We start from the raw sequence: 115,343 nt of genomic DNA on the forward strand, positions 1-115,343 counted from the left end.
AGGATTCGTCCGATCGCCCGCAGGCTCGCCCGGTCGAACGCGAGCCCGGCCTGCCAGCCGATGAGGATCAGCGCGGCGGTCATCAGCATCGGCGGGACCGCGACCGCGTCGCTCCAGCCGCCGAGTTCGAACCCGGCACTCACGGCCAGCGGACCCAATGTCGCGGGCGCGGGAAGTCGCACGAGTGACGCCACAGCGGTGCCGCCCACGACGAACAGTGCCAGGAATGGCAGGGTCACATACCATTCGGACCCGCCGCCCTCGGTGACTGTCACGGTGTCTGCACCGGTATCCGCGCGGAAGCCGAACGTGACGATCATCGGCATCGACACGACGACGAGCGCCACCCTCAGGTACTGCACCACTGCGACGACCCGGTCGTCGCCGCCGAGTTCGCGGGCCATCGCGACGAGTCCGGTGGCGCCGCCCGCAGTCATGGAGAGGGATCCGGTCACCGCGTCCACGTCGCGGTGCAGCGCGAGGAGGGCGCCGGCCACCACGCTGAGCGCGAGAGTCGCGGCCGCGATCGAGACCACCGGCACCCACATCGAGCCCAGGGCGGCGATCGTGTCCCGGTGCACCATCAATCCGACGGCGCTCGCCAGCACTCCCTGGGCAAGCTTCCCCAGCGGGCGGGGCACGCGGGACGGGCCCCAGCCGGTGACGGCCAGGGTCGCCGCGACGATCAGAGCCGAGAAGAGACCGGCCGCTGTCAGTCCGACGCTCTCGCCGAGCGCCCAGCCGCCGATCGAGAGTGCGATCAGTGCGGCCCACCGGAGTCCGTGACGGCGCAGTTCGGACGCGCGCGTCGGCACGGATCGTTCGGTGGATTGCACGCCGTTCACGTGTGGACGCCTACTTCGGGATGCTGTTCCTGTTCTATGGTGCGCATTAGCGTATACCTTAGCTCATACAGTGGTGAACGTTAGGATGTATGCATGGCGCGCGAAAGCAAGAGCGAACAGGTATACGTGCAGCTCAAACAGGACATTCTGAACGGGACCCTGTCTCCGGGGCAGTCGCTGAGTGCCATCGACGTGGGCACGCGGTTCTCGGCGTCTCGCACCCCGGTGCGTCAGGCCTTCCTTCGGCTCGAAGCAGATGGGCTGGTCTCGCTCACCGACCGGCAGGGGGCACGGGTCGCTCCCATCTCCATCAAGAGTGTTCGGGACCTGTTCGAGCTACGCATCCTGCTCGAGGCGGCCGCGGCGCGCATGGTCGCCGAGGCCGTCGGCCGGGACACCGCGGCCCGGCAGCAATTCGAAAAGGTAGCGGACGCACTCGGGGCGATCTCGGAGGAGGACCCGTCCGAGTCCCGGCGGGATCGTTTCTACGAACTCACCGAAACGTACGACCAAGCGGTGATCGCGCACACCCGGAACTCGCAACTGGCCCGATCGATTGCCGAACTCCGGCCGCACACGGAGAGACTGCGCAACATCGCCCACTCCCACCCGGACCGTCTGGACGTCTCGCTGGCGGAGCACCGGGCGATGTGCCGGGCGATCCTCGCCGGCGACGGACCGGCGGCTGCCGCGGCCTGCACCGAGCACCTGACCCAGACGCAGAAGACCATCCTCGACGCGGTCGTCGATCCGCAGGGATCGGCCGTCGCCATCGACCTGGTCACCGCGTAGTCGGCACGGTCAGAGCGCGAGGATGGCGGGGACGCTGAGGACTGCCACGTAGTACCCCATGAACAGGACGCCTGCGTGGATCGCGAACGCCCGCGACAGCAGACCTCCGACGAGTCCGACGGTGAGGGTGACGGCGAGTCCGAGTGCCGCCCTCCGACACGCTGATGACGACGACCGCCGCTTCGTGCAGGGAGCGGTCGTGCTCGCCAGCGCCCAGAACATCGAACGTCGCGCGTTCTCCCGCCGGATAGCTGCGTTCGGGTAAGTAGCCCGGTCTAGTACTTCGGTCTATGTCGGATACTCTGGGTGTGCCTCGTGCTCGACGAGCGAAAGGGTCTGCACATGCGAAGCGACGACGACGCCCGGAGTGGCGGCTCCGTTCCGATGCCCCGGCAGGCCGTCACCATGCAGGACATCGCCGACCGGGTGGGCGTGTCGAAGGCATTGGTCTCCATGGTGTTTCGGCGTGTTCCCGGGCCTAGTGCGGAGACGCGGAAGCGGGTCCTCGACGTCGCGGACGAGCTCGGGTACCGACCGAACCGTACGGCCGCACTGATGTCGCTCCGGCGAACCCACCTCGTGGGTGTGATGGCGGATATTCGCAACAGCTTCCACGCCGAGATGGTCGAGTACATCGTCGCCGCCGCCGACGAGCACGGGTACGAGGTGGTGCTCGGCGCCCTGACTCCCACGCACGCCGAACCGAAAGTCGTCGAAACGCTGCTCGATTTCCGCTGCGAAGCCTTGATCCTGCTCGGCACCGAACTCGGCACCGACGTGCTCGACACGCTCGGGGAGCGGGTACCGGTGGTCGTGGTCGGTCGCCGCGTCGGTGACGGCGCCGTCGACGTCGTGCGGACGGCGGACGGCAAGGGGATCGGCACGGTCGTCGACCATCTCGTGGAGCTGGGACACCGCCGGATCACGCACCTCAGCGGTGGTACGGGCACGATTGCAGCCGACCGGAGGTCGGGATACACCCGTGCCATGCGTCGTCACGGACTCGATATCGACGTCGTCGAGGGCGATTTCACCGACAGCGCCGGAACGGTCGCCGCGGGCACTCTGCTCGGGCGGTCGCAACTTCCCACCGCGGTGATCGCGGCCAACGACCGCAGTGCCATCGGGCTGATCGGCGAACTGCGCAGCCGGGGCGTGCGGATCCCCGAAGACGTCTCGGTCTCCGGATACGACGACAGCGTGCTCGCCCACCTCGCGCACATCGATCTGACGTCGGTCAATCAGCAACCGCGGGAGCAGGCCGCCACCGCGGTCGAGGCGGTCATCCAACGGCTGGACCGGGGGAGGACCGAATCGGTCGCGACCGTCCTCCGGCCGCGGCTCGTCGCGCGCCGTACCACCGGGCCCGCGCCCGAGTCGATGGAAGGATCCCGGTCGGGCGTGTCCTGACCCTGCGGCGGCCGTCAGTGTTCGGCGGAGCCGGTCGTATTCGGCGAGACCTCCTCCGGTCGAGTCGGTCTCGGCGAGTGCCCGGGCCAGGACGCGGCGTCTTCGATGGCCATGGAGGCGCCCTGCCCCGCCCCGCCCGAGCAACCAGTCGTCGCCGACACCGGCCAGGTCCGGTGGCCTGGGATCGGCAACCTGCGCGGACCACCACACGGTTCCGTCCGGAGCCGGGATGTGGAGAAAGGCGCCGCAGCGCGCGAAGACCATGTTGAACGTGCCGGTTTCGGCCGGGATGCCGCCGGCGATGCCCGAGACGCTGTATAGGCCTCCGTGGGTGGGTCGGGGCGCGCCGGGATCGAGGACCGACCGGGTAGCCGACCAGAGACCATGTACTGTGCAGCGGATCCCCCGACAGCCGTCCGCGCGGAACTTCCGCCAGCAGCCTCCCGGTGCCGGACCACATCCGCTGAGTGGTCACCGCGAAACCGGCCTGCCGGACCTGGTCCAGGCAACCGAGCGCCTTCAGCCCCCGCAGTCCGTTGGATGCCAGACTCAGAAAATGAGCCCACTTGTCCTGCCGGGTCGGGGTGTGTTTCGTACGGGGTGACGTCGGAACCGGTGCGGCGCAATGCGATTGCAGTCGCGGTCCCGGACACACCTCCGCCTCCGACGATGACTTCCGTACGCCCTCCCGACCTTGCATTCGCTGAAGAGATATTCAGTGAACATAAATTCGGTATTTGCACGCCAAGGGTGTTCGTCAAGGGGTGTGGCCCGCTGGCCGGACCGCCGAGTCGGGGCTTGACAGGGTGTCGTGATTCAGCTCATAGTAGTCGTACTAGACCGGTTAAATAGACCGTACTAGCCGGAGGCGTCTTCACTCATACGTGCGGGTGTCTGCGGGTAGCCGACCTGCACTCCCGCCGGGTCACCATCACACCGAAAGGCTTCCACTCATGACTTCCCACTCGATCGGTATCGCCGTCATCGGCGGCGGCATGGCCGGACGAGCACACGCCGCCGGATATCGCATGGCGTCGACGCTCTTCGGAACCGACCGCCCCGACGTGCGTCTGGTTGCGATCGCCGACACCAACCAGGCCGTCGCCGACGACACCGCGAAGCGGTACGGGTACAAGCGGGCCGAGTACAGCTGGCAGGCCATCGCCGAATCGCCGGACATCGACGCCGTGAGCGTCGTCGTCGCCAACCAGTTGCACCGGGAGATCGTCGAAGGGCTCCTCGCCGCGGGGAAGCACGTGCTGTGCGAGAAGCCCCTGGCCGGGTCCATCACAGACGCCGAGGCTATGGTCGCGGCCGCTGCGGATGCCGACACGATCGCGACGGTCGGGTACACCTACCGCCGGTCGCCGGCCATTCAGGCGATCCGCGACGAACTCGCGACGGGCCGCCTCGGCGACATCATCCACTTCAACGGGCATTACTGGTGCGACTACGGCCTCGACCCCGCCTCGCCGATCACCTGGCGGTACCGCGGCGGTCCCGGAACGGGCGCGCTCGCGGACGTCGGCAGCCACCTGCTCGACATGGCCGAATTCGTGTGCGGTCCGATCGTCGAGATCAGCGGCGCGACCTTCGCCACGGTGATCACGGAGCGTCCCGTGCCTGCCGGAGTCACCTACGGCCACACCAAGGCCGAGACCACCGGTGAGATGGCACCCGTCGAGAACGAGGACCTCGCGACGTTCACGGCGCGCTTCCAGAACGGCGCGGTCGGCACGTTCTCCGCTTCCCGTGTCGCGCATCAGCTTCCGGACGGACTCGGCTTCGAGTTGTTCGGGACGTCCGGCTCCGCGGCGTTCGACCTGGCTCGCGCCGCGGAATTCTCGGTGTCCAGCGAGGGCCTCGACCGCACCGTGAACGGTCAGCGGCGGGTGATCATCGGTCCGCAGCACCCGTACATCCAGGGTGGCCTGCCGATGGACGCCGGCGGCGTCGGCCACGGCAAGGCGGAGTTCTTCGCCTACCAGGCCCGGGCGTTCCTCGACCAGATCGCCGGCATCGACATCCTCGGCCCGCTGCCGTCCTTCGCCCACGCGCTGCGCGGCATGCAGATCGTCACCGCCGTCGCGGAGTCCGCCCGCGCCGACGGAGCAGCCGTCAAGATCGGCTGAACCCCAAACCCCGTAACCGCAAACCCCCTGAACCGCGACTTCTTCCCACCACGCAAGGAACCCTCATGAAACTCGGTGTGTACACCGCCGTCCTGCACGACCGCAGCCTGCGCGAGGCGCTGGAGACCATCGCGTCCCTCGGGCTCGAGGGCGCGGAGATCAACGCGGGCGGATTTCTGCCCACCCCGCACCTGCCCGTCAAGGAACTCCTCTCCGGTGAGGTGTCACCGCAGGAGTACCTGAAAGTCTTCGACGAGACCGGCGTCTCCATCGCAGGCCTGAACTGCAACGGCAACCCGCTGCACGCGGATCCCGAGGTGGGCCCCGAGGACGCCGAGGACCTGCGCAACGCGATCAAGGTCGCCGGCCTGCTCGGTGTGGACCGGGTGGTCACGATGTCCGGGCTGCCGGCCGCGCACGCCGGCGGCCAGTGGCCGGCCTGGCACGTGAACACGTGGGACAGCGGCTATCTCGACTCCCTCGACTACCAGTGGGATCAGGTCGCGGTGCCGTTCTGGAAGGAGATCGACGCGCTCGCCCGTGAGAACGGCGTCAAGGTTGCGATCGAGATGCACCCGCAGAACCTGGTGTTCAACCCGCCGACCCTCGAGCGTCTGGTGGAGAAGACCGGTGCCACGAACGTCGGCGCGGAGATGGACCCGTCACACCTGTTCTGGCAGGGCATCGATCCGGTCGCCGCGGTCGACTGGCTCGGCGACCTCGTGTTCCACGCCGCGGCGAAGGACACCCGGATCAACGAGAACTGCAAGATCTACGGCGTCCTCGACGACCGATTCACCCGGATCCCGGCCGACCAGAACCCCACCGGGCTCGGCGGCAAGCACGTGGTCAACAAATGGCCCGAGGACTCGGCGTGGGACTTCGTCGCCGTCGGTCGCGGACACGACGTCGATTTCTGGTCCCGTTTCCTCGCCGCCCTGCAGCGGGTCGACCCGGACATGGCGGTCAACATCGAACACGAGGACGTCGAACTGGGACAGCTCGAGGGACTGCAGGTCGCCGCCCGCACCCTGAAGGACGCGGCTTCCGCGGTGGCCTCCCGCTAGAAACCGGTGACGGCGGCCAGGCGGTCGAGGACCAGGCGCAGCGGCGGCCAGGTCGACCTCCCGCGGCGGGTCACGGCGTAGGCCGTCAGCACGACCTTCGGGTTGGTGAGCGGGCGGACCGTGACTTCCTTGCGCGTGGGACGGTCGGCGGGCAGTAGGCCGACCCCGTAGCCGGCGGCGATGAGGTCCTCGACGAGGTCGAGGCTGTCGATCTGATGGGCGATGTGCGGTGTGAAACCCGCGAGCGAGGCCAGGGTGCGGACGGCGTCCTCGTCGGCGGTGTTTCGGGAGTTCACGATCCAGGGCGAACCGGCATAGGCGGCGACGTCGGCGGGTCCGTTCCCGGCGGGCATGGGGACGCCGAGTCCCCAGGGCGTCGACCACAGCGGGACGGCCTCGAGCGCGGTGCCCGGGGATGCCGGTGCCAGGTTGTAGTCGTAGGTCAGGGCGAGATCGAGTTCGTCGTCGGCGAGCAACGCGAACGCCTCGACCGGCTCGTATTCGCTGATCACCACGTCCACCTGCGAGTGGGTGCGTGCCAGTTCGGCGACGACCGGGAGCAGCGACACCCGGATGCCCGTCGCGAAACCCCCGACGCGCAGGGTCCCGACCGGCTCGGCGTGGGGGTCGAGGTCGAGCCGGGCGGCGTCGACGGCCGCCAGGATGGTGACGGCGTGGTCGGCCAGCCGGCGACCGGCCGGAGTGAGCCGCACCCGGCGGCCGGTCGGTTCGACGAGCTGCGCACCCGTCTCCTTCGCGAGTGCGGCGATCTGCTGGGAGACGGTCGAGGTGGTCAGCCGGTGTGTTTCGGCGACCTCACGCATGGAGCCGAGACGGGAGAGCTCGAGCAGGAGATGCAGGCGTCGGGTATCCACCCGACTATTGTTCGCGATATCCGAACGGTTTGTCCATGAAAGTCACGTGGACGTGAACGGTCGAGGTGCCCTTCAATGCAGACATGACCAGGAACTCGACCCACGTCGGCGCGACGATGGCGCTGACCTCGATGCTGTGCGTGCAGAGCGGACTCGCGATCTCCGTCGGCGTGTCCGAACGCGTCGGCGCCGAGGGCGCCGCCTGGTTGCGCCTGGCATGGGCTGGGGTGTTGCTGGCCGTGATCGTGCGGCCTCGTCCGAAGGCGTTCACGCGTTCGTCCCTCGGCGCGTGTGTCCTGCTCGGAGTGGTCACGGCGGCGGTCACCTTGCTGTTCATGGCCGCGGTGGACCGGATCCCGCTGGGAACCGCCAGCGCGCTCGAGTTCCTCGGGCCCCTCGGCGTCGCTGTCCTGCACGGGCGCGGTCGCCTGAAGTGGCCGGCGCTGGCGGCCGTCGGGGTGCTGCTGCTGACGCAACCCTGGGCCGGCGGCGTCGACCCGGTCGGAATCCTGTTCGCACTGGGCGCGGCCGCGTGCTGGGCCCTCTACATCGTGCTCACCCAGCGTGTGGGCGACGAGGTGGCCGGTCTCAACGGGCTCGCGGTGTCCATGCCGGTCGCCGGGCTGGTCGCGACTGCGGTGGGTGGACCGTCGATGCTCGGAAAGATGACGCCGGACCTGTTGATCATCGGGCTGGGTTTGGCGATACTGCTGCCGGTCGTGCCGTTCACGCTGGAGATGCTCGCCCTGCGCCGGCTGAACACCGCGGCGTTCGGGACCCTGATGAGCCTGGAACCGGCGTTCGCGTTGATCATCGGGCTCGTCGTGTTGCATCAGGTACCGGACCACGCGGCCGTGGCCGGGATCTGTTTCGTCGTCGCGGCGGGGATCGGAGCAGCGCGGGCCGGGGCGCGCACGACGCCCGACGAGGGCGACGTCGCGGAGTCTGCCGCACCGTTGTCCGCGCCGACCTGATACCTTGAACGTCGTTCAAGTTTGAAGCAAGAGGGAGTCGTCATGGCAGGTGTCGAGAGTGCTCGGGTGTCGAGGCTCGGTATTTCAGCGCGGGACATGGCGCAGATCGCGGTCTTCGCCGCGCTGATCGCGGCGCTGGGTCTGCCCGGCGCCATCACGGTCGGCTTCAGTGGAGTGCCGATCACGCTGCAGACGCTCGGCGTCATCCTCGCCGGCGCGGTGCTCGGCGCTCGCAAGGGCACAGCCGCCGTCGCGGTCTTCATCGCACTGACCCTGATCGGCCTGCCCCTGCTGTCCGGTGGCCGCACCGGACTGACCGCGCTCGCAGGGCCCAGCGCCGGGTACCTCATCGGCTGGATTCCCGCGACGCTGATCATCGGCCTCCTCACCGCTCGGATCCTGCCGAAGTACCCGATCGCGCTCGGTCTGCTGATCAACGCCCTCGGCGGGATCGTCGTCATCTACGTCTTCGGCACCGTCGGACTCCTGCTCCGCACCGATCTGGGTGTCGGCGCCGCCATCACCACCAACTTCGCCTTCATCCCCGGCGACCTGCTCAAGGTTGTCGTCGCGACCGTGGTCGCCAAGAGCGTGCATCGCGCGTACCCCGGCCTGATCCGTACGTGAGTTCCGAACTCGGCGGCTCCGGCGATCAGCCTGCTCTCGACTTCGAAGACCGCACCTACACCTACGCCGAACTCGACCGTGCCATCGACCGATGGATCCTCGACCACGGCCAGGGTGCGCCTGCCTACGACGCGTCGACGCTGCCGGTCCCGGATGCCCTGATCTGCGTGTGCGCGGCGGCGCGGCAGGGGACGGTGGTGATCGTCGAGAACCCCGACGCGCGCCCGGACCGCGCGGTGATTCCACCGGCCGCGTTTCTGCTGGTCGCGACGTCCGGCTCCACCGGCAGGCCGCGTCCGCTCGCGCGCACCGCGGCCTCCTGGTTCGACAGCTTCCCCGCTTTCACCGCGATCACCGGCATCGACGCGACCGACCACGTGCTGATCACCGGCCCGTTGCACGCCACGATGCATCTGTTCGGCGCAGTGCACGCACTCTGGCGAGGTGCGTGCGTCACCGACGACCCGTCCCGGGCGACGGTGGTGCACGCCGTTCCCGCCGTCCTCCGTGAGGTCGTGGGGAAGGCCCCGAAGCTGCGCACGGCGATCGTCGCCGGCACCGCCCTGGACGACGGCGCCCGCGCGGTGGCGGACGGCATCGAGATCGTCGAGTACTACGGCGCCGCGGAACTCTCCCTCGTCGCGGCGCGCCGGGTGCCCGAACCGCTCCGGCTGCTGGACGGCGTCGACGCCGACATCCGCGACGGTCTGCTGTACGTCCGGTCGCCGTACAGCGTGATCGGAGTCCCGGAGTGGTTCGGTGTCGGTGACCTGGCCGAACTCGGTGACGACGGCGAGCTGACGGTGCGCGGCCGGGGAGAATCCGCGATCAATGTCGGCGGCACCACGGTGATTGCCGAGGACGTCGAGCGCATCCTCGAGACGCTCGACGGTGTCGCCGCGGCCGCCGTCGTCGGATCGCCGCATTCGGTGCTCGGGGAGACCGTCACCGCCGTGGTGGAGCTCGACGGCACCGCGGAGATCGGTGAGGTCCGTTCCCGAGCACGCCGGACGCTGACGAAGGAAGCCCTGCCCCGCCGCTGGGTGCCGATCGAGTCGATGCCGCGGACCGCCAGTGGCAAGGTCGCCCGAGGCCGAGTGAGAGACTGGCTGGCATGAGCTCTGTCCCTGTCCTGGTAGCGCCGCGCCGCACGCCGATCGGCAATGCCGGGCACGGGTTCGCCGATCTGGCCACCACCGACCTGGCCGCCCCCGTGCTGCGCGAGGTTCTGACGTCGCTGCGGGGGGCGGGCATCGATGCCGAGGTCGACGACGTCGTCCTCGGCAACTGCCTCGGGCCGGGCGGTAATCCGGCGCGGGTCGCGGCCCTGCAGGCGGGGATGGGTGTGGAGGTTCCCGGTGTCACTGTCGACCGGCAGTGCGGTTCCGGACTCGACGCGGTGATGCAGGCCGCGCTCCGTGTGCGCAGCGGCGCCGACGAGCTGATTCTGGCGGGGGGTGTCGAGTCGGCGAGTACGGCGCCGTGGCGGTTCTGGCCGCCGGCGGGGGGCGCCGATCCGGTGCGCTACACCCGCGCTCCCTTTGCGCCGCAGGGCTTCCCCGACCCCGACATGGGAGCGGCCGCGGACGATCTCGCGCGGGTGCGCGGCATCAGCCGTGAGCGGCAGGATGCGTACGCGGCGCGGTCGCACACGCTCGCCGCAGCCGCCGACTTCTCGTCGGAAATCGTGCCGATCGGTGACATCGAGCGGGACCAGCGCATTCGCGCAGGCATGACCGAGGCCAGGCTCGCGCGGCTACGCCCCAGTTTCGGAGCCGGCGGAACGGCCACTGCGGGGAACTCCTGCGGCATCTCGGACGGTGCCGCCGTGCTGGCGGTGACGACCGAGTCGCTGGCCGCCGGACTGCCTGCGTTACGAATTCTCGGCTCGGCCGTCGCGGGATCGGACCCGGCGCTGCCCGGACTCGGACCTGTTCCCGCGATCCGCACACTCCTGAAGCGGACCGGATGCGACGTGGCGGATCTGGGCGTCGTCGAGATCACCGAGGCCTTCGCGTCGGTGGTGCTGGCGGTGTCGGACGAACTCGGCCTGGACGAATCTGTGATCTGCCCGCAGGGCGGCGCCATCGCCATGGGGCACCCGTGGGGCGCGTCGGGGGCGATCTTGTTGGTGCGCTTGGCAAGTCAGATGTTGCGCGAGGACGGACCCACGCTCGGGCTCGCGGCCTGCGCCATCGGCGGCGGGCAGGGCATCGCGATGCTCGTGGAGCGTGTGTCGTGAGTGAGATCGTCTTCGATTCGGTGACGCACGCCTTCGGGGACCGCCCGGTGCTGCGCGGCGTCGACCTGCGTTTCTCCGAACGCCGCGTCGGCATCATCGGTTCCAACGGTTCCGGCAAGTCGACCCTGGCGCGCATGATCAACGGGTTGCTGAAGCCCACCTCCGGCACCGTCACGGTCGACGGTGTCGACGCCGCCAGGAAGGGCGCGCAGGTGCGCCGCAAGGTCGGGTTCGTGTTCACCGACCCCGACACCCAGATCGTCATGCCCACGGTGTCCGAGGACCTGGCGTTCTCGCTGCGCCGGTCCGGTCTGAGCAAACAGGAGATCGCCGGCCGCGTCGAGGAGATCCTGGTGCGGTTCCGGCTCGACCAGCACGCCGACCACCCCGCGCACCTGCTGTCCGGGGGCCAGAAGCAGCTGCTCGCCATCGGCGCCGTCCTCATCCGCAGGCCCGAGGTGATCATCGCCGACGAGCCGACGACGCTGCTGGATCTGCGGAACGCGCGCGTCGTCTCCGAAGCACTCGATTCGATGGACCAGCAGGTGATCGTCGTGACCCACCAACTGGCGCTGCTGGAGAGTTTCGAACGGGTCATCGTCATCGACGACGGTCTCGTCGCGTTCGACGGCAGCCCGGACGACGCCGTCCCCGCGTACCGGCAGTTGGTCGAATGATCGGCCTGTACCGCCCGGGCGACTCGCTCCTGCACAGGATGCCCGCCGGGCTGAAACTGCTGCTGTTGATCGCGTCGATCGTCACGGCCACGGTGTTCGTGCGCACCCCGCTCGAGGTCGGTGTCGTCGTCCTGGCGGTGGGCCTGCTGTTCGCGGTGGCCTCCATTCCGTGGCGGGTCGCCGTGGCGCAGTTGCGCCCGGTGGTGTGGATGTTGTTGATCATCGCCGTGTTCCAGGTGCTGATCACGTCGCCCGCGCGGGCGGTCGTCGTGTGCGGGGTGCTGCTGATCTCGGTGGCGCTCGCCGCGTTGGTCACGCTCACCACCCGGGTCACCGACATGCTCGACACGGTGTCGCGCGCACTCGGGCCCCTGCGGAGGTTCGGGGTCGACCCGGACCGGATCGGGCTCCTGCTCGCGTTGGCGATCCGGTGTATCCCGCTGCTGACCGGGATCGTGCAGGAGGTGGCGCAGGCACGAAAGGCGCGCGGGTTGCAATGGTCGATGACGGCGCTGGCCACCCCGGTTCTGGTGCGTGCACTCCGGACCGCGGATGCGATGGGCGACGCCCTCGTCGCACGGGGAGTGGACGATGACTGAACTGCTCGCCGAGCGCGTCGCTCGACGGGCCGCCGAGAACCCGGAGACGACAGCGGTCGTGTCCGCGCGCGAGACCGTCGACTACGGCCGGTTCTGGTCGCGGGTCACGCGCACCGCCGCCGGGCTCGACGGCATGAACCGGGTGGCCGTGCTGCCGACGTCGGATGTCGGGTCGCTGGTCGCGGTGACGGCGGCGATGCACGCGGGAGTCAGCGTCGTGCTGCTGCATCGGCATCTCCTGCCCGCGCAGCTGACGCGGGTGCTCGAACTCGCGAAACCCGGCGCCGTGGTGGCCGCGTCGCACCAGCACGCCAGGTTGCGGAGACTGGGATTCGACGGGACCGTCGAGACGGCGGAGAGCCTCGGATCCGACGGCGCCGCGGACCGGGCGCGTCCCGACACCGAACTGCTGGTCGGCATCACGTCCGGCACCACCGGTGAGCCGAAGCTGTTCGTGCGCAACCAGCGATCGTGGGCCACGACCCTCGACCGCTCGGACGCGGCGTTCGACATCGGCAGCGGGGATCGCGTGGCGGTGCCCGGCGTGCTCGACCACACGCATTTCCTGTACGGCGCGCTGCACGGCCTCACTCGCGGGGCGACGGTGGATCTGCGCCCGGTCACGCACTCGCTGCGCGACGCGGCGACACATCTGTACTCGGTACCCACCATCGCGTGGGATGTGGTGCGGTCGGGGATCGGTCCGGTCGGTAGCGTCCGCGAGGTGCTGTCGTCGGCGGCCCGGTGGCCGCGGACGGGACGTCAGGCGTTGCAGGAGGTGTTGCCGAATGCGTCGCTCGTGCACTTCTACGGCGCATCCGAACTGAGCTTCGTGTCGTTCGACCGGGGTCTCGGCGCCGCCGACGAGCATGCGGCGGGCGAACTGTTCGACGGCGTCGACGCAGAGATCCGCGAGGGCCTCGTCCACGTGCGCAGCGACATGCTGTTCGACGGCTACCTCACCGAGGACGGCGTGGTGAACGGCCCCGCCGACGGGTGGATGACGGTGGGGGACCGCGGCCGGGTGGCGGGCAACAGCCTGCAGTTGTTCGGCCGGGACAGCGACACGGTGATCCGGGCGGGACTCAATGTGGAACCCGCCGCCATCGAGGCGGCGTTGACCGCGCTTCCCGGGATCTCGGAGGCTGCGTGTATCGGAGTACCGGACAGCCGGATGGGCGAGGCGCCGGCCGCCGCGATCGTGGTGGACGGCGACGGGCCGAGTTCCACCGAGATCTGGCGGCACCTGCGCGCCACGTTACCCAGCCCGAGTATGCCGGTTCAGGTTCTCGCGGTCGACGGCTTGCCGCGCACACCGCGCGGCAAGCTCGATCGTCAGGCACTCGCCACCACCCTCGCAGCCTCTCGGAACCGGAATCCCGCGTAGCCCGTCAGATTTCGAGGCTCAGCAGGTGGTAGCCCAGCGTCTTGCCGTGGCCGTCGAGTGCGGGTGAGCCCGTCACGCCGCCGCCGAGGACGCCGGGCAACTCGAACACCATCGCCATCAGGTTCGGCTGACAGGTGCGCCGGGCCGGTCCGGTGATCAGCTCACCGTAGTGGGCGGCGACGACGTTCTCGGTCAGTCTCTCCGTGAGATGCCGGTAGGCGGCGCTGTCCCGGGCCAGCACAGCGAGGATGAGGGTGTCCCCCTTGTCGCCGGCGCGGACGTCGGCAAGGGTGTCGATCTTCTGAACAGTTGCGGGCGTGGTCATGTCGAAACCTCCGTCAGATGCACTCGGGTGGACACGAGATCGCGGGGGAGGGTGCACGAGCGGATCGCGAGCACCTCGGTCGACGACCGCCGGGCGCCGCCGCCACCGGCCGGTCCGTTGGTGTACAGGCTTTCCACCTCCCAGCCGACGAGGTCGGCTTCCTCGCGGGTGCGTGCGCGGGCGGCGACCCGCACGCGCACCTCGTGGGCAGCGGTGTCCGTGTCGAGTCCGCGGAAAGCGGCACCGGCTCCGATGTATTCGACGGAGACGGCGCCCTCGGCGAAGCCGTGCACGTCGACGAGACGTTCGGTGACGATGTCCGCGGCGAGCTGGGCACGAGGATAGGCGCGCGGTCCCGCGTAACTGATCTGCCCCTCACCGAGCCAGCCGCCGCGGAACCCGAGGGTGACCTTCAGTTGCTGTGGTCGGGGGCGCCCCGTCGCACCCGCGATGGCGACCCGGTCGGGTCCGACGCTGGTGAACGACACGTTGCCGAAGTCCGCGGTGACGTCCGGGGTCAGGTACGACGTGGGATCTCCCACCTCGTACAGGAGTTGCTCGGCGCAGGTTCGTTCGGTGAGTATCCCGCCGGATCCGTCGAGTTTGCCGAAGGTCGCCGATCCGTCGGCGAGGACGTCGGCGAACGGGAAACCGAGATCGGCCATACCCTTCACCGGTTTGGTGACGGGATCCGCGTAGTACCCGCCCGTGAGTTGTCCGGCGCATTCGAGCAGGTGCCCGATCGCGGTTGCGGCGCCGATGGTTTCGTGGTCGGCCAGGTCCCATCCGAAGTGGTGGGCGAGTGGGGCGACGTAGAGGGAGGGGTCGGCCAGACGCCCGGTGACCACGACGTCGGCGTCCAGTTCGAGTGCGGGGATCACGGCCTCCGCGCCGATGTACGCGTTCGCCGAGACGAGTTCCTCGTCGTGCTCCGACAGGCGTTTCCCGGTCTCCCACACGACGGGGTCGTGGCGCAGCACCTGCTCGAGCACCGCGTCGCCCGTGACGGCAGCGACGCGCACCTGCCGGTCGGCGGACCGGGACGCGATGCCGGAGACCAATTCGGCAGCGGCGAGAGGGTTCGCGGCACCGGCATTGGTGATCACCGTGGTCCCGGACGCGAGCGTGTGCGGGAGAACCGCGCGCATGCGTGCGCCGAGGAGCGGATCGTATCCTTCGTCCGGGTTCTCGAGTCGGCGAGAGTTTCCGGCGGCAACGGTGCGTTCGCCGAGGCATTCGAAGATCAGGTAGTCGAGGTCGGCGTGCCGGGCGAGTTTCTCGGCGGGGTCGATGCGATCCCCGGAGAACCCGGATCCGGCGCCGAGTCGCACGCTCCGCGAAGCGCTGCCGCGGGTGCTCGATGGTGTCACGGGCTCGAGGTCCTTTGCTTGTTCGACATGTGGTGGGTGGGCCGGCCTGGGGTGGTGTCGCGGACGATTACAGCGAGATGGCACCGGTGAGCAGCGCCATGACGGTCATCACGATCGTGGTTCCGAAGGCCCAGCCGAAGATGAATCGCTGGTGCTTGCCGAGGTCCACCTTGCTCAGTCCGATCAGGATGAACGTCGCGGCGGTCAGCGGGCTGAGCGGGAATCCGGTGGTCATCTGGCCGAGGATGGCGGCGCGGCCGATCTTCGCGGGGTCGCCTCCGAACGATGCGGTGGTTTCCGCGAGCACCGGTACGACGCCGAAGTAGTAGGCGTCCGGGGTGAAGACCAAGCTGAGCGGCATCGACGTGACGGCGGTGATGACGGGGATCAGGGAGCCGGCGGACTGCGGAATCCAGGAGACGAAGGTCTGCGCCATCGCGGTGATCATCCCGGTGCCGTTGAGGATTCCGGTGAGCACGCCTGCCGCGAGGATCATCGCCACCACCATGGTGACGTTGCCGCCGTGCTTCGCGAACAGGGCCTGCTGGTCGTCCCACTTCGGGCGGTTGACGGCGAGCGCGAGTGCGAATGCGATGGCGAATGCCACCTCCAGCGGCACGAGCTGGAACAGCAGGATCACGATCAGAACGAGGGTGAGCACGGTATTGAACGCCATCACCGCCCGTTGGCGACCGGTGCGCACCGGCGCGTCGGACACATGCGGCGTGCCGGGACCACCGCCGCCGGGAGAGGCCAGTTCGGTGACGCCGAGCCGTTTACGTTCCACGCGGCCGATCATGTAGGCGGCGAACAGGACCCACAGGACCCCGGCCCCCATCGCGGGCAGGACCGGCGTGAAGATGTCGGCGCTGGTCAGGTCGAGCGCGGCCATGGCGCGGACGGTCGGGCCGCCCCAGGGGATCATGTTCATCAGTCCCGCGGCCAGGCAGACGATGCCGGTCAGGACGACCGGGCGCATCCCGAGCTTCTGGTAGATGGGCAGCAACGCCGAGATGGTGATCAGAAAGGTCGAGGTTCCGTCGCCGTCGAGCGCGACGAGCAGGGTCAGCACCGCGGTTCCGACGGCGATCTTGGTGGGATTTCCCCCTGCCCACCGGACGATCCGGCGGATCGCCGGGTCGAACAGTCCCACGTCGACCATCAGACTGAAATACAGGACAGCGAAGGCGATCATGATGGCGACGGGCGCGACCTTCAGCAGACCGTCGCCCACCATCTCCCCGAGGTCGGGTGCCCATCCGCCCACGATCGCGAACGCGACGGGAACGAGGATCAGTGCGATCAGCACCGAGACCCGACGGCTGAACGCCAGCGCCAGGAAACAAGCGATCGTGGCGAACCCGAGCGCGGCAACCATGTGACCTCCTTCGAAATGGAGTCTCAGTGTCGCGCGCCTCACAATTGCGCGTCAAATATCAATGGATGATCGATTCATGAGTTGAACTCATGAATACCCAGCGCATGAATACCGGCCATACTGATGCGCATGAGCATCAATCTCGGGATTTCTCACCTGAGGAGCATTGTCGCCATCGCCGACTACGCGAGCTTCACCTCGGCGGCCCACGCACTCGACGTATCTCAGTCCTCGCTGAGCCGCTCGGTCGCCGAGGCCGAGCGCCGACTCGACGTCACGCTGTTCGAACGCACCACGCGCCGTGTCGAACTGACCACGCACGGGCACGAGATCATCGAGCACGCCCGGCGGATGCTCCACGACTTCGACGACGGGCTCACACAGATCGAACGATTCGTCACCGGTGACCGCGGAATCGTGACGGTGGCATGCCTGCCCTCGCTCGCGGCCACGTTCCTTCCCCCGTACGTGGTGAGCTTCCGCGAGCAGCACCCCGACGTGCGCCTCCAGATACGGGACGGACTGCGTCAGGAGGTTCTCGACGCCGTGTACTCGGGCACGGTCGACCTCGCCCTGGTCACCACCTCGGGGATTCTGCCCGGCCTGCAACAGGACGTTCTGACGAGCGACTCCTTCTATTGCGCCGTCGCGCCGACACATCCGTTCGCCGATCGGCCGGTACTCCGGTGGTCGGATCTCGCGGGACAGCCGTTCATCGCGTTCGGACCCGAGAGCAGCATCGCGGCGCCCGTCCGCCGGGCCGTCGAGGACGCACGCATCGAACTCGGACCCGTCATGCAGGCGCAGAACATCGGCGCGGTAGCGGGATTGGCGGCGGCCGGGCTCGGTGTCACCGCGGTGCCCGAACTCGTGCTTCCCATGATCTCGTTCGCCGGTCTCGTCCACATACCGCTGCGGCCGACGGTCGAACGCACCATTTCACTCGTCCAGGTCGCCGGCCGACCCCAGACGGCGAGCACCCGCGGTTTCGTGAACATGCTTCTCGCCGACCGAACTCCTGATCGAGGAGCCGATTCCGGCTAGAGTTCCGGCATGTCACCTTCTGGCGCAGATCATCATCGACTGAACTACGTGGAGTTGTCGGTCACGGACCTCGCGGACGCGGAAGCGTTCTACCGCTCGGCATTCGGCTGGGGGTTCAACTCCTACGGCCCGCAGTACGCGGGCATCGTCGGTGCGGACGGTGAGGAGGTCGGCGGCCTGCTGCAGGTGCCGGAACGGAAGCAGGCGGGCGGGCCGCTGGTGCTGCTGTACTCGGTGGATCTCGACGCGTCGGTGGATGCGGTGCGGGCGGCCGGCGGCACCGTCGTCAACGGCCCGTACGACTTTCCCGGCGGGCGCCGCTTCCACTTCACCGATCCGAGTGGCAACGAACTCGGTGTCTGGTCGTCGGCCTAGTATCCGGCAGATCTCTGTCGTGTCTCGAAGTCGGATTCCCTACCGCATGGCCGACGGCCGTGCCGAGAGCAGGTGTCGCTGATGGCATGTCGTATCAGTGAGCTCGTGCTCGGCTGCCGCGACCCTGAGGCGTTGGCGCGGTTCTGGTGCGAGGTCCTCGACTTCGTCGTGCTCGATCGCGAGGACGACGGCTCGCTGGAGATCGGACCGCGCGAAGGGTTCGGCGGTCCGCAGCCGACGATCATCCTCAGCCGCAGGGATGAGCCGGAGAAGGGGAAATCCCGGCTGCACATCGACGTCAACGCCACCGACCGCGATCAGGACGCCGAGCTCGACCGCCTTCTGAAGCTCGGTGCGCGCCCGGCCGACATCGGCCAGACGGGGCAGGAGCAGTGGCATGTCCTGGCCGACCCCGAAGGCAATGAGTTCTGCCTGCTCAGGGCCCGCTTGGGCCCACTCTGATGCTCATCGGTCGCAATCTCGACATCATTTACCCCAAATTCACCGATCGACTGATGTGCCGGTGCTGAGTTTCGTTGTGCGGTAGCGAGTAGGTTACGGGCGTGGGTGATCGTCCGACCTGTGGGTCGGGTTGTTCCACTGGGTCTTTCGCGTCGAGGCTGGGCAGGTGGGGTGGCTGTTAGGCGATGATCGGCTGCGTGCGACCGAAGGTGTTGTCGAACAGAGTTATCCATGCTGTTTCCCAGGGCCAGTGGGTTGGTAGGTGCAGCGTCAGGCGTCGGGCGGAGGAGGCGATGCGTGCGGGGACCGAGACGAGGGTGCGCCGGATGGTGCCGGTGGTCGCCTTCGTCAGCTTGGGATCGCCGGTGAGGGTGGCGGCGGCGCGGGTGAGGTTGAAGGCCATCACCGCGGCGACGAGCCAGGCGGCGTTCGCCTGAAACGAGTTCGACGGGAGATGCGCGAGGGCGGAGTTCTTCAGGTCCGCGTGGACCTGCTCGATGACGGCATGCCCGCGGTGGGTTTTGTCGGCGGCTACGGTGTCGAGGTCGGTGGGGTCGGTTGTGGTGAAGAAGGCGTGGAACCGCCAGATGTCGAACAACGTGCCCTGGCCCTGGTCCTTGGGTGGTCGCAGGTCGGGGATGCGGCGTACGACCAGCCGCCCGGGGATCTGGTGGGCCTTCTTTGGGAGGCGAACGCGGTGAACGGTACCTCGGCGACCTCCGCCCGCGAGATCCAGGTATCGGTGTCCTCGTCGTAGACGGCGTCGGTGTACTCGATCGGCGTCCACGCGGACTCGTCCACGTCGATGGAGGCGATCGCCCGTTTGATGGTGGAGGTCAGGCGCACCGTGACCGAGACGTCCGCGCCCGCGCGGATCGCGGCACCGACGGTGGGATGGCCGTAGAACGCCGAATCGCACCGCATCAGGACTTTCGGCGCCCCATCTCCACCCGCCCCGCCGGCCTGGGAACGCAGCCGGTCGACGGTGGTCAGGGCGTCGGCGACCATGCGGGCCGCGCCACGTGCGGAGCCGCAGGCTCCTCGGCGTAGGCGTTGGGTGAGGATCACCGGCGCAGCGGTCTGCGTGGTGACAGTGGCGAGCAGTGCGTTCAGCCCGCGCACCCCGGAGTAGCCGTACCCGGACCCTTGCTTGCCGTGGCCGTGGACCTCGATGATCGTGTCGTCGATATCGACCAGCACTCGCCCGGCGTCGATCCCGGCCACCACCGGTGTCCGGTCGGCAAGGCCGATCAGCACGCGGGATGCCACGGCATCGAGCTGGCGGACGTGCCCGAACGTGAACTCCCTCAGAAACGAGCCCAACGTCGACGGGGCATAGGGGCGGTCGAAGACGGTCCCCATCGCCCCGTGCCGCAGGATGCCCAGGTCGGCGATGCTGTCGGCGCCCGCGACCATCCCGCCGACCAGGGACCCGATCTTGCGGCCGGCGTTGGCGCCTTTGTCGGTCGGCACGCTCAGGTGCTCGTCGGCGAGGGTGAGCAGGCCGCTGGCCTGCGCCAACGCAATCACCGGGACCAGCCCCGCGGTCGCCACGAGATTGGGGTCGTCGAACCTGGCCGCAGCGACGGGTCGGGTGTGAGATAATTCCATCTACGAGATGCCCTTCGGTGTGGCTGAATCTGACCCTAGAGAAGTCTTATTCTTCCACTACGACAGGGTATTTCGACGTTATGACACTCTCAGGCGCTCATTCGAATCGGTGCATCGAGGTTTACGCAGGCTCCTGACCTCAGTCGTGATGTGCGACAGGGCCGGTGGTCGCGCGGCGAACGAGGTGCGGCGCGAGCACGAGGTCGATCGCCTTGCCGCCGGCGATCTGAGCCAGCGCTCCGTCGACGGCGGCTTCGGCCATGTGTGTGGCATCCTGCGAGATCGTCGTCATCTGCACGTGCGGAATCCGCGCCAGGCGGGAGTCGTCGTAGCCCACGACGGAGATGTCGGCGGGCACGTCCCGGCCGCGGCGGACCAGTAGGTCGAGCACGCCGGTGGCGCATCGGTCGTTGAAGGCGACGACGGCGGTCGGGGGAGTGGGCAGTTCCAGAAGTTTGTGCATGCCTTCTGCGCCTTCGGTTTCCGTCGTGCCGCCCGCCACGACCGTTGCCGAAGCCGACAGTCCGTGCCGGTGCATCGCGGCCAGGAAACCGGCCCGCCGGTCGGCGCCGCCGGGCGCGTCGGCGCCGTCGATGTGGGCGATGTTCCGGTGCCCGAGTTCGGTGAGGTGGTCGACGGCCAGGGTGATTCCGGCGACGTCGTCTCCCCGCACGGCACCGACTCCGGGCAGACCGCTTGCGCGCGCCACGACGAGGGTGGGCACGCGATCGGCCAGGGCGCCGAGCGCATCGGTGTCGAACCGGGTGCCGAGGAGGATCGCGGCCTCGCAGCGCTCCCGCATGAGCGCCTGGACGGCGACCTTCTCGGCACGGCTCGGGGCGACCGCGCTGAGCATCACGTCGTATCCCCGGCGGGTGGCCGCGGCGTAGATCTGTTCGACGAGGTCGCCGTGGAACGGCTGCTGCAGTTCGAAGACGACTCCGAGCAGCCGGGAACTGGCCTGCCGTAATTTCTGCGCGCGCCGATCCGGCACGTAACCCATCTCGTCGGCGATGTCGAGCACCCGCCTGCGAGTGGCCTCGCTGGCGCCGGGAACCCCGCGCATCACGATCGAGACGAGCGCTGTGGAGACTCCTGCTGCGCGCGCGACGTCGCCCATTGTCGGACGAGCGCCACCGGTCGATCCCGCCACCGGTTCGACCACGTGCACGGCTCCTGTCTTCCGGGCCCCGTGCCGTTTCGCTCGAAGCTGCTCTTGACCAATGATCGCACGAGTTCTACGGTCTAGAACTAGAACGTACTAGTTCGCTTCGAACTCCCCTTCCACTGCACTGGAGCGCACCCATGTCACTCACCGAAGCCGCAACCGTCCACTCGACGGCGCCCGCTTCCCACCCGGTACGCATCGCGTTGATCGGTGCCGGGCGCATCGGCTCGAATCACGCGGAGATCGTGGCCCGTCTGGTTCCCGGGGCGTCGCTCGTCGCGGTCAGCGACCCGGTCGGCGAGTCCGCGCAGCGTCTCGCCACCGCGTTGGGGGCGCCGCTCGCCACCACGACCGTCGACGACATCCTCACCAGCGACGAGGTCGATGCGGTGCTGATCACCGCCCCCGCGCGGAGTCATACGGACCTGGTCGTCGCGGCCGCGGCCGCCGGCAAGCACGTGTTCGTCGAGAAGCCGATGGCAGTGACCCTCGCCGACGCCGACCGCGCCATCGCGGCGGCCGCCGACGCCGGCATCGTCCTGCAGGTCGGGTTCAATCGCCGATTCGCTCCCGGATTCGCCGCCGCGCGCGCCGCGATCGACGCGCAGAAGGTCGGAACCCCGCAGTTGCTACGTTCGCTGACCCGCGATCCCGGGCCGTACACCGCTGATCCGGCACGCGTTCCGCAGTGGACGATCTTCCTCGAAACGCTCATTCACGACTTCGACACGCTCTGCTTCCTCAACCCCGGCGCCCGCCCGGTGCGGGTGCACGCGGTCGCCGACGCCCTGGTGCGACCGGAGGCCAAGAGCGCGGGCCACCTCGACACCGCAGTGGTGACCGTCCAATTCGGCAACGGTGCCATCGCCACGGCGGAGGCGAGCTTCAGCGCGCTGTACGGATACGACGTGCGCGGCGAGGTATTCGGCTCCGGCGGCATGGTCACCGCTGGCAGCGGGCTCAGCACCGACATGACCTATTACGGCCCCGACGGGCTGCACGCCGACACCGCGCGCCGCGACACCGACCTCCTACACTCCGCGTACGTGGGGGAACTGACCGCCTTCGTCGACGCGATCCGCACCCACACACCGGCCGTCGTCACAGGCCGGGACGCCCGCACCGCGCTGTCGATCGCACTCGCCGCCATCCGCAGCGTCGAGACCGGCTCCGCCGTCGACCTGGACGGATGACACCGATGGCCACGTACACGCTCGCCGCCAGCGCCGAAATGCTCTACCTCGACCTGCCGTTCCTGGACCGCGTGCACCGCATCGCCGAACGCGGACTCCAGGTCGAGATCTGGGACTGGTCCACCAAGGACATCGAAGCTCTCGCCGCCGTCGGCGCCGAATTCTCCTCGATGACGGGCTATCTGGAGGGCAACCTCACCGAATCCGACGGCATCGAGGCCCTGCTCACCACGGCGCAGCAGTCCCTAGACGTCGCGAAACGGCTCGACTGCCCGCGGTTGAACCTGCACGGAACCGGACTCGACAACCGGGGCCTGCCCCTCCGGCCGGTCGAAACGGTCACGCCCGCAATGTGGCTCACCGCCGCCGACACTCTGCGGAAGGTTGCCGAACTCGGTGGACAGGCGGGGCGGGTGTTCACGCTCGAGAACCTCAACCTCGCCGTCGATCATCCCGGTACCCCGTTCGCGACCGCGGCCGACACTCTCGCTCTCGTCCAGGCGGTCGACAGCCCACACCTACGCATGAATCTCGATCTCTATCACGCCCAGATCGGCGAGGGGAACCTCATCGAACTCGTCCGAAAGGCGCTGCCCTACATAGGGGAGATCCAGGTCGCCGACGTCCCCGGACGCTGTGAACCCGGAACCGGCGAAATCCACTACCCGGCTGTCGCCGCCGCCCTCCGCGACATCGGCTACACCGGCGTCGTGGGACTCGAAGGGTGGGCGAAGAACGATCCGGACGACGCGCTCGACGCGTTCGAGGCGGCCTTCGCGCACCCTTAGCGAAATCCCGAGGCCGGCTACCCGTCTGTCACGCGGGGTCGTCGTCGGCGTTCGCGCGCCGATCGGTCGCTGCTCGATCCCGTGGCCGGACAGGCGTCCGGTGTGGTGGGCCTCGATCATCCGCTGCTCCGCGCGCTGAGACCCGCGCAACGGCAGGGAGGACGCGGCCGCGGTGTCGAGGAGCGCGCGCAACGCCGGTTGCTCGGCGGCCAGCGCTTTCCACGTCGAATTCACAGGAGTGCCGTCCTCGACCGCCTGGTCGAGGCGGGCCGCGAGGTGATTGCTCCACCGGTGCTGAAGTGAGAGCAGGATGTTGTCGGCCGAGCCGAAAAGCTCGATCGCGCCGGGCACTTCGTCGAACCGCAACGCCAATGCCGGGTCGGCGTGCGCGCGCCAGTATCTCTTCCAGTACCGCCCGGCGTGCACGGAAATCGTTCCACGACATCTCGGCCACCTCCGTAGTTCCGTTGATGACGGCAACGCTACGGATTCGCGGCAGCGGTTTCGCCGTGCCACGGTCGCGTTCTCGTCTCCTACCGTGGGCGGAGGGTGTCTCCGCTCCGGAGAGGACGCGCTGCGGGTGGGGGTCTTCGCCTGCGCTGGTCGTGTGCAGGTGACGGCATTTTTTCGTCGACGCGTGGCGGAGAGTGAGTACGACTACCCGCTCGCTGTGCCGGTGTTCGCGCACATCGCCGTCGTTGCCATCGCCGGTGCGGCTGTCGCGCAACGCGACGGCTTCGTGCCGCCGGGGTGGGTCCTGCTGTGTGGCCTGGTCGCCGCGGTGACCCCCGGTGCGGGAGACATGATCAGACCGGGGGTGGTGCTTCCACGTCCGTTCCTGGCCGTCGTCGTCATCGCCGGGGAGCGGTAGCCGGTGGTGACGCGTGGCTCGTTCCGGGATCGACGGGGTACGTCCGGGTCGGCGAGAACGGGCACGGCGGCGGGTCGACCGCGAGCGGGATGGTGTCGCCCGGCGGCGATGCGGGAGCGCCGGGAGGCGGTGCGCGCGGCGGGGCGACACCGTCGGGCTACGGCTCGTTCGCGGAGGGCGGCGGACAGGGCGTGTTCGGATCCGACGGGTCGAGCCCGGCGGGGCTTGCCGGTGGTCCCGGATACGGCGGCAGCGCAGGAAGTTCCGGGGCGACGCTCCCGGCGGCCGTCGGTGACGGGATCGGGGCCGGGGGCGGAGGTGGGGTCGGCTGGTACGGCGGTGGTGGGGGCGCCGCCGGGGGGCGGATCGGTGGCACCGGCGAGGCGGACGAGCCGCCGGGCGGCGGCGGGGGCGGACTCTCCCTCGTGCCGTCGGGCGGCACGATCGGACTGTCGTCGCCGGATTCGGTGCCCACGGTCGTCGACACCTTCGAGCTTCCCTGAAGGGTTTGCCGGAGCAGCGGTCGGCCACCGGGCCATATATGCGTGATTCGAAGTCACGGCAAAATGTTTCCGCAAAGTCTTGGCTGAGTCCAGAAAAGTGAGTCATAGTGGGTGGGTGCCGTCGATGCCGGATTACGCAGCGCTGCTGCGCGGGGCTGAGCTTCGCGTGACCCGCCCGCGGGTCGCGGTGTTGGAGGCCGTGCACGCGCGTCCACATGCCGATACGGAGACGATTTTCGGAGCGGTGCGCACCGTTCTGGAAGGGGTGTCCCGGCAGGCCGTGTACGACGTGCTGCACGCAGTGACCGCTGTGGGATTGGTGCGGCGGATTCAGCCGCCCGGCTCCGTTGCTCGGTACGAGTCGCGGGTCGGAGACAATCACCACCACGTCATCTGCCGGTCGTGTGGGGTCATTGCGGACGTCGACTGTGCCGTCGGCGAGGCGCCCTGCCTGACTGCGTCCGACGACAACGGTTTCCTCGTCGAGGAGGCCGAGGTCATCTACTGGGGTCTGTGCCCCGACTGCTCGACATCACAGACTTCTCGATCGAACCCATGACCACAGCCCAGTTTGGTCTCTCCCGGAAGGAATGTTGTGTCCGATAGCTGCCCGGTCGCTCATGAGGGAAACACTCAGAGCACCAGTGAAAGTGAAAACCCCGTAATCCCGTCTCCCACTCCGGCGGCGAACCGCCCGAGGACGAACCGCGACTGGTGGCCGAACCAGCCGGAGCTGTCGGTGCTGCACGCCCACACGTCGAAGTCGAACCCGATGGGCGAGGACTTCGACTACGCCGAGGAGTTCGCCAAGCTCGACGTCGAGGCGCTCAAGCGCGACGTCATCGATCTCATGACGACCTCGCAGGACTGGTGGCCCGCCGACTACGGTCACTACGGCGGCCTCTTCATCCGGATGAGCTGGCACGCCGCCGGCACCTACCGCATCGCGGACGGTCGCGGCGGTGGCGGTCAGGGCGCCCAGCGTTTCGCCCCCCTCAACAGCTGGCCCGACAACGCGAACCTCGACAAGGCCCGCCGGCTGCTCTGGCCGGTGAAGCAGAAATACGGCAAGCAGATCTCGTGGGCGGACCTTCTCGTCTTCGCCGGCAACTGCGCCCTGGAGTCGATGGGGTTCAAGACCTTCGGGTTCGGATTCGGCCGCGAGGACATCTGGGAGCCCGAGGAGATGTACTGGGGTCCCGAGGACACCTGGCTGGGCGACGAGCGCTACAGCGGCGATCGCGAACTCTCGGGTCCGCTCGGGGCCGTGCAGATGGGTCTCATCTACGTGAACCCGGAGGGACCCAATGGCCAGCCGGATCCACTGGCGGCCGCCCGCGACATCCGGGAGACGTTCGGCCGCATGGCGATGAACGACGTGGAGACCGCCGCGCTGATCGCAGGCGGCCACACCTTCGGCAAGACCCACGGCGCAGGCGACGCCGACCTGGTCGGTCCGGAACCGGAAGGCGCCCCGATCGAGCAGCAGGGCCTGGGCTGGAAGAGTGCTTACGGCACCGGCGTGGGCAAGGACGCGATCACCAGTGGTCTCGAGGTCGTGTGGACCCCCACACCGACGAAGTGGGACAACAGCTTCCTCGAAGTCCTGTACGGCTACGAGTGGGAGCTGACCAAGAGTCCCGCGGGTGCCTGGCAGTGGACCGCCAAGGACGGCGCAGGCGCGGGCACGATCCCCGACCCGTTCGATTCGTCGGCGGGGCGTGCCCCCACGATGCTGACCACGGACCTCTCCCTGCGCGTCGACCCGGCCTACGAGAAGATCACCCGGCGTTGGCTCGATCACCCGGAGGAGTTCGCCGAGGAGTTCGCCAAGGCGTGGTACAAGCTGCTGCACCGCGACATGGGGCCCGTCACGCGCTACCTCGGCCCGTGGGTTCCGGAGGCGCAGCTGTGGCAGGACCCGGTCCCCGCAGTCGATCACCAGCTGATCGGTGACAGCGAGATCGCCGCGCTCAAGGGCAAGATCCTCGACTCGGGTCTGTCCATCTCCCAGCTCGTGTCGACCGCCTGGGCGTCGGCAGCCACCCACCGCAGCACCGACATGCGCGGCGGCGCCAACGGGGCGCGAATCCGGCTTGCGCCGCAGAAGGATTGGGAGATCAACAACCCCACCGAGCTGGCCACGGTCCTGCAGACCCTCGAACAGATCCAGCAGGACTTCAACTCGTCGCAGTCCGGCGGGGTGAAGGTCTCGCTCGCGGATCTGATCGTGCTGGCCGGCGCCGCGGCGGTCGAGAAGGCGGCGAAGAACGCCGGCCACGACATCACGGTCCCGTTCACGCCGGGTCGTACCGACGCCACACAGGAGCAGACCGATGTGGAGTCGTTCGCCGTACTCGAGCCGAGGGCCGACGGGTTCCGCAACTACCTCCGAGAGGGGGAGAAGTTGCCTGCCGAGGCACTTCTGGTCGACCGGGCCTACATGTTGAACCTGACCGCTCCGGAAATGACGGTTCTCGTCGGTGGCCTGCGTGCACTGAACGCCAACTTCGGTCAAACGAAGCACGGCGTCTTCACCGACCGGCCCGAAGCGTTGACGAACGACTTCTTCGTCAACCTCCTCGACATGGGTACGCAGTGGAAGGGTTCGGCCTCGGCGGAGAACGTCTACGAAGGCACCGACCGTGTCGCGGGTGACGCCAAGTGGACCGCCACCGCCGTCGATCTCGTCTTCGGTTCGAACTCGCAACTGCGCGCTCTCGCCGAGGTGTATGCCACCGACGATGCGCAGCAGAAGTTCGTGCAGGACTTCGTATCTGCCTGGAACAAGGTGATGAACCTCGACCGGTTCGACCGAGACTGATCATGGTTGATCGGCCTCGGCCGATCAACCGTCATCTGGCCCGGCACCCGCGAGTTGATCCTCGCCGGGTGTCGGGCCAGATTTGCGGCGTATGTCAGAGGTGTGGGAGCGCCGCGGTGAGAAAGACTGTGCCGGCGGCGATTCCGAAAGCGCCGGTGAGAATGCCCAGCAGTGCTTCCAGAGACTTGGGCTCGCTTCCTTCGACGGCAGGGTGTCGGTTGGCGGCGATGCCGGCAGCGATGGCGCAGACGCCGAGAACGATGCCGAATCCGAACATCCAGAACATCACTATCGACAGTGCTCCCAGCATGACCGAGATGTCGCTCCAGTGTTCGCCCTGCAGGTGATGTGGTCTGGCGAGCCGGGGGAGTCGTGCCGGGGAGCTGTCGGGATTGCGTCGCGACGATCCGTTGTGGACTTCCAGCAAAGATCGGGTCATCGGCCGAGCCTCGGCGAGTCGATCGGAACGCAGCACAGCAACACACCTCCCGTGATCGTCAAAATGGCCCGCCACCTCGGCGAGCGCATCCACCACTGTGCAGCAGAAATTTAGCACTCGGCGGTCATGAGTGCCAGTTTCGATGCTGCTCGCCGAAACCTGGACGGTCGCTATCAAACGGTTACTGCGTCGGAAAGCTGGTCGTTCGGACGCGGCGGTGCTAAATTCCGGATTGCACAGTGGGCCGCGCCCGTGACGGGCGCGCAGGAATTCGGGAGGTGCAGTGCTGTGCATCGAGAAGAAGGCGGATCATCGAATCAGAGTGCGCAACATCGCGTTACGGAACTGCGCGAGGACGAGCCCATCCGGTGGCCGGATCCCAGTCCGCTCAGCAGTTGGTGGGATCGGGTTGTCTGGGGTGCGCGGGGGTCGACGACATGACGAGCCAGTCGTCCGACGCAGGGTTCAGGTGGTCGACAGCCTCTCGGCGTTTCGCACTGCGGTCTCGAGGTGCCTGTCCGCAGTGCTCAGGTCGAGCCGGGCATCGCTGAGGCTGTCGATCACCTGTTCCTTCGAAGCGCCGTCGGTGGTGCGGTCGAGTGTGTCGAACGCGTCGGTCAACTCCTTGATGCGGTTTTCGAGTGCTTGCAGATCGAACCGCAACCGAGCGGTGCGCTCCACCAGGTCGTCGACGTCCACGGCTGCCCCTTTCATCCCCGGACGAGCTGTCGCATCACCCTACGTCCGTCTACCCGCGAATTCGGGCGTGAAACCCCGCTGCGAGTGGTGGCCTATCGGTACACCAGGCCGCCGTCGATCAGTCCCGCCTGCCCGGTCATGTAGTCGGAATCCGGCCCGGCAAGATACGAGACGTACGCGGCGACGTCCTCGGGTGTCTGCGCGCGTCCGAGGGCGATGCCGCCGACGAACTTCTCGAACGTGGCCCCCTTCGGTGCGCCGGTGAGGGCCGAGAACCGCTCGTCGATGGTGACCCACATGTCGGTGCCGACGACGCCGGGGCAGTAAGCGTTGACGGTGATGCCGTCGGACGCGTACTCCTTCGCCGCAGCCTGGGTGAGTCCGCGGACCGCGAACTTGGTCGCCGAATACACGCCGAGCATCGCGAATCCCTCGTGGCCGGCGATCGACGACGCGTTGATGATCTTTCCACCATGCCCCCGTGTTCGAAACTTGGCTGCCCCGACTTGGATTCCCCACAGCACGCCTTCGACGTTCACGGCGAGGATGCGCGAGACCTCCTCCGGTGTGACGTCGGCGATCGGGTTGACCTGGGCGATTCCCGCGTTGTTGACGATGATGTCGAATCCGCCCAGTTCGCGCTCGGTCCGGTCGACGGCGGACTGCACCTGATCGCGGTCCGTCACGTCGGCGACCAGTGGGATCGCCTTCGCGCCCGCGGCCCGGACCTCGTCGGCCACCGCATCGACCCGGTCGCCGTTGACGTCGACGAGCGAGATGTCGGCGCCGTCCGACGCCAATCGCAACGCGATCGCGCGTCCGATGCCCTGGCCTGCGCCGGTGATCAACGCGACTTTGCCCTTGATGCTCATCCCTAGCTCCTGTCCATTGTGACGGTCCTCACAGGAGAGCCAAGCATCACGAGGGCGGGTATTGAAGGGTTGCACTCGGTTGCACTGTGGTCCCGACCGCCGTCGATTGCGTTCGCCCCCAATCGAAATGGTCGGAGCCCGGCTCTGGTCGAGCACCCACATCCCCGGTAGGCTCGGCCGGGTGAGTGCTACCGGTTCGGTTCGGCACCGCCTTCCCGCCGTCGGCTCGGGCGTCGATCTGCCTCGGCACGCGAGGTTGTTGAGTCAAGTGCACGATGCCGTGCTGTCGGGACGGCAACCGCCCGCGCAGCCGCGCGACGTGGTCGGCCGATCGTGGTCGCGGCTACAAGCGGACGGGGTCAGCCCCGACCGGTGCGAGGACGTGGTGCTCGCCGACTATGCCGAGGTCGAGGCCCGGCGGACGCGAACTGCCCTGCAATCGGTCCTTCCCGAGCTTCGCGACACGTTGACCCAGGTGGCGGAAGACGCGAACTTCATCGTGGTGATCGCGGACGCCGACGGGGTGGTGCTGTGGCGCGAAGGGTCACCTTTTCCCGATGTCGAAGCGTCAGAACTTCTATCCCGGACCGCGTGCAGAGCGTTACCACAATGACCTGCATTTCTCGACGGCCACCCGCGTCGGTGACCTGATCTGGGTGTCCGGTCAGGTCGGGATCGACCCGGCCACCTCGGCGCCCGCCGACGGCATCGAGGCCAGGCACGGTTCGCGTTCGACGGCGTCAAGCAGGCCCTCGAAGCGGCCGGGTCCTCGATGGACAACATTCTCGAACTGCTCACCTATCACACCGATATGGCCCGTGACGGTGAAATTTTCGGCCGGGTCAAGGACGAATACATCAAGGAACCGTATCCCTGCTGGACCGGCATCGGAGTCACACACCTCGCCCGCCCGGAGCTGCTGTGTGAAGTCCGCGTCGTCGCCTACGCCAACGACTGAGGAGCGGTAATGAATTCGACGCAGTCACGCCGGGTCGGACTCTACGGAACCGGACGCGCCGCCGCCCAGCTCGTCGGCGCCATCGAGGCGAGCCCGCACACGCTGACCACCGCCATGGTCTTCTTCGATGAGCAGGCCGGCCAGGACATCGGCACACTCACCGGGGGGCGAGCCACCGGTATCACGGCGACCACCGACCTCGTGGGCGCGATCCGCTCCGGCGACTTCGACGTCCTGGCCTACGCCGGCCTGAAAGGCGAAGTCCTGCATCGGGCGATGGAACTGTGCGCCGATGCCGGTGTCGACCTCGTACACGCCTGCTTCGTCCATCCCCGGGTCAAGCTCGATCCCGAGATGTACTCGCGGTTGCAGACGCGCGCCGAGGGAACCGGTGCGCGCATCGTCGGCACCGGCATGCTGCCTGCACTGCTGAGCAGCGCGCTGCCCGCGCCGGTCTCGATCATCGGCGAATCCTGCTCCGACATCACCGCGTGGGGCCGAGGCGTCCTTGCCGACGAGATGGGCCTCGGCACACTCGCAGACGGTCAACCCGGTCCTGTGGGCGGGGTGCTGCACGAATCCGCGGAGATGATCGCCGATGTCCTCGGCCTCACCGGGTACGAGTCGAAGGTGTACGGCGGATACGTCACGGCCGACGCCGCCACCGAGGTGGCGGGCATCCAGATCAGCCCGGGCGACAGGGTGGGTTTCGACGAGGCCGCGATGGTGGTCCACGACGGTCGCGAACGCGTCCGCATCGCATGGAAGGGACTGCCCAAGGGGTCTTTCGAGGGCTACGAGCGCTCGTTGACGGTCACCGCGATCGGTGGCGACGGCTCCGAGTGCACCCTGAGCATCACCCCGGCACTCGATCCCTATCCGGGTACCGCCGCACGCATCGTGCACGCCGTCGGCGCGCTCGGGGCGCTGCCGGGCGGCCAGCACACCCCCATGCAACTCGGTATCTGAACCAACAAGGTATGGCGTGGGCGCTGTGCGCCGCGCGAACTACGACGACCACGAAGCCTTCGAAAGACCGCCCGCGCCTTCATCGACGCCGAGGTTGTGCCGGTCTTCGGCGAGTGGCTCGTCGCAGGCAACGTGCCGAGGGACTTCTATCGCAGAGTGGCCAAGGAGATGGCCAGGGCCGGAGTCACGTTCGGTGGATCGCCAGTGCACATCTGTGCCTGCCGTACATCACCGAACACGCTCGGCCGACGGCACACACTACGATTGCCCGCTCTACGCCGACAGCCGCGGCGGCACCAGCGAAGTCATGCGCTCGATCATCGCCAAAGGCATGGGTCTCTAGGTTCCATCCGAAACACAAGGAGTGCATCATGAACGGGAGTTCGCTACCGGCCGAAGACGCCGACACCAGATACACCACTTTCACCGGCTGGGTCGACCGGCCCACCGACCTCACCGCACCACTGGACGCCACGATCAGCTGTGACGTCACCGTAGTCGGCGGCGGTCTCGGCGGCATGGCGACCGCGCTGCGACTGGCCGAGCGCGGCGTCGATGTCGTCCTGCTCGAATCGGATTCTTGCGGCTATGGGGCGAGTTCGCGCAATGCCGGACAGATCTCGGCCAAACCGACCGGTGAGCCCCAGATCCTGGCGAAGGTAAACCCGCAGCTGCTGCGTGACCTGGTCCGATTCGCCGGGTCGTCGGTGCAGTTCGCGGAGGACCTGATCAAACAGCTCGGTATCGAGTGCGACTACGAAGCGGTCGGCAATGTCGGGGCGGCAGTCACCAAGGGGCAGATGCGCAAGGCGCTACGCGACGCGCAAGCGCTGTCCGACGCCGGTGCGACACTGCAATTTGGGGACCAGCACGAACTCGGCCTGCCCGACACCTTCCTCGGCGGCCTGCTGACCCCCGCCGGCGGCACGATGAACCCGGTCTCCGGGCGGCCCTGCTGGAATCGGGGGTGCGGGTATTCGAGCAATCGCCCGCACAGTCGGTGGACGACATCGGTTCCGGCGCAACGGTGACTACCCCGCTCGGCCGGGTGCGCGCGAAGAAGGTGGTGCTGGCCAACAATGCGTGGGCGCCCGAACTCGCGATCACGCCGCAGCGGCTGTCGCGGCCGGTGTGGGTCAACATGATCGAGACCGCACCGGTCGAGCGCGAGCGTATCGAGGCGACCGGCTGGACGAGCCGTTCGGGCTTGGCGACCAAGCACAACGTAATGGAGAGCTATCACGTCACCCCGACCAACACGATCGCCGTCGGGGTGCGTCGGCTGCAGATCGGGAAGAACCCGATTTCCGACCGCATCTCCGATCCCGTAGTGGTGGCCGACCTCACCGATGCCTTCCGTGCGCGGTTCCCGTCGCTGCGTGATGTGCCCGTGACCAAGACCTGGGGTGGCTGGATCGCCATGACGCCCTCGCGGGGCCCGTGGCCGGTAAGGCGTCGAAGAACGTCTACTACGCGATCGGTTGCAACGGTCATGGGCTCGGCCAGGCACCCTACCTCGGTAGCCTCCTCGCCGATCGCCTCACCACCGACGAAATCCACCCGGACATAATGCCGTGGTGGCAGTCGGAGAACCACTTCCCCCGTTCGCTGTACCTGCACAACCCGGTGCTGCGGGCGGCGTGGCTGGCGGACCGGATCGGCGACCGCCGCGCGGGCCGTTAGTGGATGGTCGTCGCGGGGCGGGCCCCCGAGCTCGCGACAAACCGAACCGGCTGGTCCAGAGGTCGCGACTGGGTCCATGCGTGGTGTTCGGCGCGCTGCGAGACTTGAATATCAGCCGTCGGCGGCGCTTGGCGTGTGCCGCTGGCTGTCGGTCGGGTGACCGCGGCCCAGTCGTCGACGACTAACCCCCGTCTCGGACCTCGCGCAGGTGCAGGCACACCTCGTCGATCGCTTGCTTGGCCTGAGCGAATGCGCCGATCTCGGTGACAAAGCCGTGGAAGACGCCGGCATACCTGGTCAGCGAGACGGGTACGCCGTCGCGCCCCAACTGTGCCGCGTAGGCCTCGGCGTCGTCCCTGATCGGGTCGACCTCCGCGGTCAGGATCAGGGCAGGCGGCAGACCGCGCAGCGACTCGGCGCGCATCGGTGCGGCGAGATGGTCGCCGCCCGAGTGGTGCTCGCCGACGTATTGCTCCCAGAACCAACGGGCGTCCGCGGCGCTCAGCATCGGTGCGTCGGCGAATTCCGACCACGACGACGCGGTGAATGTCTCGTCGACGGCGGGGTAGGCGAGTACTTGCGTCACAGGGAGGGTGCTGTGCTCGTCGCGTCGGTACAGGCACAGGGCGGCTGCGAGATTGCCGCCCGCGGAGTCGCCCCCGACGGCGATGTAGCCCGGATCGATACCGAACTCCGATGCTGTCCGGCTCAGCCACGCGTACGCGTCGAGGCAGTCTTCCAGCGCTGCGGGATAGGGGTTTTCGGGAGCCAGCCGGTAGTCCAGGGACACGACCACCCATCCGGATCCGGCGGCGATCGCACGGCACAGCTCGTCGGCCCCGTCCAGAGTTCCCAGAACGAAACCGCCGCCGTGCAGATAGACGAGAGCAGGCTTGTCGCCGTCCAGGGCGACACCGTCCGGGCGATATAGACGAGCCCGGATCGAACCCGCACGGGTCGGCACGGTCAGTTGTTCGACATGGTCCAGCGGCGTGATCGGCTCGGCGGGTGGTGCCGTGTTCACGAGCGCTCGAGCCTGCTCCGGTCCCAGCTCCCGAATGGGCTTCTGCAGCACGCGGGTGATCATCTGGGCCACGGCCTGAGCCTGGTCGTCGAGCAGATTCCACCAGGTGGGAGCGTCCTCATTCATCTCGGAACCTCGCTAGTCATTGACAAGAAGTGATCTGTGCCTCACGATCATAGTCGAATGACTCAGACGTATGACGATGAAGTCACGTTTCATGGGGATCCGCTGCTGACGGTGTACCGCGCACGCGATCTCGTCGAAATCGAAAGGACAGAAGGATGACCGAAACGACGATCGGCTCCGCGACGCGCGGGGACGACGCGGTCGACGGGGTCGACATTCGGATCGAGGACGATGCGAGTCCGATCGTCCGGTTGATCGGCCGGACCATCGCCGACTCCGTCCGCGCGAACGGTGTGGACTCCGTGGTGGCGGTAAACGGCATTGTCGCCGTCCGCTCCCACGACACCCCGCAGGCTGCGACGATCAGCATCTACGACGGTGTCGTCGCGGTATCGAGCGGTGTGTTCGTCGAGCCCGACCTCACGCTGACCGTCGACCTGAACGCGCGGCTCGCGCTGGTCGGCGAGCCTGTTGCCGCAGGCGACGACGATCTCGCTGCCGCGACGCTGACACTGCTGTCGCCGCCGCTGCCGGACTGGAAGGCCGCCGCGGATTCGTTCTGGGCCGCGGCCCGGTCGGTGCCGGGGATCCCCGACATGCTCGTCGCGATCACGGAGGGCCTCGAGGGGCTGGATCAGCACGTCGTCGGCGAGGGCGAGACCCACTATGTCATCGCCGGCCCGCCGGAACTGCTGGCCGGCATCTTCTCGGGCGCCGACGACCTGATCGCCGCCCTGTCCACAGGTCTGATCGGCGTGCGCGGCACGTTCTCTCAGCTGTCGGTGCTGGTCGCCGCATCCTGGAAGGTTCGTTACGATGTCTGAAAACACCTACACCGCAACAGATCTCAAGACGCCGGTGCACACGGTCCGGCTCGAGTCCACCAACCACGACGGCAGCTTCCTCGGCAAGAACCTGGCACCCAAGAAGTTCACCGCGAGCGCGGGCTCGGGCTTCGCGATGGCCGATCTCCTGTTCGGCCTCGACCTGGGCAACGCCCCGACCTTCGGCTTCGCCTTCCCTGAGTGGCGTGGGCACGTGTCCGACGTGCAGTTCCGGCCTGACATGTCGACGCTGGTGCAGTGGGAGCCGGGTCTGCAGTCCGTGATCGGTGACTACTGGCAGGCCGACGGCAGCCCCATCGGGACCTGTCCGCGCAACCTCGCCCGAAAGCTGGTCGACCGACTCGCCACGCACGGCTTCACCGCGACCGTCGCGGTCGAGATCGAGGCCACCCTGTTCGAGGAGTCCATCCACGAGGCCCGGGCCAAGGGATACCGCGACCTGACCCCACTCGGCGGGTCAGCCGGAACCGCGTACCACCTCGCGAAGTCGAAGGACTGGATCGACTACATGTCGGCGGTCGCCCGTCGCCTCGACGAGATCGGCATCGAGTGGGAAGCGTGGAGCGACGAGGACGCTGCAGGTCAGGTCGAACTCAACCTGGTTCCCGGCGACCCGATCTCGGTCTGCGACAACTGGGCTCGCGCCCGGCAAGTGATGCGCGAGGTGGCCTTCGAGCGCGATCACACCGTCACCTTCATGGCCAAGCCGACCGCGGGCTACGGCCAGGCCTCCCACGTCAACCTCTCTCTGCAGCGCGACGGGGTCAACGCGTTCTACGCCGAGGACGGGCCGTCGCCCACGATGCGGCACGCGGTCGGCGGACTGCTCGCGACCATGTGCGGGGCGGCATCGGTCATGCTCCCGCAGATCACCTCGTACCGCCGCCTGGTCGACTTGAGCGGCCCGCCGACGACGATTACCTGGGGCATCGCCAACAAGAGCACCGCGGTGCGCGCAGTGTGCGGTCACCCGGCGTACTCCCGCCTCGAATACCGCGTTCCCGGCGCCGACGCGAACCTGTACCTCGCGGTCGCGGCCATTCTCGCCGGTGTGATCGCCGGCCTCGACGGCGAGATCGAGCCACCCGAGCCGGTCAGCGACTTGGCGTGGTGTGTGCCCGACCTCGAGCGGCTGCCGAACACCATCACCAAGGCGGCCGCCGCGCTGGAGACCGACCTGATCCTGCGCGAGCAGCTCGGCGACGAGTTCGTCGACTACTGGGTCGGTACCCGGCGCTGGGAGTGGATGCAGTTCCACACTGCAGGCGGTGATCCGTTCGCCGAGCTTTCCGAATGGGAGTCGGCGCGATACTTCGAGTTCCCGTGAGCGGGGGGAACGCGACGCCGGGCACGATCCGGCCGATGATCGGCATCACCGGTCGACGGGTCCGGCTGGGGCTGGTCGACGGGCTGGACAAGCGCTACGGTCACCTGCTCACTGACACCTTCATGTCCGACTTCTCGGACCGGATCGCCAGGGCCGGAGGGATTCCGGTGAACCTGCCCTACGATGCCGAGCCGGAGGCACTCTGCCACTGGCTGGCGGGCGTGGTCATCACCGGAGGTCAGGATGTTCATCCCGCGTACTGGGGCGGCGATCTGTCGGTGGTCCGTGACGTGGATCCACGGGATAATCCGATGGTCCACGACCCCGAGCGGGACGAGTACGAGATCGCGCTCGTGCGTGCCGCACTCGCCAGACATATCCCGGTGCTCGGGGTGTGCCGGGGCCTGCAGGTCCTGAACGTCGCTCTGGGCGGCACGTTGATCGCGGACCTGCCGCCCGGCTCCGTCGGGCATCTGTCGAGTTCACCCCCGCTCACCGACGGTGCCGACGACCACAAGGTGACGTTCGAGCCCGGCTCGATCGCGGAAAGTCTGTTCGGTGCCGGCGCGGTGACCAATTCGTGGCACCACCAGGCGGTCGACCGCTGCGGGACCGGCCTGGTGGTCACGGGGCGTGCGGCCGACGGCGTCGTCGAGGCGGTCGAGCTGCCGGGGGCCGCGGTGCTCGGTGTCCAATGGCATCCCGAGTGGATGGAACGTGACGATCCGGCGCTGAGCTGGATCGTCGCCGAGGGCAACCGGCGGATCTGACTCAGGGAAGACTGTCGGCCGCCACCGAAGGGTGGCGGCCGACAATTACTTTCGGGTCAGCGCACGATCACTCCACGCTGACCCAGGACACGAGCGAGCGCATGGCTTCCTCGGGCGAGGCCGGCTTCGGGGCCGGGGGCGCGGGGGCATCGCCGAGGTGGGCGGCCATCCAGGCGTCGAGCACGCCGAGGATGAGCTCGATCTGCGGCTCCGCCGCTGTGGGGTCGGTGAAGACCAGCCAGTTGAGCGCGAATCCGTCGGACAATGTGGACACGATGTAGGTCAGTGCGTCGATGGTGTCCGGGTCGACCGGCTGGCCTGCAGCGGTCGCGGCGGCCTCGAGGATCGCTCGCAGGGTCGCGGATGCCTCGTTGTACACCATCTCGGCCTGCTGGCCTTCCTGACGCTGGCCCCAGCTGATCAGCTCGACGATCGCCGCGCCGAAGTCCGGGTTCGCCAGGTACCACTCGATCACGCCGCGTAACAGGGCGCGCGCGGTGGTCGCTACGTCGCCATGGACATCGTTGCGCGTCAGCACTTCTCGATACTGCCCGGCGACGTGCTCGAAGACCGCCGCGAACAGCACCTCCTTCGCGGCGAAGCAGTAGTGCAGGGTGGCCAGCGGAGCGTTCGCCTCCTGCGCGATACGGCGTGTGGTGGCGCCGTCGACCCCTTCGGCAGCGATCACGCGCACGGCCGCCGCCACCAGTTCGGCGCGACGTTCGGCGGCGGGAATGCGACCCATGCCCTCTCCTGTCAATAGATGTGAACGGATGATCAAGTCGGTTCCAACACTACCAGTCGGAACGGGTGGGCGGGGTGCCGTATTTCCCCGAAGAACCGTCGTGAGGTGCGTGCAACAACCAAACAATAGTCATATGCCTTGATCGGATGACTCACTTGGCTTAGGGTATGAGCCGGATCACATAGGCGGGTCGGCGCACTCCGATGCGACCAACGCCGGTTTCGAAGGAACAGACCCGTCATGACCGACGAACTCACGTGTCTCACTCCCGACGCCACCACAGAAGCCATGGTCGACGTGATCATGCGAGACGGCGGCGTGATCATCGAAGGAAGCAATTCATGACAGAGATCCACCAGCAAGCCGGACTCGGCCGCGCGGGGACTGCTCGCCCCGCGCCGAACAAGGCAGTGCTCATCGGTGTCGGCACGCTGCTGATCGTCCTGACCAACGCGGTCATCTTCATCCTGCCGCCGCTGTTGCCGATCATCCAGGCGCAGTACGGCCTCGCCACAGTAGCCGAGACGACGTGGCTCTACACGGCGCTGACCCTCGGCGGGGGAGCGGGCTTCATCTTGCTGCCGCGCCTCGCCGATCTGTACGGCGACCGTAACGCCGCGGTGGCGGCGTCCGCATTCCTTACGGTGGGCGCGCTCGTTCCGGCTGCCGGCGACTCGTACTCGACCCTTCTGGTCGGCTGTATTCTCATGGGATTCGGGGGCGCGGCGCAGCTGCTTCCACTCGGTTTCCTGCGCCGCAATCTCGGCGAGGACGGTATCACGGTGGGTGTCGCGGTTCTGGTCATCGCCACCGGTGTCGGCATCGTCGTGGGCATGATCGGCGGTGGCTTCATCGTCGAGAGTCTCTCGCTGCGAGGCTTTTTCATCATCCTCACCATAGTGTGCGCAGTGACGGCCATTGCGTGTTATGCCGTGATCCCACACACCCCGCCTGCTGAGCGTTCCGGCCGCATCGCGGTACTCGGCACGGTGTGGATGATCGCTTGGGTCGCGGCGATCCTGCTGACTCTGACGCAAGGCCTCGTGTGGGGCATCGCGGCACTCATTCCGTTGTTGGCCGGCATCGTCGGGGGCATCGCCTGGGTGCGCGTCGAGCGCCGCTCGACCTCGGCGGTGTTCGACGTCGCACTGATGAAGGCGCCGTTGGTCACCGCGTCGTGCTTGTGTATCGCATTGTTCGCCGCGGTGAACTCGGCCTTTCTGCTGCTGCTCAGCACGTACGCCCAGATCACTCCCGAAAATCTTCGTCCCGCGGACGCCTACGGACTCGGGCTCAGCGCGCTGCAGACCGGCTGGCTCATGGCACCTTTCGCGGCGGCGTTCCTGATCCGCGGAAGCGTACTCGACCGCGCCTTGTTCAACGGCCGTGGTGTGACCGTCTTCGTCATCGGAGCGCTCATCAGTGCATCGGGGCTGGCCTGGCTCGCCGTCGCGCACGACCAGCAGTGGCACTACCTCGTGGGTGCTGCCGTCATGGGTCTCGGGATCAGAATCGGCTACGCAGCGGGGTTCACCATGGTGCAGATGGCAGTGCCCGAGGAGAAAGCCGGGATGGCGGCCGGTATCGCCGGCACGTCCATGGCCGTGGGGTTCGCCTTCGGCACGGCGCTGGTCAGCGCCGACCTCAGCGCCTCGCTGGTTCCGGTGGTCGGAACCGGTCTCGAGGTCGCTGCCAAGGGCCTCTACGGCATCGGCTACTGGTTATCGGGACTCCTCGCCCTGCTCGTCGTGGTGAGCGTGCTGGTCTCACGCGCCCGGTCCGGTCGGCGCGTCGGCGCTGCCGCGTCCTGAAAGTGGCTGGGTCGTTGCCGCCCCAGACCTGGCGCGATGATTCGTGCGGGCGGCCGCTGCCGTGGCGCTCATCATCACTCCACGCTCATTCAGGACACGAGCTTGGCGGGGGAGGCCTGCGAGGGACTGGCCGCCGGGGCGGAGGTGTTGCCGAGGTGGGCGGCCATCCAGGCGTCGAGCACGCCGAGGGTGAGGTCGATCTGTCGTTCCGCTGCTGTGGGGTCGGTGAAGACCAGCCAGTTGAGCGCGAATCCGTCGGACAATGTGGACACGATGTAGGTCAGTGCGTCGATGGTGTCCGGGTCGACCGGCTGGCCTGCAGCGGTCGCGGCGGCCTCGAGGATCGCTCGCAGGGTCGCGGATGCCTCGTTGTACACCATCTCGGCCTGCTGGCCTTCCTGACGCTGGCCCCAGCTGATCAGCTCGACGATCGCCGCGCCGAAGTCCGGGTTCGCCAGGTACCACTCGATCACGCCGCGTAACAGGGCGCGCGCGGTGGTCGCTACGTCGCCATGGACATCGTTGCGCGTCAGCACTTCTCGATACTGCCCGGCGACGTGCTCGAAGACCGCCGCGAACAGCACCTCCTTCGCGGCGAAGCAGTAGTGCAGGGTGGCCAGCGGAGCGTTCGCCTCCTGCGCGATACGGCGTGTGGTGGCGCCGTCGACCCCCTCGGCAGCGATCACGCGCACGGCCGCCGCCACCAGTTCGGCGCGACGTTCGGCGGCGGGAATGCGACCCATGCCCTCTCCTGTCAACAGATCTGAACGGATGATCGGGTCAGCTTCCGGCTACCTAGTCGGAATGGACAATCAGGCCGCCATATCGGCGAGATGATCACCTTTTGGTGAGTGATCCTACTTGCTCATGTTCATAGGTCTTGATCATTTGACCGTGTTCTTCTAGGCTATGACCGAGACCACAGTCCGGCGCCATCGGTGATCGGAAGGTCACGGGCCTCGAGCTCACCGCGGATGCGCCGTCACGACGAGAGATCGCGAGCGGCATCCGCATCGCACCCGACAAGCGTGAAGAGGATGACCATGACCGGAGTCGAATCAGTTCCCCGGGAACGCGCGATCGCACTCGATCGCATGGCTGTGGACCCGCCGATCGACACCGTCGTCGACCTGCTGGCGATCCAGGCCGCCCGCTGTCCCGACCGCGAGTTTCTTCGGTTCGCGGAAGGATCCTGGACCTTCGGCGAGATCGACGACTGGACCTCGCGCCTGGCGCAGCGTCTGGTCTCCGAGGACGGGGTCCGCGCCGGCGACCGGGTCGCAATCATGCTGCCCAACGTGGTTCAGTGGCCGATCGCCTGGCTCGCGATCCTCAAGGCCGGCGGCGTCGCGGTGCCGGTGAACTCGTCGTACCAGCGTGCAGACCTCGAATTCGTCCTCCGCGACTCCGGCGCCCGGGTGATGTTCACCGACACCGGCCACAGCCCGCTCGTCGACGAGGTGCGCGCCGCGAACGGCGATCTGGCCGATGTCCGTATCGTCGACGCCGCGCCGCGCGGCGAGCTCGCGCAGTACCCGGCGGACAGGCCCGATGTCGCGATCACCCCGGACACGCTGGCCAACCTCCAGTACACCTCGGGGACCACCGGATTCCCGAAGGCGTGCATGTTGACCCACGACTATTGGGTCCGGCTGGGGTGGATCTGTGCGGGCGCGGCGGGCCTCGGGTCCGGCGACGTGGTTCTCACCTCGCAGCCGTTCTCGTACATGGACCCGCAGTGGAACACCTCTCTGTGCCTTACGATCGGCGCGCCGCTGGTGGTGCTACCCCGGTTCTCCGCCTCGGGTTTCATGGCGGACGTCCGTCGACACCGGGCCACGTTCTGCTACGTGCTCGGCTCGATGCCCACGCTTCTGTTCAAGCAGCCGCCGAGCCCGGAGGACCGGGACAACGACCTGCGCCTCGTGCTGTGCTCGGCCATCCCCGTCGCGCTGCACGCGCAGCTCGAACAACGTTGGGGCGCGCCGTGGCGGGAGATCTTCGGGATGACCGAAAGCGGGGCCGACCTGGTCAGCCTCCCCGAGAGCACCGGCGACGTCGGCAGCGGACGACTGGGGCAGCCGGTTCCCACGAAGCAGGTCCGGGTGGTCGATCCGGAGGGTCGGGAAGTTGCCGCCGGAGAATCCGGCGAGCTGATCACGTCGGGCAGACCGATGATGCTCGGCTATTGGAACCGACCCGAAGACACCGCGGAGGTCCTCCGCGACGGCTGGCTGCACACCGGCGATGTCGCGGTCCGCGAGCCGGACGGCTACCGCCTGGTGGGCCGGATCAAGGACATGGTCCGCCGCGGCGGGGAGAACATCGCGAGCGCCGAGGTCGAACGCGTCCTCGAGCGCGACGACACCGTCGTCGCGACAGCGGTGGTCGGCGTCCCGGACGAGCTGTTCGGCGAGGAGGTCAAGGCCTTCGTGCAGCTGGCCCCCGGCGTCGAGGAGAGCCGCGCGACCGCAGAGCAAATCGTCGACGACGCACGAACTCAGCTGGCGCGCTTCAAGATTCCTCGATACATCGAGTTCGTCGCCGATTTCCCGCGCACCCCGTCCGAGCGCGTGTCGAAGCCGGCCCTGCAGGCGCGCTCCGCCGAACATCCCGGCATCACCTACGACCTGCAGCCGCCGCGCACCGCCGGCAACGGCAACTGAGGAGCCGGACATGACCGACAATTATCTGGACGTGCACATCGACGACGACGTCGCGGTGCTCACGCTGAACCGCCCCGCGAAGCTGAACGTGATGGACGTGGCAACGAGGGTGCGGCTCGCGCAGACCATCCGCCGGTTCGGAACGGGTGATCTCGTCCGCGGGATCGTGCTCACAGGCACCGGGCGGGCGTTCTCCGCCGGTGAGGACCTGCAGGCGGTGCCGACCACCTACGATGAGATCCGCGAGGCCTTCGCGACTTTCCACGACATCACCCGCGCGATTCTCGAGACGAAGGTCCCTGTGATCGCGGCCGTCAACGGGATCGCGGTCGGCGGCGCCTCGGAGATCACGTTGTGCTGCGACTGCCGGATCGGCACTCCCGCCGCCGAGTACTACCAGCCGGAGAACCACCGCGGAATCATCATCTCGAACGCCTCGAGCTTCCTCATGGGCCGCCTGGTACGCAACCATGCGATGCGAATAATTCTGGGCTCCAACCGGATAGACGCAGGAGAGGCCCTGCGGATCGGGCTGCTCGACGAGATCGTGGCCCCGGAGGCACTGGTGCACCGCGCGGCCCAGGTGATCAGGCAATGGAACTCCGATCCCCGGACCACCGCGCTGCACCTGGGTCTGCTGCGGCCGCCCCCCGAAGACATCGAGGCCGCGTTCACCCGCGAAGACGACGCCGCCCGCCAGTCGTGGGAGTCCGGCGCCTTTACCGAAGGCATCGAGGGCTTCTGGGCATCGAAGAACGCGGCGCCGACGGCGCCCGCGCAGAGCAATTGAGATCGGAGACGATGATGATCACCACCGAGGCAGCGCTTCTCACCGCGCTGAACGAACCGCTCGAATTCACCGAGATCCAGGTCGACGACCCGGAGCCGAACGAGGTCCGCGTCGCAGTCTCGAACGTGGGCCTGTGCCACAGCGACCTGCATTACATGACCGGCACCGTGGGCGCCGACCTACCCGTGGTTGTCGGGCACGAGGTGGCGGGCATCATCGAGTCCGTCGGCTCCGCGGTGACCTCGTTGCGCCCGGGCGACCGCGTCGTCGGCGCCCTCACACCCTCGTGCGGGTTGTGCCGCAACTGCCAGGTCGGGCACTCGACGCAATGCCAGCGTGTCTCGCAGATCCGACAGCGCCCCCGCCCCGCTTTCCAGCTGCCGGGAGGCCACGTCGTCGAACGGCTCGGCGACATCGGCGCGTTCTCCCGCCACACCGTGATGCGGGAGAACTCGCTGGTCAAGGTTCCCGACGAGGTGGGACTGCACGTCGGGTGCCTGCTGTCGTGCTGCATCGTCACCGGCGTCGGCGCCGTGTTCCGCGGCGCGCAGGTACGCCCCGGCGCCACCGTGGCCGTGATCGGCTGCGGCGGTGTCGGATCGGCCATCATCCAGGGCGCGCGGCTCGCCGGCGCCTCGGCGATCGTCGCCGTGGATCTCGACGATGCCCGGCTCGCGGCGGCGCGGAGCTACGGTGCCACGCACGTCGTGAACGGTGCAGCCGATGTCCCCGCCGAGATCCGGAAGGTGCTCGGCGACGGCGTGGATTACTCGTTCGAGGCCGTCGGTTCCGCCCGGACCGCGGCTACCGCGCTGGCGGTCCTCCGCGGCACGGGCACGGCATGCCTGGTGGGTATCGCGCCCGACGGCACCGACCTCACTGTTCCGGCGTCGGATTTCTTCTTCGGCGAGAAGCGCCTCATCGGTTCCTACATGGGGTCGGGCCAAGCGCACGAGGACATCACCCAGTTCGCGCGTCTCTACCTGCAGGGCCACCTGTTGCTCGACGAGATGGTCAGCGACGTGATCCCGTTCCACGAGATCAACAAGGGCTTCGAGGCGATGAAGTCGGGCGAGGTGACCCGCATCGTCGCCGACCTCACCGCGTGATCACCCCGACCCTATCCACAATTGCGCACAGAAGGAGGCCGCAGATGTCGAATACGCAACTGCCTCAGCCGATCAACTACATCGCGGACGGGTGGTCCGAGTGCCGGGCACTTCCGGACGCGTGGAATCTCGACCCCAACACGGGGCAACCCATCCACCGCGCCGTCACCACCGGACCGGACGACGTGGAGCGCGCGCTGCGCCATGCCGAGCGGTCCTACGGCTTCGAACGCTGGGATGACGCGGCGAGCGAGGAACGCGCCGCGGTCATCGAGCGTGCAGCCGACATCGTCGAGACCCGGATCGAGGACATCGCCCGGACCGACGCCCTCACCAGCGGCGTCCCGATCGCGAAGGCCCGGCTGGTCGCGCAGTTCCTCCCGCACCGGATCCGCTCGTCGGCTGCGGATCTGCGGGCCACCCCGCGGCGCACCGCGCTGGCGGCCGGCGGCCGCGACGTGCGGCTGTACAAGGTCCCGTGGGGCCCCGCAGCGATCCTCACCCCGTGGAACGGCCCCAGTTTCATTCCCGCCGCGAAGATGGTGAGCGCCCTCGCCGCCGGCTGCCCCGTCATCCTCAAACCGTCGGAGCACGCGCCGAGCAGCGCTCAGGTCATCGTCGAGTGCTTCGTCAAGGCCGGGCTGCCCGACGGTGCGCTGCAGCTTGTCCACGGCGGGGGAGACGTGGGCGCGGCGATCACCGGCGACCCCCGCGTGAAGATCGTCTCGTTCACCGGCGGCCCGAACGCGGGTCGTGCGATCGCCCGTGCCGCCGCGGAGGACTTCAAGGTGCTCCAGCTCGAGCTCGGCGGCAACAATCCGGCCCTCGTGCTGGACGACGCCGACATCGACGTGGCCGCCGACGGGATCCTGGACGGGATGACCAAGCTCAACGGTCAGTGGTGTGAGGGACCGGGAAAGGTGTTGGCGCACAAGAGTCTCGTCGAGCCGCTCCTGGCCGCGCTGCTCGATCGCATCTCCCGCATCGAGATCGGGCACTCGCTCGACGAGAACTCCCAGCTCGGCCCGATCTCGAACGCCCCGCATTTCGCCACCCTGCAGAGCCGCATCGACGGGCTGCGGGCCCACGGCGCGACGATCCATCAACCTGCGCAGCTGCCCGCGTTCGACGGGTTCTTCCTGTCGCCCACCGTCGCGTCGGGAGTCGACGCGTCGGTGGCGACGGCCGAGCTGTTCGGACCGCTCGTCAGTCTGCATGCCGTGGAGTCCGACGAGGACGCGCTGCGCGTTGCCAACGCCAACCCGTCGGGTCTGGACGCCTACGTGTTCGGCGGCGACCTGGATCGCGCCGTCGGGGTCGGATCCCGTGTGCTGTCCGGCGAGGTGCGCGTGAACGGTGCCAAGGTCGCCGATCTCGCAGACGGTTCGGCACAGAGCTTTTGGGGCACTGCCGGAATCGGCGGTCACGCCCCCGGCGAGTCCGTCCGGGTGTTCTGCGGCGACCGCGTGGTCGGCGTCGATTCACCCGACCTCCCGCTGTAGCGATCGGCACTACTTTCGCGTCACCCCTTGACTGTGACCGGGACCACTGGTCTACTGAACTAAGTCGATTGATCCAGTCAAATGACCAATTTAACGAAAGCGGCAAATTCCATGAACTTCCCCTCCACCTCGGATACCGGGATCGTCGATGTCATCGGCGTCGGCGCCGGCTTCTCTGGCCTCTACCTCTCGCACCGGCTCACCACCGCCGGGTGGACCTTCGCGGGCTTCGAGGCCGGACCCAGCGTCGGCGGCACCTGGTTCTGGAACACCTATCCGGGCGCGCGCTGCGACGTCGAGAGCATCTACTACTCGTATTCGTTCGACGAGGCGCTCCAGCAGGAGTGGACGTGGAGTCAGCGATTCGCGCCGCAGGCCGAGATCCTCAGCTACATCAACCACGTCGCCGACCGCTTCGACCTGCGCAAGTACTTCACGTTCGATACCCGAGTGGTCGGCGCGACGTGGAACGCGGCCGACCGGCTGTGGGAGGTGCAGCTGGACAACGGCGAGACGCGCCGCGGCCGCTACCTGATCTCGGGCGCCGGCGGTCTGTCCACCCCCAAGGACTTCGACGTGCCGGGCCTCGAGAACTTCACCGGACTCCAGGTGTCCACCAGCCGCTGGAACATCGCGCTCGACGACCTGGCGGGCAAGCGTGTCGCTGTGATCGGCACCGGATCGTCAGGCGTGCAAGCCATCCCGCTGATCGCGGAAGTCGCCGAGCACGTCACGGTGTTCCAGCGCACCCCGAACTATGTGATGCCCGCGCGCAACGCCGAAGTCCCCCCGGAGCAGGTCGCCGCCGTCAAGGACGGCTACCCGGCGATCCGTGAGGAATGCCGGCACTCACCCGGCGGCATCCCCGACCGACCCGTCACCGACAACGCCTTCGACGTCTCGGACGAGGAGCGTCAGCGGCGCTACGAGGCGGCATACGAGCGCAGCGGCTTCCAGGGCGTCGGCGCCGAGTTCGCCGACCTCCTCACCGACGCCGAGGCGAACCGGACCGCATCGGAATTCATCCACGACAAGATCCGTGAGATCGTCGAGGATCCGGCCACCGCCGAGCTACTGGTGCCCAGGTATCACCCTCTCGGCGCCAAGCGCAGCGTCTTCGGTACGGACTACTACGAGACCTACAACCGGCCGAACGTGTCGTTGGTGTCGCTGCGTGACGAGCCGATCGAGACCATGACCGCGAACGCGATCGTCACATCGAAGGGCACCTACGAGGTGGATGCGGTGGTGCTCGCCATCGGGTTCGACGCCTTCACCGGCCCGCTGTACGGGCTGGGTCTCACCGGCGCGTCCGGCAAAACGCTGCAGGAGACCTGGCACGACGGCATCCGCACCTACCTCGGATTCATGACCACGGACTTCCCCAACTTCTTCATGGTGGCCGGCCCCCTGAGCCCCGCGTTGGCGAGCAACGTGGTGGTGACCATCGAGCAGGCCGTCGACTGGATCGCCGATCTCATCGAGCACGCCCGCGACTCCGGCGCCACGCTGATCGAGGCCACCCCCGAGGCCCAGAACGACTGGGTGGACATCACCGAGGGGACCGTCGCCCAGACGCTGTACGCCACCACCGACTCCTGGTACCGCGGCTCCAACATCGAGGGCAAACCCAACACCTTCATGGGCTATGTGGGCGGTGTGGGCAAGTACCGCCGGATGTGCACCGAGATCGCCAAGCGCGGTTACCCCGGCGTCGAGATCGACGGGGAGGCACAGTCCCGCAACCTCGGCCCGATCCATCAGGAGATCTCATGAGCAGGACGGTCCACCGGCGCTATGTCGCCTTCTCCGACGCGCACTACGCCGGGAACCTGGTCGACGGTGCGTTCGCCCTGAAGTTGTTCGGCGACGCCGGTACGAACCTGTCGATCGAGATCGACGGCCACGAGGGGCTGTTCGCCGGCTACTCGTCGGTCGAGTTCCTCGCCCCGGTCCGCGGCGGTGACGTCGTCGAGGCCGAAGCGCGGCTGGTGAAAAAGGGCAACCGCAGCCGCACGGTCGACTTCGAGCTCCGAGTGATCTGCCGCGGCTCCGACGACACCGGCCGCGCACACGTCCTCGAATCGCCACTGGTCGCGGTGCGCGCTCGCGGCACCGCGGTCATCCCTGCAAACGAGACGGAGAAGTAGCCATGGAGCTGATTCACGACACCGGTTGGGCCGCACCGCCCGCCACCGTCGAAGAACTCCTGACCGGTGACATCGACTGCGATGTCGTCGTGATCGGCGGCGGCGGGGGCGGCATGTCGGCCGCCATCCGCCTCGCCGAGAAGGGCGTCGACGTGGTGCTCCTCGAGGCGCAGACCCTCGGCTGGGGCGCCAGCTCCCGCAACGCCGGATACATCACGAACTCGGTCGCCGCCGATCCGGAGCTGTTGGGTTTTCTGCTGAAGCGCGAGCGGCTGCGCGACCTCTACCGATACGCCGAGAACGCGGTGCACTTCGCCGAGGACGCCATCACCCACTACGGGATCGACTGCGGCTACCAGCAGGAGGGCATCGTGATGGCCGCCGTGTCCAAGGGCCAGCTGCGGCACGCGCGCCGCAACGCGAAGGTCATGGCCGAGGCCGGATCGGCGGCCGAATTCGTCGAGGGCCGCGCAGCAGGCCTTCCGGACGGCTTCCTCGGCGGAGTGCGCGAGGGGGTCGGTGGCACGCTCAACCCCGGTGAGTTCGTCCTCGGTCTGCGGGCCGCGACGATCGCATCCGGCGTGCGTGTCTACGAGCGCACCCCCGCCCGCGACGTCACGGACACCGGCGACGGTGTCACCGTCGACACACCGGACGGAAGGGTTCGGGCTCGCAAGGCGCTGCTGACCACCAACGCCAACAGCAACGGCTTGTCCATCGCGCCGAAGAATCTCGCCAGCCCGGTGTGGACGTCCCTGGTCGAGACCGAACCCGTCGCACCCGAGCGACTCGACGCCATCGGGTGGACCAGCCGCGCCCCGATGGTCACGCTGCACATGATCATCGAGAGCTACCGCGTGACCCCGCGGGGCACCATCGTATTCGGCACCCGCCGTGTACAGACCGGGCGGAACCCACTGCCGAACCGCACCCCCGCACGGAACGTCACCGACGACCTCGTCCGCGGATTCCACGACCGCTTCCCGGGCCTGCGCGACGTCAAGCTGCAACAGGCATGGGGCGGCTGGATCGGGATGAGTTCCACGTGGCTCCCCATCGCCGGCGAGGCCTCCGACAACGTGCTCTACTCGCTCGCCTGCAACGGCCACGGGTTCGCCCAGGCACAGTACGTGGGCCATCTCCTCGCGGACCGGGTCGGCGGCGCGCCGCTGCACGACGACCTGGCGGCGATCTGGCACGGCCGCAAGCGTTTCTGGCCCAGCTTCGTCAGCGGACCCGCGCTGCACGCGGCCTGGCTCGCCGACCGCGCCTCCGACCGCCTGGCAGCCCTCACGAACTAACCATCGGCGCAAGCCACCCTCCAAGGAGAAATCATGTCCATCAGAGAACTGCTCTTCGCGGTCGCGGACATCTGGATGATTTCCGTCGGATTCACCTACGGCATCAAGTTCATCCGGAACTACAAGAACTACCTTCTCGGCATCGAGTGGATGATCGTCGCGACATCGGGTTCGAACTTCCTGATCTACGGCCTCGTCAAGGCTGGTCACGACAGCCCGATGTACGCCTTCGCCTACTTCCTGGACGCCTTCTCCCGGTCCGTCGGCATCACGCTGGTCCTGGTCATGGGGCTGATGAAGGTCACTCACCGGTACAAGCCGTCCGCGGCGGTGGACATCGGCGCGTTCGCCCTCGCGGGCGTGGTGGGCTTCCTCCTCAGCCAATTCGCCGTGGAGATCGGCACGCCGGGCAAGATCTTCTACATCGTGGTCAACGTGCTCACCACGATCTTCCTGATCTACTTCGTCAAGCGCCTCTGGGGCATCGGCGAGCGCGGGCACGCCATCTCGGCCGCCGTCGCCACCGCCTGCGGCTTCGTCATCGCCGCGACCTACGACTTCGTCCACATCCCGGGCGACGACGCGGAGCACACGATCTTCTACATCTTCGCGCTGTCCACGTGGGGCCTGCAGATGTTCACGTACTACCGCGCCTACCGAGCGTTCGACGCATACAACAAGCGCGTCGATGCGCAGGCGGTCAGCGGCAGCACTCCCGCTACGGCCTGAGCGGCCGAGCCTTCCGTGTGATCGATCGAGAGTCAGGAACCTGAAATGACAACGCACGACGTGCATGAAGAGACCACCGAGGTAGTCGTTGTCGGCGCCGGAATGTCAGGGCTGATGGCGGCCACCACGTTGGCGCCGGAGACCGACGTGGTGGTGCTCGAATCCACCGATCGCACGGGCGGACGAGTCGAGACCGTCCGTCGGGGCGACTACTGGATCAACGTCGGCACCCAGTTCACCGAGGGCACCGGCACGCTGATCGATGCCCTCGAACGGCACGGCATCGAGATGGGCTCGCTCGCAGGCAAGAGCGTCGCGCTGTACTTGAACGGCGAGGTGGTCGACACCTCGAACCCCGTCGCGCTCATGTTCCGCACGCGGATGACCATGATGGACCGTATCGGCATGGCCATCGTCGGTGCACGCATCCTCTCGGTCATGTCGTTCCTGGAGTCGCAGAGCCGTATCGCGCAACGGGTTCGCGCGAAGCTCGACACCAAGCTGGCGTCATACCTGCTGAAGGGTGTCCGGTCGGAGTTGGCCGCCGCCGTCGTGCGGTCGTGGTCGGCGCAGTGGATGGGATGCGAGGTGGAGGAGACGGCCGCCACCCAGTTCGTCACGTCGGTGGGCCTCGCGCTGGCCGACCCGGAGAAGATCCCGAACTTCTCGCTGCCGGTGGGTGGCAATCAGACGTTGACCGACGTGCTGACGGAAGATCTCGGTGGCCGGATCCGGCTGAACTCGGTGGTGCGCTCGGTGCGGCAGGACGGTGACGGCGTGGTCGTCGACTATCACGATGGTGACCGACCGGTGCGGCTGCGGGCAAAGCGCGCGATCGTGACCGCACCCGCCGATGTCGCCGAGCGAATCATCCCGGACCTCCCGCAACAGCACCGGAATGCTTTCAACGACATCACCTACGGCCGGTACGTGATCGTCGGATTCTTCACCGACGAGGTCGGGCCGCAGCGCTGGGACGACTACTTCGCTGTCTCGACGCCGCAACAGTCGTTCCAGGCGATGTTCAACCACGCCGCGGCGATGCGGAACGGCGACGACCGTAAGCCGGGTGGAGCGCTGGCCTGTTTCGCCGGCGGCGCTCACGCCGACGCGTTGTTCGACCTCCCCGACGAGGAGATCGTGTCGCGATACCAGCAGGACCTGCTCGCAGTGTTCCCCGAGCTGGAAGGGAAGCTGGGCGAGGGCATCGTGCGACGGCATCGTCGGGTCGTGCCCTTCTGGGCGCCCGGGCGGAGGAACTCGCTTCCGACGTTGCGTGATCCGCTCGGCACCACCTACCTCGCCGGCGACTACCAGCTCGATCTGCCGTCGCTCGCCGACGCAGCGACGTCGGGCGAGCGAGCGGCGAAGGCCGTACTGGCGAGCCTGAGCCAGGCCGCGAGAGAGAAGGACTCGGCAATCAGAGTTTGAGCAGTCGCTTCGCCAGCTTGCCGGAGGCGCGGGGTAGTTGCCGCGTAGTCCGGGCACGCCCTCAGCCGAACAACTCGGGGTCGACGCGATCGGCATCGACGGCTTCGAGTGCGCCGGAAACCCCGGCGAGGACGACGTCCCGGGCTCGTGCTGATCCCCGCCGCGGCCCGGGCGCAGTCCGTCCCGATCATCGCGCGAGCGGCGGACTCGCCACCGGCGCCCGGCCACCGGGCTACGAGACCAATTCGCCACTGCTGCAACACTTCGAGGGAGAGGCCCCAGTGAGCTTCAAGAGCCCGTTTCCGGACGTCGAGATTCCGAACTTCAGTGTCTACGATTTCCTTTTCGGTCAGGTCGACCCGGCCGATGGGGACCGGCCCGCGCTGATCGACGGTGCCTCCGGCGCGGTCACCACCTACCAGTCGCTCATCGCCCAGATCAACGGGGTCGCGGGGGCGTTGGCCGCGCGAGGTCTCGCCGTCGGCGAGGTGGTGGGTCTGCATTCGCCGAACGTGCCGGTGTTCGCGTCGGTGTTCCACGGGATCCTGCGGGCCGGGGGTGTCGCGACCACCATCAACGCCCTGTACACCGCGGAGGATATCGCCAAGCAGCTCACCGACTCGAAGGCGAAGTTCCTGTTCACCGTCTCCCCACTGCTGCCGCAGGCCAAGGATGCCGCGGCCCGCGTCGGGATCCCGGTGGAGAACGTGATCGTCCTCGACGGCGCCGACGGGCACCCGTCGCTGAAAGATCTGCTGGCCGAGGGCGCCCCCGCCCCGGAGGTGTCGTTCGATCCGGCGACCCAGCTGGCGGTGCTGCCGTACTCGTCCGGGACCACCGGCCGGCCCAAGGGGGTGATGCTCACGCACCGCAACCTGGTGGCGAATGTGTGTCAGATCAACCCGAGGATGGGCATCGGCGCCGACGACAAACTGCTCGCGGTGCTGCCGTTCTTCCACATCTACGGCATGACGGTGCTGCTGAACGCGGCCCTGTTCAACCGGGCGAGCTTGGTGACGATGCCGAAGTTCGACCTGGTCGAATTCCTGAAGATCGTGTCCGGGCAGAGGTGCACGTATGTGTTCATCGCCCCGCCGGTCGCGGTGGCGTTGGCCAAGCATCCGCTGGTCGACGATTACGACCTGTCGAGTGTGCATTCGATCTTCTCCGGTGCCGCCCCGCTGGATCAGGAGCTGGGCAAGGCCGTCGCGAACCGGCTCGGGTGCCGGGTGCGGCAGGGCTACGGGATGTCGGAGATGAGCCCGGTCTCGCACGCGATCCCGTTCGACCGTGACGACATCGCCCTGGACTCGGTGGGTCCGTCGATCGCGAACATGGAGTGCAAGCTGGTCGACCCGGGCACCGGGGAGGAGGTCGCCTACCCGGCGGAGGGTGTCAGTGAGCCGGGTGAGTTGTGGTGCAAGGGCCCGAACATCATGGCCGGGTACCTGGGCAACGACGAGGCGACCGCGGAGACCCTGGATGCGGACGGGTACCTGCACACCGGGGACATCGCGACCGTCGACTCCGAGGGGGTGGTGACGATCGTGGATCGGATGAAGGAGCTCATCAAGTACAAGGGTTACCAGGTGCCGCCCGCCGAGTTGGAGGCGTTGCTGTTGACGCACCCGCAGATCGCCGACGCCGCCGTCATCGGGGTTCTCGACGACGAGGGTGAGGAGGTGCCGAAGGCGTTCGTCGTCCGCCAGCAGGGCGCCGACCTGGACGAGGCTGCGGTCATCGCGTTCGTTGCCGAGCGGGTGTCGCCGCACAAGAAGGTCCGCAAGGTCGAGTTCATCGACCTGGTGCCGAAGTCCGCCGCGGGCAAGATCCTCCGCAAAGACCTACGCGCCGCCGAAACTGCCGGGAGGTAGGCCCTCCGACAAGGCACACACCGAACCGACCACTACCGCCACACTCATCGACGGTGTCCTGCAGCTGCCCATCTCCACGCCGGCCGCAGGCACGTCGATGGATTTCACCCAGATCGACGAGGCCACCGAGGCCGGGCACGATTACGGCGCGGAGATCTGCGACGACGAGGCCGTGCGCCTCGGCTTGCTCGGCCAAATTGTCGCCGACGACGAGATCCAAACCGAAGCGCTCCGTGTCCCGCAGTTTCGTTGAAAGACCCCGCGATACACGACGATACGACAACTTCTGGCCTGCTCAATCGCCCGAAACAACGCTGCAACAACACTCGACGCCGAACGGGACGGCAACGCCGCAAACAGCACGACGGACAGCGGGCGTCGACGCCTTCGTGGCCAAGCCGAAACACAACTTCGCCGAGTCCCCGATCAGCCGGTAACAACACCCGCCGTACCGGGCTCTAATTCCTCAGGCGGTTGATGCTTCTTGTTAGCAACTAAGCTATCGGTTTCTAGGTTTCGGTAACCATCCCATCGCGTAGGTACTCGGAGGTTTCCCTCCCGAGCCTGAACGAGGGCACCGCACACGACGTCGGCGACCCAGAGGGCCACGCTCGACGCGGTCGATGGCACAGGGGAGCCGCCGCCAGCGTGAACGCAACATCTGCGGCGCCAATCTGCGCTGCCACACGTCTTCGTGCAGCATCGAGCCGGTAGGTGCTGTGACGGGGTTCGAGGCTACCGTAGCCCACACCGTTCACGCTACGGTCAGCGATATCCTGGAAACACGTCATCGGGAGGCTGATCGTGCGGATTGCATCGAACATATCGCGGACCGGATGAATCGATTGGGATGATGTCCGATATCGATCCGTTCGAGACTCATCGCGATGTGACCCCGTCGGTCGCGTCGGAACTGGCGGCCGACGGATTCGACGACGCCCGGGAGATCGGGCGTGGAGGCTTCGGTGTCGTGTACCGGTGCACGCAACCTGCTCTCGACCGGACCGTCGCCGTGAAGGTGCTCATCAACGATCTCGCAGAGGAAAACCGGGAGCGCTTCTTTCGCGAACAGCGGGCGATGGGCCGCCTGACCGGCCACCCCAACATCGTCAATGTCCTCCAGGTCGGGGTCACCGACAGCGGACAACCATTCATCGTGATGCCGTACCACCCGCAGGGCTCCTTGGACGAACGTATCCGGCGGCACGGTCCGTTAGGTGTGGACGACGTGCTGCAGTTGGGGGTGAAACTGGCAGGCGCGTTGGAGGCCGCCCACGGCGAGGGCATCGTCCACCGGGACGTCAAGCCGGCGAATATTCTCCTCACCGACTATGGCGAGCCGGCGCTCACAGACTTCGGGATCGCGCATGTTTCCGGCGGGTTCGAGACCGCTACCGGCATCGTCACCGGTTCACCCGCGTTCACTGCGCCTGAGGTCCTCGGCGGCGCCGCCCCGAGCCCCGCCTCGGACATCTACGGGCTCGGAGCCACCCTGTTCTGTGCAGTCACCGGCCACGCCGCATTCGAGCGCCGCAGCGGCGAACAGTTGGTCGCCCAATTCATCCGCATCACAAAGGAACCGGCACCGAACCTTCGGGATCACGGCATTGCCGACGATGTCGCTACCGTGATCGAGCAGGCGATGTCCGGCCGCCCCGAGGACCGGCAACCCTCTGCAGCTGTTTTGGGTGAGCGCCTACGCGAAATTCAACGGAGTCGCGGACTGCCTGCAGGCGACGTGGCTCTCCATGCGCGAGCCACGGTGGAACCAGACCTGTCATCACAGGGGCAGGCTCCAACACACCCTTCCAGCCGTGAGCGCGGGAACCTCCCCCTGGAATTGTCCAGCTTCGTCGGTCGCAGGCACGAGATCACCGAAGCGAAGAATCTACTGGCATCGTCACGATTGCTGACGTTGGTCGGAATCGGCGGAGTCGGAAAAACACGCCTCGCACTTCGGCTTGCAACTACTATCCGCCGCGAGTTCGCCGACGGAGCATGGCTCGTCGAGCTCGACGAGGTCCGCACTGAATCTCGACTGATCGACGTGGTGGCCTCCACACTCGGTTTGCGGGATCAAACTGACCGGTCGCTACGCGAGATCGTCCTTGACTTCCTGTCGTCGCGAGAACTGTTGCTGGTTTTGGACAATTGCGAGCAGGTGGTCGACGCCGTCGCCGACCTCGCCGCAGCTTTGCTGCAATGCAACCCGAACTTGCGCATCCTCGCGACAAGCCGCGAACCCCTCGCGATACCCGGGGAGGCGACGCTGCGCGTTCCCCCACTCACCGTCCCCGACCCCGACCGCGAACCGTCACTGCGGGGTCTGCCCCGCTACGACGCCGTTTCGCTGTTCACCGAACGCGCCACCACCGCGGTATCGACATTCACGTTGACAGATGCCAACAAGTCCGCGGTCACCCGGATCTGTCACCGGTTGGACGGGTTGCCGCTGCCCATCGAATTGGCGGCCGCGCGGTTGCGAGCGATGTCGCCCGAACAAATCCTGCAGAGACTTTCCGACCGGTACGCACTGTTGACCCGCGGGAGCCGAGGCGCGCCTTCGCGCCAGCAGACGCTCCGATTGTGCATCGACTGGAGTTACGACCTCTGCACCCCGCTCGAGCAACTGGCGTGGGCACGACTGTCGGTGTTCCCAAGCAGCTTCGATCTCGATGCCGCAGAACACGTGTGTGGGGAAAGCATTCCGCCGGAGGCGTTGCTGGACTCACTGGCATCCCTGGTCGACAAGTCGATCCTGATCCGCGAAGAACACGGCACCGCAGTCCGTTTCAGACTGCTCGAGACCCTTCGTGCTTACGGCCGGGAGAAGGCCGAGGAATCCGGCGAGTACCTCGATCTGCGCCGACGGCACCGGGATTGGTATCGCCAGCTCGCTCTCACCGCCGAGGACGGGTTCATCGGTCCCAGACAGCTCGAGTGGATGGAGCGACTGAGCAACGAGCAGCCCAATCTGCGGGACGCGATGGATTTCTGTCTCGCCGAAAGCGATGCCGACACCGGTTTACAGATTGCCACACCTTTGTTGCAGCTCTGGGGGTCGCGAGGCCAGCTCAGCGAGGCGAGGCGCTGGCTCGACCAATTCCTGTCACTCCGGAGAGAACACCCGACTATCACGTACATCCGGGCGCTGTACGCCGACTGCCTCATGGCCGAACAGCAGCAGGACCACCAGCGAGGTGCTGCCCTTGTCGAGCAGGCGCGGATCCTCGCCGACCAGATCACCGACCCCGTAGCACACGCGATAGTCGACCACGCGGACGGCATCGTAGGGTTGTTCACCGGCGATCTCATGCGCGCGGCGTCACGTCTGGAGCGGGCACAGCCGGTGTTGCGACAAGCCGAGAACGAACTCGCACTGCGAATCGAGTCTCTGACACTCCTGGGATTGGTGTATCAACTGCACGACACCGAACCCCACCGGGCGATCGAATGCTACGAAGAAGTTCTCGCGATCACGGAAGCTCACGGTGAATCCGTCTATCGGTCCTACGCACTGTGGGCCATGGCCGTCGCACAATGGCGTCTGGGTGATCAGCGTCGCGCAACCGACCTACTCGAAGAAGGAGTGCGGCTCGCTCGACTTGTCGACGACCCGGTCAGCTGCGCGAACTGCGTCGAAGTACTCGCCTGGATCGCCGGAACCAGTGACCCTGAACGCGCCAGCACACTGATGGGTGCCGCGGAAGCGCGCGGCCGCGCGGCCGGGAGTCCGTCCGTGTTCGTTCCCGACCTGTTCGTCCATCACGAAGAATGCGAGCGGTCCGCCCGCCGGATGCTCACCGAACGCGCCTTCGAGCAAACCTGGCAACACGGCAGAGCAATGGATCTCACGTCCGCTGTCTCCTACGCACTCCGCGAGCAGACCCCGAAAACGAGCCCGCCAGGTTTCACCACCCTGACGAAACGCGAAAAACAGGTCGCCGAACTGATCGCCGAGGGTCTGACCAACAAGGCGATCGCCGCCCGACTCGTCATCTCGCAGCGCACCGCGCAAGGACATGTCGAACACATCCTCACCAAACTCGGATTTACCTCACGAGCACAGGTCGCAGCCTGGGTTGTCGAAGAAAGACAATCGTCCTAATTTTCGCTCAGCGTGAAGGGGAGGCACGGGTCGGCCCGACATCGAGACCCGCCTCCATTGAGCTATGGAAGGTTTCGTGGATACCTTTGCTGGCCGTGAAGTCCACTCCTGCATCGCCATCGCCCAGAAAGTAGGGTCCGAATCCGATCCCGGGTCTAATAGGTGAACCCAACACGGCCTATTGGGTGAACACCCTATGGATGGGTGGAGCCGATGACGGGAATCGAACCCGCGTATTCAGCTTGGGAAGCTGATGTTCTGCCATTGAACTACATCGGCGCGCACGATATTGGGCGCCCGTAGGCAGGCCCAACACCCTGCGGCGGAAACATTATCAGATGGTGATCCGGACTACCCGGGCGCACACGCGGTGTGTCATACGAGGGGCTTGCCGGCCTTCATTCGGCGTCGCAGATCGAACATGAGCAGGTTGTAGGGGAACTCCCGGATTCGGACGGGGATGCGCCTGCTGACGGCGCCGATGGTGCGCAGGGTCCGGTCGAAGCGCTTCTGATCCTTGTCGGTCCATGTCAGGTGCATTTCGTCGCGGAACTGCTGGGGCAGGAAGCCGTTGGTGAAGAACATGTTGAGCCGGCCGAACAGGCGGGAGACGATGGCGGGCAGGAATTCGAGGCGTGCGATGGAGAGGACGTGTTCGCGGATGGTGTCGTCGATCGACACCTTGTCGAGGGCTTGGTTCCAGTACTCGTCGAACGCGATGCGGTCTTCGGGCCACATCTCCGGGGGTACCTGGAGCGTGGTGCCGAACGTGGCGCCTTCCTTGTAGAAGAACTCGGCGGCCGCGGGGGAGAGGTCGCCGTGCAGGGCGCGGTTGACGTCTTCGAAGCCCCGGTAGATGCAGGCGGCCACCCACAGCTGCAGTTCGGGATCGAATGCGTTGTACTGCACGGGGCTGTCGGGGGTGGAGCGCACCTTGGCGTGGGCGCGGTTGACGCCCTTGCGGAAGGCCGCCTTTTCCTCGTCGGTGCCGCGGGCTGCCACCACGAGGTAGGTCAGCGTGGTGCGGGTCCGCTTGATCGGATGTCTGAACAGCTGGCCGGTCTCGACCTTGCTCTCGTATACGCCGTACCCGACCCCGGGATGGGCGAGCTGCATGATGATGTTCGCGGCGCCTGCCAGTAGTCCGGCGCCGTCCATGACCTGATCGAGACGGTCTGGTACTTCGAGTGACGTCGACATTCTTGTTCCCTCTCCCCACCACTGATTCGCTATCTGAACACGACCGTACTCACATATATGTTCGCCGTCCAGAGTCCAGTGGAAAGATGGTGCGCATGGCTACCGCACCGGTGAACGCGAAGGTCGGACACTCGACGGGCGACGGCGGACGCGTCTATGGCGGCCAGGAGCGCGACCAGCGCACATCGGAACGGCGTGGCCAGCTCATCGAGGCCGGACTCGACCTGCTGGGCAGCGCGGAGGGCGACCACGCCCTGACCGTGCGCGGAGTCTGCAAGCAGGCCGGACTCGCCACCCGCTACTTCTACGAGAGCTTCGCCGACCGCGACGCGCTCACCGTCGCCGTCTACGACCACGTCGTGGATCGGATCGCCACCAGCACCCTGGATGCCGTGTCGAACGCCGGGCCCGGTGAACGCGACATCGTGCGCGCCGGCGTCCGCAACATCGTGCGGGAGGTCGCCGAGGATCCGCGTCAGGGCCGTCTGATGTTCTCGGTGGCGCAGTCGAGCGCGGTGTTGGCGCAGCGCCGCCTCGACAGTTCGCGGCTGTTCGCGGGCCTGGTCACGAAGCAGACGGTCGGGTACTACGAGGTGGCCGAGAGCCCGCGCCTCGACCTGGCCGCGCACTTCATGGTCGGTGGCCTGGCGCAGACCCTGACGGCGTGGTTGAACGGCACGGTGACCCTCCCCGAGGAGGAGCTCGTGGACACCTGCACCGAACTGCTGCTCTCGATGGCCATCCACACCCGTTAACCTCTACCTGTGCTCCTCTCCGATCGCGATCTCCGTGCCGAAATTTCCGCTGGACGTCTGGGCATCGACCCGTTCGACGATTCGATGGTCCAGCCCTCGAGCGTGGATGTGCGCCTCGACAGCCTGTTCCGGGTGTTCAACAACACCCGCTACACGCACATCGACCCAGCTCAGCGGCAGGACGAGCTGACGACGCTGGTCGAGCCGGCGGAGGGGGAGCCGTTCGTTCTGCACCCCGGTGAGTTCGTTCTCGGCTCCACGCTGGAGGTGTGTTCGCTGCCCGACGACCTGGCGGGACGCCTCGAGGGCAAGTCCTCGCTCGGCCGCCTCGGGCTGTTGACGCACTCCACGGCCGGGTTCATCGACCCCGGCTTCAACGGGCACATCACGCTGGAGCTCTCCAACGTCGCGAACCTGCCCATCACCCTGTGGCCCGGGATGAAGATCGGCCAGCTGTGCCTGCTGCGGCTGTCGAGCGCAGCGGAACACCCCTACGGCAGCTCCGCCGTCGGCTCCAAGTACCAGGGCCAGCGCGGCCCGACGCCGTCGAAGGCCTACCTCAACTTCGCGCAGAGCTGACCCCCGCGGCCCGACGAAAATAGTGCAAACCGAGTGGTCCGCTACTCGTGTGTATTGCGGCGGGTGAGAGAAGACTGGGATTCGAAGCCGCCCTCTCCTGGGCGTTCGATCCCGGAGGCCGCCATGAAAGACGTAGTCGTGTTGTTGCCCGGCATCGGCGGGTCGGTCCTCGCCCGTGACGGCAAGGACGTATGGGCACCCACACCGGGCGTCGCGCTGGCGGGCGTGCTGTCGCTGGGCGGGAACATCAAACGCCTGAAGCTCGACGGCGACGACCCGGACGTCGACGACCTCGGCGACGGAGTCGTGGCCACCCGCCTGGTCCCGGACTTCCACTTCGTTCCCGGCCTGGACTGGAAGATCGACGGGTACACGAAATTCCGCGACGACGTCGTCCGCCGATTCGGGGTGGTTCCCGGCGACAACTATTTCGAGTTCCCGTACGACTGGCGGCGCGACAACCGGGTGGCGGCCCGCGCCCTGGCCCGACGGACACACGAGTGGCTGACGCGGTGGCGCGAGAAGTCGGGGAACGCGGACGCGAAGCTCGTGCTGGTGTGTCACTCCATGGGCGGAATCGTCGCTCGGCTGTTCCTCGAATTTCTGGACGGGTGGCGTGACACCCGCACCCTCGTCACGTTCGGGACCCCGTACTCGGGCTCGGTCAATGCGCTCGACTTCCTCGTCAACGGTTTCCGCAAGGGCTGGGGCCCGTTCACCGTCGACCTCAGTGCGCTGATCCGGTCGTTCACGTCCGCCTACCAGTTGCTGCCGTCGTATCGGTGCATGGCGGGCGACGACGGGTCGTGGCTCGCGCTCGACGACGAGAAGCTCGACTGGTCGGGGACGGGTCTCGACGTCGGCCGGATGGCTGCGGCGGTGCGCCTGCACCGAGCCCTGCGCGACGCCGTCGACGCACGGCTGGATTCGGGACACGAGGGCTACGACATCCGGCCGGTGATCGGCGACTTCCAGCCCACCAAGTGGGCCGCCCGGCTCGCCGGAACGAAGGTCGAGACGATGACCGTCCGCGGACCCGACGAGAGCGGCGGCGACGGCACCGTGCCGAAATTGTCGTCCACCCCGCACGAACTCATGACGGGATGGAAGAACGCAGCCTTCTTCAGCCAGCGGCACGGCTCCCTCCAGAACGACGACCCGGTGCTCGACCATGTGGGCGGAATCCTGAACACCGCAGCACTCGCGCCCCCGAACGTGTTTCCGGCGGTGAACGAATCGGTCGCACTGGAAGTCGACGACGTCACGACCGCCGAGCCGCTGGTGATCCGGGCACGCACCGGAGCCAGGGGCGCTCGGCTTCTCGCGACGGTCGAGCCCATGGCAGGCGGTTCGAGTCGGGAACACCCGTTGGCGTCGACCGTCGACGGCTGGCAGCAGACCAGCCTCGATGGGCTGGCCGCCCAGGACTACCGGATCACCGTCCGCGCACCCGGGGTGCACCCGGTCACCGACGTCGCGAGTGTGGTCGACCTCGACGAGATCGCCCGGTCCGTGGACGTCTAGGAGCGCGGACGCATGGGACCGACACCCGGTTTCGAGGCACTGGAGATCAGCGTTCTCCGGGCCGGCGACCACGTCTGGCTCTCGGCGCAGTCGCGGATGGGTTCGGTGTTCGCGGTGCGGCGACCGGTCCCGGAATGGAAGCTGCCGAACGACGTCACCGGGAAGACGATCGACACACCGTCCGACTGGTTGACCGACACCGTCCGGCACGCGCGCACCGACGCCGCAACCCATGCGCTCGACGTCGGGAAGGTGTTGACGGATCTGGTGTTCGGGGTCCCGGACATCGTCACGCTGCTGCAGCAGAGCCGGGGGTTGGCCCGGACCACGGGAACCCAGCTTCTCGTGCGCGTCCTCGCCGCGCCGCAGGAAGTGTGCGCCTGGCCGTGGGAGTTGCTGCTGGATCCGCAACGACCCGGCCAGTTCCTCGCCATGGCGCGCGACGTCCACGTGGTGCGGTCGGGACGGTCGCGCACCTACCCGTTGCGGCAGACGCCGATCGAGCCGCCGCTCAACCTCCTGCTGGTGATGTCGAGCCCCTTGCGGTCGGGTCCCGAGGATTCCGAGGCCCCGTTCGACCTGTATGCCGAGAAACGCAGCCTGCTATCGGAATTGCGGCCACTGGTCGACCGGGGTCTGCTCCGCGTGGTGGTCGAGGACCGCCCGTCCGTCGAACGGCTCCGCAGTCGAATGGGCATGCAGAGACGCGGGTTTCACCTCTTTCACTACCTCGGGCACGCCAATCCCGACGGACTGAAGGTGGAGCAGGGCAACGGTCGCGGCATGCTCCTGCCGAGCCAAGAGTTCGCGTTGCTGCTACAGCAGCTGCCGGACCTCCGGCTGGCCGTGTTCGCGGGCTGCGAGACGGCCCGGGCGCCGGACGGTGCCACCGACGACGACCCGTGGCCCGGGCCGTTGTCGTCCGCCGACATCTGCGTGCGTGATGCGTGCCCGATGGTGATCGGGATGCAGGCGGTGCTGCCCTTCCGGACGGAGCGACAACTGACGCGCTTCTTCTACCAGGCACTGACCGCCGGACAGCCCGTCGCCGAGGCGTTGCGGCTGGCGCGGCTCGCGATCAACGGCGACGAGAACAGCGGTGACCCCCTACTCGACTGGGCGGTGCCGTGTCTGTTCGTCGGTGGTAGCGAGCCCGGCGCGATCATCGACCCGGAGGCGAAAGCGCGGCCCGAGCCCTCGCCGCGGCGGATCGCGCGGCGAATCGGAATCCGTCAGGGCGAACTCCGCTTCATCTCCCGCCTGGCGGAGCTGCGCGAGGGGGTGGACGTGTTGTCCGGGCAGACGACCGCTCGATTGCTGCACGTCGTCGGCATGCCCTCCACGGGAAAGACCGCTCTTCTGGACCGGGTGCTCGAGGAGCTCGACCCGAAGATCGCCCATCTGTTCGTCAGCACGAAACGCCTGCTCGCGAAACCCGACCCGCTCCACGAACTGTGCCGGCTCGTCGCCGATCTGTTGCGGGACGCCGGGGCGCGCACCGTGCGGCCGGGCAGTCTCGGTGCCGGCGAGTGGTGGGAGCGACTGCTCGACGACCTCACCGAAGTCCCCATTGCGATCGTGATCGACGACGGTGACCTGCTGCTCGGCGACGAACCCGGTGCCTCGGACCTTCTCGCCGCGCTCGTCCTGCTGACCCAGCGGCGCGTGGACGCGCGGCTCGGCGTGGCGGCCACCGGGGAACTCGTCGGCCTGACGGAGTCGCTCCGCGCCTCGGAAGTGCGCACGATCCGTCTCGACGCCCTGTCGTGGCCCGAAGTGTGGCAATGGATCCGGCGGAATCTGCCGACCCTGACCCGCTATCCGGAGGAGGACCTCTCCCGGCTCTACACCGACGTGCGGCACCTGGAACTGTGGGAGCAGTTGGCCGATCTCGCCGCGCGGAACGGGACCTTCGAGCCGCAGGACCTGCCGATCCTGGTCCGACAGCTCGGCGTCGGCGCCGTCAAGCCGGCGGCCCAGATGTCGAACGGGTCCGACTTCTTCGGCGCGGAATCCCGTGTACCCGAGGTCGACGCGACGGCCGCGGCACCGGTGCGTCGTGCGTTGCGGTTGGCGGTGGCGGGCCCGTTCACCGCCGGCCGTCGTGAGGACATCGCCGTCGCAGTCACTCAGTGCGCCATCCGGCACGGGGTTCCGGGGCGAGTGGTGGCCGGTGAGACGGGGCAGGGCGAATCGGCGCTGGCCGAACTCCTTCCTCAGGAGCTGGCGTTCGCGCACGGTGTCCCGTCCGAGCGCGACGTCTGCCGGTGGATGGAGGACGCAACCCTGGCCGATGCGGACATCCTGGTATTCGACTACGGCAACGCCGTGCCGACGGATGCGCAGAATGCGGTGATTGCGCGCCTGGTGAGCGAGGGAAGGCTCGTGATCGCCTCGGGCGACCACGCGGACGAGCCGGCGTATCCCGCGTGGAGTGCGGATGCGTTCGCCGTCGGAGCCGTCGAGGACGACGGCACACTCACTCACGAAACCCCGTACTTCCCCGACGCGGGAAAACCTGACATCTATGCGCCGCGGACGATCACCGGAACGGCGTGCGAGCGGCTCGTCGACAGACCGGAGATGGACGGCACGACGTTCGCCGCGCTGTACGTGGCCGTCGCGGCGATGCTGGTCTGGGCGACCGACCGCGATCTGACGGCGCAGGACGTCCGAGCACTGCTGGTCGAGACGGCGACACCGATACCGGCGGCGCGGGGCGACACCGCGAAGCAACTCGACGTGGACGCGGCACTGGACTGCGCGCGGCGGAAGGTCATCGTCGGCGCGCTCGGGTCGGACGCACTCGAACTCGGGCAACTCCTCGCGGAAACCCCCATCCGGCCGGAACTGGTGGTTCCGCTGCTCGACGACCTCGTTGCCGACGGCGACCGCATCCGACGGGTCGTCCGGAACGGCGTCGAACAGTACGAACGCGCCGACACCGTGGTCGGACCGAGAATCGAGTAGCCCACTACGCATGACCGACCTGCCCGCGACGAGCAGGCTCGCAATCACAGGACGAGCCGCCCGACCTACGTGAGGACCGAGTCATGACCATCGTCGACAACATCGGAGACGGACAGTCGCAGCGCACGATGCCTGGGGGAAGGTTCGAGGCGGAACGGCAGCGACAACGCGATGCGGCGGAACTGCGTGCCCGCGAACGGGCCCCGCAGCGGGGCGAGCACGTGGACGCACTCAACGGCCCCGGAGGCCTCGCCGCCGCGGATACTCCCGAACGGATCGCGAAGCGCGTGGACCGGCTCGGTCGCTACTACGCGGCAGGGGATCGGGAGTCGGATACCCTCCCGGATCAGTTACTCGAGAAAATAATCAACACAGCCGATTTCGTCGGCGTCCGATACCTCGATGCCGGTGCCGCCGCCGCCCGGTCGATCGGACGCGTCAACATCCGGGACGCGCGGGGAACCCTGCAGGGCTACGGCACGGGCTTCCTCGTCTCACCCACGCTGCTGCTGACCAACCATCACGTGCTGCCGACTGCGGACACGGCCCGCAGCAGCGTGATCGAGTTCGACTACCAGGACGGCATCGACGGGAAACCGCGCCCCGTGCAGATGTTCCCGCTGGACCCGGGTCGGTTCTACCTCGCCGACCGGGAACGCGACTTCGCGCTCGTCGCGGTCGGAGCCGAACCCGGAACGCTCGCCCAGTTCGGTTTCAACCCGCTGATCCAGGCGGAGGGCAAGGCCGTCATCGGCGAATTCGTGACCATCGTGCAGCACCCTCGCGGCGAGAAGAAGCAGATCGCCCTGCGGGAGAACCGTATCGTCGACATTCCCGAGCGGTTTCTGCACTACTCGGCCGACACGGAACCCGGATCCTCGGGTTCGCCGGTCTTTAACGATCAGTGGGAGGTGGTCGCGTTGCATCACGCGAGTGTGCGGGCGCCGCAGCACACCGAGTTCGGTGGTGTCCTCAACGAGGGCGTGCGCATCAGCCGCATCCTCGAGTTCGTGCGCGCGCAGAACCTCACCCGGCAGTCGCGTGACCTCGTCGACGACATCGTCCGCGCGGAGCGGACGGCCCCGACGGAATCCCCGGTTGAACACGAACGGGAAGTGACCGTCCGGGTTCCCCTCGAGATCACGGTGCGTCTCGGCTCCGCCGACTCACCGGCCGCCGCCCGGCGACCCGCCGAGCCCGAGGCGATCTCGATCGACCCGGACTACAGCACGCGCGGGGGGTACGACGTGAACTTCCTGCGTATGCCGCTACCCCTTCCGCGGCCCGGGACACCGTCGGTCGCGTCACAGGAGTTGAAGTACCACCACTTCAGCGTCGTGATGCACCGCGAGCGGGCGCTGGCGCTGTTCACCGCCGTGAACATCGACGGAACGCAGTCGCAGAGCCCGCGGCGCGACAGCGACAGATGGATTTTCGACCCGCGACTTCCGGCCGATCAGCAGACGGGGGAGGACGTGTATCGCGACAATCCGCTCGACCGCGGACACCTCGTGCGCCGACTCGACCCGGCGTGGGGACCGCTCGCCAAGGCGGCGAACGACGACACGTTCCACTTCACGAATTGCACTCCGCAGCATCACGGTTTCAACGCCGGGCAGACGCTGTGGCTGGGCCTCGAGGACTACGTCCTGAAGAACGCGGACAACGCCGATCTCGCCGTCAGCGTCGTCACCGGACCCGTTCTCTCGCCCGACGACCCCGAGTATCGCGGGGTGGCGCTGCCGCGTCAGTTCTGGAAGACGGTGGCCATGGTGAAGCAGGACGGTGGTCTCTCGGTCACCGGATACCTGCTCAGCCAGGCCGCCCTGCTGGACGAGTTCGCCGAGGGGGAGGAGGCGTTCTCCTACGGCGCGTACCGCACGTTCCAGGTGCCCGTGCGCCGGATCGCCCAGTTGACCGGTCTGGTTCTCGATCCCTACTTCGCGGCCGATCCGCTCGAGCGCATCGAGGCGAGCGCCCTGCCCCGCGAACTGATCCGACCCCAGGACCTGATTCTCTGAAACCGAAAGCGAGCCCGACGCCATGAGCACCAACGAATCAGAGGTCGTTCTGCCCACGCAGCGCACCTGCGGGGCGATGGACGTGCACCGCCGGCTGTTGACCGAGTCGGAGTCGTATCGCATCGCCCGATCGGAGATCGAGAACCAGACCATCGACCTGGAATCGCTGCAGTCGATCGCCGCCCGCGGCGTCGCACGAATTCCGGTCGTCGTCCATGTCGTGTGGAAGACTGCGGCGCAGAACATTTCCGACGGGCAGATCGAAAGCCAGATCGCGGTGCTCAACAAGGACTTCCGGGCCACCAACGACGACGTGGACACCGTCCCGTCAGTGTTCGAGGATCTGGTCGGCGACGCGGGAATCGAATTCTACCTTGCCGACGCGGATCCGAACGGGCGGGTGACGAACGGAATCACCCGAACTGCAACCGAAGTCGATGCGTTCGATCAGAACGACGGCATCAAGTCCGCGGAGACCGGCGGTGCCGATCCGTGGCCGACACAGCGATACCTGAACATCTGGGTCTGCGCGCTCGGTGGTGGTCTGCTCGGCTACGCGCAGTTCCCCGGCGGTCCGGTCGCCACAGACGGCGTCGTGATCACGTACACCGCGTTCGGGACGACGGGCACCGCACGTGCCCCGTTCAACCTCGGGCGCACCGCGACCCACGAGATCGGGCACTACTTCAACCTCTACCACATCTGGGGTGACGACGGCACCGGGTGCCGGGGCTCCGACGAGGTCGGCGACACTCCCGATCAGGGCGGGCAGAACGTCGGGATGCCGCGTTTCCCGCACATCAGTTGCGGGAACGGCCCCCACGGCGACCTGTTCATGGATTACATGGACTACACGGACGACGCCGGGATGGTGATGTTCACCAAGGGGCAGGGCGCACGGATGGGGGCGTGCCTCGACGGCGTCCGGAAGCAGTTGTGGACGGGGCGGCCTGGAGGAACGGAGTCCGCCGCGTCCGCGCTGGTCGCCCGAAGTGCCGCGGGGCGCTGGCGGCATTCCTTCGAGGAGGACCACGACGGCGTCCGCGTGTACCGGCCCGCCGAATTCGATTTCCCGCGCGCGAGGGGGCGTGGCGGTATCGAATTCCGGCCGGACGGCTCGTTCGTCGACTGGGCGATCGGCAGGGGAGACGCCAACGAGGCACGAGAGGGGACGTGGGTGCCCGCCGACGACGGGCGGCTCGAGGTGACCACGGCGGCGGGCGACTCACGCACCGTCCGGGTGGTCCGGCTCGAGGACGACCGACTCGAATTGGACCTCGGCGACGCCTTCGGATAACCCCGCCCAGACCTGCTCAGGTGGTCACGGGGTTCGGCGGCACTACGGTGTGACGATCGCGAAGTCCGGGTCGGGGGCGTCGAGGTAGCCGATCAACTCCGTCAGCGCGGCGGAATTTCCGTCCACTTCGACGCTGCCGCCCGAGACCATCTCGCCCAGGTCCTTGCCCCCGAGTAATGCGGCGAGTAGGTCTTGCCGGGTCAGGGTGAATGCCGCATCGGGTGCGGGCATCTCCCCGTCGACGTCGAAGTGCACCAGCACCCCGTTGTGCAGCTGAGCTCGGTGCACGACGCCCTCGTCCTTGACGTTCCAGTCGATGGTGAGGTCTGCCGACCAGGCGCGGGGCCCGTCGACCCGCAGCGCGATCGCGTCGAAAGCCTGCTCCACCGTCAGTGCCGCCGAAATATCCGGGGAGGCAGTGACGATCGGCGTCCCGACCGACCCGTTGCGGAGTTCGTAGGCGCCCATGAGGAAGAAGTTCCGCCAGGTGCCGTTCTCGGATCCATACCCGAGCTGCTCGAGGGTGTCGGCCTGCAACGCCTTCGACTCGGCGTTGTCGGGCTCGACGAAGATCACGTAGTTCAGCACCTGTGCGACCCAGCGGAAGTCGCCCGCCGCATAGGATTCGCGGGCCTTGCGGATCGTCTCGTCCACCCCGCCCATGAATTCGACGTGCCGCTTGGCGGATTCGACGGGCGGGTGGTCCCACAGCTTCGCGGGGTTGCCGTCGAACCAGCCCATATAGCGCTGGTAGATCGCCTTGACGTTGTGACTGACCGAACCGTAGTAGCCGTGTGTGTGCCACGCCTGTGCCACCGCCGGCGGCAGCTCGATCGACTCGGCGATCTCGATTCCGGTGGCGCCCTTGTTGAGCGCCCTCAGGGTCTGATCGTGGAGGTACCCGTACAGGTCGCGCTGGACGGACAGGAATTCGGTGAGCCGCTCGGTTCCCCACGTCGGCCAGTGATGGGACGCGAACAGCACGTCGGTGCGGGCGGCGTACCGGTTGATCGACTCGGTCAAGTATTTCGCCCAGACATTGGGGATCACGAACCAGCGCGCCCCGCAAGGTCAGCAGGTTGTGCAGCGTATGAGTGGCGTTCTCGGCCATGCAGAGCGCTCGCCGGTCGGGGAAGTAGAAGTTCATCTCCGACGGCGCCTCGGTGCCCGGGGTGAGTTGCAACTCGATCCGAACCCCGTCGACGGTCTCGGTCTGGCCGGTGTGATCGATATCGACGGTGGGCGTGATGAGGGTGGGGGTTCCCGTCGAGGTGGTGGGGCCGAGCCCGGCGCCCACGGCGCCTTGCGGCCCACGAGGCAGCGCAGCCCCGTACATGTACGCGGACCGTCGTGCCATCGCGGCGCCGGCATACACGTTCTCCGCGACGGAGTGCTCGACGAAACCCGCCGGTGCCAGAATCGGACAACGCCCTGCCGCGACGTCGTCTTCGGTGGTGACCCCCTTGACGCCACCGAAGTGATCGATGTGCGAATGCGAGAAGATCACCCCGGTCACCGGACGATCACCGCGCTGAGCGCGATACAGCGACAGCCCCGCGGTCGCGGTCTCCGCGGAGATCAGCGGATCGATGACGATGACGCCGGTGTCGCCCTCGACCAGGGTCATGTTCGACAGATCGAGGCCACGGATCTGGTAGATACCGTCGGTGACCTCGAACAGGCCTTGCCGCGCACACAGCCGCGACTGCCGCCACAGACTCGGATGCACCGTGGGCGGGCAATCCTGCTCGAGGAACGCGAACGCGTCGCTGTCCCACACCACCTTTCCGTCGGTCCCTGTCACAACACCGGGCTCGAGGGCTGCGACGAAGCCCCGCTCGACATCGGCGAGATCCTGCTCGTCTCCGAACGGGAGTTGCTGCAACGCTTCCTCGTTCGCGGCCTTCACGTTCGCCGTGGCATCTGTCTGACTGGACATGGAACCCCTTCCCACATGCCACGCCGGACTCCGCCGGCCACAACTGTCCGCGGGCGTCGACCTCGTGGTCATTTCACATGGCGCGCGGCCGGCGACCTTCCGGCGCGGCGCCCGGACTCACGTTGCAGAGTGGCACCACCGGTGACGGGGTGGCCTCACCCGAGAGGGGTGAACCACGTCAACTGCCCGTTCCTTTCACCCGCGGAGGATGACAACCCGAGAATCCGAACGGCCTACCGTGTCTGGAAACCCTCTCCGCCCGACATTCGGAAGGAGCCTTCGATGAACCAGATCCGGCCCGGTAGACCGGCCGCCCCCACCGTCGACGCGAAACGGCTGTGGGCCGGAGGTGCCGCCACTGCGCTCCTGCACGTGCTCATGGTCTCGACGCCACGCGCAGCGACCTTCTTCGGCTGGATCTGCATACTCGCGACCCTCGTCGCAGCGCTCTCCGGCGTCGCGGGATCGGCGCAGACCTCGCGGCCGGAAACGTGGTGACCAGTCGCCTGGGGATCATTCCCGACAGGCACCGTCGCACGCTGACCGAACTCGGCGAACGCCTCGATCTCTCGGTCGGCGACCGGGACGCCAAACGTTCCGCGTTCTGGGTGATGTTGACGCTGTCGGCCGTGATCGCGGTGGCGGGTGTCGTGGGTGATTCCACCGCCACCGTGATCGGTGCGATGATCGTCGCACCGCTGTCGACGCCCATTCTCGGGGTGGGGTTGGGCATCACCACCGGCAACGGCCGCCTGATCGGGCACAGCCTGTTCTACGTCCTCGCCGGCATTGCCCTCGTCGTCCTGTTGGGCATGGCATTCGCGCAGGTATTACCGAATCCGTTAAGTGTGCTGACCAATTCGCAAGTAACCGGCCGTACGTCACCGACCCTGATGGACCTGGCCGCCGCGCTGGCCACCGGCCTGGTCGGTGCCGTCGCCGTCGCGAGGAAAGACGTCGGTGACGTCCTCCCCGGCGTCGCCATCGCCATCTCCCTGGTCCCTCCCCTCGCGGTGGTGGGGGTGTGCCTGGGGTCGGGGGCTCCCTCCCTGGCTGTGGGAGCGTTCGTGCTGTTCGCGTCCAATGTCGTGGCGATGGTCATCACCGCGACGGCCGTGCTCGTCGCTGCGGGATACGCCCGGGAAGTCGGGAGTGCCACCGGCGCGCACCGGCGGCGGGCGTATACCGTCCTGGCGCTGGTCCTGGTCGCGGTCACGATCCCGATGGTGGTCAACTCGCTGTCCTCGCTGTGGGCGCGTCAGATCTCCACCGCAGCGGAGAACTGGCTCGCCGGCACTCCGGGCGCCGAGGTCACCGATGTCACCTGGCAGGGCGGCACTGCCACGGTCGCGGTGCTCGGTCCCGAGACGCTTCCGCCGCTCGACGAGCTCGAGAAATCTGTTGATGCGCTGGTCCCGTGGAACCCGGACGTGCAGGTGGTGCACACCGTCGGGGCTCGACTCGTGGCGGAGTGACCGGTTGTCCGCCGACCTCGCCTGCGTCGAACCGGCACGAGTCGACGTCGGTATTTCTTGGCAGCAGCATGTTTCGTTGCTCCCCACTGCCGTGCGCTACACGACGGCATTCGGCCCACGAGTGGGTCGTTCACCCTAGCGGTGGGACCTACCTGCGGAGATATAATTCACTGACCTGGTATTCACACTCAGTGACGCGGTTCCGCCGTACTCGGGGAGACGGATTGGCGCGCCCCGAAAGGAATTCCGATGTCTACTCGACAAGTGGTGGGCCGGCTGGGAGCAGTGATCGCCGCCGCCGGCGCACTGTCGTTCGCAGTGCCCGCGGCCGCCTCGGCGGCGCCCTTCGTTCCCGGCTCGATGTCGACGTGCGCCCCCGGCGCGTGGCTGACGTTCAACGCGGAGCGGGTCGCGCCCGACCGGATCCGGTACACCACCGCCGCGCCGCTCGCACAGTGGAACGGTGCCGTGGTGCAGTTCACCAACCTCACCACAGGATTCCGGGGCGTCGCGTTCGTCAACGACCCGGTACCCGCAGCCGTGGGATTCGGCCCCGTGCTGAGCGAGATCGCCGGACTGCTGCCGTGCTTCGTCAGCGCGGGCGTCACCATGTCCTGACCCCTCAGCTGGGGTCGGAGCCGCGGACGGCCGCCAACCACACCGCGACAGCCGCAGCCACACAGGTCGCGCCCGCGTACGCCGGAAGCCCACCGCCCGCGACGTACACCCACAGTGCCCCGACGAACGGTGCCGCCACCGCGAACTGGGCGTCGAGGACGATCCGGCGGGCCGGTCGGGTGGCCGCCCGGGCGCGCACCGGGCCGTCCGGATCCGGGCGCGACGGGTTGTCGATCAACCGTCCGGCCGGCTCCGAACGACGAGCTCGCCCGGACGGGCGGAGTCGACGGCCTTCCCAGACCACGACACGGCGACGCCCCGCGTCGTGCACCGTCGCCGCGGTCGGGGACGGCATCGTGATCAGCGCGGGATCGAAGAACACCGGAATCCACACTGAATCCGGTTCCTCACGAACCTCGATCCAGGACCTGCTGGTCAGCCGATGCTGCTGGCGTACCCGGTGCACCGTGGCGGGCCGACCCGGCTCCGACCCCGAACGGGTGGCAGCGAACCACGTGTAGCCGGTGACACCGAGCACCGTCGCTTCCACCATGACCAGTGCGCTGAGCTGATCGGCGTCGGCGACCACGGCGAACGCGCCGCACACCACCAGCGCCCACGCGCTGACGGCAACGGGGTAGCGGACGGCCGCGAACCCGCTAATTCAGGAAGCCGATCGTGGTGTAGTCGTAGGACGCGAGGCCGGCGGCGCCGAAGTTCGCCAGGTTGTCGCGCACCGCGACGTTGCCCGGCGCCTGCACCAGCGGCAGCGAGAATCCCTCTTCGAACACCGCGGTGTCCACTTCGTTGGCCAGTTCGATCGCCTTCTGGGGGTGGAGTTCCGAGATCGTCCGCTCGATCAGCGCGTTCAGTTCGGGCGAACCGATCCGGCCGTAATTTCCCTGCAGGTCGTCGGGGTTGTACGCGTAGATCTGCGGCAGGCCGCTGAGTGGGAACGGATCACCCACCCAGGAGAATTGGGCGATGTCGAAGTCGCCGGGCTGGATGACATCGGTGAAGAACCCGGTGCCGCCACGGGTGTCGATGTTCAGCTTGACTCCGATCTGCGCGAGGTTCTGCTGAAGGATCTGCGCGATCTGAACCCAGGTGGTCGACTGGTACATCACGTCGCGAATCTCGAGCCTGCGCCCGTCCTTCTCCCGGAACTCGCCGTTGAGTGTCCAGCCGAGTTCGTCGAGCCGCCTCGCGGCCTCCTCGGGGTCGTAGGAGACGGCTGCGCTGTTGTCCTGGTAGCCCTCCTGGCCGTTGAGGTAGACGTGGTTGTTCAGCGGCTGGGGATCGTCGACCAGACCGTTCTGGATCGCGGTCGCGATGCCTTGCCGGTCGATGCCCTTGGACAGCGCCACCCGCAATTCCGGATCGGCGAGGATCGATCCCTCCGCGCCGTTGAACGTGATGTGCGAGAACTGGTTTCCCGGTGCCCGGCGGATCGCGATGCCTGCCGAACCCTGCGCGGTCTTCACCTCGTCGATGGTGCCCAGTCCGGACGCGTCGATCTCGTTGTTCTGCAGAGCGGGAATCCGCGCCGAGTCGTCGAGCACGCTGTAGGTGATGGTGTCGAGTTTCGGAGTGTTGCCCCACCACGCGGGGTTGCGGCCCAGCGTGATTCGGTTCTGCGCCCTGTCGATCGACGCGATCCGGAACGGTCCCGACGTCAGTGTGACCCCGTCGCGCAGACTCTCGTTGAACGTCTCGGGGGTCGCGGTGACCGACTTCGGGTACAGCATCGAATTGCCCGCGAACTGGCCCTTCCATTCGGCGTACGGCTCGGCGAATGTGATCACCGCCTGACGGTCGTCGACGCCGCGCTCGACCCTGTCCACCCGCTCGAACCCGGACGTGTTCGCGATCAGGAATTCCTTGTTCTTCCCGCTGAGCGCTGCGGCCTGAGACTGGATGTCCGCCCACGTGATCGGGGTGCCGTCCGACCACACGGCCTTCGGGTCGATCGTGTACGTGACCTGCTGGGGGTCGGTGCCGGTGAGCGCGACGTCGGTGAAGTAGTCGTGGTTCACCGACAGCGCTCCCGAGGCGTCGGTGCTGAAGGCGCGGGGCATCATCGGCTTCAGCATGGCGCCGATCTCGGTGTCGTTGCCGTCGTTGGACAGGGTGTTGAAATTCGGGGGGAAACCCGACAACGCCAACCGCAGGTTTCCGCCGTCGCGGAGCTCGCTGGGGTCGTGCGGATTGATGTCGTTGGTGGTGCCGATCGACCCGGACCCGGCCTCGACGCCGCCGGTGTCCGAACCCCCGCAGCCACCGAGAATCAGGCCGATGGCCAGGACCGATACCGCGAGGCGGGTGCGCGCCGAACGAATCCTCATGGATGTGCCCTTCCTCGAAGTTCGCTGAGCTTTAGTGTGCCAAATACGTCGGATCCGGAACGGGAATTGCCTCGAGGAGTGCCCGGGTGTACTCGTGCTGCGGATCCTCGAAAATCGTCTGCGCTGTCCCCGACTCGACGATCCTGCCCCGGTACATCACCGCGACGTCGTGCGCGATGTTGCGGACCACCGACAGGTCGTGGGAGACGAACAGGTACGACATGCCTCGCTGCTCCTGAAGATCGCGCAGGAGGTTGAGCACCCCGGCCTGGATCGAGACGTCGAGCGACGACACCGGCTCGTCCAGGATCAGCAGTTCCGGATCGAGGGCGAGCGCCCGGGCGATGCTGATCCGCTGCTTCTGGCCGCCCGAGAAATCCGCCGGATAGCGATCGGCGTGCTCGCGGCGCAACCCGACGAGGTCGAGCAACTCCGGTACCCGGCGGCCGACCTCCTCGCGCTTCCGGCCGTCCAGCCGGAGCGGCTCGGCGAGAACGTCGAACACCGGCAGCCGGGGATCCAGGGACGCCGTCGGATCCTGGAAGACGACCGCCATCTTGCGCCGGATCGCGCGCTTCTCGTGTGGGCTCAACGCCGCGACGTCGGCGCCCAGCACCGCGATCGAACCGGATTCCGGTGCGGCCAGGTCGAGAATCTGCGTCAACGTGGTCGATTTGCCCGAGCCGGATTCACCCACCAGCGCCAGCGTGCGGCCGGCGCGGATGTCGAAGCTGATGCCGTCGACCGCCCGGATCTCGCCCCGCTTGCGGCGGAACACCAGACCGCTGGTGATCGGATACGTCTTCACGAGATCGGCCACCTGCAGCACCACGCGCTGCTCGGTTGCCGTCTCCGCGGTGGCGGCGGGTGCCGGCTGGTCCCGCCGATACGCCGTGAACAGGTCGCGGGTGCGCGTCTCGTCGACGCGGATGCACGCCGCCCGATGACCGCGTCCGGTTGAGACGAGTTCCGGCTCGGCCAGTAGGCAGTCGTCCACGGCGAGCGGGCAGCGCGGCGCGAACGTGCAGCCGGGTGGCAGCGAATGCAGCGCGGGCGGGGCACCGGCGATCGAGACCAGGCGGCTCCGGATCGGAGCGTCCATTCGCGGCACGGACACGAGTAGGCCTGCGGTGTAGGGCATCCGGGGTTCGGCGAACAGTTCGCGCACCGACGCCGACTCCACCACCCGGCCCGCATACATCACCACCACGCGGTCGGCCAGCGTCGCGGCGATGCCCATGTCGTGGGTGATCATCACGACGCCGGCGCCGGTGAGGTCGCGGGCCTTGCGCAGCAGGTTCAGGATCTGCGCCTGCACGGTCACGTCGAGGGCGGTGGTCGGCTCGTCGCAGATGATCAGCGCGGGGTCGTTGGCGATGGCGATGGCGATCACGACGCGCTGGCGCATGCCGCCGGAGAACTCGTGGGGAAAGGCCTTGGCGCGCACCGCCGGATCGGGTATCCCGACCAGGTCGAGCAGGTCGACAGCGCGCTGCGCGGCATCCTTCTTGCTGCTCGCCCGGCCGTGGACGAGCAGCGCCTCGGCGATCTGGTCACCGACCCGGTACACCGGTGTCAACGCGGACAGCGGGTCCTGGAACACCATGCTGACCGTCTTCCCGCGCAGCGCCGACAGCTCCTTGTCACCCATGCCCAGCAACTCGCGGCCCTGCAACCGGATGGAGCCGGTGACTCGCGCGTGCTCGGGTAGCAGACCCATCACGGCGAGGGACGCCACCGACTTACCCGAACCCGACTCACCCACGATGGCCAGCACCTCGCCGTCGGAGGCGCCGTAGCTGACACCACGCACCGCCTCGATCCGGCCCTCCTCGCTGGGGAAGCTGACCCGCAGGTCCTCGATCTCGAGCAGCGGTTGCCCGGTCACCGCTTCGCCTTCGTCTTCCTCTTGCGGGACCGGGCGCGCGTCGAGCTGGGGTCGACCGCGTCGCGCAGACCGTCGCCCACCAGGTTCGCCGACAGCACGGTGATCACCAGCAGTCCGCCGGCGAACAGGAACAGCCACGGGTAGGTAAGGGCGGATTCGGTGCCGTCGGCAATCAGCGACCCGAGGGAGATGTCCGGCTTCTGGACGCCGAACCCGAGGAAACTGAGCCCGGTCTCGGCGAGGATCGCGGCACCGACGTTCAGGGTCGCGTCGATGATCAGAATCGACGCGATGTTCGGAACGATGTGGCTGGTGATGATCTTGTGGGTGGGGGCGCCCATGTACCGGGCCGCCTGGACGAATTCCCGCTCGCGCAGGCTGAGCGTCATTCCCCGGACCATCCGGGCGGTGATCATCCAGCCGAACACCGCCAGCAGCAGGATCAGCAGGGCGATCGAGCTCGAGGACTTCAGCCGCGGAGTGAACACGGCGATGATGATGAAGCTGGGAACGACGAGCAGCAGATCGACCAGCCACATGATCACCCGATCCGGCCAGCCGCCGACATACCCTGCCAACGCACCGACGAGCGCCGCGATGGCGGTGGAGAAGATCGCGACGCAGATCCCGATGATCAACGACTTCTGCAGCCCGCGCAACGTCTGGGCGAGAACGTCCTGGCCGATCTGGTTGGTGCCGAACGGATGTTCGGCGCTGGGCGGCTGTAGCAGCGCGGTGTAGTCGAGTTGCTGATAGTCGTAGGGGAGCAGGTGCGGTCCGACGAAACTGCCCACGAACAGCAGCACCAGGACGCACACCCCGGCGATGGCGGGCTTGTTCCGGAGAAACCGCCGCCACAGCAGGGTCCGGCGACCGACGGCCGACACCGCCGCATCGGTGGACGCGATCTGGATCTCGGTCACCCGACACGCACCCTCGGGTCGAGCGCCGCGTACACCACGTCCGAGAGCAGTCCCGACAACAGCACGATCAGCCCGGTGAACGATGTGATCGCCACGACGATGTTGGTGTCCTGATTGTCGATGCCGATCACGATCCACTCGCCGATACCGTGCCAGCCGAAGATCGTCTCGGTGAAAGTGGCGCCGACGACCAGCGCCCCGAATCCGTAGGCGAACAGCGTCGCCATCGGGATCAGCGCCGTCCGGAGACCGTGCTTGAGCAGTGCCGCCCGCCGGGTCAGTCCCTTCGCCCGCGCGGTCCGGATGAAGTCGCTGCCCAGAACGTCGAGCATCGCATTGCGCTGGTACCGGCTGTAGCCTGCGATGCTGCCCAACGCCAGCGCGATGGTCGGCAGCACCAGATGCTGCACCCGGTCGACGAACTGCGGCCAGAACCCGGTGATCGTGCTGGCCGAGGATTCGCCGGTGTACAGGAAGATCTGGCTTCCGGTGGCCGAGTTGATCTGGAGAGCACCGTATTTCAGCAGCGTCGCGACGAGGAACACGGGCGCACTGAGAATCAGCAGCGACAGGACGGTGGTGAAATAGTCGCTGAACTTGTACTGCCGGATCGCACCCGCGGCGCCGATCAGCACACCCAGCACCGCTCCGATGACGGAACCGAGGATCAGCAATCGCATGCTCACCAGGATCCGGCGACCCAACTCGTCCGAGACCGGCTGACCCGTGATGGTGGTGCCGAAGTCGCCGTGGACCACGCCGCCCAGCCAGTTCGCGTACCGCACCGGAATCGGGTCGTCCAGATGCAGTTCGGCAGCCTTCGCGTCGATCACCGATTGGGGTGGCCGGGGGTTGCGCTGCTCCAGGCTGTCGAGCGGACGGAACGTGAGCGAGGCGAGACTGAACGTCAGGAACGACGCCAGCAGCAACAGCACCACGTAGTTGAGCGCTCGTCGTAGCAGGAAGCCGGCCATCCGTCCCCCTCGCAACTAGGGCTCAGGCTTGAAATTATAGGAGCGTGGCGTCGGACGTCAGCTCGTCTCGGCGAAACCGGCGCCGGGTCGGAGATCGCCGCCCGGCACGTCGCGTCCCCGCTTGTTAGCGTGGCGGGGTGATACTTCGTGCCGGGTCCGCCGAACCGCTGGCGCGGCGCACGGCACATGGCACGGCGTTCGACGAGCACGCGGTGACGGTCCCGCGTTCCGGCGATCGTGCGCTGGTCGCGGTGCCGCGCTGGGTGACGCCGTCCGCGGTCGCGTACTACCTGCACGGGCGGACGGGGGACGAGAGGTCGATCGACGACCGCGCCGGCTTGCGGGACGGCCTGCTGGACGCCGGTTACCTGGTCGCCAGCCCGTACCTGCACGGCGACCAGTGGGGAAACCGGCTGGCGCAGGACGCGGTGGTCGCACTGGACGAGTGGGTGTCCCGCCGGTGGCCGGTGACAGTTCGGTTCCTCATCGGCGAATCGATGGGCGCCAACGCCGCCGCCAACGCCGTGCGCCTACGCGAGGTCGCGTGGGACGGCGCGGTGTTCATCGCTCCGTCCCTGTCGCTGCGCGCGGTGTGGGACCGGGGCGAACACGGACGCGACACCGTGCGGGACGCCTTCCGCGTGTCCGCGGACGGGCGCGACCTCGCATCGAAGACCGAGCGCTGGGACGCCGTCCGGCACGAGCCGGGAGACTATGTCGGAGTGCCGATTCGGGTGTACGCGTCGCGGGAGGACGAGGTGGCGAACATTGCCGGCGTCACGGGACCGTGGGTCGAGATGCTCCGCCGCGGCGGAGGTGCCGTCGAGTTCGTCGAGGTGAGCGGACCGCACGTCTCGGAGGATCACTTCCGCACCGCGGAGGTCGTGGAGTTTTTCGCGACGATCCGGTGAACACGGGGAGGCCTTCTCGGCGAGGACCTCCCCACGTGTTCAGGCCTCGGTGCGGTGCGTGGTGTCCAGGCGGAAGATGTTGGTGAAGAAGTCCTTGACGGCCTGGATCTTCTCGTTGGTCAGCTCGATGGCGTGGCGACGCGATTCTTCGAGCGCGGTGGACATGGCGGCTTCCTTTCGTCGAGGTGGCACAGCATGGCGATCGACAGTCTGCCTCAGGATGCTGACGTCCGCATGACGAACAGGTGTCCTCCGCGCAACTCGAACAGCAAGCGGGGGAGCACCTTCGGTTAACCTGGCACGATGACGACGAGCAGCGCAGACGGCCGGGTCGCGATCACCTACTGCACCCAGTGCCAGTGGCTGTTGCGTGCGGCGTGGATGGCGCAGGAATTACTCGGCACGTTCGGGCAGGACCTCGGCGAGGTCGCGCTCGTCCCCGGCACCGGCGGGATCTTCCGCATCACCGTCGACGACGAACTGATCTGGGACCGCACGGAACAGGGCGGCTTCCCCGACATCACCGTGCTCAAGCAATTGGTCCGGGACCGGGTGGCGCCCGACCGCCACCTCGGGCACAGCGACCGTAAGAGTCCCTAGGATCAGATTCCGACCGCGCGCTCGAGGGCGCGCAGTTCGTGCCCCAGCCGGGCGGGGATCGACTTCAGGTCGGGCACCGCGCTGCGGCAGCCGGTGACCCCGAACGAGATGATGTCGTCGTTGCTGGTGCAGGTGATGTTCAGGCCCTGGCCGTCGACGGGCACCGACAGTGGGTAGATCGCGTCGAGCCGCGCCCCGTTCCAGTACAGGGGCGAGCTGGGGCCCGGAACGTTGGAGATGATGAGGTTGAACGGCGGGCGCACCCGCGAGTTGTGGCCGAACAGCATGCTCGCGCCGATCGGTGCCGCGCCGAGAGCGCTCATCGCGAGGATCTGCGTCGCACTCATCGACTTGTACGCCTCCTTGCCCTCGCGCATCGACGTCCGGATGGTGTCGAGGCGATCCGCCGGGTTGGGGAGGTGGGTGCCGAGGTTGCACATGAGCACCCCGATGTTGTTGCCGTTCGACGCCTCGCGCTGACTCTTCAGCGACACCGGCACCATCGCGATCAGCGGCTCGGCGGGCAGGGCGTTCTGATCCTCGAGGTAGCTGCGGAGCGCCCCGGAGGACATCGCGAGCACGACGTCGTTGATGGTGGTGTCGGACAGCTTGGCGACGAGCCGGAGACGTTCGAGCGGCCACGACTGCGCCGCGAACTGGCGGGCACCGGTGATCGGCACGTTGAACGGGGTCTTCGGTGCGGACAGGGCGAGTGGGCCGCCCTGGTCGCGGAAGGCGCGGGACACGGTGCCGGCGAGCGCGGGCATGAGCCCGGCGACCTCACCGACGGTGTCGCGGGCGGTGCGGAACGTGGAACCGGCCAGACCCGACAGGCTGAAGCCCTTCGACGGCGTCCGCTGCGGCCGCGGGCCCCGCGGCTGCCAGGGAGCCGGCACGTCCCGATCTTCCGAGTTCTCGCTGAGCGCGTTGCGCAGCATCTTCATCGCGGTGACGCCGTCGGCGACCGCGTGGTGGATCTTGGTGTAGACCGCGAACCGTCCGTCGCTCAGACCCTCGATCAGGTGCATCTCCCACAGCGGGCGGCTGCGGTCGAGCAGCGATCCGTGCAGCCGCGAGCAGAGTGCCATCAGCTCGGCCTCGCCCCCGGGGGCGGGCAGCGCGTCGTGCCGGATGTGGTGACCGAGGTCGATGTCGTCGACGGTCTCCCAGCTCCACTGACCGAGCGTCGAGAAGGACCGGTGGGCTCGCTTGGCGAGCCGGGGGGTGACGATTCCGTCGCCGTCGGCGAGCGCGCGGTCGAGCATCGCGCGCATGTCGTACGTGTCGGCGCCTTCCGGGAGCTGGAAGATCTCTACGCCGCCGACATGCATCGGGTGCTCACGGGACTCGCCGAGAAGGAACATCGAGTCGAGAGGGGACATGGGGAGCGGCATCTAGGGCCCTTTCCATCCCGTAGACGACTTCCCGGATCGCGGGAGGGCTCGTCTGTGGTCTGAGGTAACGGGAGATGGTGACGTTCCGTTTGTCAGGGACCACCACCGGATAACTAATTGATATGGGACGGGTCACGAAAGCGTGACGTCGTATTTCTACAGGTTTCGCGTGAGCCATGCCACTAGACAAGCGTCCAGTTTCGGTGGTGTCATTCGGGTGGAGTACACCGAACGTGAACTCCGTGTGAACATCCGAATTTTGTGCACTCAGTGCGGAATTCGCGAATCCGGGCCTGCATAGGGTCGAAAGTCCCTACTCGGTAAGAATTGTGGCATGAACAAGCCATGGGCGGTTGTAAAGCACGTGCCGTTCGAGGGACCGGCGCTCGTCGGTACTTTGCTGGCGGAGCGGGGAATTCGGTACGCCGAGTACCCCATGTACCGGGCGTCGGAACTCCCGGCCGTTCACGACATCGGCGGCCTCGTGGTGATGGGCGGTCCGATGGGCGCACTCGATGACGTTACCCACCCGCAACTTCCACGAGAGCGAAACTTCATCAAAGCAATTGTGGACGCCGGACTTCCGATGCTGGGAATCTGCCTCGGCGCGCAGCTTCTCGCCGCCTCGTTCGGCAGCGCGATCCGCCGGGGGTCGACCCCGGAGAACGGCGCCGGGACGGTCACCGTGTCCGTGGACGGGTCGCGCGATCCCGTCTTCGGTTCGGCCGGCGCCGAGGTGCCCGTCGTCCACTGGCACGGCGACACGTTCGACCTCCCCGACGGCGCGATCGGGCTGGCGAGCAGTCACCTCTACGAGAATCAGGCGTTCGCGATCGGCCGCCGGGCGTACGGGTTGCAGTTCCACGTCGAACTGACGCGCGCGCAGCTGCCGGTGATGCAGGCCCACATGCCGCCGGACACCACGCCGTCGAGGCAGCACATGGCTGACGTGGAAGCGGCCGGGCGGATCATCATCGGCTCGTTCCTCGACCTCGCCGAGAGCTGAGGGGATCGGGCGCGCGGTCGCCGATGAGTTTTGCGCACCGCTGCGGTCTGTATCGATGACCTTCCGCAGTGGGCGGAACCCGAGAAGGAGAATCACATGTCCCGGATGCTCTTCGTGAACCTGCCGATCAAGAACCTCGACGCGACCAAGACGTTCTTCGCCGGACTCGGCTTCGAGTTCAACACTACGTTCAGCGACGACTCCTGCACCGCCATGGTGATCAACGAGTACACGTCCGTGATGCTCCTCGTCGAGTCCCGGTTCAAGGACTTCATCGAGGGCGGCATCTGCGACACCTCGAAGTCCGTCGAGGCCCTCCTGTGTATCTCGGCCGACAGTCGCGAGGAGGTCGACAGCCTCGTCGACAAGGCCCTCGCCTCCGGCGGGACGTCGTGGGGCAAGCTCCAGGACGAAGGCTTCATGTACGGACGCGCGTTCCGCGACCTGGACGGTCACGTCTGGGAGGTCATGTGGATGGATCCGGCCGCAGTGCCGGCGTAGGGGTCAGGCGGGCGGGGTCTCCGGTAGTCCGAACTTCTCGAACAGATCGACGTCGAAGAAGCAGACGACATGGGAGACCCCGTCAGCCGTGACGTCCAGGACGTGGAGCTGGAACGGACGGTGGACGCCGTCCTCCCCGCGCATGTACAGGCCGAGCGCCGGTTGTCGGTTGGCCGCCGTGGGCACCAGACGCATGTCGCCCGCAGCCTTGGCTGGACAGTTTCCGCTGATCAGGGTGCCGATCGAGGCGCCCCCGCGATACCAGCCGTCGAACGGTGGCATCTCCCAGACGGCGTCCTTGGTGAACAGTTCGACGATCGCGTCGATGTCGTAGTTCTCGAACGCGGCGACGTAGCGGTCGAGGAGGTCGCGCTCCTCGGGTGATTCCGGTTCCATGAGAGTGTCGGCCGTCGGCATGGCCAGTTCGAGTTGCGCACGTGCACGCTGCAGCAGGCTGTTGACCGCCGTCGTGGTGGTACCGACAGCCGCCGCGACCTCTGACGCCTTCCACTGCAACACGTCGCGGAGGACGAGAACCGCACGCTGACGTGCAGGAAGATGCTGAAGGGCGGCGATGAACGCCAGCCGCACCGACTCGCGCGACGTCACGACGGTGGCGGGGTCGTTCGCATCGTCGTCGATGAGGCGGTCGGGGAGCGGTCCGAGCCACGGCACCTCGTGTCGTTCGACGAGGTCGGCGGTCGGGTCGGAGTCGGGAGCGCCCAGCCCACTCGGCAGCGGACGCTTGGATTTGCTCTGCAGGGCCGTCAGGCACGTGTTGGTGGCGATCTTGTACAGCCACGTCCGCAGCGACGCCTGCTGCTGGTAGCCGTCGTACCCCCGCCAGGCCCGGATGAAGGTCTCCTGCATCTGGTCTTCGGCGTCGTGAAGTGAGCCCATCATGCGATAACAATGGGCGAGCAACTCGCGCCGGTAAGGGTCGGCGAGTGCGAGGAAATCCCCGTCGAGCGACTGCGCAGCCGTCATGGTTGGAGCTTACTGCGGCCGTCCGACAGATGTCGGGACCTCGCGCCCGCCGACCCGCGGGTCAGCCCCAGTTCACCATCGGCTGCCTCGTCTCGAGCAGGGTCTTCATTCCGCTCAGCACCTCGTTCCAACCGCCGCCCGCACCCTCGGACTCGCGCCTGCCCGCAACCACCTCGGCCAGGCCCGGTGCGTTGGTGAGGTCGTGTGTGACAGTCAGTTTCGCGACACCGGGGCGGCTCGACTGCACGATCTCGTAGGTCAGGGTGGTGAAACCCTCCACGTTGTCGGCGTCCATCAGCATCCGCCACGTCTGCACCAGCTTCTTCGGCGGATCGGACTCGATCACCTCGCCGTCGACGATCACGTCGGGCACGCCCGGGTATTCCTTCATCGCGTCGTCCGCGCGCGATCGGAACGCGCCGCCCGCGCGGAGCTCGTAGTCGACCAGACCGCCGTAACCGTACTGCTGCGACCACTCGGGTTTGGTGATGGCGTCCCAGATGGCCTCCGGCGTCGCCTTGATGTAAACCGCGTAGATCTGGAATGCGTCGGCGGTAGTCATTTCTCTTCCTCCAGTTCGGCTTTCAGCTGAGCGAGCGCACTCGTGTGACGCTCGGTGTATTTGTCGATCCACCGGTTGTGGATCAGCTGTATCGGCACAGGATTGAGGTAGTGAAGTTTTTCCCGGCCGGAGCGGCGCGTGACGACGAGCCCCGCGTCTTCGAGCACACGCAGATGCTTCATGACCCCGAATCGCGTCATCTCGACCTGCGACTCGAGTTCGGTGAGCGTCTGACCATCCTGGGCGAACAATCGGTCGAGTATCAGGCGGCGGGTGGAATCGGCCAGCGCCTTGAAGACGTGATCGTCGTCCATGAATCGACAATAGGTGACCATTTGGTCACATGTCAACGCCCGTGAGTATTTATTAACCGCCGGCGGTTAATAAATACTCACGGGGGAAATTCGCCCCCGGTTCATAAGCCCGCCACGGTGTGTCCACGAAGCAAGGCAGTCCGGTACCTACCGTCCGGAGGTCCCGGTTCGTCACCATGGAGGTTTCAGACAGTGTCCACTGCATCACTCAACCGCCGCGGATTCCTCGGTCGCACCGCGCTCACCGGACTCGGTGTGGCCCTCGCCGGAAGCGTCGACGCCCTCGTCCGGCCGGCGTTCGCGTCTGCGGCGCCGGGACAGGCGATCGGCTACGGACCGCTCGTACCCGACCCGAACCGCATTCTGTCGCTCCCGGTGGGCTTTTCGTACACCGTCGTCGCCCGGTCGGGCGAGACGCAGTTGGACGGTGGCGTACCGGTGCCGAGCGATCCCGACGCCATCGGGGTGTTCGGGCGACCCGGCGGTTCCACACTCGTCACCAATCACGAGATCGGCAGCGACGAACCGTTCGGCGTGCCCGCTCTCGACGGATTGACGTACGACACGGGCGCGCGCGGCGGTACAACCACCACCGCGGTCGGCATCGACGGCGCACGGCAGGGCCAGTACGTCAACGTCGCGGGCACCGTGAACAACTGCGCGGGCGGCATCACCCCGTGGGGAACGTGGTTGACCTGCGAGGAGACGGAGGCGCGGGCGGGGGAGGACGGGTTCCTGCTCGACCACGGTTACGTCTTCGAGGTGGACCCGGCGAGTCAGGACGCGAACAGGGGAAAAAGTCCTGTGCCGCTGAAGTTCCTGGGTCGGTACGCGCACGAGGCCGTGGCGGTGGATCCGGCGTCGAGCACCATCTACCTCACCGAGGACGCGTCCGGGCCGAACGGCCTGTACTACCGGTGGACGCCGCCGCAGGGTTTCCGGGGCGGGCCGAACGCGCTGCGCGAACTCGCGCAGTCTCCGGGCGGCGACACCGCGGGCGCCCTCCAGGCGATGGCGTGCTTCCAGGGCGGAACGCACGTCCCCGACCTGTCGCAGGCCGCCGAGCCGGGAACCGTGTACGCCGTGCAGTGGGTAGGTGTGCCGGACCGCGACGCGACGAGCACGTCGGTGCGCGAGCAGTTCGGGAACGACGTCGTGACCCGGAGCCGCAAGCTGGAGGGACAGTGGTGGGGCGACGGCGGCGCCTACTTCGTCGCGAGCTACGCGCGGACCAGCGACGGCAGCGTCGCCGAGCACGACGGCCAGGTGTGGTTCTACGACCCGGCGAAGCAGACCGTCACGCTGAAGACCCTGTTCGGTGTCAATCCCGATCCCTCTGTCGACACCGGAAACTACGACGGGCCCGACAACATCACCGTCTCGCCGTACGGCGGCGTGATCCTCGCCGAGGACGGCGAAGGAATCAGCCACCTCGTGGGCGTCACGGCGCAGGGTGAGCCGTTCGCGATGGCTCGGAACGAGTTGAACGACAGCGAGTTCTGCGGTCCGGCATTCAGTGCGGACGGGAAGATCCTGTTCGTGAACATCCAGTCGCCGGGGTTGACGCTGGCCATCACGGGTCCGTGGCACCGTCCCCTGTGAGTACTTATTAACCGCCCGCGGTTAATAAGTACTCACAGGCCGGAGGCATAGACCCACCCGCGGAGCGCGAGGAACCGCAGGCCGCCGACGACGGCGCTGACGGCGATGACGAGCGCGACTTGCACCGGGCCGTCGGCGCCGGGGAAGAGCATGTGCAGCAGGGCGAGCGCGAGTGAGCTGACGGCCAGACCGATCAGCGCGAGGGTCCCGCCTTCCCATTGCGCGACGAACCAGCGGACGCGGTCCACGGCGCGGAAGGTGAGCCGCCGGTGGAGTTCGTTGGCCAACATCGAACTGGTCACCACGCCGACCAGGTTGGCGACGAACGACCCGTACATGTCGAGGGTGAAGAACGCGAGAGCGTAGAGCACATTGCTCGACGTGCCCACCAGCGTGAACCGGGTCAATTGAGCGAACACGCCGCCGGCCCGCCCACGTAGAGGGGGATACGTGGGCGGGCCGACGGCGTCGTGGAACTGAACGATCATCTCATTCAGCGGATGAGGGCACCGTTGCCGGTGTCCGTCACGTGGCCGCCGCCGAGGACGCCGGCCACTTGCTCTTCGCTCAGTCCCAGTTCGCGCAGGCGATCCCAGACCGCGTCGAATTCGACGAGCTTGGCGTTGAGATCGGTACGCAGGCGGTTGACCTCGTCGCGGATCTTCTCCGCTTCGTCGATCGCTTCCAGCGTCCGCTCCGGCTGGGGCAGCAGCATGGACAGGAGACGGTCCCGGGCGTCGGCGCTCAACCCCGCGAAGGGCTGCCGCTGATCGGCGGGGGCCTCGTGCCTGCCGCCGCGGACGTCGGACGACTGGATCGGTGCCGTGTCGGGCTCGAGTGCGTACTCCGGAACGGAGGCGTACTCGGGTTCCTGGACGGGCTCCTGCTCGCTCGACAGGTCGATGGTGCGACGCAGCGGGCGGTTGGGCAGCAGGATGACGGCGATCAGGGTGATGACGGCGACGGCGGCGGCGATGAGGAAGATCCGGCCGGTCGCGTCTCCGTATGCGGCGCGGATGACACCCTGCACGGGAGCGGGCATGGACGTCAGGTCCAGGCTTCCGCCGCCGCTGCCTCCGGTCTTGATGCCGATCTTGGCGAAGCCTTCGGCCGACAGGTCGGCGACGCGGGTGGCCAGCACCGAACCGAGAACCGAGACGCCGATCGCGCCACCGAAGGTCCGGAAGAAGGCGACCGAGCTGGATGCCGCACCGATGTTCTGGACGCTGACGGTGTTCTGCACCGCGAGGACCAGGTTCTGCATCAGCATGCCCATGCCGAGACCGATGATCGCGATGTACGCGCCGACGAGGGTCAGGCTGGTCTCGTGATCGATGGTGCCGAGCAATCCGAAGCCGACGATCATCAGGACGGCGCCGCCGACGACGAACGGCTTCCACTTACCGAAGCGAGTGATGAGCTGTCCGGATCCGACCGTGCCGAGGAGCATGCCGGCGACCATCGGGATGGTGAGCACTCCGGCCATGGTCGGGGTGTAGCCACGCGAGGTCTGGAAGTACTGGCCGAGGAACGTGGTGGAACCGAACATTCCGACACCGACGGCGACGGACGCGATGATGGCGAGTCCGGTGGTCTTCTCCGTGACGATCTTGAGCGGGATGATCGGTGACTTGGCCTTGGCTTCGACGAGGATCGTCGCGGCCAGCAGGAGTACACCGGATCCGACGTACATGACCGTCTCACGGGAGAACCACTCGTAGTAGCCCGCCTTGCCGGCGAACGAGACCCAGATCAGCAGGATGGACACACCGGCGGTCAGCAGCAGGGCGCCGAGCCAGTCGATGGAGACGTCGTCCTTCTTCTCGGTCGCGAGGTGCAGCGTGCGCTGCAGCAGGAACAGTGCGATGACGGCGAGCGGCACGCACACGAAGAAGCACCAGCGCCAGCCGAGGGGGCTGTCGACGATGACGCCGCCGAGGATCGGGCCACCCGACATCGACACGGCCATGACGGCACCCATGTAACCGGAGTAGCGGCCGCGCTCACGGGGAGCGACGATGGTGCCGATGATGGCGACGACGAGGGCCGTCAGGCCACCCATGCCGATGCCCTGGATGACGCGCGCGGCCAGCAGGATCGGCACGTTGTGCGCGAAGCCCGCGATCACCGAACCGATGACGAAGATGACGATCGCGCTCTGGACGAGGACCTTCTTGTTGAACAGGTCGGCGAGCTTGCCCCAGATGGGTGTCGAGGCGGCATTGGCGAGCAATGCGCTGGTGATGACCCAGGCGTAGGCGGTCTGGGTGCCCTTCAGGTCACCGATGATCGTCGGGAGGGCGGTGGCGACGATCGTGCTGCTCAGCAGCGCGGTGAACAGTGCCGCGAGCAGGCCCGTGAGGGCTTCGAGGATTTGGCGGTGCGTCATGGCCGTCGTTTCTTCAACCGGCGGCCGAGTCTGTGTTTCGGTCATACGCTTTGTGTTCCAATCGGGTTCGAGCTCGTGACGATCCGGTGTTCTGGATCGAAGAGTGTTTCCTTCAGGTGCCGGATGGACTCGAGGGCAATCGCTGCCTCGGTCTCGTTCCATCCGGTCATCAACTTCTGCATTCGTGCGGCTCGCTGTGTTCTCACGTGCTTGACGTACGCCATTCCCTCCGGCGACACGCGTATTCGGAATGCGCGTCCGTCGGCGGGATCCGAGTGCCGGGTGACGTAGCCGACGTCCACCAGATCGGTGATCTGGCGACTGAGTGAGGACTGGCTGACACACAGCTCGGCGGCGAGTTCGTTCTGCCGGCATTCCCCCCGAGCCGCGAGAACGAGGAGGACCCCCGTCAACGCGCGCGGGATGTGACCGTCGCCTTCCGACACCAGGGCGTCGCGAAGCACGCGGCCGAAGAGGAAGACCTCGTCGATGAGCGCTTCGGTGGTGCCGAGAGATACGGACGACACGGTAGGCACTGACGAGACGGACATGGCAACCCCTGAAGGACGACTTACTTGATGCAAGCAACTATATACATCGTTAGCGCAAGCAAGTAAGTCGATTCGGTGTCTGATGCATCACAAAACGAAGTGAACTATTATCTGCGTATGAATGCAGATATGCGCTCTTGCCGGCGTCGGCTCGACGAAGACCAGGTCGGGCTGGTGGTCGAGGTCTTCCGCATGCTCGCCGACGCGACCCGGGTGCAGGTGCTCTGGCAACTCGTGGGAGGCGAGCTGTCGGTGAACGAGCTGGCCGAACGGGTGGGGAAGCCGGCACCCTCCGTCTCGCAACATCTCGCGAAGCTCCGGATGGCGCGGCTGGTGCGCACGCGGAGGGAGGGAACGTCCATCTACTACAGCGTCGCCAACGAGCACGTGCAGCAGTTGGTCACCGACGCCGTGTTCAATGCCGAGCACGCGGGCCCCGGTATCCCGGGACATCACCGTGCCACCGGCGACCTGCAGGTCATCCACGAGGACGCGGACCTCGCTGCGGAGGGAGGCGGGTGGTGAACGGCCACGGACATTCCCACGGCCACGGCCACGGACATTCGGGTGGCGTCCGCGGGGTGATCCGCGAGATCTTCGCCCCGCACAGCCACGACTCCGCGGACAGCGTCGACGACGCACTCGAGGCGAGCGAGATCGGGATCCGGGCGGTGAAGATCAGCCTGGTGGTGCTGGGCGTCACCGCCCTGGCTCAGGTGATCGTGGTCGCGTTGTCCGGTTCCGTCGCGCTCGCCGCCGACACGATCCACAACTTCTCGGACGCGCTGACAGCGATTCCGCTGTGGATCGCGTTCGCCCTCGGACGGCGGGCGGCCACCCGGCGATTCACGTACGGATACGGCCGGGCCGAAGACCTCGCCGGGTTGTTCGTCGTGGTGATGATCGCGTTGTCCGCGGTCGTCGCGGGTGTCGATGCGACCCGCCGCCTCCTCGATCCCGTGCCGATCCACCACCTCGGGTGGGTGGCCCTCGCTGGTGTCATCGGTTTCGCCGGCAACGAGTGGGTGGCGTTGTACCGCATCCGGATCGGTCGGCGGATCGGCTCCGCCGCGCTCGTCGCCGACGGGCTGCACGCACGGACCGACGGATTCACCTCCCTCGCCGTGGTGCTGGGCGCCGGTGGTGTCGCGGTCGGGATTCCGCTCGCCGACCCGGTGGTGGGCCTGGTCATCACGGCTGCGATCCTGCTCGTGTTACGGACCGCGGCACGCGACGTGTTCCGGCGGTTGATGGACGGCGTCGACCCGGAACTCGTCGACGCCGCCGAACGGGCCCTCGCCGCCGAACCGGGGGTGGTCGGGGTGCGGAGCGTGAAGATGCGGTGGATCGGGCACCACCTGCATGCCGACGCCGAACTCGACGTCGACCCTTCGACCAGCCTGCGCGACGCGCACCGCGTGGCGCACACCGCCGAACACACACTCAGGTACGCCGTTCCGAAGCTGAGTACCGCCCTCATCCATGCCTATCCGGCGCACGACGTGGAGACGGCCGGTCAGACGGCGTGACTCGCCGTCACCGCGGGTCGGGGCCGGTGGCCGCCGGGCGTGCGGGATCCGACGACCACTGCGACCAGGACCCCGGGTACAGGGCGGCGTCGATGCCGGCCAGCGCGAGTGCCGCAACCTGGTGGGCCGCCGTCACGCCCGATCCGCAGTAGACGCCGACCGGACGTCCGGGGTCGGCGCCGACCGCGGCGAACCGTTCGCGCAGCGCCTCGGCAGGCGCGAACCGCCCGTCGGGCCCGAGATTCTCGGACGTCGGGGCGCTGCGGGCACCGGGAATGTGCCCTGTGCGGGGATCGACGGGTTCGGTCTCGCCCGAGTACCGCTCGGCGGCACGGGCATCGAGAAGGCGACCATGGGCGGCGAGTTCGGCGGCCTCGTCCGCGGTCAGCGTCGGCAGGTGGCCAGCGGTGAGCACGACGTCACCGGGGACGCGCGCCTGCTCGTCGCCGGATCGGACGGGGTGGCCCGCCGACGTCCACGCGCCGAAACCACCGTCGAGCATCGTCACCTCGGCAACTCCCGCCCAGCGCAGCAGCCACCACGCCCGCGCGGCGGCGAGGTTCCCGGTGGCGTCGTAGACCACGACGGGACTGCCCGCCCGGACACCCCACCGGCGTGCGGCGTCCTGGAGATCCGGCACCGCCGGTAACGGATGCCTCCCGAGTTCCGGGGTTCCCGGGGCGGCGAGTTCGGTGTCGAGGTCGACGAACACGGCCCCGGGGATGTGCGCGTCGAGATAGTGCTGCCTGCCCTCGGTGTCGCCGAGCGCCCACCGCACGTCGAGAAGGACCGGCGGAGCGTCGCTGCTCAGCGATTCCGCCAACTCGTCGATCGTCACCACAGGGCTCATCGCACCACTGTCGCACAACGAAGGTTCGGTGTGCCGCGCTGCTGCTCGCGGCCGCGGTGTTCGGGCTGGCCGACCCCGTCGAGTCCAGAGTTGCGGCGCGTCGGTCAAGTTCTCGAATGGGTACAAATGGGACGGTTGTGCCTGACATGACATGGGAGCGCGGCCGCACGTGTGGCGAACAGAAATTGGCCAACGGTGACGAAATTCGCGTGGGGAAGTGGATTGGTACGCAGCTATATTGCGCGACGACAGTACCGAAATGAATCGAAAACTGGATGTGGAACTGGTTTCTCGTGGATGTTCGGAGCGCGAAGTCGGCTCATTCGCTGATTCACCGTGAGGTTGCTGGTGGATCAGAAGTTGTTGCTACTCGCGGGTATTCACGCGGATGTGGTGAAGATCGCCACAGAGTGAGCATGAGACTGGCCGGTCTGCAATCATCATCACGGCAACAACACCACATGAACACCACATGCAAGTTCCGAATCCCGAGAGCTTGATCCGGAGGCGAAGCAATGATGGCGTCCAGTTCGACCGTTCGTAGCGCGGTGGACGCACATGCCTCGAACCCGGGTCCCCACGTGGTCGGAGACGCACACGGCGTCGTTCGCCGTCGCTGGCAGACCGCCTATATCCGGCGCCTTGCGGTCACCGACGCGCTGGTCGTGACGGCCGCGGTCGCCACGGCACAGTGGTGGAGATTCGGGGGCTCCGATGCCCAGGTGCACTCGCAGTCCCTCGACAACGTCAGCTACACACTCATTTCCATAGCCCTGATCGCCATGTGGCTGGGAATGCTCACCGTGTTTCATTCCCGCTCACCACGGGTCATCGGCAGCGGACCGGAGGAGTACCGGCGGATCGCGACAGCGACGATGCGCCTGTTCGGGATCATTGCCATCGCAGCGCTACTCGCTCGTCTCGATCTCGCCCGCCTCTACCTCGCGATCGCTCTTCCCGCAGGGTTGGTCGGACTGCTGGTCAGCCGGTGGATGTGGCGTCGGGTGGTGTCGTACAAGAGGGCGCACGGACACTTCCGGACGTCCGTTCTCGCTGTCGGTGCCCACCATTCGGTGCGCAGCCTCGCCGAGTCCTTCGATCGCGGAACGGCGGACGGCTTTCTGGTGGTGGGAGCATGTATTCCGGGTCATCCCCGTCGATTCGACGAGCACATCACGGTGAGCGGTCGTGCCATCCCGGTGCTGGGTAGTGAAAACGATGTGGTGGAAGCGTTGCGTGAATCCGGCGCAGACACCGTGGCGGTCACGGCCACCGAGCATCTGGGACATCACGGGTTGCGGCAGATGGTGTGGGATCTCGAGAACCACGAGGTCGATCTCGTCGTCGCGCCGGGAATGATGGATGTCTCGGGGCCACGCCTGGAAATTCGGCCGGTGGCCGGTCTGCCGCTGATCCACGTCGAGAAGCCGAGCTACCACGGCGCGAGCAAGTTCGGGAAGACGTCGTTCGACATCGCTTTCGCTTTGTTCGCGCTCGTCCTGGTCACTCCTGTGATGCTCGCTGCAGCGGTGGCGGTCAAGCTGACCAGCAGGGGCCCGGTGTTCTACCGGTCCGAACGGATGGGGCTCGATGGGAAGCCGTTCCAGATGTTGAAGTTTCGCTCGATGGTGCAGAACGCCGACACACAGGTGGCGTCGCTCATGGACCGCAACGAGGGTGCCGGGGTGCTGTTCAAACTGCGTGAGGATCCCCGTGTGACACCGGTCGGACGAGTACTCCGCCGGTTCAGCATCGATGAACTGCCGCAGTTCATCAACGTGCTGCGACGTGAGATGAGTATCGTCGGTCCGCGTCCCCCGCTGCACCGGGAAGTGGAGGCGTACGACGGCGACGTTCACCGCCGGCTTCTGGTCAAACCGGGTGTCACCGGCTTGTGGCAGGTGAGTGGCCGTTCGGACCTGTCATGGGAGGAATCGGTGCGGCTCGACTTGTCGTACGTGGAGAATTGGTCGATGGTAAGCGACATGCTGATCATTGCGAAGACCCTGAGGGCTGTGGTGGCGAGTGACGGCGCGTACTGACATGCGGGTGTTGCTCGACGGGTACTGGTGGGTCGACGGACCGCCCTCCGGCCGACTTGTTCTGCGGGAGGCCATCGGTCAGTGGGCGCAGTCCTATCCGGGAGACGAGCTGTTTCTCGCCGTCCCCGCCGGCCGGGTCGACTCGGCGAGAGCGACTGTCCCGGACGGAGTCCGCGTCGTGCCCACTCGCTCGCGAGTGCATCCCCTGATCAACAGCGTGGAACTGCCGTTCGTCGCGCGCAAGATCGGCAACATCGATGCGGTGCTGGCGCAGAACTTCTCCCCGGTGGGCTCGCCGTCCGTCGTGTACGTCCACGACGTGTTGTTCCAGTCCAACCCGGAATGGTTCACGCGAGTCGAACGCGCATACCTTTCCCTCATTCCGAGGCTCGCGCGCCGCGCGGGTTCGGTCGTCACGTCCTCCGGGGCGGAACGGGTGCGGATCCGTTCCCACAACCCGGAAATCGGGCGGGTCGCGACCTCCGGACTCGGCGTGGCACGGGGACTGCTCTCCGCCGAGCCGGTGCCACCACCCGTTGTCTCGGCCGTCGCCGAATTCGTTCTCACGGTTGGACGACTCAATGTGCGCAAGAACGTCCAGCGCATCATCGACGCGGGCGTGGGCTCGGGGCTGATCACCCCGGAGTACCCCTTGGTCGTGGTCGGTGAAGCCTCCGGAAAGAACGCGCCGATTCCACCGTCCACTCGCGCCGCCGTCGAGGACGGCAGCGTGATATTCACCGGGCGCCTGTCCGACGGCGAACTACGGTGGCTCTACGAGAATTGCGACTACTTCTGCTGCCTGTCGCTGGGCGAAGGGTTCGGGCTCCCGCCCGTGGAGGCGCGTGCCTTCGGTGCCCGTGTGCTCGTCAGCGACCTGGACGTGTTCCGCGAAACACTCGGAGCACACGCCGCTTACGTCGACCCACTCGACGTCGAGCGAATCGCGGCCGCCATGGCGGCGCTCGCGAAGGCCGGACCGGAGCATCCGCGACCGAGGGGTCCCCGGGAATCGGCAGACAACGACTGGCCGGAAGTGATTCGAGTGCTGCGTGAAGAACTGCGTCATGTCTCCCACTCGATCGAGGGTGCGACACGGTGACGGTGAACCTGCTCGGCAACGCGTACCTGCACCTGCGCGGCCGGGAACTTCCGGCGGACGTACCCGCGACGGTCGTGGCGGGATTCGCGCTGCGCAAGGGAATCGAGGCGGCACGCGGTCTGGTGCTGGGCGCACGTTATGCGGGTGCGTCCACCCTGCACTTCCGTGGACGGCGCGTGACGGTGACGGGTGCAGCGTTCCTGCGGGTAGGCAAAGGCGTCTGCCTCGGTGACGACGTCCGGGTCGAGGCATTCTCACGGAACGGAATCGAACTCGGCGACAACGTCACCGTGGGCCGAGGCGCGACCATCGCGGCATCAGGGGTGATCGCGAATCCCGGGATCGGGGTCGTGATCGGCGACCGGACCGCTGTGGGCATGTACAACACCGTCTGGGGTCAGGGTGGCGTCGTGATCGGACGCGACTGCCTCCTCGGGCCCAACGTGGTGATCGTCAGCGAGAACCACGTGTATTCCGACGAAGACACGCCCATCCGGTTTCAAGGCGAACAGAGACTGCCCGTGACCGTCGGCGACGACTGCTGGCTCGGAGCCGGCGTGGTCGTCGTCGCCGGGGTCACCATCGGCGACGGTTCGGTTGTCGGCGCGGGGTCCGTGGTGACCGGCGACCTCCCGCCGGGAAGTGTGGCCGTCGGGTCCCCTGCCCGGATAGTCGGGAGCAGGCGTGAAAAGGGCGGTAAGACGGCATGAGTGAGGAACGCAGAATTCGCGTCTCGGTGCTGGTGGTCACGTACAACAGTGCTGCCGTGATCGGCCGGTGCCTCCAACCGCTGGCCGACGAACCCGACATCGAGATCGTCGTCCTCGACAACGATTCACACGACGCCACCCTCGACACGGTGAACCGCATCGCGCCCCGTGCGCGGGTTATCCGGAGTTCCGAAAATCTGGGGTTCGCGCGCGGGGTGAACGCAGCCGCGGCGCAGGCGTGCGGTGAGCATCTACTGCTGCTCAATCCCGATGCCCGCATCGACGCCGCCGACGTGCGCGCGCTCGGCCGGGTCCTCGACGAGGGAGCAGGCATCGCCGCCCCCGTCCTGGAGAAGCCGGGCGATCGTCTCACCATCCGGGAAGGGGGCCGCCGTCCGGACCTGTGGCGCGTCTTCTGTCACTACTACGGCTTGTCGCGACTGTCCTCGACGTCGGGGGCCGTCGAGGGTCTCTACCTTCTGAAGCGGAATTCGTTCGTCAGCAGGGACGTCGACTGGGTTTCCGGAGCCTGTCTGATGACACACGCCGAACTGTGGCGCGAACTGGGCGGGCTGACCACTCGCTGGTTCATGTATGCGGAAGATCTCGAATACTGCCTCCGTGTCCAGGATGCGGGCCACCGGATCGTCATGTCCGCCGAGGCGTCGGGTGTGCACACGATCGGCGAGAGCTCGGCGCCGTCGGGGGACCGCAGGCCGAACTCGGCGTGGGTGGTCAATCTGTACGACCTGTACAAGTGGAGGATCTCTCGTTCACGCATCCAGAATCTGTCGTGGAAGTTCGCGGTGAGTGGGGGATTGCTCGCTCGGTCGGCTGCGTATCGCATACGCGCCGTGCAGGACCGGCCCCGGCGGCGGTCCTGGCTGGAGGAGTCCCGAAAGTTCTCCTCGTATGCGCGGGACCTCCTGCGGGTGCCGTCCGGCCTGCCGAAGGACGCCGAGCCCGGGGAGGTGATCGATCGTGAGCACGCCCGTACGTGACGCGGTGAACCGATTGTCGCCGTCCACCTGCCTCATCCCCGGTGTTCTCGTCCTCGCGGTGCTCCTCCCGTCCCTGGTGGGGGTTACCGTCACGCTCGCGGTGCTCGCCGGCATCGCGGTCTCGGTTCTGTGCAGCCGTCATCCGCGGATCGCGCTGACGCTGTGGCTCCTTGTCGTGTGCTTCGTCCCGTTCTGGTTCGGCGCCACCGACCCCTTCTACCTGTCGCCGACCGCTCTGATGTCGCTGCTGGTCCTCGGCGCGATGCTGCTCTTCAACCGGTGGGAGCCCAACAAGATCGACGTGTGCATCCTCGTCTTCTTCGCGTGCTGTGCGATTCTCGTCGTCGTCGGCTGGGCTCGTCCCGGCGACGTGACGAGCGCGTTGTCGCAGTGGTTGCTGTCGTTCCTGGTGGGGCGGCTGCTGGTTCAGCGTGTGGGCACCGAGTTCACGTATCGTGTCGTCGCGGTTCTCTTCACCGTCGTCGCGGTCTGTGCGGTGGCCGAATTCGTTCTGCGCTGGAACCCGTACTACGACCTGACGAATGCGACTGTGCAGTACCGGCTGTGGGGCCATTCCCAGCTGCGCGGAGGAATTATTCGCTCGGAGTGGGCTTTCGGGCATTCCATCGCACTCGCCAATTCGGTCGCACTCGTGATCCCGATCGTGTTCGCCACGAGCTTCCGGACGCGCGTCAAGGTCGTGTGTATCGCGCTGATGCTGGCGGCAGCGGTGGTGTCGTTCAGTCGTTCGGGCATGATCAGCGCCGCTTTCGCCGTGTTCCTGACGCTGTTCTTCATGAAGGGCAGAAGCGATTCGCGGAGCGGGATGCTCGTGCTCGCGGGCGGTGTCGTCGGTGCGGCGCTGGCGAGTCCCTGGATTGTCGGCATCTTCGAACAGGCGGGTTCGGAGGCGGAGGACAGCGCCCAGTACCGCTCGAAACTGAACGGCCTGATCCCGACGATGAATCCGATGGGAATCGCGACCGGATACGTCGAATCGGACGGAGTTCCCTACTTCAGTGGGTTCAAATCGATCGACAGCACGTTCGTGCTGCTGGGTCTGAGCTTCGGTCTCTTCGTCGCAGCGGCGGCGATTCTCGGAACGGTGTGGCTCGCGGTCCGTGTGATCAGCCGGACCGCCACGCCGCCGATGATCGGCGTGGCAGCCGTCGTGCCTGCCCTCTTCACAGTCGCACTGATCACCCAGTTCGGTGCGCTCCTGTGGTTCTTCATCGGGATGGTCTCTCTCACCGGTGCGAGACGGCCGGAATCGGAACTGCGCCGCATCCGCCACGATCGACAATCGCAACTGACAGGGGCGGCCGCATGACGAAGGTACTCGTTTTGTGGGCCGACACCAGATCGGCCAATTTCGGTGTGCAGGTGCTGGCTCGGGGCCTCGCCGAACTCGCGACCCGGGCGTGGGGCCCGGACACCGTCGTCGAGTTCCAGAACTACATGCCGGGCGACTCTCCCGTCTCGTTCACCACCCGATCGATCGCGCGCGATTTCGGCAGGCGAAACGGTCCGATCAAGGCGAAACTCCGCGAATACGACGTCATCCTCGATTCGGGTGCGGGAGACAGCTTCACCGACATCTACGGCCTGAAGCGGCACGCGTTCATGGTGTATGCCAGCAGGTCGGCCGCGAAACTGGGGATTCCCCTGGCGATGGGGCCGCAGACGATAGGCCCGTTCACCACGGCAGCAGGACGACGCGGCGGGAAATACTGCCTCGACAGAGCTTCGGTCGTGCAATCCCGCGACGACGTCAGTGCCGAGTACTCGGCGACGCTAGGTCGGCCCGTCGATGCGCGCGCGACGGACGTCGTGTTCGCACTGCCGCGCGCCGAGGTCCCGAAGTCGCGGGACGTGGTGGTCAATGTGTCGGGTCTGCTGTGGTTCTCGGATCGGCACGGCGACTCCGCCGGCTACCGCACCTCCGTCCGCTCCCTGCTCGACGAGTTGCGCTCGGCGGGAAGGCAGGTCAGCCTGCTCGCACACGTCGTGGACGCGGTCAGCATCGACGACGACGTGGCGGCGGTCCGGGAACTCGGCGCCCAATTCCGTTCCGCGTTGGAGGTCGTCGTTCCGCGCACGCTCGACGAAGTCAGGAGCACGGTGGGTTCGGCGGAGTGGGTCGTCGGCGCGCGGATGCACGCGTGCCTGAACGCGCTGTCGATGGGCACACCGGCCATTCCGTGGGCGTATTCGCGCAAGTTCGCACCCCTGATGTCCGACCTCGGCTGGGATCTGAGTGTCGACCTCGCGCACGAGCAGAACCCGGGCGAGGTGACGGCCCAGGTCATCACGACGCGGAAGGGTTCCGACGTCGGCGACCAGTTGAAGGGGGTCCACGACCTCGCCGAGGAACGCCTGGAGGCCGCGGTCGCATCTCTGCAGTCAGTGGGGGCGCCGTGACCCGCACCCTCGAAGACGCCGTCCGACGCGTGGTCGTCAACGGAAACTGCACCGGCTGCGGTGGATGCACACTCGTGTCCGCCCGCATCGAAATGCATCTGGACACGGAGGGGTACATGCGCCCGTCCTTCACCACGGCCGAGGGCGAAGCCGACTCCGATCGCGAAGAACGCGCACTGTTCGAGGCCACCTGTCCCGGCAGGCGGGTTCGCGCACCCGAACTGTCCGGCGCCACCGCACATGCCGTCTTCGGCAGCTACGTCTCGGTGTGGAAGTCGTGGGCCATCGACGACGATGTCCGTGAATCAGGTAGCAGCGGAGGAGTTCTCACAGCCCTCGCTGCGTGGCTGGTGGAGACGGGACGGACGCGGTCGGTCATCGGCAGCAGCCCCGGGGCGAGTCCGACTCGCAGTGTGCCGATCCAGATCGTCTCCAAGGATCAGGCGCTGCGGGCGGCGGGGTCCCGCTACGCACCGGTCAGCAACCTCCCGCTCCTGGCATCCGCGGCAGCCGACAACGCACTCATCGGCAAACCCTGCGAGGCGACAGCCGCGCGACAGTACTTCGACGCGATCGGCTCGCCGCAGGCGGACCACCCGATCCTGCTGTCGTTCTTCTGCGCCGGTACCCCCAGCCAGCAGGCGACCGACACCCTGGTCGAGGAACTGGGATTCACCACAGACGGGGTCACCGCGCTGCGTTACCGGGGCAACGGCTGGCCGGGAACGTTCGCAGTCCGCTCGGAATCGGATGTACGGGAACTGTCGTACGACGAGTCGTGGGGGCAGCATCTGGGACGCCGGCTCCAATGGCGGTGCAAGCTCTGTGTCGACGGAACCGGGGGGCACGCCGACATCGCCGTCGGCGACTACTGGCGGTGCGACGAGCGCGGCTATCCGGTCTTCGACGACGCGGACGGTGTGTCGGTCGCGATTGCCCGAACCCAGCGCGGTCACGAGTTGCTGCTCGAAGCCGAGCGCTGCGGGATACTTCACCTCGAGGAGATCGACATCGACAGTGTCCTGCCGGTGCAACCACTACAGGTCGGACGCAAACAGACCTTGGCGGGCAGGTTGCTCGGCCGGATGGCGGGTGGAAGGCGAGTTCCCCGGTACGCGGGATACGGTCTGCTCGTACTCGCGGCCCGTACCCCGGTCGCGGCGCTGCGCTCGGCGGCCGGCACGTTCGTCCGCACCATTTCGAGTTGAGCGGGACGGGGTTCGAGTAGATGGGTGGATCGACGGTGCCGACGGAGATGCAGCAGAGTTGGTGTGGCCGGCTCGTGGCCCGACACTTCGCGACGCTGCCACTGAAGCGACGGTTTCTCGTGTTTGTCGCGCGAAGTGAAGGCGGACAGTTTACTTCACTCTCCCTCCGCACAATCCTCGACCGGCATTACGGCGTGCGCGTGGGAAACTATTCCTACGGGGCGCTGCTCGAACCCGGAATGGCAGACCGAGACACCGTCATCGGGTCGTATGTGTCCATCGGCCCCAACGTGCGCAGGCTCGGCGCCGCGCATCCCGTCGGCTCCCTGAGCATGCACCCGTTCTGGTACAACCCCGCACTCGGACTGGTGCCACCCGAGGCCGACGTGGAGCGGACCGGGTGCGAGATCGGCCACGAATCGTGGATCGGCGCCAACGTGACGATTCTGCCGGGATGCCGGCGAATCGGGATCGGAGCCGTGGTCGGTGCGGGTGCCGTGGTCACCAGGGATGTGCCCGACTTCGCCGTCGTGGTGGGAACTCCCGCGCGGCAGATCGCCGAGCGGCTGACGGACGACCAGCGTCGGAGACTGCTCGATTCCCGTCCCTGGGAACTCGGTCCGGTGGAGTGCCGCGCTGCCCTGGATCGCCTCGGGGGCGGTGTCCGATGACGGCGTCCGCCCGGATCCGCACCCTCGTGGTCGCGGATTCCCCGGCGCAACTGGTGGTCGGGAACCTCGGGGCAGCCGCGCTCTCACTCCTCAGCGCACCGATCGTCGCGCGTGCGATCGGGCCGGACGGCAGAGGTGAGACGGCGGCGGCGATCGCCCTCTTCTTCATCGTGCCCATCGTCCTTGCCTTCGGAATGCCACTCGAGGTGCGGAGAGTGGCGTCGACGACGGACGGCAGGGCGGCACTCCGCAGCGCCCGAGTCTTCTGCGCTCTCAGCGTGTTCCTGTCGGTGCCCGTCGCGATCGTCGCCTGGCTGACCCTGTTCGCCGATTTCGAGGACTCGGCGCGGATCGTGGCCGCAGTGGGCCTGGCCCTCAGCCCCCTGGCCATGAGCTGGATGTGCGACAGCAGCGTCCTGATCGCGCACCTTCGCTACCGGGCTGTCCTCGTCGTGAGAATTGCCTACCCGGCAATCTACGTCTCGCTCGTGCTGGTGTGGTGGATCCTCGGACTCGCCACAACGGCGACCGTTCTGGCAGCGAACATCGCGGGAACGGCCGGGACCTTCGTCGTGGCCCTGGTGCTGACGAGGACTTCTGTCCGGGGTGCGTATCACCCGCTGGGTTCACTGAGCAGAGGGGCTGTGCGATACGCGGGCAGCGCCGTCGCCGAATCCGCGTCGAGCCGGCTCGACCAGGTGCTCGTTCTGCCGCTGCTCGGCGCCGCGCAGGCCGGCATGTATTCCGTCGCGGTGACCGTGGCGGCCGTCCCGCTCGCCCTCGGACAGGCGCTGGGGGCGTCGTTCTTTCCGCTCGTCGCCCGCACCGGGGGAGCGGAGCGTGCGAAGCTGAAGGCGGAGGCCGCGAGGGTCGGTGTCGCGCTTGCCTTACTGAGCACCCCCGTTCTCGCGGCCGCGTCCTACGTCGGGATCCCGATCGTGTTCGGCGAGGCCTTCGAGCCGGCGGTTCGAGTGGCCGTGGTGAGCGTGATCGGTGGCGGTGCCATGCTGGCTGCCTACGTGTGCTCGATGGCCCTCGCCGCCGAAGGAAGAGGCGTGCGCATGACGATCGCGCAGATCATGGCTCTGGTCGCGGGCATCGGACTTCTGTACCTGCTGGGGCCGCCGTTCGGCGCGGTGGGCGCCGCGGCGGCATCGTCGGTGTCCTATCTGCTCCTGCTCGCATTCCTTCTGGTGTCGCTGAACGTGCCGCTCGGGGATCTGAGGGTGCGGACTTCGGATTTCACGGAGTCGGTGGCGCGCCTGCTGCGCCGAGCCTGACCGACTCGCCCCCTCACCGTGCGATGTCGAGCAAAGCTTCGTGATATGCCGAGCACACCCCTACCCAGGTGTAGTCGGTGGCCTGTCGCGCGAGCGTTCCGGAGCTCAGCGTGTTCTGCAGTTCACGATCCGAGAGCACTTCCGCCATCCCCCGGGCGATGGAGTCGCTGTCCGGCTCGACGAATCGCGCGGCGGTGCCGAGCACTTCGCGGTTGAAGACCGTGTCGCGGGCCACCGTGGGGGTCCCGCAGGCCATTGCCTGGACCAGCGCGGGATTGGTACCGCCCACACTGTGGCCGTGGAAGTAGGCGCCCGCGTGCTGCCACAGGGCGAACAATTTGTCGTCGTCACTCACGTGGCCCAGCCAGTGAATGCGTTCGGACTCCGCGGCGAGTTGTGCTGCCCTGGCATCGAACTCACCTCCGTATCCCGACGATCCGACGATGACGACGTCCCATTCGTCGCTCAAACGCTCGGCGGCGGAGAAGAACTCCCCGACCGTGTTCTCCGGAACGAAGCGAGCGACCATCAGCGCGTACGACCGGGAGCCGAAACCCTCGACCGGATCGAGTTCCGGCGGAACCGTGCCGCCGTAGGGGATGAACAACCCGTCGCGCCGGAACTCCTCGGACCACCGGCGTTCGAGTTCCTTCGAGTCGTAGACGAGCCTGTCACCCAGCCTGGCGGTGAGATGGGCGCCGCCCTTGAACACCGACTTCGCCAGCCCGCCCCACTTGGCGCGTTCCCATTCGATGCCGTCCACGTTGATCAGGGTGGGAATCCCCCGCGCCTTCAGGAGTGGGAGCCAGTACCCGTTGGCCACGTTCATGATCAATGCGACGTCGGGTCGGCGCCGCGACGCGTGCGCCGCCGCGGTGAGGCCGTAGGAGAGCGTACTGAGTGACTTCGACTCGACGCCGCGTGTGACCACGGTGCCGATCCGCGGATCGGCACCGGGGTCGTCCGTGCGGGTGGAGTCCGCTCTGCCGTAGACGGTCACGGACCACCCGTGCTCGGCGAGATACGGCGCCAACTGGCGGACGAGTGTCTCGAAACCGCCGTAGTAGCTGGGGTAACCGCGGGTTCCGAGAATGGCAACCGACTTCTTCATGAATCCTCTTCGACAGGTGGAGGTTGGGACGGCAGTACGACGATCAGTCGCCACAGGCAGGGACGTTCACGGTGACTTTCGGATCGTCCACGAGCGGTTGGACGGGTACCCGCGCCGCACCGGGCACGGCAGGCTCAGTCAAGGCGTAACGCAGTTCCACGGTCTCGCCCCGGGGCACGGTGGTGGGAATGCTGAACACGGGGTGCCCCAGTTCGTTGCCGTTGACGGTGAATGCGGGCCTGCCGTTGACGGTGGCCTTGTCCAGTTTCGCTCCGCGTGTGGCGAGCAGGGAGATCATCGCGACGTTGGTACCGGGCGGGACCTGACGATTGTTGTAGGTGCCCGCGACGTATCGCGGGTAGTCGCCTGCCGGGAGATTGTTGGTGAGGCGCACCGTCACTTCGGAGGTCCGGGTGTCGCCGATGCAGGTCTCCGCCGTGTAGTCGATTTCCCGGGTCAGGTAGTAATCGAGTTTGTTGCCGGCGTTGTTGTTGACGACGACGCTCGCGTACGGTGCATCGTCCTCGGGCACCGTGTGCCCCAATGGGGTGCCGGCCAGGACGGCCTGTTCCTCGGGGTGGGCACTCCACACCGCGATCCTGCGCTCGCTCACCGCTTTGCCGATGGCATCGAGAAGTAGTTGTGGCGACGCGATGTTGCCGGTCATCTTCTCGACCACCTTCGCGGCGATCGTCTGGAGGTACGTCTTGCGGGCGACGTTGTTGGCGACGATCTCGGTGTCGCTGACACCCGCGTATCGGATGTATGCGGTGGACTCGGTGAGTTCAACGACGTTCCCGGCGTCGACCACTTCACCGTCCGGCATGGTGACAGGCCCCACAGCGCCGAGCACGTAACTCAGTGCCACCGGATCTGTCGCTATCGCACCGTCGACCTGTTCCCCGGATTCCTGCGCCCACAGTGATTGCCAAATCTGTCCGGCGTAAGGAAAGTGGGTACTGAGATTGCTGTTTCGGATGTCGGTTGACGGGTTGTAGCTCCCGTAAAGTCCGTTGAAATCAGACCCTAGGTCCAGTGGTTGGTGCTCATAGGAAACCTCGGTGTTTTTTCCGAGTGTATCAACCTGCGCCTCACCATCGTTCGCCCGAATGATGCCGTATCCACCGACAAGACCGCCGGTTCCACGCGCCTCGGCGTTGGTTTGGAACGCCATAAAGTAGTTCCGCGGTCCGTCCGCGCCCATCATTGCAGGGAGAATGTCGGCCCCGATTGCCGTGTTCTCCAACAGTTTCGCCACATCGTCGGTCTGATTCTGCAGCTCCGAACGCACGTCGTCGATGGGCCCGAGATAGCCCGCACCCGGCACCTGGTGGGCCTGATCGGCGAGAGCGCGTGCGGCGAGGGACGTCTGTTTCAGAGCCGGAGCGGCCTCTCGAAGTGGTTGCAGTTTCACCTTCCCACCGTCCGAGATCAGATCTCCCGGAGACAGGGCGGTTCCGGTCTCCACCGCCGGAGCGAGGACGTCCCGGGTGAGTCCGACGACGACGTCCGACATCCTCTGGATCGACTCGAAAGGTGCGCCGGCCCCAGGTATTCCCGCGAGCTGTCGCCACGGCGCAGAATGTAGGCTGACCTGCGCATTCTCGGCCTGAATCACGGCTTCGGCGGCCGCGTTCCGGGCGCCTTCGGTGTCGCCCCCCAGTAGCGAATTCTTGGCGAGTTGGGCGTTGTCCCTGGCCCCGGTGAGGTCGTGCTGAACGTCCCAGGCCGAGTAGCCGAACCAGCCGATGACGGCCAGTGCGAGGACGCCTGTACCCGCGAGTACGTATCGCCGACGGCGTCGCGCGGGCCCGGGAACGGTATCACCGGACGGTGAATCTTCCACGTGCGAAACGCTCTTGTCGTTCGTGCCCATGCAGTGCGACTCCTATTCTGTCTGTGCGAAAGGATATCTGTGACATAGGTCGCGGCGCGCACCGAACGAATTGAACGAGGGCGGTATCCGAGTATGGTCTCCGATACGGACTCTTCGACACCCATAGGTGTAGTGCCGCTCGGATCGGGTATTTCAAAACTGTGGCTGGGGGGGAATGTAGTGCGCATGCGTGACGATGCCGGTGAGCGCGACGCGCGAGCCTTCCCGCTCTCCCATGCGCAGAAGGGGCTGTGGTTCGCGCAGCAACTCGACCCGACGGTGCCGATCCTGGTTGCCCAATACGTCGAACTACGGGGTCACGTCGACGTCGGCGCACTCAAGTGGGCGTCCGAGCAGGGATCGTTCGATATCGAGTCGCCCGGAATCCGCCTCGTCGAATACGCGGGCGAGCCATTTCAGTTGGCGGACGAGACGATCGAGGACGAACTGGGGTATGTCGATCTACGACTGCACCAGGATCCGGTCGCGGAGGCCCATCGGAGGATGGACGAACGACGGCGCAGGCCTCTGGACGTCTACCGTGACAGGTTGATCTCGGCGGAACTTCTGCACGTAGGCCACGACCACTATTTCCTGACGACGTTCGCGCATCATCTGATTCTCGACGGCTACGGCGCGATGGTTTTGATGAACCGTGTCGCAGAGCTGTACACGCACGCCGTCCAACACACCGAAGCGCCACCGTCGAAGGCGCTTCACCTGCGTCAACTCTACGAAGCGGAGGACGAGTACCCCGCCACCCACAGATTCCAGCTCGACCGCGAGTACTGGGCCGAACGGACCGCTGGTCTCCCCGAACCGGCCCGGCTGACCGACCGGAAGGCCTATCCCGCGGCAGTGTCACTCCTCGAGAGCGGGGTGATGAAAACTGAACTGGCCGACAGTATCGGCGCACTCGCCAGGCGCTGGCATTCGTCGGAGGTGCCGGTCGTGGTGGCGGCCTTCGCCGCATATCTCGCGCGAATGACGGGAAGTGCCGACATCGTCCTGAGTCTGCCGGTCTCGGCGCGGACGACGGCGTCGGCGCGACGGTCGGGCGGCAGCGTGGCGAACGTGGTGCCGCTTCGGATCCGTATCGATCCGCACAGCAGCATCGAGGACGTCGTCCGCCGCGTCCAGCTGGAACTGACCGGGGCCCTCCGGCATCAGCGATACCGCTACGAGGACATCCTTCACGACATGCGGGTGAACTCGGACGGTCGCAGCAGTTTCGGTCCGATGGTGAACATCATGATGTTTCACCAGGAGACCTGGTGGGGTGATGTTCTCGGTGAGTTCACCGTCCTCACTGCAGGACCCGTGGACGACCTCACTCTCGCGATCTACCCGGCGGTAACCGGGCACAGCATTCGTGTCGACTTCGAGGCCAATCCGGCTCTGTACGAGCAGGCCGACCTCGCGCGTCATCACGCGCGTTTCATGTCGTTCCTGACCGAGTTCGTCGGCGCAGCGCCCGCGGGCGAGGTCGGCGACGCGGCAGTGCTGACCAGTGGTGAACACGACTCGCTCGTCCCCGCGAGTGGACCTGCGCCGGCCGCCGCGGTGACTCTGCCGGAGTTGCTCGACGTGACCGGCGACTCGAGCGGCGTGGCCGTTCGCGCCGCAGGAGTCGACACGAGTTACCCCGAACTACACGATCGGTCCAACAGGCTCGCCCGCCGACTGATCGAGCGTGGGATCGGCCCGGAAGACGCCGTCGCGGTCATCGTGCCCGCCTCGCTGGAACAGGTGGTCGCCGTGTGGGCCGTGGCGCGATGCGGGGCCGCCGCCGTTCCGCTGGACCCTCACGTCGACGGGGAACGGATCGAAGATCTGCTCACGGATTCCGGTGCCGTGGCCGTGCTCGCCGTGGACGAGTCCGTCGTGCCTGCCGGCATCGACTGGATCGACGTGGCGGATCTGCCGGGCGATTCGACACCGATCACCGAATCCGACCTCGTTCGACCGCTGTCGCTCGATCACACGGCCTGCGTGGTGCATGGCTCCGCGGACAGAGCCCGTGGGGTGACGATCAGCCACCGGGCTCTGGCCGCGCGCGCCGCCGCGCTCGTTCGCGTCTATCGTGCGGACGACAACTCCCGCATCCTGATGGCAGGGCATCGGTCGTGCGGGCAGTCCCTGCACGCACTCGTCGCCGCGGTGTGCGGCGGGACACTGGTGATCGCACCCTGCGAACTCCGCGGCGGAGAAGAGCTGTCCCGCTTCCTGCGCCGCGAACGTGTGACGCACTGGGCCTCGGGGCCCGCGGCTCCGGCCGCAACCAACCCGACCGGCCTCGAGAGACTCCAGGTGCTCGCTCTCACGGGTCGCGGATACCCGGCCGAACTGGTGTCGCGCTGGGGTTCGGGCCGGACCGTGCTCAATCTGTACGGGCCGGGAGACTCGGGGGTGTGGGCCGCAGCCACGGATGAACGAACGCCCGCGTCGCCCGAGACTCTCGGACGACCGATCGCGGGAGTGTCGGCGGTGGTACTGGACCGGGCTCTGAAGCCGGTGCCGGTCGGCGTCGTCGGCGACCTGTACCTGTCCGGGGCCGGCCTCGGGCGCGGCTACGCGAGCCGACCGGCAGACACGGCAGCCCGATTCGTGGCCAACCCGTTCGATCCCGAATGCGCCTGTATGTATCGGACGGGTGATCTTGCCAGGTGGACGGACGACCACTTGCTCGAATACGTCGAGCCGGCCGAGGACTCGGCGCTGCACGACGGTATCGCGTGGTGGGCGGAGGCGTTGCGCGGTGTGGGTTCCGCAGCGCCCCTGCAGACCGACCTCGCCGGACGCGACAACGGCAACTCGACCGTGCACGAATTCTCGGTCCCGGCCGAGACCTGGAACGGCTGCGTCGAGTTGGCCCGGCACCGCGGGACTTCGCTGTTCGAAGTTCTCCACGGGGCACTGGCGGTGCTGCTCGGGTCCTTCGGCGGCCACAGCGACATCGTCGTCGGTGGGCGGGTGAACCAGGTCGGGTACGGGCACGTCCTTCCCCTGCGCACGACCGTCGACCGGGACCTGTCCTTCGCGACGCTGCTCGAACAGGTTCACGAGTTCGACTCCGCAGCGTTCGAGTACGCCGACGTGCCGTTCGACCCCGACGACGAACTCTTCGGCGGTCGCAGGCCGCAGGTGATCCTGTCCCTTCGCTGCGGTGACGACACAGTCGACCGGGCAATTCCGTCCGACCTCGAGTTCGCATTCGTCGCTGCCGGGGGACGCGGCGCACCGGCAACGCTGGGTGCGACGGTCACATACTCGCAGTCTCTCTTCGACGCCGGGACGGTACGGTCGCTCGCCGAAGCGTTCGTCCCGTTGCTGGTGGCCGTCGTCAGTGACCCGGACGCCGTGATCGGTGAGATCCCACTGCCGGCAGCTGCCGCCATCGAAGGTGAAAGGGCGGCGAAGGCAGGGACTCTCGCCGGCATCCTGACCGCCACCGCGGACGCACATCCCGATGCGCCTGCCCTGACGGACGGCGTCGTGACACTCTCGTACCGAGAGCTCGCGCAGAGGTCCGATGCCCTTGCACACGAACTGGCCGTGCGCGGCGCGAGGCCCGGAACCGTTGTCGCGCTGGCACTACCACGGTCCGTCGACTTCGTGATCGCGCTGTGGGCGGTCGCGAAGACGGGTGCTGCCTTCCTCCCGGTCGATCCGACGCACCCCGCGGAGCGACTCTCGACGGTCCTGGGCGAGGCTGCCGTGCAGGTGGGAATCGGCAGGGATACCGTCGAATCCGAATCGGTCGCGCCGGCCATCTCGTGGCTGACCGTCGCCGACGCAGTGCTCTCCTCGCCCCGCCAGGTGGCGGTACCGGTGCGCCCGGACGACCTGGCGTACGTCATCTATACGTCCGGTTCGACCGGCGCCCCGAAGGGTGTGATGGTGACGCACCGCGGATTGTCCTCGCTGGTCGACGAGGCGGTGCGCAGGTATGACGTAAGCGCGGATTCCCGTGTCCTGCAGGGGTACAACCCCACGTTCGATGCGGCGATGCTGGAGATCCTCTTGGCGTTCGGCTCGGGGGCCTGTCTGGTAGTGGCTCCGGCCGACGTATACGCCGGACCCGACCTGCAGCACGTCCTGACCGATCTCCGCGTCACGCACTACCTGTCGACGCCGGCCGTGCTCGGGTCGCTGGAGTCCTCGAAACTCGACGCTCTCCGGGTCGTCGCAGTCGGAGGCGAGGCGCTGACGGCCGAACTCGCCGCCGAGTGGAGTCGCGGACGGCGGATGCTCAACGCGTACGGGCCGACCGAGTCCACAGTGGTCGCAACCCTCGCCGAGGTCGACGAGCAGGTGACCATCGGTGCCCCCGTTCCCGGCACCATCGCTGTCGTCCTCGACGCACGTCTGCGGCCGGTCCCGGTAGGTGGCGTCGGAGAGTTGTATCTGCGCGGCGCGGGTCTTGCGCGGGGATACGTGGGGGCGTCGCAGCGTACTGCGTCCCGGTTCGTGGCTTCCGGCAACGGTTCTCGCATGTACAGGACGGGGGACCTGGTGCATCGGCGCGCCGACGGGCGACTGTCCTTCGTCGCGCGCGTCGACAGGCAGGTCAAGATTCGCGGGGTCCGGATAGAGCCGAGTGAGATCGACGTCGCGATCGCTCGCGTCGCGGACGTCGAGAGCGCCGTGACGGTGTCACGTCCCAATGCGATCGGCGTCGACGCCCTCGTCTCGTACGTGGTGCCGCGCGGTTCCCTCGACGTCGAGGAGGTCCGTGAATCACTCGCACAGGTCCTGCCGTCCTACCTGGTTCCCACCACGATTGTGGTTCTCGACGCGTTCCCCCTCACCGCTTCGGGGAAGACCGATCTGGATGCGCTCCCGGTGCCGGTGCTGGAATCCCACGAGTTCCGGGCACCGAACTCGGTGGTGGAACAGGTGGTGGCCGGAGTCTTCGCGGAGGTGCTCGGCCTCGAGTCCGTGGGTCTGGGCGACGACTTCTTCGCGCTCGGCGGCAATTCGCTGATCGCAGCGCAAGTGGCGGCCAGGCTGGGTGCGGCCGTCGACGCGCACATTCCGGTGCGGATGCTGTTCGAGTCACCGCGGGTGGAGGCCTTGGCGACGAGAGTCGAAGCCGAGGCCGGAACCGGCCACAGGGTTCCCCTCGTCGCACGGGACCGGCCGGACCGGATTCCGTTGTCACCAGCGCAACAGAGACTGTGGTTCCTCAATCGGGTGGATCCGGAGTCGCCCGTCTACAACCTCCCGCTTGCAGTGCGATTGACCGGCGGACTGGACGTCGACGCGCTCCGGCACGCGGCGCGTGACCTGCTCGGCCGCCACGAATCGCTGCGCACCGTCTTCCCCGCCATCGACGGGGTCCCCGCTCAGGTGGTCCTGCCCGTCGACGAGGTGCATCTCGATCTCACGCCCGTGGAGGTCTCGCAGCGTTCCGTCGACGGAGAGGTGCTTTCGTTCCTGTCGGCAGGCTTCGATGTGACCGTCGACGCTCCGGTCCGTGGACGGCTCCTGAAGGTGGGCGAGCACGAACACGTTCTCGTGATGGCGGTTCATCACATCAGCGCCGACGGCTTCTCTCTCGCGCCCTTGGCGCGTGATGTCGCCACAGCCTACGACGCGCGCGCTCGTGGAGCCGCACCGACGTGGACCGCGCTCCCCGTCCAGTACGCGGATTTCGCTCTGTGGCAGCGTGAGACACTCGGTTCCGGCGACGATCCCCATTCCCGGGCGGCATGGCAGCTGGACTATTGGACGCGTACCCTCGCCGGGGTTCCGGACGTGATCGACCTGCCCACCGACCGGCCCCGCCCGCCCGTGGCCTCGTTCCGGGGTGCGACTGTGCGCCTGAACGTCAGCGCAAGGACCCATCGAAGACTCACTCTGGTTGCGCAGCAGCACAATGCGACGCTCTTCATGGTCGTCCATTCCGCTCTGGCGGTTCTGCTGGCCCGTCTGACGGGGTCCTCGGATGTCGCGCTGGGCACGGCGGTCGCCGGTCGAGGTGAGCGGGAACTCGACGAACTCGTCGGGATGTTCGTCAACACTCTCGTTCTGCGCACCGGGATCGATCTCGACGAGACACTGTCCGACGTGCTCGAACGCGTCCGGGAGACGGACCTCGCTGCACTGGCACATTCCGAGGTGCCGTTCGAGCAACTCGTCGAACGGATGAACCCCCCTCGTTCACAATCCTTTTCGCCGCTGTTTCAAGTAATGCTCGCATTTCAGAACCAGGTGGAGGCCACCTGGCAGTTGCCCGGACTGACGCTGTCTCCGATGGACTTCGACGCAGCCGTCACCAAGTTCGATCTCGACTTCTCCCTGTCCGATCGATACGACGGCGAGGGGAGGGGCGCCGGATTGTCCGGTCGGCTCACCTACGCCACGGATCTGTTCGACGCGACGACAGCCGAGCGAGTGGCTCGGCTGTTCGAGCACTTCCTCGACGTCTTCGCTGCCGACCCCACAAGCAGTGTGGGTGATATCCGCCTCCTCACGGAAACGGAAACGTCCGACATCCTCGTGAAGCCGAACTGCACGGCGGTGGAGATCCGGCCCGAGACGGTGGTCGACCTGTTCGACGTCCAGGTTCGGCGCGCACCCGACGCGATCGCTGTGGTCTTCGAGGGCCAGGTCATGACGTACGCCGAGCTGGACGAGCGCGCGAATCGGTTTGCCCGACTTCTCATCGGCCACGGAATACAGCCCGACACGTTGGCGGCGTTGGCCGTCGAGCGTTCCCTCGAACTGGTCGTGGCGACACTCGCGATTCTGAAGGCCGGTGCCGGATTCGTACCGGTGGACCCGGAGCATCCCGCCGAACGCATCGCCGCCGTGATCGAGGCGTCGGCGCCGATGTTGATGGTGACCACGTCGACAGTCGGGTTGCCGTCGATGCCCGGTGTTCCCCACGTCGAGATCGACACTGCGTACCTGTCTGGATACAGCCCGAACCGGATCTCCGACGCGGACCGGTTGGCGCCACTGCACCCGGACAACGTCGCGTACACGATGTTCACGTCCGGCTCGACGGGCACACCCAAGGGTGTGACGGTGAGTCACCGCGCCATCGTGAACCAGCTGCACTGGCTCCGGAACGAGTATCACGTCACCGCTGACGATCGAGGCATTCTGCGGGCACCGTCCACATTCGACGTGTCCGTCTGGGAGTGCCTGCTACCGCTGTGCGTGGGTGCACAGCTCGTGGTGACGCGTCCCGGGGGGCACCGCGACGTCGACTATCTCGCCTCGGTGATCCGGAATCGTCGAATCACCATGGTGCACTTCGTTCCCTCGGTCCTGGCGGCCTTCCTCGCGGATGGACACGGTGACTGCCTCACGTCCGTGCGCCACGTCTTCGCCGGTGGCGAGGAACTGTCTCCGGCGCTCGCAGCGAATGTCCTGGCGTTCGCGCCCGGTGCGTTCCACAACACGTACGGTCCCACCGAGGCTGCTGTGACGACCACGGCATGTGAGATCGTCGGCAGGCCGGAAGCTCAGGTGCCGATCGGGGGCCCGGTCTGGAACACACAGGTCTTCGTTCTCGACACGCGTCTTCGGCCCGTCCCGGCAGGTGTTGCGGGCGAGCTGTTCCTCGCGGGCGCCCAGCTCGCCCGAGGCTACGTCGGCCGAAGCGACCTCACGGCGGGCCGGTTCGTCGCCAATCCCTTCGGGCCCGACGGAAGCAGGATGTACCGCACTGGCGACCTCGTGAAGTGGGACGGGTCCGGACGACTGGTGCACGTGGGACGCACGGACTTCCAGGTGAAGCTGCGAGGCCTGAGGATCGAGCTCGGTGAGATCGAGACGGTGCTGGAACGCGGGGAAGGGGTGTCCCGAGCAGCGGTAGCCCTCGTCGACGATGCGCGCGCGGGGGAGTACCTCGTCGGTTACGTGCGGGCCGACGGGGAACGAGTGCTGGATCCCGAGCTGATCAAGGCGACGGCGAGGCGCACCCTGCCGTCATACATGGTGCCTACTCGAATCGTCGTGCTCGAGGAGTTTCCACTGGGCCCCAATGGAAAGCTCGACCGCAGGGCGTTGCCGTCGCCGCAGTTCGAGGCCCGTAAGTACCGAGCCCCGGAGACCGCCTCCGAGGTCGCCGTTGCGACGGCGTTCGGCGACGCGCTCGGTATCGACAGGGTCGGTGCCGACGACAACTTCTTCGAGCTGGGTGGCAACTCGCTCCTCGCAGTGAGGGTGCTGAACCGGCTGGGATCCGAGACCGGGGTGGAGGTTCCGCTGCGCACGCTGATGTCGGATCCGACGCCACATTCGATCGCACAGCGCATGGACTCGGGCGAACCCGACGTGGACGAGGCACTCGGCGTCATCCTCCCGATTCGTACGGTCGGCACGCGCCCACCCCTGTTCTGCGTCCATCCCATCATGGGCTTGTCCTGGTGCTATTCGGGTCTGGCCTCGCATCTGCATCCGGAGCACCCGATCTACGGGATTCAGTCGCCCGCCGTCACTGCTTCCGGACCGCCGCCCTCGTCACTCGACGAACTCGCGGCCGGGTATGTCGAGGAGATCCGCCGCATTCAGGCGGAGGGGCCGTATCACCTGCTGGGCTGGTCCCTCGGCGGAGTGCTGGCGCATGCGATGGCCGTCCAACTCCAATCGGTCGGTGAAGAAGTCGCGACTCTGGTCATGCTTGACAGCCGGACGGAGCACCCCGCGTCCGAAGCTCTCCCGGTCGGTGCCGAGGACTTGCTCGCCGGACTGGGTTTCGAGGACTCCCTACCATTCCCCGTCGCGGATCTCACGACCGAAGCCGCGGTGAACCTCCTGGGCAGGCTGGGTGGGCCGCTGTCGGCGATCACCCCGGCCCATCTCCACAGAATGATCGGCGGAGCCGGACGACACCACGAGTTGACGAGGAGTCACGTACCCCGCGTCTTCCACGGCGACGTCCTGTTCTTCGCGGCGGGGCAGGAAGTTTCGGGCCCTACTCGCGCGGTGACGGGCTGGGAGCCCTACGTTGTAGGGAGCATCAGTGAGCACGTCGTCGACAGCGGGCACTGGCACATGACGTCCCAGGCGGCGTTGAAAGTGGTCGGAGCGGTACTACGTGAACGTGAAGTGAAACGGAAAGAGAGGGTGTAAGTGGACATCCAGGACTATGTGCGCATCGTCAAGGAGCGCTGGAAGATCGTTGCGGTCACCGCGGTGGTGGTGACGCTGGGCGCGTTCATTCCGACGCTGTTCACGAAGCCTGTGTATCAGACCTCGACGCTGCTGTACGTCTCGTCCACCCAGCCCCGCCTCGCCACGTACGCCGAGTTGCTGACCGGGAAGAAGCTGGCGCAACGGACGATTGACGAACTCGATCTCGACATGACGCCTGCCCAACTCGTCGCGAACGTGAAAGCGACGCCGGTGCCCGAACTGCTGCTGCACGTGAAGGTTCAGGACACCTCGCCGGAACGGGCACGCGACATCGCCGACACGCTGTCGGAGCAGTTCGTGTCGATGATGGACGAACTGGCGACGACCGACATCGAGGCCGCGGCCGCCAACAAGGAGGCCCAGCCGCCGCAGGTCCTGGCTAGCCCCGATACCGCGGAGTCTGGTTACTCGATCACCATGGAGGATCCCGACCCGAAGCCGGCGCGGGTGTCCATCGAGCAGAACGCGACGGTGCCCACCGAGGCGCTGCCCACGTCGGAGAACCGGAATGTGGTGCTCGGCCTCGCCGTCGGCCTCCTGCTCGGCATCGCGCTCGCGGTGATCCGCGACTGGCTCGACGCGACGGTGAAGGACCGGCGAGCGGTCGAGGGGCAGATCGGTGCTCCGCTGAGCGGAACCATTCCGGACGGTGCAGGATCGTCCGGTCGCGTCGTGGATCTGTCGGATGCGACGTCTCCGGTGGGAGCGGCTCACCGGCAGCTGCGCACCAATCTGCAGTTCGCCGATGCGGCGAACCCTCCGCACGTCATCGTCGTTGCCAGTCCGTCACCGGGCGAGGACTCGGACGTGACTGCGCTCAATCTCGGTGTCGCCCTGGCGGCAGCGGGTCAGAGCGTGTGCATTGTGGAGGCGGACCTCCGGAAACCACTGGTAGCGTCGACGCTGGGAATCCACGGTGCATCCGGTGCAGGACTGAGTTCGGTGCTGCGCGGCGAAGCCGACCTGACGGAGGCAATTCGTACCACGACATACGAGCATCTGTCCCTGCTTCCGTCGGGGCCGCTGCCGGCCAATCCCAGCGAGCTTCTCGGCTCCGCTGCTGCGAGATCCGTCGTGGCTACCCTGCGAGACCGGTTCGACTACGTGGTGTTCGCGGGCGCCCCGCTGCTCCCGGTCACCGATTCCGCGGCCCTGTCCGCGATCTCGGACGGTGCGCTGATCGTGGCCCGATACGGCAAGACGAAGCGTCAGCACCTTGCCGAGGCCGCCGACAACCTGCGCGGCGTCGGCGCGACAATTCTCGGTGGAGTGCTGGTGGGTGCGCGTGAGGTAACCCGCGGTCACGACGCCTACCGCGACTACCTGGAACCGCACCAGGCCGCGACGGCGTAGTCGAGTTCAGGCTCAGCCGCCACGACGCGCGGGTGTCCGGCCGTACGGTTGCCGTACGGCCGGGGTGCTCGGCAGTTCGGGGATCGGCCGCGTCACCGGGAAGGAGTCGAGTGTGAACGGGCTGCCGTGGTGGGCGAGCTGAACCGGTTCGCCGGACAGCAGGCGGTAGGTTGCGGTCTTGGCGCGGATGTCCACGTGGATCTGGCTGCCCCGCACCGTCATCCGGAACGACAGATTGACCAGT

The 115,343-nt window shown here is 67.2% G+C and carries 97 protein-coding genes, 1 tRNA gene and 6 pseudogenes (2 of these 104 only partly in view); 68 read left to right on the top strand and 36 right to left on the bottom strand.

Features of this window, described 5'->3' with window-relative positions:
• Nucleotides 1-845: the 5' portion of an AbrB family transcriptional regulator gene (locus tag FND50_RS08925; protein ID WP_144285491.1), read on the bottom strand. Its footprint begins 274 nt before the window's first position; the window shows 845 of its 1,119 coding nt (coding positions 1-845); the start codon lies at nucleotides 843-845; its stop codon lies beyond the left edge, outside the window.
• Between the two features lie 93 nt (nucleotides 846-938).
• On the opposite strand from FND50_RS08925, the gene FND50_RS08930 reads away from it, so the two are divergent.
• Nucleotides 939-1,637 carry a GntR family transcriptional regulator gene (locus tag FND50_RS08930; protein WP_144285492.1) on the top strand — a complete coding sequence of 233 codons (699 nt, stop codon included), beginning with the start codon at nucleotides 939-941 and terminating at the stop codon, nucleotides 1,635-1,637.
• 9 nt (nucleotides 1,638-1,646) lie between these two features.
• Here the strand turns inward: FND50_RS08930 and FND50_RS08935 are convergent, their stop codons facing one another.
• The gene (locus tag FND50_RS08935) at nucleotides 1,647-1,859 is read right to left on the bottom strand and encodes a hypothetical protein (RefSeq protein WP_144285493.1); all 213 of its coding nucleotides are present in this window, start codon (nucleotides 1,857-1,859) and stop codon (nucleotides 1,647-1,649) included.
• A gap of 120 nt (nucleotides 1,860-1,979) precedes the next feature.
• Here FND50_RS08935 and FND50_RS08940 point away from each other — a divergent pair, with 120 nt between their 5' ends.
• Nucleotides 1,980-3,047, top strand: coding sequence for a LacI family DNA-binding transcriptional regulator (locus FND50_RS08940; RefSeq protein ID WP_186301256.1), 1,068 nt, complete (start codon nucleotides 1,980-1,982; stop codon nucleotides 3,045-3,047).
• A gap of 14 nt (nucleotides 3,048-3,061) precedes the next feature.
• Here the strand turns inward: FND50_RS08940 and FND50_RS37750 are convergent, their stop codons facing one another.
• A complete protein-coding gene (locus FND50_RS37750; protein ID WP_397494155.1) occupies nucleotides 3,062-3,790 on the bottom strand; it encodes an NAD(P)-binding protein in 729 nt (242 codons plus the stop codon).
• A gap of 210 nt (nucleotides 3,791-4,000) precedes the next feature.
• On the opposite strand from FND50_RS37750, the gene FND50_RS08950 reads away from it, so the two are divergent.
• Nucleotides 4,001-5,179, top strand: a complete 1,179-nt coding sequence (locus tag FND50_RS08950) for a Gfo/Idh/MocA family protein (protein ID WP_144285494.1) — start codon at nucleotides 4,001-4,003, stop codon at nucleotides 5,177-5,179.
• Nucleotides 5,180-5,244: 65 nt separating this feature from the next.
• A complete protein-coding gene (locus FND50_RS08955; protein WP_005243623.1) occupies nucleotides 5,245-6,246 on the top strand; it encodes a sugar phosphate isomerase/epimerase in 1,002 nt (333 codons plus the stop codon).
• Here FND50_RS08955 and FND50_RS08960 read toward each other — a convergent pair.
• Complete coding sequence (locus tag FND50_RS08960) at nucleotides 6,243-7,121, bottom strand: LysR family transcriptional regulator (protein WP_144285495.1); 879 nt, start codon at nucleotides 7,119-7,121, stop codon at nucleotides 6,243-6,245. The genes FND50_RS08955 and FND50_RS08960 overlap by 4 nt on opposite strands.
• Nucleotides 7,122-7,204: 83 nt before the next feature.
• Between FND50_RS08960 and FND50_RS08965 the strand changes: the two genes are divergently transcribed.
• Genes FND50_RS08965 through FND50_RS08995 form a run of 7 tightly spaced genes read left to right on the top strand, consistent with a single transcriptional unit; the run spans nucleotide 7,205 to nucleotide 13,627 of the window.
• The gene (locus FND50_RS08965; RefSeq protein WP_005566210.1) at nucleotides 7,205-8,095 is read left to right on the top strand and encodes a DMT family transporter; all 891 of its coding nucleotides are present in this window, start codon (nucleotides 7,205-7,207) and stop codon (nucleotides 8,093-8,095) included.
• 42 nt (nucleotides 8,096-8,137) lie between these two features.
• A complete protein-coding gene (locus FND50_RS08970) occupies nucleotides 8,138-8,722 on the top strand; it encodes a biotin transporter BioY (RefSeq protein WP_007299149.1) in 585 nt (194 codons plus the stop codon).
• Nucleotides 8,719-9,840 (top strand): class I adenylate-forming enzyme family protein, encoded by a 1,122-nt coding sequence (locus FND50_RS08975; RefSeq protein ID WP_144285496.1) that lies wholly within the window; start codon nucleotides 8,719-8,721, stop codon nucleotides 9,838-9,840. The genes FND50_RS08970 and FND50_RS08975 overlap by 4 nt, the downstream gene beginning before the upstream one ends.
• Nucleotides 9,837-10,964 (top strand): thiolase family protein, encoded by a 1,128-nt coding sequence (locus FND50_RS08980; RefSeq protein ID WP_144285497.1) that lies wholly within the window; start codon nucleotides 9,837-9,839, stop codon nucleotides 10,962-10,964. Before FND50_RS08975 ends, FND50_RS08980 begins: the two co-directional genes overlap by 4 nt.
• The gene (locus tag FND50_RS08985; RefSeq protein WP_005243613.1) at nucleotides 10,961-11,641 is read left to right on the top strand and encodes an energy-coupling factor ABC transporter ATP-binding protein; all 681 of its coding nucleotides are present in this window, start codon (nucleotides 10,961-10,963) and stop codon (nucleotides 11,639-11,641) included. Before FND50_RS08980 ends, FND50_RS08985 begins: the two co-directional genes overlap by 4 nt.
• Nucleotides 11,638-12,240: an energy-coupling factor transporter transmembrane protein EcfT gene (locus tag FND50_RS08990; protein WP_005574607.1), complete on the top strand. Its 603-nt coding sequence runs from the start codon at nucleotides 11,638-11,640 to the stop codon at nucleotides 12,238-12,240. Before FND50_RS08985 ends, FND50_RS08990 begins: the two co-directional genes overlap by 4 nt.
• On the top strand, nucleotides 12,233-13,627 hold the full coding sequence (locus FND50_RS08995; RefSeq protein ID WP_144285498.1) for an AMP-binding protein: 1,395 nt from the start codon (nucleotides 12,233-12,235) through the stop codon (nucleotides 13,625-13,627). Before FND50_RS08990 ends, FND50_RS08995 begins: the two co-directional genes overlap by 8 nt.
• 4 nt (nucleotides 13,628-13,631) lie before the next feature.
• Here FND50_RS08995 and FND50_RS09000 read toward each other — a convergent pair whose 3' ends face one another.
• The 3 genes from FND50_RS09000 to FND50_RS09010 form a co-directional block, all read right to left on the bottom strand.
• A complete protein-coding gene (locus FND50_RS09000; RefSeq protein WP_144285499.1) occupies nucleotides 13,632-13,952 on the bottom strand; it encodes a hypothetical protein in 321 nt (106 codons plus the stop codon).
• Nucleotides 13,949-15,322, bottom strand: a complete 1,374-nt coding sequence (locus FND50_RS09005) for an acyclic terpene utilization AtuA family protein (protein WP_144285500.1) — start codon at nucleotides 15,320-15,322, stop codon at nucleotides 13,949-13,951. Before FND50_RS09005 ends, FND50_RS09000 begins: the two co-directional genes overlap by 4 nt.
• Before the next feature lie 67 nt (nucleotides 15,323-15,389).
• Nucleotides 15,390-16,700, bottom strand: a complete 1,311-nt coding sequence (locus FND50_RS09010; RefSeq protein WP_144285501.1) for a CitMHS family transporter — start codon at nucleotides 16,698-16,700, stop codon at nucleotides 15,390-15,392.
• 123 nt (nucleotides 16,701-16,823) lie between these two features.
• Between FND50_RS09010 and FND50_RS09015 the strand changes: the two genes are divergently transcribed.
• From FND50_RS09015 to FND50_RS09025, 3 genes are all read left to right on the top strand, one after another.
• Nucleotides 16,824-17,744 (top strand): LysR family transcriptional regulator, encoded by a 921-nt coding sequence (locus FND50_RS09015; protein ID WP_144285502.1) that lies wholly within the window; start codon nucleotides 16,824-16,826, stop codon nucleotides 17,742-17,744.
• 9 nt (nucleotides 17,745-17,753) lie between these two features.
• Nucleotides 17,754-18,119: a VOC family protein gene (locus FND50_RS09020; RefSeq protein ID WP_144285503.1), complete on the top strand. Its 366-nt coding sequence runs from the start codon at nucleotides 17,754-17,756 to the stop codon at nucleotides 18,117-18,119.
• 81 nt (nucleotides 18,120-18,200) lie between these two features.
• On the top strand, nucleotides 18,201-18,581 hold the full coding sequence (locus FND50_RS09025; RefSeq protein ID WP_005574614.1) for a VOC family protein: 381 nt from the start codon (nucleotides 18,201-18,203) through the stop codon (nucleotides 18,579-18,581).
• A gap of 178 nt (nucleotides 18,582-18,759) precedes the next feature.
• Here the strand turns inward: FND50_RS09025 and FND50_RS09030 are convergent.
• A pseudogene (locus FND50_RS09030) lies at nucleotides 18,760-20,192 on the bottom strand (IS1380 family transposase).
• A gap of 139 nt (nucleotides 20,193-20,331) precedes the next feature.
• Complete coding sequence (locus FND50_RS09035) at nucleotides 20,332-21,357, bottom strand: LacI family DNA-binding transcriptional regulator (RefSeq protein WP_144285504.1); 1,026 nt, start codon at nucleotides 21,355-21,357, stop codon at nucleotides 20,332-20,334.
• 140 nt (nucleotides 21,358-21,497) lie between these two features.
• Here FND50_RS09035 and FND50_RS09040 point away from each other — a divergent pair, with 140 nt between their 5' ends.
• Both FND50_RS09040 and FND50_RS09045 read left to right on the top strand, forming a co-directional pair.
• Entirely contained in the window at nucleotides 21,498-22,553 is a 1,056-nt protein-coding gene (locus tag FND50_RS09040; RefSeq protein WP_144285505.1) for a Gfo/Idh/MocA family oxidoreductase, read from the top strand.
• Nucleotides 22,554-22,558: 5 nt separating this feature from the next.
• Complete coding sequence (locus FND50_RS09045; protein WP_144285506.1) at nucleotides 22,559-23,341, top strand: TIM barrel protein; 783 nt, start codon at nucleotides 22,559-22,561, stop codon at nucleotides 23,339-23,341.
• A 33-nt stretch (nucleotides 23,342-23,374) separates the two neighbouring features.
• Here FND50_RS09045 and FND50_RS37570 read toward each other — a convergent pair.
• A pseudogene (locus FND50_RS37570) lies at nucleotides 23,375-23,795 on the bottom strand (hypothetical protein); the annotation flags it as partial.
• Between the two features lie 183 nt (nucleotides 23,796-23,978).
• Between FND50_RS37570 and FND50_RS09055 the strand changes: the two are divergent.
• The 4 genes from FND50_RS09055 (at nucleotide 23,979) to katG (ending at nucleotide 27,539) form a co-directional block, all read left to right on the top strand.
• A complete protein-coding gene (locus FND50_RS09055) occupies nucleotides 23,979-24,212 on the top strand; it encodes a hypothetical protein (protein ID WP_260850947.1) in 234 nt (77 codons plus the stop codon).
• 89 nt (nucleotides 24,213-24,301) lie between these two features.
• Nucleotides 24,302-24,715, top strand: a complete 414-nt coding sequence (locus FND50_RS09060; RefSeq protein ID WP_144285507.1) for a hypothetical protein — start codon at nucleotides 24,302-24,304, stop codon at nucleotides 24,713-24,715.
• A 115-nt stretch (nucleotides 24,716-24,830) separates the two neighbouring features.
• On the top strand, nucleotides 24,831-25,274 hold the full coding sequence (locus FND50_RS09065; RefSeq protein ID WP_005243590.1) for a Fur family transcriptional regulator: 444 nt from the start codon (nucleotides 24,831-24,833) through the stop codon (nucleotides 25,272-25,274).
• Nucleotides 25,275-25,310: 36 nt separating this feature from the next.
• Nucleotides 25,311-27,539 carry a catalase/peroxidase HPI gene (gene katG / locus FND50_RS09070; RefSeq protein ID WP_144285508.1) on the top strand — a complete coding sequence of 743 codons (2,229 nt, stop codon included), beginning with the start codon at nucleotides 25,311-25,313 and terminating at the stop codon, nucleotides 27,537-27,539.
• Between the two features lie 94 nt (nucleotides 27,540-27,633).
• Here the strand turns inward: katG and FND50_RS09075 are convergent, their stop codons facing one another.
• From FND50_RS09075 to FND50_RS09090, 3 genes are all read right to left on the bottom strand, one after another.
• Complete coding sequence (locus tag FND50_RS09075) at nucleotides 27,634-27,978, bottom strand: hypothetical protein (protein ID WP_144289008.1); 345 nt, start codon at nucleotides 27,976-27,978, stop codon at nucleotides 27,634-27,636.
• 465 nt (nucleotides 27,979-28,443) lie between these two features.
• Nucleotides 28,444-28,677: a hypothetical protein gene (locus FND50_RS09085; RefSeq protein ID WP_005258415.1), complete on the bottom strand. Its 234-nt coding sequence runs from the start codon at nucleotides 28,675-28,677 to the stop codon at nucleotides 28,444-28,446.
• Between the two features lie 92 nt (nucleotides 28,678-28,769).
• Nucleotides 28,770-29,549 carry an acetoin reductase gene (locus FND50_RS09090; protein ID WP_144285509.1) on the bottom strand — a complete coding sequence of 260 codons (780 nt, stop codon included), beginning with the start codon at nucleotides 29,547-29,549 and terminating at the stop codon, nucleotides 28,770-28,772.
• Nucleotides 29,550-29,676: 127 nt separating this feature from the next.
• Here FND50_RS09090 and FND50_RS09095 point away from each other — a divergent pair.
• The 4 genes and pseudogenes from FND50_RS09095 to FND50_RS09110 all read left to right on the top strand — a co-directional run.
• A pseudogene (locus FND50_RS09095) lies at nucleotides 29,677-30,096 on the top strand (transcriptional regulator); the annotation flags it as partial.
• A 105-nt stretch (nucleotides 30,097-30,201) separates the two neighbouring features.
• Nucleotides 30,202-30,507: a Rid family hydrolase gene (locus tag FND50_RS09100; RefSeq protein WP_260851025.1), complete on the top strand. Its 306-nt coding sequence runs from the start codon at nucleotides 30,202-30,204 to the stop codon at nucleotides 30,505-30,507.
• A 9-nt stretch (nucleotides 30,508-30,516) separates the two neighbouring features.
• The gene (locus FND50_RS09105; RefSeq protein ID WP_144285510.1) at nucleotides 30,517-31,476 is read left to right on the top strand and encodes a hypothetical protein; all 960 of its coding nucleotides are present in this window, start codon (nucleotides 30,517-30,519) and stop codon (nucleotides 31,474-31,476) included.
• A 518-nt stretch (nucleotides 31,477-31,994) separates the two neighbouring features.
• Nucleotides 31,995-33,046, top strand: a pseudogene (locus FND50_RS09110) (NAD(P)/FAD-dependent oxidoreductase).
• Between the two features lie 294 nt (nucleotides 33,047-33,340).
• Here the strand turns inward: FND50_RS09110 and FND50_RS09115 are convergent.
• A complete protein-coding gene (locus FND50_RS09115; RefSeq protein ID WP_144285511.1) occupies nucleotides 33,341-34,309 on the bottom strand; it encodes an alpha/beta hydrolase in 969 nt (322 codons plus the stop codon).
• 155 nt (nucleotides 34,310-34,464) lie between these two features.
• On the opposite strand from FND50_RS09115, the gene FND50_RS09120 reads away from it, so the two are divergent.
• From FND50_RS09120 to FND50_RS09130, 3 genes are read left to right on the top strand one after another with little or no spacing between them, the layout of a single operon-like run.
• A complete protein-coding gene (locus FND50_RS09120; RefSeq protein WP_144285512.1) occupies nucleotides 34,465-35,133 on the top strand; it encodes a hypothetical protein in 669 nt (222 codons plus the stop codon).
• Nucleotides 35,126-36,481 (top strand): glutamine synthetase family protein, encoded by a 1,356-nt coding sequence (locus tag FND50_RS09125; protein ID WP_144285513.1) that lies wholly within the window; start codon nucleotides 35,126-35,128, stop codon nucleotides 36,479-36,481. The genes FND50_RS09120 and FND50_RS09125 overlap by 8 nt, the downstream gene beginning before the upstream one ends.
• A complete protein-coding gene (locus FND50_RS09130; protein ID WP_144285514.1) occupies nucleotides 36,478-37,251 on the top strand; it encodes a gamma-glutamyl-gamma-aminobutyrate hydrolase family protein in 774 nt (257 codons plus the stop codon). Before FND50_RS09125 ends, FND50_RS09130 begins: the two co-directional genes overlap by 4 nt.
• Nucleotides 37,252-37,318: 67 nt before the next feature.
• On the opposite strand, the gene FND50_RS09135 is transcribed toward FND50_RS09130, so the two are convergent.
• Complete coding sequence (locus tag FND50_RS09135; RefSeq protein ID WP_144285515.1) at nucleotides 37,319-37,996, bottom strand: TetR/AcrR family transcriptional regulator; 678 nt, start codon at nucleotides 37,994-37,996, stop codon at nucleotides 37,319-37,321.
• 341 nt (nucleotides 37,997-38,337) lie between these two features.
• Between FND50_RS09135 and FND50_RS09140 the strand changes: the two genes are divergently transcribed.
• The gene (locus tag FND50_RS09140) at nucleotides 38,338-39,807 is read left to right on the top strand and encodes an MFS transporter (protein WP_144285516.1); all 1,470 of its coding nucleotides are present in this window, start codon (nucleotides 38,338-38,340) and stop codon (nucleotides 39,805-39,807) included.
• A gap of 89 nt (nucleotides 39,808-39,896) precedes the next feature.
• Here the strand turns inward: FND50_RS09140 and FND50_RS09145 are convergent, their stop codons facing one another.
• A complete protein-coding gene (locus tag FND50_RS09145) occupies nucleotides 39,897-40,550 on the bottom strand; it encodes a TetR/AcrR family transcriptional regulator (protein WP_144285517.1) in 654 nt (217 codons plus the stop codon).
• Between the two features lie 300 nt (nucleotides 40,551-40,850).
• Between FND50_RS09145 and FND50_RS09150 the strand changes: the two genes are divergently transcribed.
• The 13 genes and pseudogenes from FND50_RS09150 to FND50_RS09205 all read left to right on the top strand — a co-directional run bounded on the left by FND50_RS09150 (nucleotide 40,851) and on the right by FND50_RS09205 (nucleotide 57,467).
• Nucleotides 40,851-42,473, top strand: a complete 1,623-nt coding sequence (locus tag FND50_RS09150) for a class I adenylate-forming enzyme family protein (RefSeq protein ID WP_260850948.1) — start codon at nucleotides 40,851-40,853, stop codon at nucleotides 42,471-42,473.
• Nucleotides 42,474-42,483: 10 nt separating this feature from the next.
• Nucleotides 42,484-43,263, top strand: coding sequence for an enoyl-CoA hydratase/isomerase family protein (locus tag FND50_RS09155; RefSeq protein ID WP_144285519.1), 780 nt, complete (start codon nucleotides 42,484-42,486; stop codon nucleotides 43,261-43,263).
• Between the two features lie 14 nt (nucleotides 43,264-43,277).
• Complete coding sequence (locus tag FND50_RS09160; protein ID WP_144289009.1) at nucleotides 43,278-44,372, top strand: Zn-dependent alcohol dehydrogenase; 1,095 nt, start codon at nucleotides 43,278-43,280, stop codon at nucleotides 44,370-44,372.
• A gap of 44 nt (nucleotides 44,373-44,416) precedes the next feature.
• The gene (locus tag FND50_RS09165; protein WP_144285520.1) at nucleotides 44,417-45,874 is read left to right on the top strand and encodes an aldehyde dehydrogenase; all 1,458 of its coding nucleotides are present in this window, start codon (nucleotides 44,417-44,419) and stop codon (nucleotides 45,872-45,874) included.
• Nucleotides 45,875-45,985: 111 nt separating this feature from the next.
• Nucleotides 45,986-47,650: an NAD(P)/FAD-dependent oxidoreductase gene (locus FND50_RS09170; RefSeq protein ID WP_144285521.1), complete on the top strand. Its 1,665-nt coding sequence runs from the start codon at nucleotides 45,986-45,988 to the stop codon at nucleotides 47,648-47,650.
• Nucleotides 47,647-48,024, top strand: a complete 378-nt coding sequence (locus tag FND50_RS09175) for a hotdog domain-containing protein (protein ID WP_144285522.1) — start codon at nucleotides 47,647-47,649, stop codon at nucleotides 48,022-48,024. The genes FND50_RS09170 and FND50_RS09175 overlap by 4 nt, the downstream gene beginning before the upstream one ends.
• A gap of 2 nt (nucleotides 48,025-48,026) precedes the next feature.
• A complete protein-coding gene (locus FND50_RS09180) occupies nucleotides 48,027-49,325 on the top strand; it encodes an FAD-binding oxidoreductase (protein ID WP_144285523.1) in 1,299 nt (432 codons plus the stop codon).
• A 33-nt stretch (nucleotides 49,326-49,358) separates the two neighbouring features.
• On the top strand, nucleotides 49,359-50,054 hold the full coding sequence (locus FND50_RS09185) for a transporter (RefSeq protein ID WP_144285524.1): 696 nt from the start codon (nucleotides 49,359-49,361) through the stop codon (nucleotides 50,052-50,054).
• A 45-nt stretch (nucleotides 50,055-50,099) separates the two neighbouring features.
• On the top strand, nucleotides 50,100-51,485 hold the full coding sequence (locus FND50_RS09190; RefSeq protein ID WP_144285525.1) for an NAD(P)/FAD-dependent oxidoreductase: 1,386 nt from the start codon (nucleotides 50,100-50,102) through the stop codon (nucleotides 51,483-51,485).
• Between the two features lie 64 nt (nucleotides 51,486-51,549).
• Nucleotides 51,550-51,703: pseudogene (locus FND50_RS36465) on the top strand (nitronate monooxygenase); the annotation flags it as partial.
• 63 nt (nucleotides 51,704-51,766) lie between these two features.
• Nucleotides 51,767-53,359: an AMP-binding protein gene (locus FND50_RS09200; RefSeq protein ID WP_144289010.1), complete on the top strand. Its 1,593-nt coding sequence runs from the start codon at nucleotides 51,767-51,769 to the stop codon at nucleotides 53,357-53,359.
• A 97-nt stretch (nucleotides 53,360-53,456) separates the two neighbouring features.
• Nucleotides 53,457-53,612, top strand: a complete 156-nt coding sequence (locus tag FND50_RS36040; RefSeq protein WP_186301258.1) for a hypothetical protein — start codon at nucleotides 53,457-53,459, stop codon at nucleotides 53,610-53,612.
• Nucleotides 53,613-54,212: 600 nt separating this feature from the next.
• Entirely contained in the window at nucleotides 54,213-57,467 is a 3,255-nt protein-coding gene (locus FND50_RS09205) for a protein kinase domain-containing protein (RefSeq protein ID WP_144289011.1), read from the top strand.
• Between the two features lie 205 nt (nucleotides 57,468-57,672).
• On the opposite strand, the gene FND50_RS09210 is transcribed toward FND50_RS09205, so the two are convergent.
• A tRNA-Gly gene (locus FND50_RS09210) sits at nucleotides 57,673-57,746 on the bottom strand.
• 96 nt (nucleotides 57,747-57,842) lie between these two features.
• Nucleotides 57,843-58,667, bottom strand: a complete 825-nt coding sequence (locus tag FND50_RS09215) for an oxygenase MpaB family protein (RefSeq protein WP_144285526.1) — start codon at nucleotides 58,665-58,667, stop codon at nucleotides 57,843-57,845.
• Nucleotides 58,668-58,753: 86 nt separating this feature from the next.
• On the opposite strand from FND50_RS09215, the gene FND50_RS09220 reads away from it, so the two are divergent.
• The 6 genes from FND50_RS09220 to FND50_RS09245 all read left to right on the top strand — a co-directional run bounded on the left by FND50_RS09220 (nucleotide 58,754) and on the right by FND50_RS09245 (nucleotide 67,813).
• On the top strand, nucleotides 58,754-59,422 hold the full coding sequence (locus tag FND50_RS09220) for a TetR/AcrR family transcriptional regulator (protein WP_144285527.1): 669 nt from the start codon (nucleotides 58,754-58,756) through the stop codon (nucleotides 59,420-59,422).
• A gap of 9 nt (nucleotides 59,423-59,431) precedes the next feature.
• Nucleotides 59,432-60,001 carry a dCTP deaminase gene (gene dcd / locus FND50_RS09225; protein WP_005238072.1) on the top strand — a complete coding sequence of 190 codons (570 nt, stop codon included), beginning with the start codon at nucleotides 59,432-59,434 and terminating at the stop codon, nucleotides 59,999-60,001.
• A 123-nt stretch (nucleotides 60,002-60,124) separates the two neighbouring features.
• Nucleotides 60,125-61,525 (top strand): lipase/acyltransferase domain-containing protein, encoded by a 1,401-nt coding sequence (locus tag FND50_RS09230; protein WP_144285528.1) that lies wholly within the window; start codon nucleotides 60,125-60,127, stop codon nucleotides 61,523-61,525.
• Nucleotides 61,526-61,537: 12 nt separating this feature from the next.
• A complete protein-coding gene (locus FND50_RS09235) occupies nucleotides 61,538-64,495 on the top strand; it encodes a CHAT domain-containing protein (protein WP_144285529.1) in 2,958 nt (985 codons plus the stop codon).
• Between the two features lie 83 nt (nucleotides 64,496-64,578).
• The gene (locus tag FND50_RS09240) at nucleotides 64,579-66,516 is read left to right on the top strand and encodes a DNA/RNA non-specific endonuclease (protein ID WP_144285530.1); all 1,938 of its coding nucleotides are present in this window, start codon (nucleotides 64,579-64,581) and stop codon (nucleotides 66,514-66,516) included.
• Nucleotides 66,517-66,538: 22 nt separating this feature from the next.
• A complete protein-coding gene (locus tag FND50_RS09245; RefSeq protein WP_144285531.1) occupies nucleotides 66,539-67,813 on the top strand; it encodes a zinc metalloprotease in 1,275 nt (424 codons plus the stop codon).
• A gap of 42 nt (nucleotides 67,814-67,855) precedes the next feature.
• On the opposite strand, the pseudogene FND50_RS09250 reads toward FND50_RS09245, so the two are convergent.
• Nucleotides 67,856-69,752, bottom strand: a pseudogene (locus FND50_RS09250) (alkyl/aryl-sulfatase).
• 282 nt (nucleotides 69,753-70,034) lie between these two features.
• Between FND50_RS09250 and FND50_RS09255 the strand changes: the two are divergent.
• From FND50_RS09255 to FND50_RS09265, 3 genes are all read left to right on the top strand, one after another.
• On the top strand, nucleotides 70,035-70,250 hold the full coding sequence (locus FND50_RS09255) for a hypothetical protein (RefSeq protein ID WP_144285532.1): 216 nt from the start codon (nucleotides 70,035-70,037) through the stop codon (nucleotides 70,248-70,250).
• Nucleotides 70,244-71,227, top strand: coding sequence for a TIGR00341 family protein (locus tag FND50_RS09260; protein WP_144285533.1), 984 nt, complete (start codon nucleotides 70,244-70,246; stop codon nucleotides 71,225-71,227). Before FND50_RS09255 ends, FND50_RS09260 begins: the two co-directional genes overlap by 7 nt.
• A 249-nt stretch (nucleotides 71,228-71,476) precedes the next feature.
• Nucleotides 71,477-71,845 carry a hypothetical protein gene (locus tag FND50_RS09265; RefSeq protein ID WP_039952841.1) on the top strand — a complete coding sequence of 123 codons (369 nt, stop codon included), beginning with the start codon at nucleotides 71,477-71,479 and terminating at the stop codon, nucleotides 71,843-71,845.
• Between the two features lie 4 nt (nucleotides 71,846-71,849).
• On the opposite strand, the gene FND50_RS09270 is transcribed toward FND50_RS09265, so the two are convergent.
• From FND50_RS09270 to FND50_RS09290, 5 genes are read right to left on the bottom strand one after another with little or no spacing between them, the layout of a single operon-like run.
• On the bottom strand, nucleotides 71,850-72,455 hold the full coding sequence (locus FND50_RS09270) for a hypothetical protein (protein WP_144285534.1): 606 nt from the start codon (nucleotides 72,453-72,455) through the stop codon (nucleotides 71,850-71,852).
• Between the two features lie 49 nt (nucleotides 72,456-72,504).
• Nucleotides 72,505-74,190, bottom strand: coding sequence for an ABC transporter family substrate-binding protein (locus FND50_RS09275; RefSeq protein ID WP_144285535.1), 1,686 nt, complete (start codon nucleotides 74,188-74,190; stop codon nucleotides 72,505-72,507).
• A gap of 31 nt (nucleotides 74,191-74,221) precedes the next feature.
• Nucleotides 74,222-76,078 carry an ABC transporter ATP-binding protein gene (locus FND50_RS09280; protein WP_144285536.1) on the bottom strand — a complete coding sequence of 619 codons (1,857 nt, stop codon included), beginning with the start codon at nucleotides 76,076-76,078 and terminating at the stop codon, nucleotides 74,222-74,224.
• Entirely contained in the window at nucleotides 76,075-77,001 is a 927-nt protein-coding gene (locus FND50_RS09285; protein WP_144285537.1) for an ABC transporter permease, read from the bottom strand. The genes FND50_RS09280 and FND50_RS09285 overlap by 4 nt, the downstream gene beginning before the upstream one ends.
• Nucleotides 76,998-77,975, bottom strand: a complete 978-nt coding sequence (locus FND50_RS09290; protein WP_007300648.1) for an ABC transporter permease — start codon at nucleotides 77,973-77,975, stop codon at nucleotides 76,998-77,000. The genes FND50_RS09285 and FND50_RS09290 overlap by 4 nt, the downstream gene beginning before the upstream one ends.
• Nucleotides 77,976-78,112: 137 nt before the next feature.
• Here FND50_RS09290 and FND50_RS09295 point away from each other — a divergent pair, with 137 nt between their 5' ends.
• Complete coding sequence (locus FND50_RS09295; protein ID WP_144285538.1) at nucleotides 78,113-78,886, top strand: serine aminopeptidase domain-containing protein; 774 nt, start codon at nucleotides 78,113-78,115, stop codon at nucleotides 78,884-78,886.
• 39 nt (nucleotides 78,887-78,925) lie between these two features.
• Here FND50_RS09295 and FND50_RS36715 read toward each other — a convergent pair whose 3' ends face one another.
• Nucleotides 78,926-79,051, bottom strand: a complete 126-nt coding sequence (locus FND50_RS36715) for a hypothetical protein (protein WP_005257351.1) — start codon at nucleotides 79,049-79,051, stop codon at nucleotides 78,926-78,928.
• Nucleotides 79,052-79,189: 138 nt separating this feature from the next.
• Between FND50_RS36715 and FND50_RS09300 the strand changes: the two genes are divergently transcribed.
• Nucleotides 79,190-79,486, top strand: coding sequence for a SelT/SelW/SelH family protein (locus FND50_RS09300; RefSeq protein ID WP_144285539.1), 297 nt, complete (start codon nucleotides 79,190-79,192; stop codon nucleotides 79,484-79,486).
• Between the two features lie 2 nt (nucleotides 79,487-79,488).
• Here FND50_RS09300 and FND50_RS09305 read toward each other — a convergent pair whose 3' ends face one another.
• Nucleotides 79,489-80,880 (bottom strand): wax ester/triacylglycerol synthase family O-acyltransferase, encoded by a 1,392-nt coding sequence (locus FND50_RS09305; protein ID WP_144285540.1) that lies wholly within the window; start codon nucleotides 80,878-80,880, stop codon nucleotides 79,489-79,491.
• A 334-nt stretch (nucleotides 80,881-81,214) separates the two neighbouring features.
• On the opposite strand from FND50_RS09305, the gene FND50_RS09310 reads away from it, so the two are divergent.
• Complete coding sequence (locus FND50_RS09310; RefSeq protein ID WP_144285541.1) at nucleotides 81,215-81,886, top strand: type 1 glutamine amidotransferase; 672 nt, start codon at nucleotides 81,215-81,217, stop codon at nucleotides 81,884-81,886.
• Nucleotides 81,887-81,982: 96 nt separating this feature from the next.
• Nucleotides 81,983-82,387: a VOC family protein gene (locus FND50_RS09315; RefSeq protein WP_144285542.1), complete on the top strand. Its 405-nt coding sequence runs from the start codon at nucleotides 81,983-81,985 to the stop codon at nucleotides 82,385-82,387.
• A 3-nt stretch (nucleotides 82,388-82,390) separates the two neighbouring features.
• Here the strand turns inward: FND50_RS09315 and FND50_RS09320 are convergent, their stop codons facing one another.
• The 3 genes from FND50_RS09320 to FND50_RS09330 all read right to left on the bottom strand — a co-directional run bounded on the left by FND50_RS09320 (nucleotide 82,391) and on the right by FND50_RS09330 (nucleotide 84,250).
• Nucleotides 82,391-83,374, bottom strand: coding sequence for a sigma-70 family RNA polymerase sigma factor (locus FND50_RS09320; protein ID WP_144285543.1), 984 nt, complete (start codon nucleotides 83,372-83,374; stop codon nucleotides 82,391-82,393).
• Nucleotides 83,375-83,435: 61 nt separating this feature from the next.
• The gene (locus FND50_RS09325) at nucleotides 83,436-83,936 is read right to left on the bottom strand and encodes an SRPBCC family protein (protein WP_144285544.1); all 501 of its coding nucleotides are present in this window, start codon (nucleotides 83,934-83,936) and stop codon (nucleotides 83,436-83,438) included.
• Nucleotides 83,933-84,250 (bottom strand): helix-turn-helix transcriptional regulator, encoded by a 318-nt coding sequence (locus FND50_RS09330; RefSeq protein WP_005573288.1) that lies wholly within the window; start codon nucleotides 84,248-84,250, stop codon nucleotides 83,933-83,935. Before FND50_RS09330 ends, FND50_RS09325 begins: the two co-directional genes overlap by 4 nt.
• Before the next feature lie 192 nt (nucleotides 84,251-84,442).
• Between FND50_RS09330 and FND50_RS09335 the strand changes: the two genes are divergently transcribed.
• The gene (locus tag FND50_RS09335; RefSeq protein ID WP_144285545.1) at nucleotides 84,443-85,852 is read left to right on the top strand and encodes an alkaline phosphatase PhoX; all 1,410 of its coding nucleotides are present in this window, start codon (nucleotides 84,443-84,445) and stop codon (nucleotides 85,850-85,852) included.
• Between the two features lie 32 nt (nucleotides 85,853-85,884).
• Here the strand turns inward: FND50_RS09335 and FND50_RS09340 are convergent, their stop codons facing one another.
• Genes FND50_RS09340 through FND50_RS09350 form a run of 3 tightly spaced genes read right to left on the bottom strand, consistent with a single transcriptional unit; the run spans nucleotide 85,885 to nucleotide 88,792 of the window.
• Complete coding sequence (locus FND50_RS09340) at nucleotides 85,885-86,340, bottom strand: GtrA family protein (RefSeq protein WP_144285546.1); 456 nt, start codon at nucleotides 86,338-86,340, stop codon at nucleotides 85,885-85,887.
• 5 nt (nucleotides 86,341-86,345) lie between these two features.
• The gene (locus tag FND50_RS09345) at nucleotides 86,346-88,286 is read right to left on the bottom strand and encodes an MDR family MFS transporter (protein ID WP_144285547.1); all 1,941 of its coding nucleotides are present in this window, start codon (nucleotides 88,284-88,286) and stop codon (nucleotides 86,346-86,348) included.
• Nucleotides 88,283-88,792 (bottom strand): MarR family winged helix-turn-helix transcriptional regulator, encoded by a 510-nt coding sequence (locus FND50_RS09350; protein WP_144285548.1) that lies wholly within the window; start codon nucleotides 88,790-88,792, stop codon nucleotides 88,283-88,285. The genes FND50_RS09345 and FND50_RS09350 overlap by 4 nt, the downstream gene beginning before the upstream one ends.
• 117 nt (nucleotides 88,793-88,909) lie before the next feature.
• Between FND50_RS09350 and FND50_RS09355 the strand changes: the two genes are divergently transcribed.
• A complete protein-coding gene (locus FND50_RS09355) occupies nucleotides 88,910-89,317 on the top strand; it encodes a metalloregulator ArsR/SmtB family transcription factor (RefSeq protein ID WP_144285549.1) in 408 nt (135 codons plus the stop codon).
• Nucleotides 89,314-90,321, top strand: a complete 1,008-nt coding sequence (locus FND50_RS09360) for a cation diffusion facilitator family transporter (RefSeq protein ID WP_144285550.1) — start codon at nucleotides 89,314-89,316, stop codon at nucleotides 90,319-90,321. Before FND50_RS09355 ends, FND50_RS09360 begins: the two co-directional genes overlap by 4 nt.
• 7 nt (nucleotides 90,322-90,328) lie before the next feature.
• On the opposite strand, the gene FND50_RS09365 is transcribed toward FND50_RS09360, so the two are convergent.
• Nucleotides 90,329-91,162 carry a sulfurtransferase gene (locus tag FND50_RS09365; protein WP_144289012.1) on the bottom strand — a complete coding sequence of 278 codons (834 nt, stop codon included), beginning with the start codon at nucleotides 91,160-91,162 and terminating at the stop codon, nucleotides 90,329-90,331.
• 527 nt (nucleotides 91,163-91,689) lie between these two features.
• On the opposite strand from FND50_RS09365, the gene FND50_RS09370 reads away from it, so the two are divergent.
• The 9 genes from FND50_RS09370 (at nucleotide 91,690) to FND50_RS09410 (ending at nucleotide 101,606) form a co-directional block, all read left to right on the top strand.
• A complete protein-coding gene (locus FND50_RS09370; RefSeq protein ID WP_144289013.1) occupies nucleotides 91,690-93,213 on the top strand; it encodes a sugar transferase in 1,524 nt (507 codons plus the stop codon).
• Entirely contained in the window at nucleotides 93,197-94,315 is a 1,119-nt protein-coding gene (locus FND50_RS09375; protein ID WP_144285551.1) for a glycosyltransferase, read from the top strand. Before FND50_RS09370 ends, FND50_RS09375 begins: the two co-directional genes overlap by 17 nt.
• Nucleotides 94,312-95,025: a DapH/DapD/GlmU-related protein gene (locus FND50_RS09380; RefSeq protein ID WP_144285552.1), complete on the top strand. Its 714-nt coding sequence runs from the start codon at nucleotides 94,312-94,314 to the stop codon at nucleotides 95,023-95,025. The genes FND50_RS09375 and FND50_RS09380 overlap by 4 nt, the downstream gene beginning before the upstream one ends.
• Nucleotides 95,022-96,026 carry a glycosyltransferase family 2 protein gene (locus FND50_RS09385; RefSeq protein WP_144285553.1) on the top strand — a complete coding sequence of 335 codons (1,005 nt, stop codon included), beginning with the start codon at nucleotides 95,022-95,024 and terminating at the stop codon, nucleotides 96,024-96,026. The genes FND50_RS09380 and FND50_RS09385 overlap by 4 nt, the downstream gene beginning before the upstream one ends.
• Complete coding sequence (locus tag FND50_RS09390) at nucleotides 96,007-97,356, top strand: hypothetical protein (RefSeq protein ID WP_144285554.1); 1,350 nt, start codon at nucleotides 96,007-96,009, stop codon at nucleotides 97,354-97,356. Before FND50_RS09385 ends, FND50_RS09390 begins: the two co-directional genes overlap by 20 nt.
• On the top strand, nucleotides 97,353-98,447 hold the full coding sequence (locus FND50_RS09395) for a polysaccharide pyruvyl transferase family protein (protein WP_260850949.1): 1,095 nt from the start codon (nucleotides 97,353-97,355) through the stop codon (nucleotides 98,445-98,447). The genes FND50_RS09390 and FND50_RS09395 overlap by 4 nt, the downstream gene beginning before the upstream one ends.
• On the top strand, nucleotides 98,444-99,655 hold the full coding sequence (locus tag FND50_RS09400; RefSeq protein WP_144285555.1) for a Coenzyme F420 hydrogenase/dehydrogenase, beta subunit C-terminal domain: 1,212 nt from the start codon (nucleotides 98,444-98,446) through the stop codon (nucleotides 99,653-99,655). The genes FND50_RS09395 and FND50_RS09400 overlap by 4 nt, the downstream gene beginning before the upstream one ends.
• Nucleotides 99,656-99,855: 200 nt before the next feature.
• Nucleotides 99,856-100,326: an antibiotic acetyltransferase gene (locus FND50_RS09405; protein ID WP_313905308.1), complete on the top strand. Its 471-nt coding sequence runs from the start codon at nucleotides 99,856-99,858 to the stop codon at nucleotides 100,324-100,326.
• Nucleotides 100,323-101,606 carry an oligosaccharide flippase family protein gene (locus tag FND50_RS09410; RefSeq protein ID WP_144285556.1) on the top strand — a complete coding sequence of 428 codons (1,284 nt, stop codon included), beginning with the start codon at nucleotides 100,323-100,325 and terminating at the stop codon, nucleotides 101,604-101,606. Before FND50_RS09405 ends, FND50_RS09410 begins: the two co-directional genes overlap by 4 nt.
• 13 nt (nucleotides 101,607-101,619) lie before the next feature.
• Here FND50_RS09410 and FND50_RS09415 read toward each other — a convergent pair whose 3' ends face one another.
• Nucleotides 101,620-102,717: a glycosyltransferase gene (locus FND50_RS09415; RefSeq protein ID WP_144285557.1), complete on the bottom strand. Its 1,098-nt coding sequence runs from the start codon at nucleotides 102,715-102,717 to the stop codon at nucleotides 101,620-101,622.
• Between the two features lie 43 nt (nucleotides 102,718-102,760).
• Nucleotides 102,761-104,593 (bottom strand): DUF4012 domain-containing protein, encoded by a 1,833-nt coding sequence (locus tag FND50_RS09420; RefSeq protein WP_144285558.1) that lies wholly within the window; start codon nucleotides 104,591-104,593, stop codon nucleotides 102,761-102,763.
• A gap of 186 nt (nucleotides 104,594-104,779) precedes the next feature.
• On the opposite strand from FND50_RS09420, the gene FND50_RS09425 reads away from it, so the two are divergent.
• Nucleotides 104,780-113,683, top strand: coding sequence for a non-ribosomal peptide synthetase (locus tag FND50_RS09425; protein ID WP_144285559.1), 8,904 nt, complete (start codon nucleotides 104,780-104,782; stop codon nucleotides 113,681-113,683).
• On the top strand, nucleotides 113,684-115,099 hold the full coding sequence (locus FND50_RS09430) for a polysaccharide biosynthesis tyrosine autokinase (RefSeq protein ID WP_144285560.1): 1,416 nt from the start codon (nucleotides 113,684-113,686) through the stop codon (nucleotides 115,097-115,099).
• A gap of 12 nt (nucleotides 115,100-115,111) precedes the next feature.
• Here the strand turns inward: FND50_RS09430 and FND50_RS09435 are convergent, their stop codons facing one another.
• Nucleotides 115,112-115,343 carry the end of a glycoside hydrolase family 65 protein gene (locus FND50_RS09435; RefSeq protein WP_144285561.1) on the bottom strand. It continues 2,111 nt past the right edge of the window, so only the last 232 of its 2,343 coding nucleotides appear in the window; the start codon falls outside the window, past its right edge; it ends in the stop codon at nucleotides 115,112-115,114.

The organism is Rhodococcus sp. WB9, assembly GCF_007558985.1.
Lineage (GTDB): Bacteria > Actinomycetota > Actinomycetes > Mycobacteriales > Mycobacteriaceae > Rhodococcus_F > Rhodococcus_F opacus.

Coding starts and splice junctions, on each gene's coding strand:
- FND50_RS08930 (WP_144285492.1), top strand. CDS start 939: ATGGCGCGCGAAAGCAAGAGCGAACAGGTATACGTGCAGCTCAAACAG.
- FND50_RS08935 (WP_144285493.1), bottom strand. CDS start 1,859: ATGTTCTGGGCGCTGGCGAGCACGACCGCTCCCTGCACGAAGCGGCGG.
- FND50_RS08940 (WP_186301256.1), top strand. CDS start 1,980: ATGCGAAGCGACGACGACGCCCGGAGTGGCGGCTCCGTTCCGATGCCC.
- FND50_RS08950 (WP_144285494.1), top strand. CDS start 4,001: ATGACTTCCCACTCGATCGGTATCGCCGTCATCGGCGGCGGCATGGCC.
- FND50_RS08955 (WP_005243623.1), top strand. CDS start 5,245: ATGAAACTCGGTGTGTACACCGCCGTCCTGCACGACCGCAGCCTGCGC.
- FND50_RS08965 (WP_005566210.1), top strand. CDS start 7,205: ATGACCAGGAACTCGACCCACGTCGGCGCGACGATGGCGCTGACCTCG.
- FND50_RS08970 (WP_007299149.1), top strand. CDS start 8,138: ATGGCAGGTGTCGAGAGTGCTCGGGTGTCGAGGCTCGGTATTTCAGCG.
- FND50_RS08980 (WP_144285497.1), top strand. CDS start 9,837: ATGAGCTCTGTCCCTGTCCTGGTAGCGCCGCGCCGCACGCCGATCGGC.
- FND50_RS08990 (WP_005574607.1), top strand. CDS start 11,638: ATGATCGGCCTGTACCGCCCGGGCGACTCGCTCCTGCACAGGATGCCC.
- FND50_RS08995 (WP_144285498.1), top strand. CDS start 12,233: ATGACTGAACTGCTCGCCGAGCGCGTCGCTCGACGGGCCGCCGAGAAC.
- FND50_RS09000 (WP_144285499.1), bottom strand. CDS start 13,952: ATGACCACGCCCGCAACTGTTCAGAAGATCGACACCCTTGCCGACGTC.
- FND50_RS09010 (WP_144285501.1), bottom strand. CDS start 16,700: ATGGTTGCCGCGCTCGGGTTCGCCACGATCGCTTGTTTCCTGGCGCTG.
- FND50_RS09015 (WP_144285502.1), top strand. CDS start 16,824: ATGCGCATGAGCATCAATCTCGGGATTTCTCACCTGAGGAGCATTGTC.
- FND50_RS09020 (WP_144285503.1), top strand. CDS start 17,754: ATGTCACCTTCTGGCGCAGATCATCATCGACTGAACTACGTGGAGTTG.
- FND50_RS09025 (WP_005574614.1), top strand. CDS start 18,201: ATGGCATGTCGTATCAGTGAGCTCGTGCTCGGCTGCCGCGACCCTGAG.
- FND50_RS09040 (WP_144285505.1), top strand. CDS start 21,498: ATGTCACTCACCGAAGCCGCAACCGTCCACTCGACGGCGCCCGCTTCC.
- FND50_RS09045 (WP_144285506.1), top strand. CDS start 22,559: ATGGCCACGTACACGCTCGCCGCCAGCGCCGAAATGCTCTACCTCGAC.
- FND50_RS09060 (WP_144285507.1), top strand. CDS start 24,302: ATGGTGTCGCCCGGCGGCGATGCGGGAGCGCCGGGAGGCGGTGCGCGC.
- FND50_RS09075 (WP_144289008.1), bottom strand. CDS start 27,978: ATGACCCGATCTTTGCTGGAAGTCCACAACGGATCGTCGCGACGCAAT.
- FND50_RS09090 (WP_144285509.1), bottom strand. CDS start 29,549: ATGAGCATCAAGGGCAAAGTCGCGTTGATCACCGGCGCAGGCCAGGGC.
- FND50_RS09105 (WP_144285510.1), top strand. CDS start 30,517: ATGAATTCGACGCAGTCACGCCGGGTCGGACTCTACGGAACCGGACGC.
- FND50_RS09115 (WP_144285511.1), bottom strand. CDS start 34,309: ATGAATGAGGACGCTCCCACCTGGTGGAATCTGCTCGACGACCAGGCT.
- FND50_RS09120 (WP_144285512.1), top strand. CDS start 34,465: ATGACCGAAACGACGATCGGCTCCGCGACGCGCGGGGACGACGCGGTC.
- FND50_RS09125 (WP_144285513.1), top strand. CDS start 35,126: ATGTCTGAAAACACCTACACCGCAACAGATCTCAAGACGCCGGTGCAC.
- FND50_RS09135 (WP_144285515.1), bottom strand. CDS start 37,996: ATGGGTCGCATTCCCGCCGCCGAACGTCGCGCCGAACTGGTGGCGGCG.
- FND50_RS09140 (WP_144285516.1), top strand. CDS start 38,338: ATGACAGAGATCCACCAGCAAGCCGGACTCGGCCGCGCGGGGACTGCT.
- FND50_RS09145 (WP_144285517.1), bottom strand. CDS start 40,550: ATGGGTCGCATTCCCGCCGCCGAACGTCGCGCCGAACTGGTGGCGGCG.
- FND50_RS09150 (WP_260850948.1), top strand. CDS start 40,851: ATGACCGGAGTCGAATCAGTTCCCCGGGAACGCGCGATCGCACTCGAT.
- FND50_RS09155 (WP_144285519.1), top strand. CDS start 42,484: ATGACCGACAATTATCTGGACGTGCACATCGACGACGACGTCGCGGTG.
- FND50_RS09160 (WP_144289009.1), top strand. CDS start 43,278: ATGATCACCACCGAGGCAGCGCTTCTCACCGCGCTGAACGAACCGCTC.
- FND50_RS09165 (WP_144285520.1), top strand. CDS start 44,417: ATGTCGAATACGCAACTGCCTCAGCCGATCAACTACATCGCGGACGGG.
- FND50_RS09170 (WP_144285521.1), top strand. CDS start 45,986: ATGAACTTCCCCTCCACCTCGGATACCGGGATCGTCGATGTCATCGGC.
- FND50_RS09175 (WP_144285522.1), top strand. CDS start 47,647: ATGAGCAGGACGGTCCACCGGCGCTATGTCGCCTTCTCCGACGCGCAC.
- FND50_RS09180 (WP_144285523.1), top strand. CDS start 48,027: ATGGAGCTGATTCACGACACCGGTTGGGCCGCACCGCCCGCCACCGTC.
- FND50_RS09185 (WP_144285524.1), top strand. CDS start 49,359: ATGTCCATCAGAGAACTGCTCTTCGCGGTCGCGGACATCTGGATGATT.
- FND50_RS09190 (WP_144285525.1), top strand. CDS start 50,100: ATGACAACGCACGACGTGCATGAAGAGACCACCGAGGTAGTCGTTGTC.
- FND50_RS36040 (WP_186301258.1), top strand. CDS start 53,457: ATGGATTTCACCCAGATCGACGAGGCCACCGAGGCCGGGCACGATTAC.
- FND50_RS09205 (WP_144289011.1), top strand. CDS start 54,213: ATGTCCGATATCGATCCGTTCGAGACTCATCGCGATGTGACCCCGTCG.
- FND50_RS09215 (WP_144285526.1), bottom strand. CDS start 58,667: ATGTCGACGTCACTCGAAGTACCAGACCGTCTCGATCAGGTCATGGAC.
- FND50_RS09220 (WP_144285527.1), top strand. CDS start 58,754: ATGGTGCGCATGGCTACCGCACCGGTGAACGCGAAGGTCGGACACTCG.
- FND50_RS09230 (WP_144285528.1), top strand. CDS start 60,125: ATGAAAGACGTAGTCGTGTTGTTGCCCGGCATCGGCGGGTCGGTCCTC.
- FND50_RS09235 (WP_144285529.1), top strand. CDS start 61,538: ATGGGACCGACACCCGGTTTCGAGGCACTGGAGATCAGCGTTCTCCGG.
- FND50_RS09240 (WP_144285530.1), top strand. CDS start 64,579: ATGACCATCGTCGACAACATCGGAGACGGACAGTCGCAGCGCACGATG.
- FND50_RS09245 (WP_144285531.1), top strand. CDS start 66,539: ATGAGCACCAACGAATCAGAGGTCGTTCTGCCCACGCAGCGCACCTGC.
- FND50_RS09255 (WP_144285532.1), top strand. CDS start 70,035: ATGAACCAGATCCGGCCCGGTAGACCGGCCGCCCCCACCGTCGACGCG.
- FND50_RS09265 (WP_039952841.1), top strand. CDS start 71,477: ATGTCTACTCGACAAGTGGTGGGCCGGCTGGGAGCAGTGATCGCCGCC.
- FND50_RS09275 (WP_144285535.1), bottom strand. CDS start 74,190: ATGAGGATTCGTTCGGCGCGCACCCGCCTCGCGGTATCGGTCCTGGCC.
- FND50_RS09290 (WP_007300648.1), bottom strand. CDS start 77,975: ATGGCCGGCTTCCTGCTACGACGAGCGCTCAACTACGTGGTGCTGTTG.
- FND50_RS36715 (WP_005257351.1), bottom strand. CDS start 79,051: ATGTCCACCGCGCTCGAAGAATCGCGTCGCCACGCCATCGAGCTGACC.
- FND50_RS09300 (WP_144285539.1), top strand. CDS start 79,190: ATGACGACGAGCAGCGCAGACGGCCGGGTCGCGATCACCTACTGCACC.
- FND50_RS09305 (WP_144285540.1), bottom strand. CDS start 80,880: ATGCCGCTCCCCATGTCCCCTCTCGACTCGATGTTCCTTCTCGGCGAG.
- FND50_RS09310 (WP_144285541.1), top strand. CDS start 81,215: ATGAACAAGCCATGGGCGGTTGTAAAGCACGTGCCGTTCGAGGGACCG.
- FND50_RS09315 (WP_144285542.1), top strand. CDS start 81,983: ATGTCCCGGATGCTCTTCGTGAACCTGCCGATCAAGAACCTCGACGCG.
- FND50_RS09320 (WP_144285543.1), bottom strand. CDS start 83,374: ATGACGGCTGCGCAGTCGCTCGACGGGGATTTCCTCGCACTCGCCGAC.
- FND50_RS09325 (WP_144285544.1), bottom strand. CDS start 83,936: ATGACTACCGCCGACGCATTCCAGATCTACGCGGTTTACATCAAGGCG.
- FND50_RS09330 (WP_005573288.1), bottom strand. CDS start 84,250: ATGGACGACGATCACGTCTTCAAGGCGCTGGCCGATTCCACCCGCCGC.
- FND50_RS09340 (WP_144285546.1), bottom strand. CDS start 86,340: ATGATCGTTCAGTTCCACGACGCCGTCGGCCCGCCCACGTATCCCCCT.
- FND50_RS09345 (WP_144285547.1), bottom strand. CDS start 88,286: ATGACCGAAACACAGACTCGGCCGCCGGTTGAAGAAACGACGGCCATG.
- FND50_RS09350 (WP_144285548.1), bottom strand. CDS start 88,792: ATGTCCGTCTCGTCAGTGCCTACCGTGTCGTCCGTATCTCTCGGCACC.
- FND50_RS09355 (WP_144285549.1), top strand. CDS start 88,910: ATGAATGCAGATATGCGCTCTTGCCGGCGTCGGCTCGACGAAGACCAG.
- FND50_RS09370 (WP_144289013.1), top strand. CDS start 91,690: ATGGCGTCCAGTTCGACCGTTCGTAGCGCGGTGGACGCACATGCCTCG.
- FND50_RS09385 (WP_144285553.1), top strand. CDS start 95,022: ATGAGTGAGGAACGCAGAATTCGCGTCTCGGTGCTGGTGGTCACGTAC.
- FND50_RS09395 (WP_260850949.1), top strand. CDS start 97,353: ATGACGAAGGTACTCGTTTTGTGGGCCGACACCAGATCGGCCAATTTC.
- FND50_RS09410 (WP_144285556.1), top strand. CDS start 100,323: ATGACGGCGTCCGCCCGGATCCGCACCCTCGTGGTCGCGGATTCCCCG.
- FND50_RS09415 (WP_144285557.1), bottom strand. CDS start 102,717: ATGAAGAAGTCGGTTGCCATTCTCGGAACCCGCGGTTACCCCAGCTAC.
- FND50_RS09420 (WP_144285558.1), bottom strand. CDS start 104,593: ATGGGCACGAACGACAAGAGCGTTTCGCACGTGGAAGATTCACCGTCC.
- FND50_RS09425 (WP_144285559.1), top strand. CDS start 104,780: ATGCGTGACGATGCCGGTGAGCGCGACGCGCGAGCCTTCCCGCTCTCC.